This is a genomic window from Bradyrhizobium cytisi, assembly GCF_008123515.1.
Classification (GTDB): Bacteria; Pseudomonadota; Alphaproteobacteria; order Rhizobiales; family Xanthobacteraceae; genus Bradyrhizobium; species Bradyrhizobium cytisi.
Genome location: NZ_VSSR01000051.1, coordinates 1 through 115343, shown reverse-complemented (window position 1 = coordinate 115343; position 115343 = coordinate 1). Strand labels below are relative to the sequence as shown.

The 115343-nt window shown below is 64.2% G+C and carries 97 protein-coding genes, 1 tRNA gene and 1 pseudogene (1 of these 99 running past the window's edge); 43 read left to right on the top strand and 56 right to left on the bottom strand.

Going from position 1 to position 115343, the window contains the following annotated elements:
* A protein-coding gene (gene urtB, locus FXB38_RS29055; protein WP_148754351.1) for an urea ABC transporter permease subunit UrtB crosses the window boundary here: on the bottom strand, positions 1–210 show its beginning. It extends 717 nt beyond the left edge of the window; the window shows 210 of its 927 coding nt (coding positions 1–210); it begins with the start codon at positions 208–210; its stop codon lies beyond the left edge, outside the window.
* A 131-nt stretch (positions 211–341) separates the two neighbouring features.
* On the bottom strand, positions 342–1601 hold the full coding sequence (urtA, locus tag FXB38_RS29050; protein ID WP_148754350.1) for an urea ABC transporter substrate-binding protein: 1260 nt from the start codon (positions 1599–1601) through the stop codon (positions 342–344).
* 177 nt (positions 1602–1778) lie between these two features.
* On the opposite strand from urtA, the gene FXB38_RS29045 reads away from it, so the two are divergent.
* Together FXB38_RS29045 and FXB38_RS29040 are read left to right on the top strand one after the other, a co-directional pair.
* Complete coding sequence (locus tag FXB38_RS29045; protein WP_148754349.1) at positions 1779–5150, top strand: hybrid sensor histidine kinase/response regulator; 3372 nt, start codon at positions 1779–1781, stop codon at positions 5148–5150.
* Positions 5134–6060: a response regulator gene (locus tag FXB38_RS29040; protein ID WP_246230224.1), complete on the top strand. Its 927-nt coding sequence runs from the start codon at positions 5134–5136 to the stop codon at positions 6058–6060. The genes FXB38_RS29045 and FXB38_RS29040 overlap by 17 nt, the downstream gene beginning before the upstream one ends.
* Before the next feature lie 248 nt (positions 6061–6308).
* Here FXB38_RS29040 and FXB38_RS29035 read toward each other — a convergent pair whose 3' ends face one another.
* Together FXB38_RS29035 and FXB38_RS29030 are read right to left on the bottom strand one after the other, a co-directional pair.
* Positions 6309–7811 (bottom strand): flavin-containing monooxygenase, encoded by a 1503-nt coding sequence (locus tag FXB38_RS29035; RefSeq protein WP_148754348.1) that lies wholly within the window; start codon positions 7809–7811, stop codon positions 6309–6311.
* A gap of 122 nt (positions 7812–7933) precedes the next feature.
* On the bottom strand, positions 7934–8686 hold the full coding sequence (locus FXB38_RS29030; protein WP_187435213.1) for a S1 family peptidase: 753 nt from the start codon (positions 8684–8686) through the stop codon (positions 7934–7936).
* 110 nt (positions 8687–8796) lie between these two features.
* Here FXB38_RS29030 and FXB38_RS29025 point away from each other — a divergent pair, with 110 nt between their 5' ends.
* Positions 8797–9432 (top strand): HAD-IA family hydrolase, encoded by a 636-nt coding sequence (locus tag FXB38_RS29025; protein ID WP_187435212.1) that lies wholly within the window; start codon positions 8797–8799, stop codon positions 9430–9432.
* Positions 9433–9553: 121 nt separating this feature from the next.
* Here FXB38_RS29025 and mtnA read toward each other — a convergent pair whose 3' ends face one another.
* From mtnA to FXB38_RS29010, 3 genes are all read right to left on the bottom strand, one after another.
* Positions 9554–10660, bottom strand: coding sequence for an S-methyl-5-thioribose-1-phosphate isomerase (gene mtnA / locus FXB38_RS29020; RefSeq protein WP_148754346.1), 1107 nt, complete (start codon positions 10658–10660; stop codon positions 9554–9556).
* Positions 10661–10678: 18 nt separating this feature from the next.
* Positions 10679–11554, bottom strand: coding sequence for an S-methyl-5'-thioadenosine phosphorylase (locus FXB38_RS29015; RefSeq protein ID WP_148754345.1), 876 nt, complete (start codon positions 11552–11554; stop codon positions 10679–10681).
* Between the two features lie 111 nt (positions 11555–11665).
* Positions 11666–11938, bottom strand: coding sequence for a phosphopantetheine-binding protein (locus tag FXB38_RS29010; protein WP_148754344.1), 273 nt, complete (start codon positions 11936–11938; stop codon positions 11666–11668).
* A gap of 356 nt (positions 11939–12294) precedes the next feature.
* Here FXB38_RS29010 and FXB38_RS29005 point away from each other — a divergent pair, with 356 nt between their 5' ends.
* From FXB38_RS29005 to FXB38_RS28990, 4 genes are all read left to right on the top strand, one after another.
* Positions 12295–13509: an acyl-CoA dehydrogenase family protein gene (locus tag FXB38_RS29005; RefSeq protein ID WP_148754343.1), complete on the top strand. Its 1215-nt coding sequence runs from the start codon at positions 12295–12297 to the stop codon at positions 13507–13509.
* A gap of 78 nt (positions 13510–13587) precedes the next feature.
* On the top strand, positions 13588–14568 hold the full coding sequence (locus tag FXB38_RS29000) for an amino acid--[acyl-carrier-protein] ligase (RefSeq protein ID WP_148754342.1): 981 nt from the start codon (positions 13588–13590) through the stop codon (positions 14566–14568).
* Positions 14569–14604: 36 nt separating this feature from the next.
* The gene (locus FXB38_RS28995; RefSeq protein WP_148754341.1) at positions 14605–15480 is read left to right on the top strand and encodes an acyl-CoA acyltransferase; all 876 of its coding nucleotides are present in this window, start codon (positions 14605–14607) and stop codon (positions 15478–15480) included.
* Positions 15481–15681: 201 nt separating this feature from the next.
* Complete coding sequence (locus tag FXB38_RS28990; protein WP_148754340.1) at positions 15682–18549, top strand: PAS-domain containing protein; 2868 nt, start codon at positions 15682–15684, stop codon at positions 18547–18549.
* Positions 18550–18666: 117 nt separating this feature from the next.
* Here FXB38_RS28990 and FXB38_RS28985 read toward each other — a convergent pair whose 3' ends face one another.
* Complete coding sequence (locus FXB38_RS28985) at positions 18667–20361, bottom strand: GGDEF domain-containing phosphodiesterase (RefSeq protein WP_187435211.1); 1695 nt, start codon at positions 20359–20361, stop codon at positions 18667–18669.
* Between the two features lie 218 nt (positions 20362–20579).
* Between FXB38_RS28985 and FXB38_RS28980 the strand changes: the two genes are divergently transcribed.
* On the top strand, positions 20580–20840 hold the full coding sequence (locus FXB38_RS28980) for a hypothetical protein (protein ID WP_148754338.1): 261 nt from the start codon (positions 20580–20582) through the stop codon (positions 20838–20840).
* A gap of 205 nt (positions 20841–21045) precedes the next feature.
* Here the strand turns inward: FXB38_RS28980 and FXB38_RS28975 are convergent, their stop codons facing one another.
* From FXB38_RS28975 to mtgA, 3 genes are all read right to left on the bottom strand, one after another.
* Positions 21046–21675: a hypothetical protein gene (locus FXB38_RS28975; RefSeq protein ID WP_187435210.1), complete on the bottom strand. Its 630-nt coding sequence runs from the start codon at positions 21673–21675 to the stop codon at positions 21046–21048.
* A 153-nt stretch (positions 21676–21828) separates the two neighbouring features.
* Complete coding sequence (rpmF, locus tag FXB38_RS28970; RefSeq protein WP_007598106.1) at positions 21829–22011, bottom strand: 50S ribosomal protein L32; 183 nt, start codon at positions 22009–22011, stop codon at positions 21829–21831.
* Positions 22012–22177: 166 nt separating this feature from the next.
* The gene (mtgA, locus tag FXB38_RS28965) at positions 22178–22852 is read right to left on the bottom strand and encodes a monofunctional biosynthetic peptidoglycan transglycosylase (RefSeq protein ID WP_148754336.1); all 675 of its coding nucleotides are present in this window, start codon (positions 22850–22852) and stop codon (positions 22178–22180) included.
* Between the two features lie 161 nt (positions 22853–23013).
* On the opposite strand from mtgA, the gene FXB38_RS28960 reads away from it, so the two are divergent.
* Complete coding sequence (locus FXB38_RS28960) at positions 23014–23937, top strand: polyprenyl synthetase family protein (protein ID WP_148754335.1); 924 nt, start codon at positions 23014–23016, stop codon at positions 23935–23937.
* Positions 23938–23946: 9 nt separating this feature from the next.
* A complete protein-coding gene (locus FXB38_RS28955) occupies positions 23947–24633 on the top strand; it encodes a DUF1345 domain-containing protein (protein ID WP_148754334.1) in 687 nt (228 codons plus the stop codon).
* Between the two features lie 263 nt (positions 24634–24896).
* Here the strand turns inward: FXB38_RS28955 and FXB38_RS28950 are convergent, their stop codons facing one another.
* Together FXB38_RS28950 and FXB38_RS28945 are read right to left on the bottom strand one after the other, a co-directional pair.
* Positions 24897–26711 carry a caspase family protein gene (locus FXB38_RS28950; protein ID WP_148754333.1) on the bottom strand — a complete coding sequence of 605 codons (1815 nt, stop codon included), beginning with the start codon at positions 26709–26711 and terminating at the stop codon, positions 24897–24899.
* A 176-nt stretch (positions 26712–26887) separates the two neighbouring features.
* Positions 26888–27322: a GFA family protein gene (locus FXB38_RS28945; protein ID WP_187435209.1), complete on the bottom strand. Its 435-nt coding sequence runs from the start codon at positions 27320–27322 to the stop codon at positions 26888–26890.
* A gap of 94 nt (positions 27323–27416) precedes the next feature.
* On the opposite strand from FXB38_RS28945, the gene FXB38_RS28940 reads away from it, so the two are divergent.
* The 3 genes from FXB38_RS28940 to FXB38_RS28930 all read left to right on the top strand — a co-directional run bounded on the left by FXB38_RS28940 (position 27417) and on the right by FXB38_RS28930 (position 30487).
* On the top strand, positions 27417–27791 hold the full coding sequence (locus tag FXB38_RS28940) for a nuclear transport factor 2 family protein (protein ID WP_148754332.1): 375 nt from the start codon (positions 27417–27419) through the stop codon (positions 27789–27791).
* 181 nt (positions 27792–27972) lie between these two features.
* Entirely contained in the window at positions 27973–28830 is an 858-nt protein-coding gene (bla, locus tag FXB38_RS28935; protein WP_148754331.1) for a class A beta-lactamase, read from the top strand.
* 46 nt (positions 28831–28876) lie between these two features.
* Complete coding sequence (locus tag FXB38_RS28930; RefSeq protein ID WP_148754330.1) at positions 28877–30487, top strand: Na+/H+ antiporter; 1611 nt, start codon at positions 28877–28879, stop codon at positions 30485–30487.
* Positions 30488–30582: 95 nt separating this feature from the next.
* On the opposite strand, the gene FXB38_RS28925 is transcribed toward FXB38_RS28930, so the two are convergent.
* From FXB38_RS28925 to FXB38_RS28905, 5 genes are all read right to left on the bottom strand, one after another.
* Entirely contained in the window at positions 30583–31338 is a 756-nt protein-coding gene (locus tag FXB38_RS28925) for an N-acetylmuramoyl-L-alanine amidase family protein (RefSeq protein ID WP_430640194.1), read from the bottom strand.
* 53 nt (positions 31339–31391) lie between these two features.
* Positions 31392–32288 carry a TauD/TfdA dioxygenase family protein gene (locus tag FXB38_RS28920; RefSeq protein WP_148754328.1) on the bottom strand — a complete coding sequence of 299 codons (897 nt, stop codon included), beginning with the start codon at positions 32286–32288 and terminating at the stop codon, positions 31392–31394.
* Between the two features lie 149 nt (positions 32289–32437).
* The gene (gene ispG / locus FXB38_RS28915) at positions 32438–33721 is read right to left on the bottom strand and encodes a flavodoxin-dependent (E)-4-hydroxy-3-methylbut-2-enyl-diphosphate synthase (protein WP_148754327.1); all 1284 of its coding nucleotides are present in this window, start codon (positions 33719–33721) and stop codon (positions 32438–32440) included.
* A gap of 12 nt (positions 33722–33733) precedes the next feature.
* Positions 33734–34687, bottom strand: a complete 954-nt coding sequence (locus tag FXB38_RS28910; RefSeq protein WP_148754326.1) for a DMT family transporter — start codon at positions 34685–34687, stop codon at positions 33734–33736.
* A 35-nt stretch (positions 34688–34722) separates the two neighbouring features.
* Positions 34723–35217 carry a Fur family transcriptional regulator gene (locus FXB38_RS28905; RefSeq protein WP_148754325.1) on the bottom strand — a complete coding sequence of 165 codons (495 nt, stop codon included), beginning with the start codon at positions 35215–35217 and terminating at the stop codon, positions 34723–34725.
* A gap of 156 nt (positions 35218–35373) precedes the next feature.
* Here FXB38_RS28905 and FXB38_RS28900 point away from each other — a divergent pair, with 156 nt between their 5' ends.
* Genes FXB38_RS28900 through FXB38_RS28890 form a run of 3 tightly spaced genes read left to right on the top strand, consistent with a single transcriptional unit; the run spans position 35374 to position 38579 of the window.
* Entirely contained in the window at positions 35374–35856 is a 483-nt protein-coding gene (locus tag FXB38_RS28900) for a MarR family winged helix-turn-helix transcriptional regulator (RefSeq protein WP_148754324.1), read from the top strand.
* Entirely contained in the window at positions 35849–37018 is a 1170-nt protein-coding gene (locus tag FXB38_RS28895) for an HlyD family secretion protein (protein WP_148754323.1), read from the top strand. The genes FXB38_RS28900 and FXB38_RS28895 overlap by 8 nt, the downstream gene beginning before the upstream one ends.
* Before the next feature lie 4 nt (positions 37019–37022).
* Entirely contained in the window at positions 37023–38579 is a 1557-nt protein-coding gene (locus FXB38_RS28890; protein WP_148754322.1) for an MDR family MFS transporter, read from the top strand.
* A gap of 132 nt (positions 38580–38711) precedes the next feature.
* On the opposite strand, the gene FXB38_RS28880 is transcribed toward FXB38_RS28890, so the two are convergent.
* The 5 genes from FXB38_RS28880 to pcaF all read right to left on the bottom strand — a co-directional run bounded on the left by FXB38_RS28880 (position 38712) and on the right by pcaF (position 43512).
* Positions 38712–39773, bottom strand: coding sequence for a phosphotransferase (locus FXB38_RS28880; RefSeq protein ID WP_187435208.1), 1062 nt, complete (start codon positions 39771–39773; stop codon positions 38712–38714).
* An 87-nt stretch (positions 39774–39860) separates the two neighbouring features.
* Positions 39861–40463 (bottom strand): protocatechuate 3,4-dioxygenase subunit alpha, encoded by a 603-nt coding sequence (gene pcaG / locus FXB38_RS28875; RefSeq protein WP_148754319.1) that lies wholly within the window; start codon positions 40461–40463, stop codon positions 39861–39863.
* 1 nt (position 40464) lies between these two features.
* The gene (gene pcaH / locus FXB38_RS28870; RefSeq protein ID WP_148754318.1) at positions 40465–41166 is read right to left on the bottom strand and encodes a protocatechuate 3,4-dioxygenase subunit beta; all 702 of its coding nucleotides are present in this window, start codon (positions 41164–41166) and stop codon (positions 40465–40467) included.
* Positions 41167–41274: 108 nt separating this feature from the next.
* On the bottom strand, positions 41275–42168 hold the full coding sequence (locus FXB38_RS28865) for a dioxygenase family protein (protein WP_148754317.1): 894 nt from the start codon (positions 42166–42168) through the stop codon (positions 41275–41277).
* A gap of 135 nt (positions 42169–42303) precedes the next feature.
* Positions 42304–43512, bottom strand: coding sequence for a 3-oxoadipyl-CoA thiolase (gene pcaF, locus FXB38_RS28860; RefSeq protein WP_148754316.1), 1209 nt, complete (start codon positions 43510–43512; stop codon positions 42304–42306).
* 216 nt (positions 43513–43728) lie between these two features.
* Between pcaF and mutS the strand changes: the two genes are divergently transcribed.
* The gene (mutS, locus tag FXB38_RS28855) at positions 43729–46467 is read left to right on the top strand and encodes a DNA mismatch repair protein MutS (RefSeq protein ID WP_148754315.1); all 2739 of its coding nucleotides are present in this window, start codon (positions 43729–43731) and stop codon (positions 46465–46467) included.
* A gap of 104 nt (positions 46468–46571) precedes the next feature.
* Here the strand turns inward: mutS and FXB38_RS28850 are convergent, their stop codons facing one another.
* The 5 genes from FXB38_RS28850 to FXB38_RS28830 all read right to left on the bottom strand — a co-directional run bounded on the left by FXB38_RS28850 (position 46572) and on the right by FXB38_RS28830 (position 50731).
* Positions 46572–47375 carry a hypothetical protein gene (locus FXB38_RS28850; protein WP_148754314.1) on the bottom strand — a complete coding sequence of 268 codons (804 nt, stop codon included), beginning with the start codon at positions 47373–47375 and terminating at the stop codon, positions 46572–46574.
* A gap of 40 nt (positions 47376–47415) precedes the next feature.
* A complete protein-coding gene (locus FXB38_RS28845) occupies positions 47416–47925 on the bottom strand; it encodes an OsmC family protein (protein WP_148754313.1) in 510 nt (169 codons plus the stop codon).
* 53 nt (positions 47926–47978) lie between these two features.
* Positions 47979–48764, bottom strand: a complete 786-nt coding sequence (locus tag FXB38_RS28840) for an ABC transporter ATP-binding protein (protein ID WP_148754312.1) — start codon at positions 48762–48764, stop codon at positions 47979–47981.
* A 3-nt stretch (positions 48765–48767) separates the two neighbouring features.
* Positions 48768–49613, bottom strand: a complete 846-nt coding sequence (locus FXB38_RS28835) for an ABC transporter permease (RefSeq protein ID WP_148754311.1) — start codon at positions 49611–49613, stop codon at positions 48768–48770.
* 146 nt (positions 49614–49759) lie between these two features.
* A complete protein-coding gene (locus FXB38_RS28830) occupies positions 49760–50731 on the bottom strand; it encodes an aliphatic sulfonate ABC transporter substrate-binding protein (protein WP_148754310.1) in 972 nt (323 codons plus the stop codon).
* Between the two features lie 185 nt (positions 50732–50916).
* Here FXB38_RS28830 and FXB38_RS28825 point away from each other — a divergent pair, with 185 nt between their 5' ends.
* Complete coding sequence (locus tag FXB38_RS28825) at positions 50917–53706, top strand: [protein-PII] uridylyltransferase (protein WP_148754309.1); 2790 nt, start codon at positions 50917–50919, stop codon at positions 53704–53706.
* Between the two features lie 121 nt (positions 53707–53827).
* Here FXB38_RS28825 and FXB38_RS28820 read toward each other — a convergent pair whose 3' ends face one another.
* Positions 53828–54358: a methylated-DNA--[protein]-cysteine S-methyltransferase gene (locus tag FXB38_RS28820; protein WP_148754308.1), complete on the bottom strand. Its 531-nt coding sequence runs from the start codon at positions 54356–54358 to the stop codon at positions 53828–53830.
* A 47-nt stretch (positions 54359–54405) separates the two neighbouring features.
* On the opposite strand from FXB38_RS28820, the gene FXB38_RS28815 reads away from it, so the two are divergent.
* The 3 genes from FXB38_RS28815 to FXB38_RS28805 all read left to right on the top strand — a co-directional run bounded on the left by FXB38_RS28815 (position 54406) and on the right by FXB38_RS28805 (position 57680).
* Positions 54406–54813: a DUF1304 domain-containing protein gene (locus FXB38_RS28815; RefSeq protein ID WP_187435215.1), complete on the top strand. Its 408-nt coding sequence runs from the start codon at positions 54406–54408 to the stop codon at positions 54811–54813.
* Between the two features lie 160 nt (positions 54814–54973).
* Entirely contained in the window at positions 54974–56215 is a 1242-nt protein-coding gene (locus FXB38_RS28810; protein ID WP_148754307.1) for an ABC transporter substrate-binding protein, read from the top strand.
* A gap of 238 nt (positions 56216–56453) precedes the next feature.
* On the top strand, positions 56454–57680 hold the full coding sequence (locus tag FXB38_RS28805; protein ID WP_187435206.1) for an ABC transporter substrate-binding protein: 1227 nt from the start codon (positions 56454–56456) through the stop codon (positions 57678–57680).
* Positions 57681–57799: 119 nt separating this feature from the next.
* Here the strand turns inward: FXB38_RS28805 and FXB38_RS28800 are convergent, their stop codons facing one another.
* Complete coding sequence (locus FXB38_RS28800) at positions 57800–58225, bottom strand: DUF1330 domain-containing protein (RefSeq protein WP_148754305.1); 426 nt, start codon at positions 58223–58225, stop codon at positions 57800–57802.
* A gap of 166 nt (positions 58226–58391) precedes the next feature.
* Here FXB38_RS28800 and FXB38_RS28795 point away from each other — a divergent pair, with 166 nt between their 5' ends.
* Complete coding sequence (locus tag FXB38_RS28795) at positions 58392–60605, top strand: transglycosylase domain-containing protein (protein ID WP_148754360.1); 2214 nt, start codon at positions 58392–58394, stop codon at positions 60603–60605.
* 317 nt (positions 60606–60922) lie between these two features.
* On the opposite strand, the gene FXB38_RS28790 is transcribed toward FXB38_RS28795, so the two are convergent.
* The 4 genes from FXB38_RS28790 to FXB38_RS28775 form a co-directional block, all read right to left on the bottom strand.
* Positions 60923–61762 (bottom strand): M48 family metallopeptidase, encoded by an 840-nt coding sequence (locus FXB38_RS28790; protein WP_148754304.1) that lies wholly within the window; start codon positions 61760–61762, stop codon positions 60923–60925.
* A 217-nt stretch (positions 61763–61979) separates the two neighbouring features.
* On the bottom strand, positions 61980–63308 hold the full coding sequence (locus tag FXB38_RS28785; RefSeq protein ID WP_148754303.1) for a polyhydroxyalkanoate depolymerase: 1329 nt from the start codon (positions 63306–63308) through the stop codon (positions 61980–61982).
* Positions 63309–63428: 120 nt separating this feature from the next.
* Positions 63429–64247, bottom strand: a complete 819-nt coding sequence (locus FXB38_RS28780; protein ID WP_148754302.1) for an ABC transporter permease — start codon at positions 64245–64247, stop codon at positions 63429–63431.
* Entirely contained in the window at positions 64244–65047 is an 804-nt protein-coding gene (locus FXB38_RS28775; protein WP_148754301.1) for an ABC transporter ATP-binding protein, read from the bottom strand. Before FXB38_RS28775 ends, FXB38_RS28780 begins: the two co-directional genes overlap by 4 nt.
* A gap of 144 nt (positions 65048–65191) precedes the next feature.
* Between FXB38_RS28775 and FXB38_RS28770 the strand changes: the two genes are divergently transcribed.
* Together FXB38_RS28770 and FXB38_RS28765 are read left to right on the top strand one after the other, a co-directional pair.
* Positions 65192–66502, top strand: a complete 1311-nt coding sequence (locus tag FXB38_RS28770) for an ActS/PrrB/RegB family redox-sensitive histidine kinase (protein ID WP_148754300.1) — start codon at positions 65192–65194, stop codon at positions 66500–66502.
* 117 nt (positions 66503–66619) lie between these two features.
* On the top strand, positions 66620–67174 hold the full coding sequence (locus FXB38_RS28765) for an ActR/PrrA/RegA family redox response regulator transcription factor (RefSeq protein ID WP_148754299.1): 555 nt from the start codon (positions 66620–66622) through the stop codon (positions 67172–67174).
* A 246-nt stretch (positions 67175–67420) separates the two neighbouring features.
* Here the strand turns inward: FXB38_RS28765 and FXB38_RS28760 are convergent, their stop codons facing one another.
* Positions 67421–67909 (bottom strand): MmcB family DNA repair protein, encoded by a 489-nt coding sequence (locus FXB38_RS28760; RefSeq protein ID WP_148754298.1) that lies wholly within the window; start codon positions 67907–67909, stop codon positions 67421–67423.
* A gap of 149 nt (positions 67910–68058) precedes the next feature.
* Between FXB38_RS28760 and FXB38_RS28755 the strand changes: the two genes are divergently transcribed.
* Positions 68059–69759 (top strand): alpha-amylase family protein, encoded by a 1701-nt coding sequence (locus tag FXB38_RS28755; protein ID WP_148754297.1) that lies wholly within the window; start codon positions 68059–68061, stop codon positions 69757–69759.
* Here FXB38_RS28755 and FXB38_RS28750 read toward each other — a convergent pair.
* Entirely contained in the window at positions 69728–71350 is a 1623-nt protein-coding gene (locus FXB38_RS28750) for an alpha-amylase family glycosyl hydrolase (protein ID WP_148754296.1), read from the bottom strand. The genes FXB38_RS28755 and FXB38_RS28750 overlap by 32 nt on opposite strands.
* A gap of 176 nt (positions 71351–71526) precedes the next feature.
* Between FXB38_RS28750 and FXB38_RS28745 the strand changes: the two genes are divergently transcribed.
* A complete protein-coding gene (locus FXB38_RS28745) occupies positions 71527–72198 on the top strand; it encodes an MBL fold metallo-hydrolase (RefSeq protein WP_148754295.1) in 672 nt (223 codons plus the stop codon).
* A gap of 302 nt (positions 72199–72500) precedes the next feature.
* Here FXB38_RS28745 and FXB38_RS28740 read toward each other — a convergent pair whose 3' ends face one another.
* Entirely contained in the window at positions 72501–73670 is a 1170-nt protein-coding gene (locus FXB38_RS28740; RefSeq protein WP_148754294.1) for an extracellular catalytic domain type 1 short-chain-length polyhydroxyalkanoate depolymerase, read from the bottom strand.
* Between the two features lie 151 nt (positions 73671–73821).
* Positions 73822–75231, bottom strand: coding sequence for an MFS transporter (locus FXB38_RS28735; protein ID WP_148754293.1), 1410 nt, complete (start codon positions 75229–75231; stop codon positions 73822–73824).
* Between the two features lie 229 nt (positions 75232–75460).
* Between FXB38_RS28735 and FXB38_RS28730 the strand changes: the two genes are divergently transcribed.
* Both FXB38_RS28730 and FXB38_RS28725 read left to right on the top strand, forming a co-directional pair.
* Complete coding sequence (locus tag FXB38_RS28730; RefSeq protein ID WP_148754292.1) at positions 75461–76696, top strand: LLM class flavin-dependent oxidoreductase; 1236 nt, start codon at positions 75461–75463, stop codon at positions 76694–76696.
* A gap of 135 nt (positions 76697–76831) precedes the next feature.
* Entirely contained in the window at positions 76832–78208 is a 1377-nt protein-coding gene (locus FXB38_RS28725; RefSeq protein ID WP_148754291.1) for a cytochrome P450, read from the top strand.
* Between the two features lie 237 nt (positions 78209–78445).
* Here the strand turns inward: FXB38_RS28725 and FXB38_RS44670 are convergent.
* A pseudogene (locus tag FXB38_RS44670) lies at positions 78446–78654 on the bottom strand (SDR family NAD(P)-dependent oxidoreductase); the annotation flags it as partial.
* A gap of 194 nt (positions 78655–78848) precedes the next feature.
* Between FXB38_RS44670 and FXB38_RS28715 the strand changes: the two are divergent.
* The 10 genes from FXB38_RS28715 to FXB38_RS28665 all read left to right on the top strand — a co-directional run bounded on the left by FXB38_RS28715 (position 78849) and on the right by FXB38_RS28665 (position 91593).
* The gene (locus FXB38_RS28715) at positions 78849–79814 is read left to right on the top strand and encodes a sensor histidine kinase (protein ID WP_148754290.1); all 966 of its coding nucleotides are present in this window, start codon (positions 78849–78851) and stop codon (positions 79812–79814) included.
* Positions 79815–80077: 263 nt separating this feature from the next.
* Positions 80078–81814: a putative bifunctional diguanylate cyclase/phosphodiesterase gene (locus FXB38_RS28710; RefSeq protein WP_187435205.1), complete on the top strand. Its 1737-nt coding sequence runs from the start codon at positions 80078–80080 to the stop codon at positions 81812–81814.
* Between the two features lie 117 nt (positions 81815–81931).
* Entirely contained in the window at positions 81932–83116 is a 1185-nt protein-coding gene (locus FXB38_RS28705) for a substrate-binding domain-containing protein (RefSeq protein WP_148754288.1), read from the top strand.
* A 178-nt stretch (positions 83117–83294) separates the two neighbouring features.
* Positions 83295–84071: an ABC transporter ATP-binding protein gene (locus FXB38_RS28695; RefSeq protein WP_148754287.1), complete on the top strand. Its 777-nt coding sequence runs from the start codon at positions 83295–83297 to the stop codon at positions 84069–84071.
* Complete coding sequence (locus tag FXB38_RS28690; protein WP_148754286.1) at positions 84068–84790, top strand: ABC transporter ATP-binding protein; 723 nt, start codon at positions 84068–84070, stop codon at positions 84788–84790. Before FXB38_RS28695 ends, FXB38_RS28690 begins: the two co-directional genes overlap by 4 nt.
* Positions 84787–85797 carry a branched-chain amino acid ABC transporter permease gene (locus FXB38_RS28685; protein ID WP_148754285.1) on the top strand — a complete coding sequence of 337 codons (1011 nt, stop codon included), beginning with the start codon at positions 84787–84789 and terminating at the stop codon, positions 85795–85797. The genes FXB38_RS28690 and FXB38_RS28685 overlap by 4 nt, the downstream gene beginning before the upstream one ends.
* Entirely contained in the window at positions 85794–86879 is a 1086-nt protein-coding gene (locus tag FXB38_RS28680; RefSeq protein ID WP_187435204.1) for a branched-chain amino acid ABC transporter permease, read from the top strand. Before FXB38_RS28685 ends, FXB38_RS28680 begins: the two co-directional genes overlap by 4 nt.
* Before the next feature lie 217 nt (positions 86880–87096).
* Positions 87097–90174: a bifunctional diguanylate cyclase/phosphodiesterase gene (locus FXB38_RS28675; RefSeq protein ID WP_430640193.1), complete on the top strand. Its 3078-nt coding sequence runs from the start codon at positions 87097–87099 to the stop codon at positions 90172–90174.
* A 1-nt stretch (position 90175) separates the two neighbouring features.
* Positions 90176–91231, top strand: a complete 1056-nt coding sequence (locus tag FXB38_RS28670) for a sensor domain-containing diguanylate cyclase (RefSeq protein WP_148754282.1) — start codon at positions 90176–90178, stop codon at positions 91229–91231.
* 285 nt (positions 91232–91516) lie between these two features.
* Positions 91517–91593: transfer RNA gene (locus FXB38_RS28665), tRNA-Arg, on the top strand.
* A 57-nt stretch (positions 91594–91650) separates the two neighbouring features.
* Here the strand turns inward: FXB38_RS28665 and FXB38_RS28660 are convergent.
* From FXB38_RS28660 to FXB38_RS28645, 4 genes are all read right to left on the bottom strand, one after another.
* Positions 91651–91971, bottom strand: coding sequence for a hypothetical protein (locus FXB38_RS28660; protein WP_148754281.1), 321 nt, complete (start codon positions 91969–91971; stop codon positions 91651–91653).
* A gap of 107 nt (positions 91972–92078) precedes the next feature.
* Positions 92079–96905, bottom strand: coding sequence for an NAD-glutamate dehydrogenase (locus FXB38_RS28655; RefSeq protein ID WP_148754280.1), 4827 nt, complete (start codon positions 96903–96905; stop codon positions 92079–92081).
* Positions 96906–97203: 298 nt separating this feature from the next.
* Entirely contained in the window at positions 97204–98106 is a 903-nt protein-coding gene (locus FXB38_RS28650; protein WP_148754279.1) for a sterol desaturase family protein, read from the bottom strand.
* Between the two features lie 127 nt (positions 98107–98233).
* Entirely contained in the window at positions 98234–99304 is a 1071-nt protein-coding gene (locus tag FXB38_RS28645; protein ID WP_148754278.1) for an AraC family transcriptional regulator, read from the bottom strand.
* A 271-nt stretch (positions 99305–99575) separates the two neighbouring features.
* On the opposite strand from FXB38_RS28645, the gene FXB38_RS28640 reads away from it, so the two are divergent.
* Positions 99576–100136, top strand: coding sequence for a hypothetical protein (locus FXB38_RS28640; RefSeq protein ID WP_148754359.1), 561 nt, complete (start codon positions 99576–99578; stop codon positions 100134–100136).
* A 106-nt stretch (positions 100137–100242) separates the two neighbouring features.
* Here the strand turns inward: FXB38_RS28640 and FXB38_RS28635 are convergent, their stop codons facing one another.
* Both FXB38_RS28635 and FXB38_RS28630 read right to left on the bottom strand, forming a co-directional pair.
* Positions 100243–100536: a hypothetical protein gene (locus tag FXB38_RS28635; RefSeq protein ID WP_148754277.1), complete on the bottom strand. Its 294-nt coding sequence runs from the start codon at positions 100534–100536 to the stop codon at positions 100243–100245.
* Between the two features lie 212 nt (positions 100537–100748).
* Positions 100749–101438 carry a DNA-3-methyladenine glycosylase I gene (locus tag FXB38_RS28630; RefSeq protein WP_148754276.1) on the bottom strand — a complete coding sequence of 230 codons (690 nt, stop codon included), beginning with the start codon at positions 101436–101438 and terminating at the stop codon, positions 100749–100751.
* A gap of 211 nt (positions 101439–101649) precedes the next feature.
* On the opposite strand from FXB38_RS28630, the gene FXB38_RS28625 reads away from it, so the two are divergent.
* Entirely contained in the window at positions 101650–102477 is an 828-nt protein-coding gene (locus FXB38_RS28625; protein ID WP_148754275.1) for a metallophosphoesterase family protein, read from the top strand.
* Here FXB38_RS28625 and FXB38_RS28620 read toward each other — a convergent pair.
* The 4 genes from FXB38_RS28620 to FXB38_RS28605 all read right to left on the bottom strand — a co-directional run bounded on the left by FXB38_RS28620 (position 102416) and on the right by FXB38_RS28605 (position 104728).
* Complete coding sequence (locus FXB38_RS28620; protein WP_148754274.1) at positions 102416–102901, bottom strand: Crp/Fnr family transcriptional regulator; 486 nt, start codon at positions 102899–102901, stop codon at positions 102416–102418. The two genes, FXB38_RS28625 and FXB38_RS28620, sit on opposite strands and share 62 nt — an antisense overlap.
* A 77-nt stretch (positions 102902–102978) precedes the next feature.
* Positions 102979–103719: a di-trans,poly-cis-decaprenylcistransferase gene (locus FXB38_RS28615; protein ID WP_148754273.1), complete on the bottom strand. Its 741-nt coding sequence runs from the start codon at positions 103717–103719 to the stop codon at positions 102979–102981.
* 30 nt (positions 103720–103749) lie between these two features.
* Positions 103750–104124: a transcriptional regulator gene (locus FXB38_RS28610; protein WP_187435214.1), complete on the bottom strand. Its 375-nt coding sequence runs from the start codon at positions 104122–104124 to the stop codon at positions 103750–103752.
* Positions 104111–104728, bottom strand: a complete 618-nt coding sequence (locus FXB38_RS28605; protein WP_148754271.1) for a hypothetical protein — start codon at positions 104726–104728, stop codon at positions 104111–104113. Before FXB38_RS28605 ends, FXB38_RS28610 begins: the two co-directional genes overlap by 14 nt.
* 199 nt (positions 104729–104927) lie before the next feature.
* Here FXB38_RS28605 and FXB38_RS28600 point away from each other — a divergent pair, with 199 nt between their 5' ends.
* Entirely contained in the window at positions 104928–106184 is a 1257-nt protein-coding gene (locus FXB38_RS28600) for a S1C family serine protease (RefSeq protein ID WP_148754358.1), read from the top strand.
* A 172-nt stretch (positions 106185–106356) separates the two neighbouring features.
* Here FXB38_RS28600 and FXB38_RS28595 read toward each other — a convergent pair whose 3' ends face one another.
* The 4 genes from FXB38_RS28595 to FXB38_RS28580 form a co-directional block, all read right to left on the bottom strand.
* A complete protein-coding gene (locus FXB38_RS28595; RefSeq protein ID WP_148754270.1) occupies positions 106357–107091 on the bottom strand; it encodes a DUF899 domain-containing protein in 735 nt (244 codons plus the stop codon).
* Between the two features lie 16 nt (positions 107092–107107).
* Positions 107108–107452 (bottom strand): SRPBCC family protein, encoded by a 345-nt coding sequence (locus FXB38_RS28590; RefSeq protein ID WP_246230221.1) that lies wholly within the window; start codon positions 107450–107452, stop codon positions 107108–107110.
* Positions 107452–107901 carry an ArsR/SmtB family transcription factor gene (locus tag FXB38_RS28585; RefSeq protein WP_148754268.1) on the bottom strand — a complete coding sequence of 150 codons (450 nt, stop codon included), beginning with the start codon at positions 107899–107901 and terminating at the stop codon, positions 107452–107454. The genes FXB38_RS28590 and FXB38_RS28585 overlap by 1 nt, the downstream gene beginning before the upstream one ends.
* A gap of 103 nt (positions 107902–108004) precedes the next feature.
* Positions 108005–108979 (bottom strand): Bug family tripartite tricarboxylate transporter substrate binding protein, encoded by a 975-nt coding sequence (locus tag FXB38_RS28580; protein WP_148754267.1) that lies wholly within the window; start codon positions 108977–108979, stop codon positions 108005–108007.
* Positions 108980–109087: 108 nt separating this feature from the next.
* On the opposite strand from FXB38_RS28580, the gene FXB38_RS28575 reads away from it, so the two are divergent.
* Positions 109088–109498: a VOC family protein gene (locus FXB38_RS28575; protein ID WP_148754266.1), complete on the top strand. Its 411-nt coding sequence runs from the start codon at positions 109088–109090 to the stop codon at positions 109496–109498.
* A gap of 12 nt (positions 109499–109510) precedes the next feature.
* Here FXB38_RS28575 and FXB38_RS28570 read toward each other — a convergent pair whose 3' ends face one another.
* Positions 109511–110605: an HD-GYP domain-containing protein gene (locus FXB38_RS28570; protein WP_148754265.1), complete on the bottom strand. Its 1095-nt coding sequence runs from the start codon at positions 110603–110605 to the stop codon at positions 109511–109513.
* A 263-nt stretch (positions 110606–110868) separates the two neighbouring features.
* Between FXB38_RS28570 and FXB38_RS28565 the strand changes: the two genes are divergently transcribed.
* Entirely contained in the window at positions 110869–111969 is a 1101-nt protein-coding gene (locus tag FXB38_RS28565; protein ID WP_148754264.1) for a Fic family protein, read from the top strand.
* 174 nt (positions 111970–112143) lie between these two features.
* On the opposite strand, the gene FXB38_RS28560 is transcribed toward FXB38_RS28565, so the two are convergent.
* The gene (locus tag FXB38_RS28560) at positions 112144–114429 is read right to left on the bottom strand and encodes a xanthine dehydrogenase family protein molybdopterin-binding subunit (RefSeq protein ID WP_148754263.1); all 2286 of its coding nucleotides are present in this window, start codon (positions 114427–114429) and stop codon (positions 112144–112146) included.
* Entirely contained in the window at positions 114426–114917 is a 492-nt protein-coding gene (locus FXB38_RS28555) for a (2Fe-2S)-binding protein (protein ID WP_092231998.1), read from the bottom strand. The genes FXB38_RS28560 and FXB38_RS28555 overlap by 4 nt, the downstream gene beginning before the upstream one ends.
* Between the last annotated feature and the right edge of the window lie 426 nt (positions 114918–115343).

Below are 115343 nucleotides of genomic sequence, written 5' to 3'. Positions count from 1 at the left end.
ATATGCCTGGAAGAAATTCGATGTCATCCAGGTGACGTAGGCCCCTAGGATCATGAACTCGCCGTGGGCCATGTTGATGACGCCCATCTGGCCGAAGATGATCGCAAGACCGAGCGCCATCAGCACATAGACAGAGAACAGGATCAGTCCTGCAAAGCCCTGCATGACGAAAATGGAGCCAAGGTCACCAAGCGAGTAGTCGCCGAACATCGATGTCCTCCGTCAGGGATGAGGTCCCGCGTCGCGAGCAGATTCGCGACGCGGGGGTCTTGGGCATAGACTTGCAATCCATGCCAGGGAGCGGCTCGAGCTTGGGGAAACCGCGGCGGTCGCCGCGTCTCTTACTGGTAGCCCTTGGGGAACGGATCCGGCTCGACGAGATCGGCGGTCTCGTAGATCAGCTCGAACTGGCCATCGAGCTTGGCGCGTCCCACCCGGGTCTTCGACCAGAGGTGATGGTTCTCGTGGATGCGCACGTAGCCTTCCGGCGCACCCTTGAACTCGACGCCGGGCGAAGCCGCCGCGATCTTGTCGACGTCGAAGGAGCCGGCCTTCTCGACCGTCAACTTCCACAGCCACGGGCCGAGATAGGCAGCCTGGGTGACGTCTCCGATCACGGTCTTCTCGCCCCACATCTTCTTGAACGCGGGCACGAAGGCCTTGTTGTTCGGATTGTCGAGCGACTGGAAGTACTTCATGCAGGCATAGGCGCCCGCGATGTTCTCGCCGCCGATGCCGTCGATTTCGTCCTCGGTCACCGAGATCGTCAGCAGCGCCTGCTTGGAGAGGTCGATGCCGGCGGCCTTGAGCTGCTTGTAGAAGGCGACGTTGGAGCCGCCGACCACGTCGGTGAAGATCACGTCGGGCTTGGTCAGCTTGATCTTGTTGATGACCGAGTTGAACTGGGTGTTGCCGAGCGGATAGTACTCCTCGCCGACAACCTTGCCCTTCAGCACGTTCTCGACGTGCTTGCGCGCGATCTTGTTCGAGGTGCGCGGCCAGATGTAGTCGGAGCCGACGAAGAAGAACGACTTCGCGCCCTTCTCCTTGGCGATCCAGTTCAGGCCGGCGAGAATCTGCTGGGTCGCTTCCTGGCCGGTATAGATCACGTTCTTGGACTGCTCGAGGCCTTCGTAGAAGGTCGGGTAGTAGAGCATGCCGTTATACTGCTCGACGACCGGCAGCACAGCCTTGCGCGAGGCCGAGGTCCAGCAGCCCATGATCGCCGCGACCTTGTCGTTGACGAGCAGCTTCTTGGCCTTTTCCGCGAAGGTCGGCCAGTCGCTGGCGCCGTCTTCCTGGATGAACTTGATCTTGCGGCCGAGCACGCCGCCGGCGGCGTTGATCTGCTCGATGGCGAGCTTTTCGGCTTCGATCGAGCCGGTTTCGGAGATGGCCATGGTGCCGGTAGCGGAGTGTAGGATGCCGACCGTCACCTCGGTATCGGTCACCGCGAGGCCGGTGGTGTTGATCGCCGAGGTCGCCGGGGTCTGCGCAAAGGACGCCCGCGGCAGCATCGTGATGGCCGGGACGGCAGCGATTCCCATCAATAGTTTGCGCCGGAGCGGCGATAAAAGGCCCTTGGTTTCTTCGTCTGACATGAGCACCCCACTGTTTGTTCGAGGACACGCGATTGGTGCCGTGAGGATGGCTCGAATTTGTGCACTGCAAGCATACGCAAGATCGCGTATACTGCACCGCAAAATAGCGACGTAGGCTTTTGGTACGGGATTTGCGAGTTCACGAGAGGTTCGGACGAGTTCGGGAGTGGGGTGTAAGTGGCAGGGCGGCAGCGAATAGACCGCGTCAGGCGCCAGTACAATCAGTGGGTCGCCAACCAGACGCTGGAAGACTACGCGCTGCGCTTCACCGCCAAAAGCGCGCGACGCTGGTCCGCTGCTCGCGTCGCCAACACCGCGATTGGTGCGATCTCCTTCCTGGTGCTGGAGGCAATCGGCGGCACCATCACCCTCAACTACGGCGTTACCAACGCCGCAGCCGCAATCCTCGTCGTCTCCACCATCATCTTCTTCTGCGGCGTGCCGATTGCCTATTATGCAGCCAAGTGCGGCATCGACATTGACCTGCTCACGCGCGGCGCCGGCTTTGGCTACATCGGCTCGACAATCACCTCGCTGATCTACGCCTCCTTCACCTTCATCTTCTTCGCGATCGAGGCGGTGATCCTGGCAACCGCGCTGGAGATGTGCTTAGGCATCCCCCGCCCGATCGGCTACCTCATCAGCGCCGTCGCGATCATTCCGCTCGTGACCTACGGCATCACGCTGATCAGCCGCTTCCAGCTCTGGACGCAGCCGCTCTGGGTCGTCCTGCACATCCTGCCTTTCGCCGCGATTGCATGGGCCAGCCCGCACTCCTTCACGGAATGGCACAAATTCGCCGGCGAGCACGGCGACCTCGGCGGCCATTTCGATCTGTTGCTGTTCGGCGTCGCATCCTCCGTGGTGTTCTCGCTGGTGGCGCAGATCGGCGAGCAGGTCGACTTCCTGCGATTTCTGCCGCGCGACCGCCGCACCTCCAGGGCCTCATGGTGGATCGCGCTGATGAGCGCGGGGCCGGGCTGGATCGTGCTCGGCGCGCTGAAGCTTCTGGCCGGCTCGTTCCTCGCCTTCTTCGCGCTAAGCCACGGCGTGCCGCCCGAAGAGGCGGCCGAGCCCGCACATATGTATGTCGTGGCCTTTCGCTACGTGCTGTCGGACCCGGATCTCGCGCTGGCACTGACCGGCTTCTTCGTGGTGCTGTCGCAGATCAAGATCAACGTCACCAACGCCTATGCCGGCTCGATCGCCTGGTCGAATTTCTTCTCCCGCCTGACGCACAGCCATCCCGGACGCGTGGTCTGGCTGGTGTTCAACGTGATGGTGGCGCTGCTGCTGATGGAGATCGGCGTCTACAAGGCGCTGGAGCAGACGCTCGCGCTCTACTCCAACGTCGCGATTGCCTGGGTCGGCGCGCTGGTGTCGGATCTCGTCATCAACAAGCCGCTCGGCTTGCGTCCGCCGCAGATGGAGTTCAAGCGGGCGCATCTCTACGACATCAATCCGGTCGGCGTCGGCGCGATGACGCTCGCAATCATCGTTTCGATCGCGGCGTTCTACGGCCTGTTCGGGCCGACCATGAAGGCGCTGGCCGCCTTCGTCGCGCTGACGGTGGCCTTCGTCACCGCGCCGATCATCGCCTGGCTGACCGACGGAAAATTCTACATCGCACGCAAGCCGAAGCGGAGCTGGGCCAATATCGAGGCGATCCAGTGCTGTATCTGCGAGCACAGTTTTGAACCGGAGGACATGACGTCCTGCCCTGCTTACGCCGGTCCGATCTGCTCGTTGTGCTGCTCGCTCGATGCACGCTGCCACGACCTCTGCAAACCGCACGCGCGGGCGCAGGTGCAATTTGCGGACGCGCTCAGCAAGATCCTGCCGCAGCCGATCTATGCGCGCATCAACTCCCAGTTCGGCCACTATATCGGCGTCTTCGTGGTCTCGGCCGGCCTGGTCGCATTGGTGCTCGGGCTGATCTATCTGCAGACCTCGGCGAGCGTGCATGGCGAGAACGCGCTTGTCTCCAACGTGCTGTGGAAGGTGTTCTTCTCGCTCAGCATTATCATCGGCGTCGTAGCCTGGCTGTTCGTGCTGGCGCAGCAGAGCCGCCGCGCCGCGGAGGCCGAGACACGGCGGCAAACGACGCTGCTGATCCAGGAGATCGACGCGCACAAGCGCACCGATGCCGAGCTCCAGCGCGCCAAGGAGGTTGCCGAATCCGCCAATCTCGCCAAGAGCCGCTATGTGGTGGGGCTGAGCCATGAGCTGCGCTCGCCACTGAATGCGATCAGCGGCTATGCCCAGCTGCTGGAGCAGGATTCAACGCTCAACACCAAGCCGCGCGACCAGGTCCGCGTCGTCCGCCGCAGCGCCGATCACCTCTCCGGCCTGATCGACGGCATCCTGGATATCTCCAAGATCGAGGCGGGACGGCTTTATCTGTCCCGCGACGAGGTGCGGCTCAGCGAGTTCCTCGATCAGCTCGTCGGCATGTTCCGGCTTCAAGCCGGCGCCAAAGGCATCGACTTCGTGTTCAGGCGTCCGGCGACATTGCCGACGGTGGTCTATGCCGACGAGAAGCGGCTGCGTCAGGTGTTGATCAACCTTCTCTCCAACGCCATCAAATTCACCCAGATCGGCAGCGTGCAGTTTATCGTGCACTACCGCAGTCCTGTTGCCGAATTCGAGGTGACCGATACCGGCCCCGGTATCCAGGGCGACGATCTCGAACGCATTTTTGCGCCGTTCGAGCGCGGCGCGCTTGGAGTCTCGCAACCGCAGACGGGCACAGGACTGGGGCTCACCATCAGCCGGTTGCTCGCCGGCGTGATGGGCGGCGACATCAAGGTTGCGAGCACGGTCGGCCGCGGCAGCACCTTCAAGGTGAAGATGCTGCTGTCGGAGGTGACCAACCCCAGGCGCATCGCGCCGGTGGAGGCCCCGGTCTCCGGCTATCACGGCCAGCGCAAGACCATCCTCATCACCGACGACGACCCCGTGCATCGCGACCTCCTGCGCGAAGTGCTGACGCCGCTCGGCTTCATCCTGCTCAGCGCCGCCGACGGACCGGGCTGCCTTGCGCTGGCGCAGCATTGCCGGCCCGATCTGTTCCTGCTCGACATCTCGATGCCGGGCATGGATGGCTGGACCGTTGCGGAGCAACTGCGCGCAAACGGACATCATCAGGCGCGGATCCTGATGGTGTCGGCGAGCGCGCTGGAGGCGCATGGCGCACCGCTCGCACAGCCCTTCCACGACGGCTATCTGATGAAGCCGATCGACATCCCGCGGCTGCTGGAAACTATCCGCCAACTCCTCAAGATCGAATGGCAATATGGCTCCGACGAGATCGTCGTGCCGTTGTGGCACCCCGAAAGCGGCTCACGGCCACCGGTCAGGCACATCGAAGCGCTGATCGGGCTCGGCCAGATCGGCTACGTCAAGGGTATCCAGCTGAAGCTCGACGAGATCGGCAGCGAGCATCCGGAACATGCCGACTTCGTCGCCCAGATGCGATCGTTGGTCGATCGCTTCGATCTCGACCAGTACATGACAACATTGAAAACACTGCATGCTTATGAGCATTGAGACGAAAAAGCGCGATATTGCGCTCGTTGTCGACGACTCTCCCGAAACGCTGCGGCTGCTCACCGATGCGCTCGACGGCGCCGGGATGACGGTGATGGTCGCGCTCGACGGCGCAAGCGCGATGCGCATCGTCGATCAGATCACGCCCGACATCGTGCTGCTCGACGCCGTGATGCCCGGCCTGGATGGCTTCGAAACCTGCCGGCGGCTCAAGCGCGACGCGGGCCTTGCCAATGTCCCCGTGATCTTCATGACGGGCCTCGCCGAGACCGAGCATATCGTGCGCGGGCTGGACGCCGGCGGCGTCGACTACGTGACCAAGCCGATCGTGATCGAGGAGATGCTGGCCCGCATCCGCGTCCATCTCGGCAATGCGCGGCTGACCCAGAGCGCGCGCACTGCACTCGACGTCTCCGGCCGTTTCCTGTTCGCGGCCAACCGCCTGGGCCACATCCTGTGGGCGACGCCGCAAGCGCAAAAGCTGCTGGCCGATCATCACGGCGCGCAGGCCGACGACTTCGTCCTGCCGGCGTCAATGCTGCAATGGCTGGAGCAGGCGAAAGGCAAGGGCAGCGCGAAGTCGCAGGCCGCTTCCCTGCCCGACAATCCGCAACTCCGGTTCTATTACATGGGCGAGACCGCGCCGAACGAGTTCCTGCTGCGGCTGTCGAAGGAGTCCGGCACCGCGCTGCCGCCGGAGTTCACCAGCGAGCTCGGCCTCACCACCCGTGAGGGTGAGGTGCTGGTCTGGCTCAGCAAAGGCAAGACCAATCGCGACATCGCGCAGATCTTGGGCCTCAGCCCGCGCACCGTCGACAAGCATCTCGAGCAGATCTACGCCAAGCTGGGCGTAGAGAACCGGACCGCGGCGGCGGCGATCGCGACGAATGCGACAAGGAGGAATTCGTAGTTTCGCTAGGACGAGTTGGGGTGCTACCGCCCACAAATGCTGTCGTCCCGGACAAGCGCAGCGAAGCGGAGCATCGATCCGGGACCCATAGCCACGGGGAGATGTTTGGCGAAGGTTTGTAGTTGCGGGACGGTCACCACCCGCAACCGATAGATTCCGCGGTATGGGTCCCGGATCTGCGCTTACGCTTGTCCGGGACGACAGCGGTGTGTGTGGCAACCGCTACCGCCCCCCAACGAACAACAACCTCACCCATAAACAAACGCCCCGTCATCCAGATCCGTCTTCGGGATCTCGTCCTTCTCGGTCCAGTAGTCCTGGCTGTGCTGCCATTCCGGCTTGTCGCCGCGCTTCGGCAACAGCTTCATGTCGCGCATGATATAGCCGGGGTTGAAGTTTTCCGGATCGATCCACGGCAGTATCGGCATGTTGTGGTCTTCGGCGCGCAAGCTCACCTCGACCTTCTTGCTGCCCTTCGCCTTCATGTGGCCGAGCAGCCGGCAGACGAAGTCCGCAACGAGATCCACACGCAGCGTCCAGCTCGCGCGGAAATAGCCGAACACCCAGACCATATTCGGCACGCCTGTGAACATCATGCCGCGATAGGTCACGGTGTCGCCGAAGGCGAGCGGCTTGCCGTCGATCTCGAAGGCGATGTCGCCGAGTGCCGAGAGGTTGAAGCCGGTCGCGGTGACGATGACGTCGGCCTCCAGCAGCTTGCCGGATTTGAGCTGGATGCCGTTCTCGACGAAGCATTCGATCTCGTCGGTGACGACCGAGGCCTTGCCGCCGGCAATGCCCTTGAACAGATCGGCATCGGGAACGAAGGCGATGCGCTGCCGCCACGGGCGATAGCTCGGCGTGAAATGCGTCTCGACGTCGTAGTCCGGGCCGAGGACTGCGCTGATCTGGCCGATCAGCTCCTTCTTCACCTGCTCCGGCTTGGACAAGCAGAGCTTTGTGAACGCGTCCTGCTCGAACAGAATCTTGCGGCGGACGATCTCGTGAATCCAGGCTTCGTCGACCTGGAGCCGCCGCAATTCCTCCGCGATCTCGATGGCGTTGCGGCCCAGGCGGAAATAGGTCGGCGAGCGCTGCAGCATGGTGACATGCGCGCATGTATCTGCGATGTTCGGCACCAGCGTCGCAGCGGTCGCGCCCGAGCCGATCACGACGACCTTCTTGGCCTTGAGATCGATATCATCCGGCCAGGTCTGCGGATGGACAATGCGCCCCTTGAAGCGGTCCACGCCCTTCCATTCCGGCGTGTAACCTTCGGAATGGCGATAATAGCCCTGACACATCCAGAGGAAATTGGCGGTGAAGGTCTTTGTTTCGCCGGTGTCGGTCGTCACCGCCTCGATGGTCCAGAGGTTCTGCTCGCTCGACCAGCTCGCCGAGTTGATCTTGTGCTTGTAGCGGATGTGGCGGGCGATATCGTTGTCGTCGATCACCTCGTTCATATAAGCGAGGATCTCCTCGGCGGTTGCAATCGGCGGCCCGACCCAGGGCTTGAAGCTGTAGCCGAAAGTATGGAGATCACTATCCGAGCGAATGCCGGGATAGCGATGCGTGCTCCAGGTCCCGCCGAACGTCGCCTGCGTCTCGAGGATGACGTAGCTCGTGCCGGGAAGCTGCTTCGTGACGTGATAGGCGCTCCCGATGCCGGAGATGCCGGCACCGACGATCAGCACGTCGAAATGTTCTGAAGCCTGTTTGGCCGTGGCGTGACTGCGAACAGCGACATTCATTGTTGCTTCTATGCCTTGTCTTTTTCAGGTCGCCCTTGATGGGCTACGCGTTTCCTCCGCGACGGGCATGGTTGCCAACCGCGCTTCCTCCGCAAAATGGCATAGATCAAGTCGCGATCAAACTACAACGCCGCGCCCCAGCTCCGCGCGGTCTGCAAGATCCAGTCGCGGTAGAGCGTCAGCGGCGTGACCCCGGTCAATCCGCCGCAGCCGGCGGCACCATTCGGTCCCGTCGACCAGCTGATGACACCGACCAGCACGGCACCGTTCGGCTTGTCCTCGAACACGGGGCCACCGGAATCGCCGGTGCAGGCGCCGATTCCGTCGCGAACACCGTTGGTTACGGGATCGACCAGGCGGATCTGGAGCGTGCCGGGCTGGCCCGTGGCAATGAGCGCAGCAACCCGCGTCGTGCCGCCGCTCTTGCTATCGCCGCGCACGGTGACGCCGATACCGGCGATGGTGAAGCGGCTGCCAACCGGGATTGGAATATTCGGCATACCGACCGGCACCGTCGATTTTCCCTTGAGTGGAATTTCCAGTTGCAGCAATGCAACGTCTGCGGTGGCGCGATGCGCCTGCATCGCCTGCATGTTGAAGCTGGGATGGATCGCGACAGTTCGCACATTCAGCAGCTGTGGCGCGCCATCGGGGCCAACGATCTTGTAGTCGGCGCCGGGCTGCACGCAATGCGCGACGGTGAGCACCAGTTTCGGCGCAATCAGACTGCCGGTGCAGAAATTGCCGCGCGAGCCCACGATGGTAACGACTGCGCGCGCGACGCCGTCGGCTTGCGGCGTGCCGCCACCGACGATGGCATGAGCGGGCGTCGCGAGCGTCAGCGCGGCTACGGTGAGAATGACAAGCTTCTTCATGGGAACACGCCTTGGCGTCAGCATGGGTGCAGGCGCGGGATTGCTTCGGACTGGCCCTTGCCGATAGCGCATGCTAGCCCTCTTGGAAAGGAACTGACGAGGGCAGGATAGTGGCGATCGAGGCTGTGATCTTCGATTTTGGCGGCGTGTTGACGAGCTCGCCGTTCGAGGCGTTCGCGCGATACGAGACCGAGCGCGGCCTGTCCCTCGACATCATCCGGCGCACCAATGCCGCCAATCATCTGGAGAACGCCTGGGCCAAGTTCGAGCGCGCCGAAGTCGATATCGATACCTTCGACAAGCTGTTTGCCACGGAGTCGCGTGCACTCGGCGCCGAAGTGCGCGGGCGCGACGTGCTGCCGCTGCTCCAGGGCGATCTGCGTCCAGAAATGGTCGAGGCGCTGAAGCGCATCAAGGCACAGTTCAAGACCGGCTGCATCACCAACAATCTGCCGGCAAACGCTATCGGCAGCATGACCGGGCGTTCACTCTACGTCGCTGAGGTCATGGTGCTGTTCGACCACGTCATCGAATCCGCCAAGATCGGCCTGCGCAAGCCCGACCCGCGCATTTATCAGCTGATGGTCGAGACGCTGAAGGTCGATCCGGAGAAATGCGTTTATCTGGACGACCTCGGCGTCAATTTGAAGCCCGCGCGCGAGATGGGCATGACCACAATCAAGGTCGCGAGCGGCGCGCAGGCGATCGCGGAGCTCGAGGCGGCGACGGGATTGAAGCTGACCTAACGCATCATTCTCCGTCATTGCGAGCGTAGCGAAGCAATCCAGGCTGCCTCCGCGGAAAGACTCTGGATTGCTTCGCTGCGCTCGCAATGACGAGATTGGGGCGAAGTCCTTCGGAAAACGCCTACTTCGCAGCAGCGATCCGCTCGGGAAATGCAGCCGCGAGCGCAGCACGATCCGGCTTCAGCACACCGCGCTCGGTGATGAGGCCGGTGACGAGACGCGCCGGGGTCACGTCGAAGGCGTAGTTCGCGACGGGCGAGCCCTCCGGCACGATGCGCACTGTCTCCAGCCGGCCATCGGCCGTGCGGCCGGTCATGTCGGTGACCTCAGCGCCGCTGCGCTGCTCGATCGGAATGTCGCGAATGCCGTCATTGACGGTGAAGTCGATCGTCGGCGACGGCAGCGCGACATAGAACGGCACGTTGTTGTCATGCGCGGCGAGCGCCTTCAGATAGGTGCCGATCTTGTTGCAGACGTCGCCATTGGCGGCGACGCGGTCGGTGCCGACGATGGCGAGATCGACCATGCCGTGCTGCATCAGATGTCCGCCTGTATTGTCAGGGATCACCGTGTGCGGCACGCCATGATGGCCGAGCTCCCAGGCGGTGAGCGAGGCGCCCTGATTGCGCGGCCGGGTCTCGTCGACCCAGACATGGATATTGATGCCGCGCTCATGTGCGAGATAGATCGGCGCGGTCGCGGTGCCCCAGTCGACGGTAGCGAGCCAGCCGGCATTGCAATGGGTCAGCACGTTCACCACTTCGCCCGGCTTCTTCTTCGCGACGATCGCCTCGATCAATGCAAAACCGTTGGCGGCAATGCCGAGGTTGATCTCGACATCCTGCTCGACGATCTCGTCGGCGCGGGCGTAGGCTGCTTCCGCACGTTCCACCGGGTCGATCGGCGCGAGGGTCGCGCGCATCTCGTCCAGCGCCCATTTCAGATTGATCGCGGTCGGCCGCGCCACGACCAGCGTCTCGTAAGCGCGCGCCAGGCCGGCGTCGGAGGCGTCTTCGCGCATCGCAAGCGCCATGCCGTAAGCCGCCGTCGCGCCGATCAGCGGCGCACCACGCACCAGCATATCGCGAATCGCAACTGCCGCGTCTTCGCATGAGGTCAGCTTCGCAACGACAAACTCGTGCGGCAGCCTGCGCTGGTCGATCGCGCCGACCGACCAGCCGTCGCACTCGCGCCAGATGCTGCGGAAATGCTTGCCGTCGACCTTCATGGCATTTTGCCTTTCGTCTCAACCGCGCAGGATGCGCCCCGCCACCGCATCGAGCTTCTTCAGAATCTCGGGATCGCGCGCCTCGGGCGCGGTGATCAGCGCGGTGTCGAGCGCACGGTCCGAACCGATCGGGCATGGCTCGTGCTCGCGCGGAAAATCCTTGGCGAGGCGGGCCACCAGCGCCTTGGCCTTATCGGCGTTGGAGGTCAGCACGCGGATGATGTCCTGCACGGTGACGGCGTCGTGATCGGGATGCCAGCAATCGAAATCCGTCACCATCGCGACGGTCGCGTAGCAAATCTCGGCCTCGCGGGCGAGTTTCGCCTCGGGCATGTTGGTCATTCCGATCACCGAATAGCCCAGCGTCTTGTAGGTCATGCTTTCCGCATAGGTGGAGAATTGCGGCCCTTCCATGCAGACATAGGTGCCGCTGCGCGCGATCGCGATGCTCTCGGCCTCGGCCGCCGCGGCAAGGTGAATCCGCAGCCGCGGCGAGACCGGATGCGCCATCGAGACATGCGCGACGCAACCCTTGCCGAAGAACGAGCTCTCGCGCTTGTGGGTGCGATCGACGAACTGGTCGACGAGAACGAAGGTGCCGGGCGGCATCTCCTCCTTGAAGGAGCCGCAGGCCGACAGTGAGATCAGGTCGGTGACGCCGGCGCGCTTCAGCACGTCGATATTGGCGCGGTAGTTGATGTCGGAGGGCGACAGGCGGTGGCCCTTGTCATGACGCGGCAGGAACACGATCGGCAGGCCTGCGATGGTACCGCGCCGCACGGGCGCCGACGGCTCGCCCCAGGGGCTCTTGATCACCTCTTCGTGCGCGCCCTCGAGTCCCGGCAAATCGTAGATTCCGGAGCCGCCGATGATGCCCAATACCGCCTGCGTCATGCCTGCTCCACCCCGTTCGCGATCCGCGACATGGTTAAGCTATGCCAGTTTTGCGGCAGTTTTGGAACGGGTGCTGTGGTCTTGCCGGGTTGAAAGAAGCCTGCGCCGAACTTAGGCCGCCGTCGCCGGCTGCAGCTGGGTGGCGACCATGCGTTCCAGCGTCTCGACGGACTGGAAATTCTCCGGCGTAATCTCGGTTTGCGGAATCGTGAAGTCGAACTCGGCTTCGACGCCGAGCATCAGATTGACCATGTCCATCGAGGTCAGGCCGGCATCGACGAGTTTCGTCGACGGCGTGACATTGGCGGTGAGCGCGTTCTGCGCGAGGATGCCCTTCACCAGCTTGGTGATGCGATTGCGCAAATCGGTATCGAAGGCCTGCATCGGCAAATTCCCATCTGTCTATAAAAGGTCGGACCGGTTGCCGGGTACGATGGGCACGACGGGCCGGCCCCGCAATGGGCGTCACCATTACTTCGCGTTTCTTAGTAAACGATGAGTCAGATTGTCCGAAATTCCGGCTCCTTCCAAAACCCTAACACGACACCCGGACTTTCGGCGATGCAAACAACCGGGCCTTAACTGTTCGTTCGGAATTGCAGTTCGTTTACCTTCTATTTCATCGACGAATTTGAATTAAATCCGTAGCCTCCAATCACAAGCAAAGATGGTCGGATGATTGCGAACGGCATCGCAAATGATGCCTGCGGTCTCGAACGACGAAACGGAGGCGGACGAGCATGAACGTGCGTGAAGCAGTCCTGACTGTCGACGAGACCCAAGCGAGCCTTCTCGAAGGCCCCTCCTTGATCGAGCGTGCGGCTCGCACCGCCACCGTGGCAGCGGCCGACGCCGACGGCGTCGATCGCGACGCCCGCTTCCCCCACAAGGCTTTCGATATCGCCCGCGAGCAGAAGTTGCTGGGCGTTATGATCCCGGTCGAATTCGGTGGCTTCGGCGCCTCGATCTACGACGTCACCGACATCTGCTACACGCTCGGACGCGCGTGCGCTTCGACAGCGATGATCTACGCGATGCATACGACCAAGGTCGCCTGCGTGATCCGCCACGGTCACGGCATTCCCTGGATGGAAACCATGATGCGCCGGGTCGCCCGAGACCAGTGGCTGCTGGCCTCCTCCACCACCGAAGGCCAGAATGGCGGCAACATCCGCGCCAGCGCGGCCGCGGTCGACCACGCCGGCGACACCGTCTCGCTGGTGCGCGACGCCACCGTGATCTCGTACGGCGCCCAGGCCGACGGCCTCGTCACCATCGCCCGCCGCGCCACCGAGGCCGCTGCTTCCGACCAGGTGCTGCTGGCGCTCGCCAAGGACGACTATTCGCTGAAGCAGACGCAGGGCTGGGAAACGCTCGGCATGCGCGGCACCTGCTCGACCGGCTTCGAGCTGAAGGTCGACTGCTCCGCCGACCGCGTATTCCCGGAAGCCTATGACAAGATCCATGCCCAGACCATGACGCCGTTCGCGCATCTGTGCTGGTCGTCGGCCTGGGCCGGCATTGCCGCTGCTTCGGTCACGCGTGCGCAGGCTTTCGTTCGCAAGGCGGCCCGCGGCTCCAGCGGTCAGATGCCGCCAGCGGCCACGCACTTCACCGCCGCAAAAATGTCGCTGGCCAAACTGCGCGCATTGATATCGGCCAATCTCGACGCCTTCGCCCGCGCCGAGCATGACGAGCGCGCGCTGGGCTCGCTCGATTTCCAGTCCTCGATCACGCTGTTGAAGGTGCAGGCCTCAGAGCTCGCGGTCGAAACCGTGATGCATGCGATGCGCACCGCGGGCCTGTCCGGCTACCGTAACGACGGCGAGTTCACCATGGGCCGCCACCTGCGCGACGTGCTGTCGTCGCCGATCATGATCAACAACGACCGCATTCTCGCCAATGCCGCCACCTCGACGTTGATGAGCGGCATTCCGACAAGCCTTCGAGACTGACAAGCCTTCTGACAAGTCTTCGCGACTGACGTGCTTTCGAGACCAACAAGAATAATTGCCGATAACAGGAAGTCGAACATGAACATTGCTGTTCTCCCCAACTCGCCCGAAACTGCACCGCAGATCGTCGATCCGCTCGATCATCTCGCCGAAAAGCTGTTCCATCGCATGGGCTCGGACGGCGTCTACGCCCGTACCGCGCTCTATGAGGGTATCGTCGAGAGGCTCGCCGCGCTGATCACCAGCAATCGCGAAGCCGGCACCGAGGTGATGCGCTTCCCGCCGGTGATGAGCCGCGCCCAGCTGGAGAAATCCGGCTACCTCAAGAGCTTTCCGAACCTGCTCGGCTGCGTCTGCGGCCTGCATGGCACCGAACGCGAGATCAACGCCGCGGTGAGCCGCTTCGATGCCGGTGGTGACTGGACTTCGTCGCTCTCGCCGGCCGACCTCGTGCTGTCGCCCGCGGCCTGCTATCCCGTGTATCCGATCGCAGCAAGCCGCGGCCAGCTGCCGAAGGGCGGCCTGCGCTTCGACGTCGCGGCCGACTGCTTCCGCCGCGAACCGTCAAAGCATCTCGACCGGCTGCAATCGTTCCGGATGCGCGAATATGTCTGCATCGGCACCCCCGATGACGTCGCCGATTTCCGCGAGCGCTGGATGGTGCGCGCGCAGGCAATCGCGACCGATCTCGGCCTGACCTTCCGCGTCGACTATGCCAGCGACCCCTTCTTCGGCCGCGTCGGCCAGATGAAGGCGGTGAGCCAGAAACAGCAGCAACTCAAGTTCGAGCTGCTCATCCCGCTGCGCTCCGAAGAGCAACCAACCGCCTGCATGAGCTTCAACTATCACCGCGAACATTTCGGCACGACCTGGGACATCCAGGACACCAATGGCGAGCCCGCGCACACCGGTTGCGTCGCCTTCGGCATGGACCGGCTCGCGGTCGCGATGTTCCACACCCACGGCACCGATCTCTCCGCGTGGCCCGCCAAGGTGCGGGACATTCTGGGCATGCAGTCGCGGGTCGCGGCGGATGCCCACGGCGAAGGCTGGCGCTAAGGCAAGAGGCCGATCATTTCCACGGGTAAGACGAGCGTGATCCACACCAAGGTCCGATGTCGCGAGATCACCGAAGCCGACGTCGATGCGGTCGCGGACCTGTTGACGCGTGGCTTCGTCGGCCGCTCGCGCAATTACTGGATCCAGGGACTGCGCCGGCAGGCCTTCCGGCCGGTGCCGGACGGCTATCCGCGCTTCGGCTACATGCTCGACAATGACGGCACGCCGGTCGGCGTGCTGCTGCTGATATACACGACGCGGAAGGATGGCGAGGAGACCGCCATCCACTGCAATCTATCGAGCTGGTATGTCGAGCCGGCCTACCGCAATTACGCGCCGCTGCTGACCAAGATCGCGCAGCGGCACAAGCACGTGACCTATCTCAACATCAGCCCGGCCGTCTGGACCTGGCCGATCATCGAGACGCAGGGCTTTCGCGCCTATTGCCGCGGCCTGTTCTTCTCGGTGCCGGCGTTGTCGCGCGCGCCGCGCTGGAGCAAGATCGAGGTCATCTCGCAGCACACCAAGCAGATCGAAGGGCTCTCCGACGAAGAGACCGAGCTGCTGACCCGGCACGCGCGCTACAATTGCCTCAGCCTGGTCTGCCGCACGCCGAAAGGAGTCTTCCCCTTCATCCTGCAACCGGTGCGCATCCGCCGCGGTTTCATCGCACCGCCGGCGATGCAGCTGATCTACTGCCGCAGTGCCGCCGAATATGCCGCCTGCGCTGGCCGCATTGGCCGGCTGCTGCTGCGGCTTGGCAAGATCTCGGTGATCGTCGATTCGAACGAGCCCATCCCCGGCCTTGTCGGTGTTTATACCGAGCGCCGTGGCCGCAAATATTTCAGGGGTCCGCACCGCCCGCGGCTGGCCGACCTCACGGATACGGAACTCGTGCTGTACGGGCCGTAGAAGCAGCGTCTGTTGCGCAGCCATCGCCAACTCAGGCTTGCAAGCACCTCAGCATCTCTCGCGCCCGAGGTCTGCACTCTCTCCATCACCGGTCACCCTCCGTAAACTACGGCGCTTAAGGGAATTTTCCCGCCTCTTCGCTACGCTCGGTGGCTGAATTACGTTGCGCTAAGTCTATTGCCACCGAGATCCACTGGTCCCATGACGTCGACCCGCGACAACGAGCTCGGTGCGCGCCGCGAGCAAGGCCAGCAGGCCCTGCTCTCGCTGAGCCAGCTTGCGCTCGACGGCATGGAACAAGGCGTCTGCGTTTACGATGCCGACAACCGGATCGTGCTGGTCAACCGCCGGTATATCGAGCTGTTCGGCATGTCGGCCGACATTGTCCGGCTCGGAACGCGCTACCGCGACGTGCTCGCCCACAGCGTGGCGCTCGGCAATATCCGGGCAAGTGACCTTGACGCGCTCTACGCTGCGCGGATCGCATTGATCGCGGCCGGCAAGCCGTTCCATACGCGGCAGACACTCGCCAGCGGCCTGGTCATCACGCTCGAGCTGAAGCCGCTTCCCGACGGCGGCTGGATGACGATCTGTGACGATGTCAGCCGCCTCGCCCGGCTCGAGGTCGAGCTGCAACTTCAGACCGAGCGCAGCCAGCACGCGCTCGCCAACATGTCGCACGGCCTCATCATGTATGACGCCGACAGCCGCGTCGTCGTCTGCAACGAACGCTTCCTGCAATTCTACAACCTAGACCCTGAGGTCCTGAAGTCTGGCATCTCGCATAGCACGGTCATCGAGCACTGGCTGTCGCGCGGCAACACGGCGGATATGTCCGCAGACGAGTTCCGCGAGACCCGGATCAACGACGTCCGGACCAGGAGCCCGAAAACCGTTCTCGTGACGCGCTATGACGGCCGCAGGGTACAGGCCGTGTCCAGATTCATGCCAGACGGCGGCTGGGTCACCGTGCATGAGGACGTCACCGAGCGGCTGCAGCACGAAGAGACGCTGAAGCAGCAAAATCTCATGCTGGATGCGGCGCTCGAAAACATGGCGCATGGCCTCGCGTTCTACGACAGCGACATGCGCCTGCGCATCTGCAACTCCACCTACCAGCAGATCTATCGGCTGTTGCCGGAGGAGAGCAAGCCCGGCACGCATCTCGCCGAGCTGATCGAGCGCTCGATGACGAACGGCGCCTTCGCTTCCGAATACAGCCCGCAACAGCTCGTTGAAGCCGCCAGCGCGCGCATCGCGAACCGCGATTCCTCTCCGATGCGGAGGAGCATGTCGAACGGCACCGTGATCTCGGTTCGCTATTGCGCGCTGCCCGAGGGCGGCTTCGTCGCCACCTACGAGGACATCACCGAGCGCGAACGCGCGGTCGAGGAGCTGAGTGAGCAGTATCGCCGCTTCGACGCGGCGCTGAACAACATGAGCCAGGGCCTGTGCATGCTCGATGCGAGCCTCCACGTCATCGTCTGCAACCGCCGCTACATCGAGATGTACGGCCTGTCGCCCGACATTGTGAAGCCCGGCGTCTCGATGCGCGAGATCATGGAGCACAGCTGCGATCTCGGCATCCATCCGAACACCACCGCCGCCAAGATCTATGCCGACTATGTCGAGCGGCTGCGCGAGGGCGAGCACACGCTGCACCGCCATTTGAGCGACGGCCGCATCATCAAGCTCAACCACAAGCGGATGGAGCATGGCGGCTGGGTCGTCACCTATGAGGACGTCACCGAGCGTCATAAGGCCCAGGCCCGGGTCGCGCACATGGCGCAGCACGACTCCCTGACTGACTTGCCCAACCGCACGCTGTTCCGCGAGAAGATGGGCGAGGGGCTGAACCAGGTCGCGATCGCCGGCGGCGCCATGGCCGTGCTGTGCTTCGACCTCGACAATTTCAAGACCGTCAACGACCGGCTCGGCCACGCCGCCGGCGACCGGTTGCTGCGCTGGGTCGCGGCGCGGCTGAGGGAGAATGCCGGCGAGCACGACACCGTCGCCCGTCTCGGCGGCGACGAGTTCGCCGTGCTCCAGCGCGGACCGCAACCGCAATCGGCGGAGCGGCTGGCACGCCGCCTGGTCGAGATCATCGGTCATCCGCCGCCGCTGGAGAGCCAGTCGATCCATGTCGGCGTCTCCGTCGGCATCGCGATCGCGCCCGACCACGGCCTCGACGCGGACGAGCTGATGAAATGCGCCGATCTCGCGCTGTACCAGGCCAAGGCCAAGGGACGCGGCGCCTATCAGCTGTTCGAGCCCGAAATGGAAGAAGAGGCGCGCAGCCGGCACGCACTGGAGTACGATCTGCGCGGCGCGCTGGAAGCCAACCAGTTCCATCTGGTGTTCCAGCCGCAGGTGCGGCTCGACACCACCGAGCTGACCGGCTTCGAGGCGCTGCTGCGCTGGAAGCATCCCTCGCGCGGCTTCGTCTCGCCGGCCGAGTTCATTCCGATCGCCGAAGAGAACGGGCTGATCGTTCCGATCGGCGAATGGGTGCTGCGTACCGCTTGCGCCACTGCGGCCTCATGGCCGGATGTCACAGTCGCAGTCAATCTGTCGCCGGTGCAGTTCCGCTCGCGCGGACTGGTGACGATGGTGACGAGCGCGCTTGCAGAAGCCGGCCTGCCGCCGCGGCGGCTCGAGCTCGAGGTCACTGAGACGGCGCTGCTCGATGACAGCGAAGCGACGATCGGGATCCTGCACCAGCTCCGCACCCTCGGCGTGCGCGTCAGCCTCGACGATTTCGGCGTCGGCTATTCGTCGCTGAGTTACTTGCGCAAATTTCCGTTCGACCGCATCAAGATCGACCGCTCCTTCGTCGGCACGCTCGGCGAGAGCCCGGAAAGCGCCGCGATCGTCCGCACTATCGCGAGCCTCGGCGCCGTGCTCCGCGTCGAGACGACGGCGGAAGGGGTCGAGACGATCGAGCAGCTCGACTTCGTCCGCGAATGCGGCTGCACGGCGGTGCAGGGCTATTATTTCGGCAAGCCCTGCCCGGCGGCTGAGGTGGGGCTTACCATCGAGACGCTGAACGCAGTCCGCCGCGTGGCGTGAGCCTGCCTATTCCCCTCGCGAACATCGCGAAAACAACCCCATGCAAAGTAGAACGGCATTGATTTCAAAGGGGAAATCATGGCGTTCGCGACGCTACCCCGATCCGCCCACGATATCTCACCCCGCCGCCGGCAGCGCGCTGTCCGGCGGCGCACCCCACGGGCGGTCAGCGGAGGCCAGCCCGATCAGGCGGCCCTGGATGTAGTCGCAGCCCCAGTCGCGCAGCATGTTGGCGGCCTCCTCGTCCTGCACCCATTCGGCGACGGTCTTGATGTCGAGGCGGCGGGCGAGGTCGATCAAGGTCTGCACGAAGGCGCGGTCGTCGGCGGAATGCGTGATGTTCTGGACGAAGGCGCCGTCGATCTTGACGATGTCGACGCCGAGCTTGCGCAGATTGCGGAACGAGGTGTAGCCGGCGCCGAAATCGTCGATGGCGATGCGGCTGCCGAAATTCTTCAGCCGCGTGACGAAGCCGCGGACGTCGTCGATGTCCTGGATCGCCACCGTCTCGGTGATCTCGACGATCAGCCGCTCGGCGACGCCGGGATGGGCGTGCATCAGCGATTCGATTCCCGCCCACCAATCGGGGTCCATCGTGGTATCCGGCGAAATGTTGAGGCTGAGGCGGATGTCGGGCGCGGCCGCGAGCTCGGCGACCACGAGCTCGAGCACGCGGTGATCGACCAGGCGAATAAGGCCGAGCCGCTCGGCGACCGGAACGATGTCGGGCGCGAGCAGCACCTGGCCGCCGCCCTGATCCATCCGCACCAGGCATTCGTGGAACGCGCCTTCGCGCGTCGCAGCCGACACCACCGGCTCGTACGCGAGCTTGATGCGGCGCTCGTTGAGCGCGGTGACGATCTCGTCGGTGACGCGAATGTTGACGCGGCGCTGCGCGTCGCGCTCGGCATTCGGACGCCAGGCGGCGAACGAGCCGACGCGGCGGCGCTTGGCGGCATCCAGCGTCTCGTGGGCGCGGTTGATGGCCTCGTCGGTATTGCGGGCATAGCGCGGCAGGCTGACCGCGCCGATCGAGACGGTGACCGAGACCGGGCCGGACTTGGTCGGCACCACCTCATCACGGACGCCGGCGAGGAAGCGCTCCGCGGCAACGTTCATGTCGTCGACGGTGCAGTTCTTCAGGATCAGGCCGAACTTGTTGCCGGAGAAGCGGCCGAGCACGTCACCACCGCGCAAGCGCGTGCGAATGCGCTTGGCGACGTCGAGGATCACGGCATCGGCAACGTCGAAGCCGAAGGCGTCGTTGACGCGGGCAAGATGATCGATGCCGACCAGCATGAAGGCTGCGGTCGAGCGGAAGCGGCTCGTCTCCTCGATCGCCTCGGCCAGCGCCGCGATCAGGTGAGAGCGGTTGAGCTCGCCGGTCAGGGGATCAAGCCGGGCAAGCTTGGTCAGCTCCTCGTCACGGGCGTGCTGCTCATTGTTGATGCGGACAGAGCCGATCGCGCGCATCGGGCGGCCGTCGGCACCGGCGAACCAGCGGCCGGTCTCCTCGATCCAGACCACGGGATCGGAGGCGCTCAGGCGCACGCCATATTCGACCCGGTAGGGCGTGCCGTCGGTGCCGTGCACGGCGGAAGTCTGCGCCAGCGCCGCGCTCCGCAGCGTCTGCGCAGGCTCGATCAGCTTGGCGAACTCGGCGCCGGTCGCGAGCCGCTCGGGGGGAATGCCGGGGAAGATGGCGTCGGCCTGCTCGCCCCAGACGATGGCGTCGCTCGCGATATCCCAGACGAACACGGCCTGACCGAGAGCGGCCAGGATTTCAGAGGCTTGCGGCAATGCTGGAGTCAAAAGCGCCTCGTTTCGGGACAGCGGGGAGTCCTGAGCCGGCACAGAATACGGCCAGATTCGTCTCCGACCCTAGGCAAAGTTGATAAACAATTTGGAAACCACGTTCTGCGGGCCCCCGGAACCATATAGGCTCGACCGGCATAGGCCTTGCGAGACCATCACAGGCACAGCGCGCTTCGTCCCGAAACGCGACAATTGACCGGCCTGACGGTGTTACGATGGTGACGACTGATAGATCGGACGAAGCGGAGCGGACGGTGGGCACCGCAGTGGTGCCGCTGACCCCGACGCTGGAATGGGTCCACAAAGTCATCCCGCTGACGCGCCCCGATCCGAGCTTCGTCACCCAGCTGATCGCCAATGCCGAGCACCTGCCCCAGGCAAGCCGGCTGCGCCGCGGCTCCTCCGAGGACGCCCGCATGGCCTATGGCAAACGCCCGCTTCCCAGCGTCACCTCACGCACGCGTCAGGTGGCTTGAGATCGATTTGAAGTGAGACGGCCCTTCTTACCTCTCCCCGCTTGCGGGGAGAGGTCGGATCGCTCTTGCGATCCGGGTGAGGGGGTACAGGTCTCACGGCGATCTCATGCGTGGAGAGAGGCCCCTCACCCCAACCCTCTCCCCGTAAGAACGGGGCGAGGGAGCACACTGCCGCCGCAGTGAGATGCGGGCGAATCCAGAGAAATCAGCGCGGCTCTTCGGGTGAGGGCGGCGTACCGTTGCCCGGCTGCAAATGCGGCGAGGGAATTTCCGGCGACGATACGATGCCCGGCTTCGGCGCGGGGTGATCCATCAAGACGGATTCGGCGACCGATTGCGCCGAGGGCGCGGGCGGCGGTTCAGGCACGGGATCGAGCTTCGGCTCGAACACCGTCGCCGGCGGCGGCGCCTCGGCCTGGCGTTTGGCCTTGCGCGGCACCGCTACCGCCTCGGCGGCAACATAGGTGATGCGACGGCGCGCGCGTTGGGCGATGCCGCCGAGGAAATCGGCCATCGCAAGCAGCACCAGCAGGAAGTAAGTGGAATTGCCGAATTTGGGCCACATCACGAATTCGGCCGCCGCCGCGCCGAACAGGATCAGCGACAGCAGATGATCCATCAGGAATTTCGCGCCGGGCCGAGCGCCCTTGACCACTTCGAGCAGCAGCAGCAACACGCCAAGCGCCAGCAGCAGATCGGCAAGCGTGACCGACCAGGTCTCGCCGGTGATCATCGGCACCTTGAACAGCACGTCCGAAAAGGACACGCTGGGCATCAGGAAGGCGATGATGTTGTAGACCGCGAGCGGAATCAGAAGCAGCGGGAAACCGACCATCGGCAAAGCGCCTTCTCGATCAAGATGTCCGGGCAAGACAACGCGACGGCGCAGCATACGCTCCGCCGCCGACACCGTCATATCTCATGGATTGGCCGAAATCAGGCAGGTCACGTCATCCTGATCGAGGATAACCCTGCCCGAGAAGAGTCTTTAGGACTCTTTCTTCTTCAGGACCTGACGGCCCTTGTACATTCCGGTCTTGAGGTCGAGATGATGCGGACGACGGAGCTCACCGGAGTCCTTGTCTTCCACATAGGTCGGCTTCTTGATGGCGTCTGCCGAGCGGCGCATGCCACGGCGCGACGGCGAAGTTTTTCGTCTCGGAACGGCCATTTCAATATCCTCTAGGGATTGGTGTCATCAGGGCATCGTCCGCTGGGGGACGGCTCAGCATCCAAACGGGGCGAGCGAAATGCCGATCAAGGCCGGGCTTATAGAGGAAGGCTGGCCGTAAAGCTAGGGTTCTGGGACGGAAAATACGCCCGAAAAGGGCCCGAAATCAGCGATTTTCCCGCCAGCAGGTCAAAAGCGAGGAGGCCTGTCCCCTTGCCACGTAGGTCCCGGCCAGCCGCCGGACGCCCGGTCCCGGGGTCCTGGCGCTGCGTTTGACCGGATTCGGCAGGATCGAGGCCAAAAGGGCCGCTTCCCGGGGGGAGAGATTGCCGGCCGATTTGCCGAAAGCATAGGCGCTGCCCGTCTCGACCCCAAACTGGCCCTGCGGGCCGAACTCGGCGATGTTGAGGTAAATTTCCAGGATCCGGTGCTTGGGCAGGACGAAATCGATCCAGAGCGCCAGCGGGAATTCCAGCGCCTTGCGGACGAAATCCCGCCCCTGCCAAAGGAACAGGTTTTTCGCGACCTGCTGGGTGATGGTGGAGGCGCCGCGGAACGGCGTACCGTCCTCCTTGGCGTCGTCGATGGCCTCGCGCAGCGCGCCCCAGTCGATGCCGTGGTGCTTGCAGAAATGGGCGTCCTCGGCCGCCACCACCGCGCGCGGCAAATACGGCGACATCGCCGCCAGATCGATCCATTCCCGATGCATCGGCGCGCCCGTCAGGGAGCGCCAGGCCATCAGCGTCGAGACCGGATGGCCGCTGCGGTAGAACGGCGCGACCACATAGGGCGCGAAAGCCACGACCGCGAGCGCCAGCAGCAGGATTTTGACGATGCGCAAATCGACCTTTCCGGCGCAAAATGAAACGCGGCTCGCGGCCTCGGCATTAAGTCTGTGATAATTCGGGCGTTTTCCAGCACTTTTTAGGCCTTCCAAACGATTGACTGGGGCCGGCTCATAAAGGATTGTCCCGCCGAATTTTGGTTCTGGAGCCTTTCTTGATGACCGGCACGTCCCCGTCCGATTTCGCCAAACGTCTGGACAAGACCGCTGATGACACCGAAGCCCTGCTCGGGCGCCTGCTGTCGGACGACATCCTGCACGATGAGATCGCCCGTCCCAAGCGACTGATGGACGCAATGCGCTATTCGAGCCTGAATGGCGGCAAGCGCCTGCGGCCGTTCCTGGTGGTCGAGAGCGCGGCCGTGTTCGGCGTTCCCCGCGAAGCGGCGCTGCTCGTGGGCGCCGCGCTCGAATGCATCCACTGCTATTCGCTGATCCATGACGATCTGCCGGCGATGGACAATTCGGACCTGCGCCGTGGCCGCCCCACCCTGCACAAGCAGACCGATGATGCCACCGCGATCCTCGCCGGCGACGGCCTTCTGACCATCGCCTTCGACATCGTCACCCGCGACGAGATCCATCGCGATGCCAATGTGCGGCTGCTGCTGACGCGGGCGCTGGCACGCTGCGCCGGCATCGGCGGCATGGTCGGCGGCCAGATCCTCGATCTCGCCGGTGAAGGCCGCTTTGGCGATCGTGAACCGGTCGATGTCGCGCGCATCCAGCAGATGAAGACCGGCGCGCTGCTGCGCTACGGCTGCATCGCCGGCGCGATTCTCGGTCAGGCCTCGAAGGCGGAATATCAGGCGCTCGACGATTACGGCCGCGCGCTCGGGGAAGCGTTCCAGATCGCCGACGATCTGCTCGACGTCGAGGGCGATGCGGCAGCGCTCGGCAAGCCCTCGGGCCAGGACGCAGCGCTCGGCAAGACCACTTTCGTCACCCAGCTCGGCATTGAAGGCGCCAAGCAGCGTGTGCGCGACCTGCTCGCGCGCGCCGACAGCGCCGTGTCGATCTTCGGCGATCGCGCCGCCGTGCTGCAAGCCGCCGCCCGCTTCGTCGCCGAACGCAAGAGCTGACGCGCATCGATGGCGGCCGAGGGCAAAGAAGATCCCGTCCTCGTCCGCTTCCGCCAGATGTCGCGGCCGATGCGGCTCATCTACGCCCGGCCGCGGACGTTTATCTCGCTTGGTATCGGCATCCTCGTCTGCCTGCTGTTGCCGGGCTCGCTCCGGCTGACGACGCGGCTTGTGCTCGGCTGGGATGCGCTGATCGCGGTGTATCTCGTGCTGGTCTACAGCATGATGCTGTGCAACGACCACCAGCACATCCGCCGTAGCGCCGCGATGCAGGACGACGGCCGCTTCGTGATCCTGCTGGTGACGGCGATTGGCGCGTTTGCCAGTATCGCGGCGATCGTCGCGGAGCTCGGCGCCCACCGCGGCGCTGCGGAGCTGACCATCGCCATCAGCACCATCGCGCTATCCTGGGCCGCCGTGCACACGACCTTCGCGCTGCATTATGCCCACGACTATTACCGCCATCCGCCGGGCGGCTTGCAGTTCCCGAGCGGCGACAAGGAAGACCACGCCGACTATTGGGACTTCGTCTATTTCTCGTTCGTGATCGGCATGACCGCGCAGGTCTCCGACGTCGGCATCACCGACAAGACCATCCGCCGCACCGCGACGGCGCACGGCATCGTGTCCTTTGTCTACAACACGGCCCTGCTGGCGCTGACGGTGAACATCGCAGCGAGCGCGATCGCGACTTGATCCCCGCGACAGGGTCCCGGCTTCACCGCAGGGCTATCGCATATGGGAGCGATTTCTCTGTGGCCATCCTTCGAGACGCCCGCCGTTGGCGGGCCCTCAGGATGAGGACCGAGCGTGCGGCCGTAGTTTTGACGAGCACCGATGCCGCTTAGCCTCATCCTGAGGAGACCGCGAAGCGGTCGTCTCGAAGGACGAGGCGCGCACTCAGCTCGTGCAAAATGCCATATGCGATTGCCGGAACAATGTCGCGGGAAGCAGCCTCCTCAATTGCAGACCTCGGCATTGGCATCAACGTGAGGGCCGCCGCCGCCGCGATAGACGAGGTGGCAGCCGGGCCTGACAGGACGGCAGAGGAGATCGTTGCAGAAAATCTGGCCGCTGCCACCTGAGGCGCGACCGGCGCCGGCCGCCGCGATGCCGCCCGCCGCTCCAGCGGCCGCGCCGCCGGACTGGCGACGCTGCCGTGCCGGACGATCATCGCCGTCGTCGCGCTTGGCGGTTGCAGGCTTGGCCGGCTTGCCGGCACGCTGCTTCTCGCACTCATTGTCGTCGTTCAGCGCATAACCGTCGCCGCAGACGATCCTGGTGCACTTGTCGCCGTCGGCCTTGAAGCCGTGATCGCAGAGCAGCGGGCAAACGCGCGACTGCTTGGACTTGACCGTGTCGAGCGCATCGGTGCTCGCCACCTTCACGTCGAGCTTGGTGCCGGCATAGCGGTTGAACTGCGACAGCGACCGCTGCGAGGACGGGCTCCAGTTGCCGTCAGCCTGACCGGAGAAACAGCCGACGCGGCCAAGCTCGGTCTGGACCGAGCGGCTGAGATCGGCCGGCGCGGTCGCCGGTGTCAGCGAAGCGACATTGGTGCCGGCGGGGCTCGCCGCGCTGGCGGGCGCGGCGCCCGGCGCGGAAGAAGCGAGATTGACGCGCTGCTGCTCGGCAGCCGCAGCCTGCTGCTGCGCCTGCTCCTTGGCCTTCTGGGCGGCAAGCTGGGCCTGCTCGGCTGCTTTCGCGTCGGCCGCAGCCTTGGTCTGGGCGTCCTTCTGGGCGCCGAGCGCGGCGAGACGGTCGCGTTCGGCATCGGCCTGCTTCGTCTTCTCGATCGCCGCCGCATGAACCTGCTCGGCCTGGATCTTATCGAGCTGGAGCTTGGCAAGGTTCGCATAGAAGCCGTCCGGATGCTGGGCCAGGAAGGCCTCCCATGCCGGCTTGTTGCCGACCTGGAGCGCCAGCTCGTAGTCGCGGCGCATATCGGCCTGCGGATTCACCACGGGCGCGGGCGCCGTCGCAGTCACGAGCGTGGCCTTGACCGGCACCAGCGGCACGTCTTCGCCGCCGAGCGAACCGTAGACGAACGGCTCCTGCTTGTTTCCGGTCGACTTGAGCACGTCGTCGCGCACGAAGCCGAAGGCGCGGCGAACATCGAGGCCCGGCGTCGTCAGATGCTTCGACAGCGCGATGGTGAACGGGCTGTTGGCGCCATCGCCGTCCTGCGCCGTGAAGCCGGCCTTGGCCGAATAGGCGATCAGCGTGTTGGAGCTGGTCGGCTCGACCTGGGCCAGACCACGACCGATGCCGCGCGAGGCGAGCGTGCGCTTCATGGTCCTGCCGAACGGATTGTCGCGGCAGGCATCGAGGATCACCAGGCGAAGCTGCTTCGCCGGCTCGACGGCGACCAGAACGCGATCGAGCGAGAGCGCCTCGTCATAGACGTCGGTGTCGCGCTCGAGCCTGGCATCGACCGGGATCAGATAATTGGAGCCTTCGACCTCGATGCCATGGCCGGCATAGTAGACGACGGCGATGTCGGCATCGCGGGTTGAATCAGCGAATTCGCGCAGCACACGCCGCGTGTCGAGCGCGGTCAGATCGTGGCGGGAATCGACGACATCGAAGCCGGCATCCTTCAGCGTCTTGGCCATCACCGCACCGTCATTGACGGGGTTCGTGAGCGGGGGCGCGTGCTGATAGGCCGAGTTGGCGAGCACCAGCGCGACGCGCTTTCCGGCGAAGGCGGGCCCGGCGCCGAACATCAGCGCGACGGCGAGGAGAAGCGGGCAAAGTCTGGACAAATTGCGCATGACACCACTTCCAAAAATTCGGGGCAGCTCACACCCTCAAGAATAGCCTTAGCAAGCTCCGCCACGCGCGCTTGTGATGGAGGTCACGAAGGCAGCGGCGGCGACAGGCCGAGCCCTCCCTTTTGTTAGTCGCGCCAGTGCGTTGGCGGTTCGCCGCCAAATCCGTGCGAGCCGGGTTACCCCTGGGCATCCCCGACATGCCGCCGGTACTGCGGCAGATCGTCCGTGATCTCGTGCCACGGAGCCTTGGAGTCGACGAAAATATGGGCGGTCGGGCGGATCGAGGGGGCATCGACCAGGGTTCCCATGGCCACATGGACCCATTTGCCTTCGCGGACCCGGGAATAAAGCAGGGAGCCGCAGCGGGCGCAGTGCGCGTCATGGGTGGTGTCGTCCCCGTAGATCATCCGCTGGTCCTCGCCCCCGACGAGGCGGAGCCGGCTATACTCGATGCCCGCGAACGGCTTGAAGGCGGAACCGGTGGTCCGGCGGCAGTTCGAGCAGTGGCAGTTCAGCGCATAGGAGAACGCATCCGCGACCTCGTAGCGGACGGCGCGGCAATAGCATTCGCCGGCAAGGATGCGAGCGTTCGGTTTTTCTGATCCGGTCATGACGATGCCCTCGCTCAAATAGCGCAGACACCCATAGCGCAATTCGATGCGTACCACTAAGTTCGCGGCGCGCCATCATTCAGAGGGATGACCCATGAGCCCAAATCATTCGAGCGTCGAAGCCGTCGTGCAATCCTATTTCGACGGGCTTTACGAGGGCGACGCCGAAAAGCTCGGCGACGCCTTCCATCCATCTGCCGATCTGCGCTGGGTGGAAAAGGGCGAGTTGAAGATCCTGACCGTGCCGGACTGGCTCGCATGGGTACGCAAGCGCCCCTCTGCCAAGGCGGAAGGCAAGCCGCGCGAGGATTTCATCGTCACCATCGACCGCTCGGACGACAAGACCGCCTTCATCAAGGTCAAATGCCAGTTGCCGCCGCGCTTCTTCACGGATTACCTGGTGGCGATGAAGCTCGCCGACGGCTGGCAGATCGTGTCGAAATCCTATCGGTATGATCTGAAGGAGTGAAGCTTTCACTGCCTGAAATCAGGCACAATCGTCTCGCATTTCTCCGTCATTGCGAGCGCAGCGAAGCAATCCAGAATCCCGCCGCGGTGACAGACTGGATTGCTTCGCTGCGCTCGCAATGACGGGCGCGGGTAGCGCGTACGTCGCATCCTTCCCACCTCTCCCCGCTCGAAAGTCCCGCATGCTGCTCGACCGCCGTTCCCTGCTCGCCTCGCTCTGCTGGATGGCCGCTGCTCCGGCTCTCGCCGCGGACGCACCGCCTGAGCTCGAATCCTATGAGCGCGAGAGCGGCGGACGGATCGGGGTCTATGCGGAGAACCTCGCCACTGGCGCAAAGCTCACCTGGCGGGCCGACGAGCGCTTCGTGATGTGCTCGACGTTCAAGGCTTCGCTCGCGGCTTGCGTGCTGGCGCGGGTCGATCGCGGCGAGGAACAGCTCGCCGCGATGATCCCTTATGGCAAGACCGACCTGCTGGAGTACGCGCCGGTCGCAAAGCAAAACCTCCCGGCCGGCGCGATGTCGGCCGCGGACATGTGCAAGGCGATCGTCGAGCTCAGCGACAACACCTGCGCCAATCTGCTGCTCGCGCGGATCGGCGGCCCCGCCGCACTCACGGCATTTTGGCGATCGATCGGCGACACCATTTCGCGGCTCGACCACAACGAGCCCGAGCTGAACCGCTCGCCGCCCGGCGATCCCCATGACACCACGACGCCGGCGGCGATGGCCGGCAATCTCAAGCGCCTGGTGACGGGCGAAGCGCTGTCGCCGGCGTCACGGGCCCAGCTCACCGACTGGATGGTGGGCTGCAAGACCGGCGCGAACCGGCTGCGCGGCGGCTTGCCGGCAGCCTGGAAGATCGGCGACAAGACCGGCAACAACGGCAAGGATGCGTCGGGCGATATCGCGGTCGCCTGGCCCAAACCGGATACGCCGATCCTGATCGCGGCCTACACCCAGGGCGGCACGCCGAACGTGGCGCAGATCGAGGCGGTGTTCGCCCGCATCGGGCGCATGGTGACTGAGCGATTGGCGTAAGCCGCCTCGCATTGACCTCTTGGCCGCTTCCGGGCCAAGACAGGGCATGATTGCAGCGCAATTCCAGACCTTCCTGATCCTGCTCGCCGTGCTGGCGGGCACGGCGCTGGTCGCCCGCCGTTTCAACATGGCGCCTGCCATTTTGCTGATGCTCTCCGGCGTCGGCCTCGCTTTCGTGCCGGGCATGCCGCCGGTGGAGCTGCCGCCGGAACTGGTCCTGCTGATGGTGCTGCCGCCGCTGATCTACTCGGCGAGCGTTGCGATGAGCTGGCGCGAGTTCAGGAACAATTTGCGTCCGATCGTGCTGCTCGCGGTCGGCGCCGTGATCTTCACCGCGGCGATGGTCGCGGCGGCCACTCATTACGTGATCGGCCTGCCCTGGAGCATCGGCTTCCTCCTGGGCGCCATCGTCGCGCCGCCCGACGTGGTGGCGCCGCTCGCGATCGCGCGACGGCTGAACATGCCGCGCCGGCTGATGGTCATCCTCGAGGGCGAAGGCCTCGCCAACGACGCAACCGCGCTGATCCTCTACCGCTTCGCGCTCGCTGCGATCGTGGTCGGGCATTTCTCGCTGCCGCTGGCGGCCGGCGAATTTGCCCTTATCGTCGCCGGCGAGATCGCCTTCGGCATCGGCGTCGGCTGGCTCTCCCTCCGCTTCCGCAAATGGTCCTGCGATCCGCAGGTCGAGCTGACGCTGTCGCTGATCACGCCCTACGTGTCCTACTGGCTGCCCGAGCATGTCGGCGGCTCCGGCGTGATCGCCACCGTCGCCTGCGGCCTCTATGTGAGCTGGAACGGGCCGCTGCTGATTTCGGCGTCGACGCGCCTGCAAGGCATCTTCTTCTGGGACCTCATCATCTATCTGATCGAGGGCTTGCTGTTCCTGCTCACCGGCTTCCAGATGCGCGCGCTCTACGAGAAATCGAAAGCGTTCCCGCTCGACGACATCATGATCGCGACCGCCGTGGTCATGGTCATCATCGTTCTGGCGCGTTTCGCCTGGCTCTACCCCGCGACCTATCTGCCGCGGATGTTCAGCAAATCGCTGCGCGCACGCGACCCGTCGCCGCCCTGGCAATGGCCGTTCGCGCTCGCGTTCACCGGCGTGCGCGGTGCGGTGTCGCTGGCCGCCGCGCTGGCGCTGCCGTTCACGCTGCCCGACGGCGCTGCCTTCCCGTATCGCGACCTGATCCTGTTCGTGGCCTTCGGCGTCATCTTCATCACCCTGATCGGCGTCGGCCTGACGCTGCCGCCGGTGGTTCGCTGGCTCGGCATCGCGGAAGCCGGCCGCAACGAGCATGTCGCCGCGCACGAGGCCGAGATCGCGGCACGGCGCCAGGCGCTCGACGCCGCGCTGAAATCGCTGGATGCGTTGAGCGAAGGGAAGGAGGTCTCGGACGAGGTGATGCGGCTACTGCGCGCGCGCCACGACATCCGCGTCAACCAGCTGCCTGATTCACTCGATCCCACCCGCCACGACGTCTCCGCCGCCGGCACCGCACTGACCCGCGAGCTGATCGTCGCAGAGCGCAAATTCATCCACGACCTCTTGCGCGACGGGCAGATCACCGACGAGACGCGACGGAGGATCGAGCGCGACCTGGACCTGGAAGAGGCGAGCCTGGCGAACCGGGAGTATCAGGGGGCGCCGCTGTAGCTTCTCGTCATTGCGAGCGTAGCGAAGCAATCCAGACTGCCGCCGCGGAAAGATTCTGGATTGCTTCGCTACGCTCGCAATGACGGCGGAGCAAGCTACCGTTTCTCGCAATACGCCCGCATCGCGGTCACCACGGCCGTCGCAATCAGCTCCTGCCGCTCGGGCGAATTCATCGCCATCTCCTCGTCGCGGTTGATGATGGAGCCTGCTTCCAGCAGCACCGCGGCGCTTCGGGTCTGCGAGAGCACGACGAGGGCGTCATAGCGGTAGACGCCGACATCCTTGTCCAGCAATGGATGCCGGTAACGCCCCATCAGCGGCAGGCTGTATTGCGTCGCGTATTGCAGGCCCTTCTCCTTCAGCTCCCGGCCCAGCAACCGGGCGAAGGCGAGGCTCGCGCCAAAGCGCGGATTGCGCTCGGACACGAACAGTGAATGACCGCTGAAGCGGTCGCTGAAATGGCTGCTGGCGCCCTCGAATTCCCATTCCTCGAGCATCTTGTCCGGCACGGAATCATGGTGGATCGACAGGAATAAATCGGCATGCGCGGCGTTGGCGGTGCCGACACGCTTGAGCAGGCTCGCCCGCGCCTTGCCTTCGGTCACCAGCACGCGGGTCGCGGCAAAGCCTGCCGACGTCAAGCGCTCTCCGATCAGCCGCGCCAGATGCAGGTTGAAGCCGAATTCCACATCGTTGCGCGCGCTGGTCGCGCCCTGCGATTCCGAGGTGTGCCCGACATCGAGGATGATCTTGAATTTACGCGGCTCGCAGGTCTCCGGAGCAGGCGGCTTGAGCTTGGCCCTTGCGGACCTTCGCGCTCCGGCTGCGTCGCCATGATCAGCCGAAGACACCAGAAGCGGGATCAACGCAACAGCGATAGCGGCGGTGATGCGCCACGATATGCTCACACCGGCCGTTCCCCCTTCACCGTCACGCGTGTCCCTGAGCGCGTATGCGGCCAGTAGTCCCACATGGCGCGGTGCTGGGTGCAGCGGTTGTCCCAGAACGCGATGGCGTTCTCGGTCCAGCGGAAGCGGCACTGGAACAGCGGGTTTTCGGCGTGCTGGTAGAGATAGGCGAGCATCGCGTCGCTCTCGTCGCGCGGGACGCCGTTGATGTGGCGGGTGAAGCCGCGGTTGACATAGAGCGCCTTCTTGCCCGTGACCGGATGCGTGCGCACCACCGGGTGCTCGGCGTTCGGATAGGACGGGCGATCGGCGACGCCGTAATTGGCATAGAGCCCGCGATAGATCGGCTCGCCGTCATGCAGCGCGGTCAGGCCGTCGAGATAGGCCTTCATGCGATCCGACAGCGCCTCATAGGCCGCGTACATGCTGGCGAACAGCGTGTCGCCGCCGCGCGGCGGACACTGCTTGATGTAAAGGATCGAGCCCATCGGCGGCTCGAGATCGCAGGACACATCGGAGTGCCAGCCCTCGCCGTTGGCGCGCGGCGAGTTCGCATCCGCATAGATCTTCATCAGCGCCGGGTCTTCGTCCTCATGCGGCGCGGCCGGGTGAAAATGTAGCTCGCCGAACTTGCGGCCGAAGGCGAGATGCTGCTGCGGCGTGATGTGCTGGTCGCGGAAGAAGATGACCAGGTTTTCGGCGAGCGCGCGGTGGATCTCGTCGATCTGCCGGTTGGAACGAGCATCGTCGGAGACGAGCTTGCCGATATCGACGCCGGAGATCTCCGCGCCGATGATGGGGGTGAGCTTTTCGACCGCGATGGTCTCGTAAGGTGCGCCGTCATCAGCCGTGTGGCGGTAGCGCGGGCCCTGCTTGCCGGCGAGTGAGCTCATGGCGTTGTCTCCCGATCGTCTTGATTGGGAGCATGGTAGCTCTTGGCGACAGAAGCGCAATCTGCGCCACAGATTCAACTCGTCGTCCCGGACAAGCGTAAGCGCAGATCCGGGACGACGGCGGAGTGTGGAGCGCTAGCGGAGCTGAATCACTCCGCCGCGGTCACCGGGGCCTTGGCGCCATGGCCGTAACGCTGGTCGATGTAGTCGATCACCAGCGCCTTGAAGTCGGCGGAGATCGTGGGCCCGCGCAGCGTGCGGAACTTCTTGCCGTCGACGAAGACCGGCGCGGCCGGCGCTTCGCCGGTGCCCGGCAGGGAGATACCGATATTGGCGTGCTTGGACTCGCCGGGGCCGTTGACGATGCAGCCCATCACCGCGACGTTGAGCTCCTCGACGCCGGGATATTTCGTCTTCCAGCCCGGCATCTCATCGCGGATGAAATCCTGGATCGAGCGCGCCAGCTCCTGGAACGTGGTCGAGGTGGTGCGGCCGCAGCCGGGGCAGGCCGCAACCAGCGGCACGAAGGTGCGGAAGCCCATGGTCTGCAGGAGCTCCTGGCCGACCTGCACCTCGCGGGTGCGGTCGCCGCCGGGCTCCGGCGTCAGCGAGATGCGGATGGTATCGCCGATGCCCTGCTGCAGCAGGATGCCGAGCGCGGCCGAGGACGCCACGATGCCCTTGGTGCCCATGCCGGCCTCGGTCAGGCCGAGATGGATGGCGTAGTCGGAACGGCTGGCGAGATCCTGATAGACCGCGATGAGATCCTGCACCGCCGAGACCTTTGCGGAGAGGATGATGCGATCCTTGGGCATGCCGAGCTCTTCGGCGCGCGCGGCCGAGAGCAGCGCCGACTGCACCATCGCCTCGCGCGTCACCGCGCGCACGTCGCGCGGATTGGCGGACGCGGCGTTCTCGTCCATCAGCTTGGTCAGCAGCTCCTGGTCGAGCGAGCCCCAATTGGCGCCGATGCGCACCGGCTTGCTGTTCTTGTTCGCGATCTCGATGATATCGGCGAACTGGGTGTCGCGCTTGTCCTTGAAGCCGACATTGCCGGGATTGATGCGGTACTTGGCGAGCGCCTCGGCGCAGGCCGGATAGGCCGCGAGCAGCTTGTGGCCGATATAGTGGAAGTCGCCGATCAAGGGCGTGGTGATGCCGCGCTTGAGAAGGCCGTCGCGGATATGCGGAACGGCTGCGGCAGCCTCCTCGCGGTCCACGGTGATGCGGACCATTTCGGAGCCGGCGCGCGCGAGCGCAGCGACCTGGGCAATGGTGCCGTCGATGTCGGCGGTGTCGGTGTTGGTCATCGACTGCACGACGATCGGCGCACCGCCGCCGACGGCGACATCGCCGACCTTGACCTGGGTGGTGCGATGGCGCGACGCAGGGCCCGCGACGTCGGAATCGATGGTGTTTTCGAGCTTGTTCATGAGGTCCAAATATCAGGTTTTGGTGACGTTCAGCAATGCATCACGCGGCGCCACAGCCTCTCGGCTCGGACGGTTAACCAGAAAAAGCCCAGCAATTACAAGGAGGGCAGCAGCCCCGAAAGCCAGACTCAGGTGATCGTGCATGATGAAATAGCTACCCGCCACGCCAAACAAAGGGGTGATGAACGTAAAGGCCGACAATTTGCTGGCCGAATAGGCCTTCACCAGCGCGAACCAAAGCGTGAACGTGGTTCCCACCACCCAGATCGCCTGGAAAGCCATCAAGGCGAACGACAGCGGCGACGGGGTGTGGGTGATGGACTCGCCGGACAGCAAGGCAGCCGCGCCCAGGATCGGGATCGAGGTCGCGACCTGATAGCCGAGCGCCTTCTCCGGCGCGGCGAAGCGCAGCCGGGTGCCCTTGGCGACCAGCGTGGTCGCGGCCCAGAGCGAGGCACCGGCGACAATCATGAGGTCCCCGAGCAGAATGTGTGAATCGACATTGGCCTGCGGCACGCCGATCGCGAGCGCCACCCCAGCAAAGCTGATCGCCAACCCCAGCCATTGCGTGCTGCCGAGACGCTCGCCGAGCACCTGGTAGGAGCCGAGCGCAACAAAGAACGGTGCGGTGTAGAGGAACACGACCGCGCGGGAGGCCGAGGTCAAGCGCAGGCCCTGGAAGATCAGCACGAACTCGATGCCGAACATCAGCCCGGCGATCAGGCCAGGCTTCCACGTGCCGTCACGCTCGAAGAATTTGACGCCGCGCAGGCTGCCGATGATGAACAGCACCGGCAGCGCACCGATCGAGCGGATCATCGCCTGCAGCATCGGCGGAATGTCCGGCAGCACCAGCTTCACCGCGATCTGGTTGAAGGCCCAGGTCAGACACAGCATGAGCATGAGGGCGATGGCGCCGGCACTGAGGGGGCGCGCGGCGGACGGGTTGGATTGAGGTGAGGACATGTCTTCCTGGAATCCGGCTTTGCGCCGTTGTTGCTTCAAGACGTTTTCTGACAATGGGTGCAGACGCCCGTGATCTCGACCACGGACAGCTTGGGCGCGAAGCCTGACGCGCGCGCCGCGGCGTTGAGCTCCCTGGCAAATGACCCTGACGGGATCTCGCCGACGAGACCGCAGCGCTCGCAGATCAGGAACGCGACCGCCGAGGTCGCGTCATGGTCGTGGGCGGCGCAGGCGAGATAGGCGTTGCGGCTCTCGATCCGGTGCACGAGGCCGTTCGCCATCAAAAATTCGAGAGCACGGTAGACCGTGATCGGCGCCGGTCGTGCCATCGATTTGGCGAGCTCGTCGATCACCTCATAGGCCCCGAGCGGGCGATGGCTGGAAAGCAGCGCGCCCAGCACCTGACGGCGTATCGGCGTGAATTTCTGCGCCCGCTGCTCGCAAACGGCTTCCGCATGCGCCAGCGCGTCCGCGGTGCAGCGGCCGTGATCGTGGTCGGGCGTCGGAAAGGCCGGTTTTGCGAGGGTCATTCGGCCCGCCTTCTAGCATTTCGGCCGCGGAACCCAAAGCACGACCGACGCCGCGGCGGCCAGCCATGCTTTTATTGCGGGACAGCATCGCTTTCCTCCGCCATGAAATAATCATAAGCTTGCTTATTATATTCAAGCTTATTGGAGACCAAGCTCATGACCCGCGGGTCTGTCGACCAGAACTTCCTGTTCACGCTCGGCGAGCTCTACCGCCTCTTGCGCGTCTATGCCGACAAGGAGGCCTCGCGCTTCGGCATCACCCGCGCGCAATGGGCCGTGCTGGCCAAGGTCGAGCGCAGCGAGGGCATGAAGCAGTCGGAACTCGCCGAACTCCTGGAGATGCAGCCGATCACGCTGACGCGGCTGATCGACAAGCTCTGCGACAGCGACTGGATCGAGCGCCGCAACGACGCCTCGGACCGCCGCGTCAAGCGCCTCTATCTGAAGAAGGCCGGCCGCACCCTGCTCGGCAAGATGAGCGGCCTGAAATCGGAACTCACGGCGAACGCGCTCGACGGCATCAGCCCCGCGGACGCTCACCGTCTCCTCACCCAACTCGAAACCATCAAGGAAAACGTGCGTACCGCGATCCAGACGTCCGGAGCGGAACAAGCGCGTAAGGAGCAGCGCTATGGCTGATCAGGTTCTCAAATTCCAGCCCGAGCAGAAGATCGACAGCGGTAAGCCGACCAAGAAGGCCGGCACCAACCCGCGCCGTCGCCTGGTCGCAGGCCTCCGCCACTATCGCCGCTTCCTGCTGATGGTGGTGCTGCCGATCGTGGCTGTTATCGCCGGCCTGACCTTCTATCTCAATGGCGGCCGCTATGTCGGCACCGATGATGCCTATGTCGGCGCGCAGAAGGTGCTGGTGACGCCCGACATTTCCGGCAAGATCGAGAAGGTCGTCGTGAAAGAGGGCCAACTCGTCAAGCAGGGTGACGAGCTATTCGAGATCGATCCGGTGCCGTTCCGCCTCGCGGTGGACGAGGCCAGGGCGCAGGTCATGCAGGCGCAGTCGACCTATGACAACCTCCGCGCCAACATCAAGATCTACGGCGATATGCTCAACCTCGCGCAGCAGGGCGTCGACCTGAAGCAGCGCGACGTCGAGCGCAAGCAGGCGCTGGTCAAGAACAGCTTTGGCTCGCAGCTCGACCTCGACAACGCCTCGAACGCGCTGGTCACGTCGGGCTCGATCGCGCAATACGTCAAGCAGCAGATATCGACCGCCAAGACCCAACTGCTCGGCGACGCCGATTTGCCGCTGGAGAAATTCCCGCCTTACGCGCAGGCCAAATCCAAGCTCGACAATGCCGAGCGCAATCTCGACCACGCCGTGGTGCGGGCGCCGATGGGCGGCGTGGCGACGCAGGTCGAGCAGATCCAGCTCGGCCGTTACGTCTCCGCCGGCATGGCGGTGTTCTCCATCATCGACGTCGCCCATCCCTGGGTCGACGCCAATCCGAAGGAGAGCGACCTCACCCACGTCACCGAAGGCCAGCCGGTCACCCTCGAGGTCGACGCGTTCCCGAACCACGTCTTCAAGGGCAAGATCGGCTCGCTCTCGCCCGGCACCGGCGCGCAATTCGCGATCCTGCCGCCGCAGAACGCCACCGGCAACTTCGTCAAGGTGGTGCAGCGCGTGCCGGTCCGGATCTATTTCGACGAGAGCGACAACTACGTGAAGAAGCTGAAGGCCGGCATGAGCGTCTATGCCACCATCGACACCGGCCACCAGCGCTCGCTCGCCGGCCTGCTCGGCCTGTCGGCGACCGCGAGCCAAGATAAAGACAAGGATTGACCCTATGGCGGAGTCCAATCCCGCCCTGATGGTCCCCGGCCTGCGCCGGAACATGGTGACGATCTGCGCCATGACCGCGACCATCATGCAGGCGCTGGACACCACGATCGCCAACGTCGCCCTGCCCTACATGCAGGGCACGCTGTCGGCGTCCCAGGACCAAATCAACTGGGTGCTGACCTCCTACATCGTCGCCGCCGCGATCATGACGGCGCCGGTCGGCTGGATCTCCAACCGCTTCGGCCGCAAGCGCATCTTCATCATCTGCGCCGCCGGCTTCACCTTCGCCTCCGTGCTGTGCGGCCTCGCGCAGGACATCAACCAGATGGTGCTGTTCCGCCTGCTGCAAGGCGTGTTCGGCGCAGCCCTGGTGCCGCTGTCGCAGTCGGTGATGCTCGACTATTACACGCTCCAGGAACGCGCCAAGGCGATGTCGATCTGGGGCATGGGCGTGATGATGGGGCCGATCATGGGCCCCTCGCTCGGCGCCTGGCTGACCGAGACCTATTCCTGGCACTGGGTGTTCTTCGTCAACCTGCCGTTCGGCGCGATCACCGTGCTCGGGCTCGCCGTTTTCATGGACGAGACCGAGAAGAACCTCAGCCTCAAATTCGACTGGTTCGGCTTCGGCGCGCTGGCGATCGGGATCGGCGCACTCCAGCTCGCGCTCGATCGCGGCGAGCAGCTCGACTGGTTCGAATCGGTCGAGATCGTGGCCGAATTCGTGATCTCAGGGATCGCCTTCTACTACTTCTTCGCCCACTCGTTCACGACCTCGCGGCCGTTCATCCAGTTCGCACTGTTTCGGGATCGCAACTTCCTCACCGGATGCATCTTCATGACGGTGATGGGGCTCGTGCTTTACTCGACCATGGCGCTGGCCTCGCCCTACCTGCAAAACGTCATCGGCTATCCCATCATCACCGCCGGCGGACTCCTCGCGAGCCGCGGCTTCGGCACCTTCTTCGCGATGATGATGGTCGGCCGCATCATGCGCTACATCGAGGCGCGCACGCTGATTATCTCCGGCCTGACGCTGACCGCGGCCTCGCTGTTCCAGATGACCGGCTGGACCGACCAGACCCAGGTGCCGGAGATCGTCATCGTCAGCGTGATCCAGGGTTTTGGCTTTGGCCTCGTCTTCGTGCCGCTTTCGACGGTCGCGTTCCTGACACTGCCAAACAGCTTGCGCACCGACGGCACCTCGATGCTGACCCTCTTGCGCAACGTCGCAAGCTCGGTCGGCATCTCCATCGTGATCGCCCAGCTGACCCAGGGCACGCGCAAGACCTATGCGATCCTGTCCGAGCACATCAACCCGTTCAACCACGCGCTCCAGATGCCCGACGTGAGCGGCATGATCAATCTCTCCACCGACTCCGGCCGCGCCATGGCCGACCGGATCGTCGGCCTCCAGGCGCAGATCATCGCCTTTGCGCGCGACTATCAGCTCGTGATGTTCTTCATCCTCTGCACCATCCCGCTCGCATTCATGATCGGCTCGAGCAAGGCCGCGCTGCGCAAGCAGACGTCGGGACCGGAACATGCGGTGATGGAGTAGCAACAGGTGTCATGCCCCGGCTTGACCGGGGCATCCAGTACGCCGCGGCTTCTCCGTATCCCACCAACGTCTCTGGAATACTGGGTCGCCCGGTCAAGCCGGGCGACGACAGCGAATCAGTAGCGCGAGCCTCTACAACAACTCCTCGCACCCCAGATCCTCGACCGCCATCATCACCCGCTCCAGATTGTTCCACCAGATCACCGGCGGGATGTTGATGGCCCATTGCCAGACCGGCTTGGTGATGTGCCAGAGCACCGACAGGCGGTAGTCACGATCGAGCGCGCCGCGCGTGTATCCCGTGATGCCGCTTGTGAGCAACGTCTCATGATACAGATTGAGCAGTGAGCGTTCGAGCCCCTGCCGGCGTTCCGGATACCAATGAACCGCCATCATGTAAGCGAGGTCGTTGGTCGGTACGTTGATCCCCCACAGGTCGAAATCGAAGATGCGCACGGTATCGGCAACGCCAGTGCGCGGCAGGAAAAAATTCCAGGTGTGGGCATCGCCATGGGTGATGCTGAGATGACGGCGTGAATGGTAGCGCTCGGATAGCCGGGCCGACTGGTCGATCAGGCGGCGATAGAGAATACGCCGTTCTTCACTAAGGCGATCGCCAAGCAGATCGGCGAAACGGTCGTAATGGCCGGCAAAAGTCTCGATGTGGTGTGCGCTGTCTTCAGTGCTCGCCCAGCTGCCGACGGTGTCACCAAGGCTCGGATGGTCCCACCAGGCCGCATGCCAACGCGCGAGCGTGGAAACGATCGCGAATGTTTGCTCACGCGACGGCGGCAACGGCCATTGGGTTGCGATCTCATGGCTATCGGCGAGATCTTCGAGCAGGAGATGCCAGGTCTGGCCCTCCTCGTCGAAACGTCTGTCGAAACAGCGCGGCACCAACCCCGGCGGCGTGTTCGGTGCCAGCATCGTATAGAAGGCCACCTCGTGCCGACCGCCATCGGCGAGCGTCTTGGCAAAATCGGCATGCGACGTCTTGAGGATCAGTGATTGCGGTGCACCGGCTGATTCGCCGACATAGCGCAGGCCGAGCCGGGCGATGTGCGACACGACGGTGTCGCGCTCATGCAGCACCTTCACCTCGCGCACGGCGCCGGCGTCCAGCGCGCCGGCCTTGCGCAGTGCAGCCGTCAGGTAGCTGGGCTCAGCGACCGCCGGCAGTTGCGTGGATGTCATGAAGCGCCCCCCGGTGCATGCAGCCATACTGCATGATCACTCGGGGAAGCGCCAGCCGCATCGGCCGCCTGACGCGGCGGCCCGGCCTCAGACGTCGAAGAACACCGTCTCGTTGTCGCCCTGCAGGCGCAGGTCGAGGCGATAGACCGGCTTGCCGGCCTCACGCACCGCGATCAGCGTGGCGCGGCGGTCGGCCGGTACCAATCCCAGCACGGGATCGGCGGCGTTGCCTGCCTCGTCGCTGAAATAGATGCGGGTATAGAGATGCCGCAGCATGCCGCGCGCGAACACCGCCAGAACGATGTGCGGCGCCTGCGGCTTGCCGTCGGGATCGGGCACGACGCCCGGCTTGATGGTGTCGAAGGAGTAATTGCCGTCCTTGTCAGTACCGCAGCGGGCGAAGCCGCGGAAGCTGGCGTTCGGCAATGCGCGCTTGTCCTGCGGATCGGCAAAGCGGCCCTGTGCATCGGCCTGCCAGATCTCCAGCATGGCGTCCGGCACGACGACGCCGTCGCCGTCAAACACCCGGCCCTCGATGCGGACACGGTCACCGGTGACATCGGGCGTCAGCGTCGAATTGGTGAACGCGTCGTTCCAGGCGTAGTCGCCGGTCGGCGTCAGGCCGTATTTGAAGAACGGGCCGACCGTTTGCGATGGCGTGATCCCATTGGGCTTCGCAGAATCCTGCACTTTAGTGGTTCTCCATGGGGGTGGCATCGTTGCCGCGCAGCACGATGTCGAAGCGATAGCACAGCGCCCATTCCGGCTTGGTATTCTCCAGGTCGAACGAGGAGACCATGCGCATCCGCGCCTTCTCGTCCGGCACCGAGTTGAAGATCGGATCGAACGGGAACAGCGGGTCACCCGGGAAATACATCTGCGTCACCAGGCGGGTGACGAAGGAATGGCCGAACACCGACAGATGGATATGGGCGGGACGCCAGGCGTTGTGGTGATTGCCCCAGGGATAGGCGCCCGGCTTGATGCTCACGAAGCGGTAATAGCCGGCGGCATCGCTCACGGTGCGGCCCGCGCCGGTGAAGTTGGGATCGAGCGGCGCCGGATGCTGATCGCGGACATGGACGTAGCGGCCGCAGGCATTGGCCTGCCAGATCTCAACCAGCGAGTTCGGGACGCCGCGACCGTCCTCGTCGCGGACATGGCCGTGCACGATGATGCGCTCGCCGAGCGGCTCGCCCTTGTGCTGGGTGGTGAGGTCGTTGTCGCCGTCGCGCACGGTTTCGTGGCCGTAGACCGGACCTGTCAGTTCCGACAGCGTGTGGCGCATCGGGATCAAGGGCTTGCTCGGCGCGCGCTTGATCGAGCTCTTGTATTCGGGCGACAGCGGCAGCGGATGCGCCTTGTTGCTGTCGACGGGATAGATGAATGTCATGGGCGAACTCCTCCCCGGCCATTTTAGTTCAGCCGGTCAACGCTTATGCCAATCATTATAGAATATAACTAATCTAGGGAAGCGGGTTTAGCGGCCTTCCTTGCCCGCTTATTTGATCGGCGGCCGCGGCAGCACGGCCTCTCCGACCTCCAGCCGGTAAGTGTGGTCGAGCGAATACCAGGGCATCGCGACATTGCTTGCGGCCGGATGCAGCGTCTCGTGGCGCACGAACTTGCCGATCAGTGCTTGTGTCACGCCGAACTGCACGTCGCTGTCGATATGGGGGTCGTTGGGATCGTAGACCTGCGAGATCAGCACCTTGAATCCCGGCTTGAAGATCAGCGCGTGCAGATGCGCGGGGCGATAGGGGTGGCGGCTTTGCGCCTTCAGCAGGCGGCCGACGACACCGTCGGTCGGGATGGGATAGCCGACCATCATCACCGAGCGAAAGGCAAAGCGCCCGTCGACATCGGTCGTGAACTTGCCGCGCAGATTCATGTCGGCCTGCTCGGGATCCTGGTTCTCATAGAGCCCGACCGGCGAGGCGTGCCAGACATCGACCTCGGCGCCGGCGACGGGGCGGCCCTCCTTGTCGACGACACGGCTGTTGACGAACAACGGCGCACCAGGCGTTTCGGAGCGGACGATCGATCCGCCATTCTCCACCCGCGGCGAGTTCAGCCGCCAGAAAGGTCCGAGCAGCGACTGGTCAGTTTCGGTGTTGCCCTGATCGCCGTTGTTGAGCAGGCAGACCAGCGGCGAGACGCCGAGCGAGCCAGCCATCAGCACGACTTCGTTATGCGTGTCGGTGGTCAGCTTGCCGAGTTCGGCGATCACAGCGGTGGCGTCGCGGAATTCCTTCTCGGTCAGGCGAACGTCACGGACGAAGCCGTGCAGGTGCTTGACCAGCGAGACCATGATCTGCCGCATCCGCGGATCGGAGGTCCGTTCCATCACCGCCAGTGCGGCGGCCGTGACGTCCTGCTCGCGCTCGATGATCATGGCATGATCCTTTCACCTTGCGTCATGGCCGGGCTTGTCCCGGCCATCCACGACCTTCTTCCCGCGCACCAAGAACGTGGATGCCCGGGACAAGCCCGGGCATGACGAGTCTGTGGCCCCGGCCCCGGGATGACGTCAGTTCAGCTTCTCGATCGCAACGGCAACACCCTGGCCGACGCCGACGCACATGGTGGCCAGCGCAAGCTTGCCGCCGCGCTTCTCCATGCCGTGGACGGCGGTGAGCGCGAGGCGAGCGCCGCTCATGCCCAGCGGATGGCCGAGCGCGATGGCGCCGCCATGCGGATTGACGAAATCGGCATCGTCGGCGACGCCGAGCTGGCGCATGCAGGCGATGCCCTGCGAGGCGAAAGCTTCGTTGAGCTCGATCAGGTCGAAGTCGGTGATCTTCTTGCCCAGACGCTCCATCAGCTTGCGGGTCGCGGGCACGGGGCCGATGCCCATGATGCGCGGCGGCACGCCGGCCGAGGCGAGGCCGAGAATGCGGGCGCGCGGCGTGAGGCCATGCTTCTTCACGGCAGCTTCCGAGGCCAGGATCAGTGCGGCCGCGCCGTCGTTGACGCCCGACGCATTGCCGGCCGTCACCGTGCCGGGATTGCGCACGATCGGCTTCAGCTTGGCGAGACCTTCCAGCGTGGTCTCGGGACGCGGATGCTCGTCCTTGTCGACGGTAACAGGCCCGGCCTTGCCGCCGGGAATGGTGATCGGGATGATCTCTTCGGCGAAATAGCCGGCTGCGATCGCCTGACCGGCGCGCTGCTGCGAGCGGATGGCGAAGGCATCCTGGTCGGCGCGCGAGACCTGGAATTCCTCGGCGACGTTCTCGCCGGTCTCCGGCATCGCATCGACGCCATACTGCGCCTTGAGCAGCGGATTGATGAAGCGCCAGCCGATCGTGGTGTCGAATATCTCGGCGGAGCGCGAGAAGGCTTCCTGCGCCTTGCCCATCACGAACGGCGCGCGGGTCATGGATTCCACGCCGCCGGCGATCGCAAGCTCGATCTCGCCGGAGCGGATGGCGCGGCCCGCCGCACCGACAGCATCGAGGCCGGAGGCGCAAAGCCGGTTCAGGGTCTGGCCGGGAACCGAGTCCGGGAGTCCCGCGAGCAGCAGCGCCATGCGCGCGACGTTGCGGTTGTCCTCGCCGGCCTGGTTGGCGCAGCCGAAGAAGACTTCGTCGACCTGCGCCCAATCGAGATTGGGGTGCTTGGCCATCAGCGCCTTGATCGGGGCCGCCGCGAGGTCGTCGGCGCGCACCTTGGCAAGCGCGCCGCCGAAACGGCCGATCGGGGTCCGCACGGCATCGCAGATAAAGACGTCACGCATCGTTGTTCTCCCTGAATGCCGCGGTTCGGCCAGAATTCTTCAATGACGGCGGAGTTTTAGGAGGGCGCCCGCGGCAGGTCAATTGACGGTTTCGCGTGCGATTTGCAGGGGCCTGCCACCCGCCACGCATGCCGCAGTGCGGACAACGTGGAAAACCTCACCTGTCCGGCCAAACCGGTAGGATGCTCGGGTGAAATTTTGTAGGTTGCACCGCTCATGACGATGCAACAGCCCATCCCCGCGCCAGAACCTGAATTCACGCCCGCGCCGCAGGCGGACGCCGCCGCGCGCGTCACGCCGATGATGGAACAGTACCTGGAGATCAAGGCGGCGCATCAGGGCCTGCTGCTGTTCTACCGGATGGGCGATTTCTACGAGCTGTTCTTCGAGGACGCCGAGATCGCCTCGAAGACGCTCGGCATCGTGCTGACCAAGCGTGGCAAGCATCAGGGCAACGACATCCCGATGTGCGGCGTGCCAGTCGAGCGCTCCGAGGATTATCTGCATCGCCTGATCAACGCCGGCCACCGGGTTGCCGTGTGCGAGCAGACCGAGGATCCCGCCGCTGCGAAAGCGCGCGGCAACAAGAGCGTCGTGCGCCGCGGCGTTGTCCGGCTGGTCACGCCGGGCACGCTGACCGAGGACACGCTGCTCGATGCGCGCGCCAACAGCTATCTGCTCGCGATAGCGCGAGCACGCTCGTCGGCCGGCGGCGACCGCTTTGGCCTCGCCTGGATCGATATCTCGACCGCCGAATTCACTGTCACGGAATGCTCCAGCGGGGAGCTCGCCGCGACGCTGGCGCGCATCAACCCGAACGAGGCCATCGTCACCGACGCGCTCTATAGCGACAACGAGCTCGGACAAACCTTGCGCGAGCTGCCGGCGCTAACGCCGGTGACCCGCGACGTCTTCGATGGCGCCACCGCCGAAAAGCGCCTCTGCGACTACTTTGCCGTCGCGACCATGGACGGGCTGGCGCAACTGACGCGGCTGGAGGCCACGGCTGCTGCCGCCGCCGTCACCTATGTCGATCGCACCCAGGTCGGCAAGCACCCGCCGCTGTCGCCGCCCGCACGCGAAGCCTCGGGCGCGACCATGGCGATCGATCCGGCGACGCGCGCCAATCTCGAACTGACGCGGACGCTCGCGGGCGAACGCCGCGGCTCGCTGCTCGATGCGATCGACTGCACGGTGACCTCGGCCGGCTCGCGCCTGCTGGCGCAGCGGCTCGCAGCACCCTTGACCGATGCGCCGGCGATCGCGCGGCGGCTCGATGCTGTCAGCGCCTTCGTCGCGGATTCGGCCACGCGCGAGGACATCCGCAGCATCTTGCGCGGCGCGCCCGACATGTCGCGCGCGCTCGCCCGTCTCTCGGTCGGCCGCGGCGGGCCGCGCGATCTCGCAGGTCTGCGCGACGGAATCATCGCCGCCGACCAGGTTCTGGCGCGGCTTTCCGAGCTCGACCAGCCGCCGCAGGAGATCGCCGCCGTGATGGCGGCGCTGAGGCGTCCCTCGCGCGAGCTCGCGGCCGAATTTGCCCGTGCGCTCGACGAGCAGCTGCCGCTGATCAAGCGCGATGGCGGCTTCGTTCGTGCCGGTTACGAGCCGGCCCTTGATGAAGCGAGAAACCTGCGCGACGCCTCCCGCCTCGTGGTCGCCGCGATGCAGGCCCGCTACGCCGACAACACTGGCGTCAAGGGCCTCAAGATCCGCCACAACAACGTGCTCGGCTATTTCGTCGAGGTCACCGCGCAGCACGGCGACAAGCTGATGTCGGCGCCGCTGAACGCGACCTTCATCCATCGCCAGACGCTGGCGGGCCAGGTGCGCTTCACGACGTCCGAGCTTGGCGAGATCGAAGCCAAGATCGCCAATGCCGGTGACCGCGCGCTCGGGCTCGAGCTCGAAATCTTCGAGCGGCTCTGCGCGAGGGCGATCGAGATCAGCGACGATCTGCGCGCTGCGGCGCAAGGCTTTGCGCTGCTCGACGTTGCGACGTCGCTCGCCAAGCTCGCGGTCGATGAAAACTATGTGCGGCCCGAGGTCGATGGCTCGCTCGGCTTCGCGATCGAGGCCGGCCGCCATCCCGTGGTCGAGCAGGCCTTGAAGCGCAATGGCGAGCCGTTCATCGCCAATGCCTGCGACCTCTCGCCTGGCCCAGCGCAAAAATCCGGCCAGCTCTGGTTGCTCACCGGTCCGAACATGGCGGGTAAATCGACCTTCCTGCGCCAGAACGCATTGATTGCGCTGCTGGCGCAGATCGGCAGCTTCGTGCCGGCCGCACGCGCGCGGATCGGCATCATCGACCGGCTGTTCTCGCGCGTCGGCGCCGCCGACGATCTCGCGCGGGGCCGCTCCACCTTCATGGTGGAGATGGTCGAGACGGCTGCGATCCTCAACCAGGCCGGCGAGCGCGCTCTGGTGATCCTCGACGAGATCGGCCGCGGCACCGCCACCTTCGACGGCCTCTCCATTGCCTGGGCCGCGATCGAGCATCTGCACGAAAGCAACCGCTGCCGCACGCTGTTCGCGACGCACTATCACGAGCTGACCGCACTCTCGGCCAAGCTGCCGCGCATGTTCAACGCGACGGTGCGGGTGAAGGAGTGGCAGGGCAACGTCGTGTTCCTGCATGAGGTGCTGCCGGGCTCGGCCGATCGCTCCTACGGCATCCAGGTGGCAAAGCTCGCAGGCCTGCCGCCGGCCGTGATCACGCGCGCGAAATCGGTGCTGGCGAAGTTAGAGGCGCAAGACCGCGGCCAAACGGCTCGCGCCCTCGCCGACGATCTGCCGCTGTTCGCGGTTCCCTCACGCGCTGCCGCGGAAGCCGCGCCGCCGACCGAGGCCGAGCTATTGATGGACGCGGTCAAGGCGCTGCACCCCGACGAGATGTCCCCGCGCGAGGCGCTGGACGCGCTGTATGCGCTGAAGGCCAAGCTGCCGAAGCAATGAAAGGTCTCGTAGGGTGGGCAAAGCGCAGCGTGCCCACCATGCAGCGACGAATTCGTGGAGGGATGGTGGGCACGGCGCGCAAAAAAAGCGCGCCTTTGCCCACCCTACGAAACCACCGCCAGCGGCTTCCGTCGCCCGTTCCACCACAATGTTAAATTCCACACGATGCAGGTGGCGAGCCCCAAGCTGAGGCCCATCGCCGAGCCGAAATTGGCGGCACCGACATGCAGCACCGCAATCGCCATGCCGAACCCGAGCAGACCCCAGGCGGAGTTGGCGAGCACGGCGGCGGTCGGCGGACCGCCAATGCGCGGATGCAGGATCACCATCATGCTGGTGAAGACGATCGGATAGAGCGCGATGACGCCGGAGACGCGCGGGCCGACCCAGCCCGAGGTCGAGACCACGATCGCGACCAGCGTCGCCACCAACAAGGCGCGGAACGGAATGTCGTACCAGCGGCGCGTCACCAGCGGCATCTTCACGTGGCGGTACCGTGCAAGCAGCGGAATGCAGATGCCGAAGGCCACCAGGTTGACGGCGAGCCCGGCCGCGAGCGTCCAGTAGAACAGGCGAATGATCGAGGCGAGACCGATCCACACTGCGACCGCACACCCGACACTCACGGCAAAGCTGTGCCGTTGGGCCAGCACGACATAGGTCAACCCCAGGAAGATCGTCGCGGCGTTGACGGGAAGGCTCGACAACGCGCCCTGCGCGATGAAGGCGGCGTCGTGGTCGATCGCGAGGAAGACGTAGGACGGGCCCGCCGAGATCGGCAGCGTCGCCACCAGCGCACCAATCACCGGGCCGGAGCGCTCGGTGATGATCGATGCCGACACCACAAAGGCGGCCGCGACCGCCATGCGCAGGAGAAGAAAGAGGATGTAAGACAGTTCGCCAGGCATTTTTTTCTTCTTGCCCTCCCCGCAATAGGGAAGGTGGCAGCTATATCCGCTGCATCGACACCGAAACCTTCGGGCCGTTCTTGATGGTCTGATAGACCACGCAATAGCGCTCGGTGAGCTTGAGCAGGAGATCGAGCTTGTCCTGCGGCGCATCGGTATCGACCTCGAACCGCAGACGGATCTCGGCGAAGCCGACCGGGGCCTCCTTGTCGACGCCGAGCGTGCCGCGAAAATCGAGATCGCCCTCCGAGTAGACGTGACCGGTCTTGAGCGGCACCTCGATCGCGGTTGCGACCGATTTCAGCGTGACGCCGGCGCAGGCCACAAGCGCTTCCAGCAGCATGTCGCCGGAGCAGAGCTCGAGGCCGGAGCCGCCGGTTGCCGGATGCAGGCCTGCCATCGCGATGGCGCGGCCGGTTTCGACCTTGCAGGCGATGCCTTCGCTGTCGATCGAGCCCTTGGCCTTCAGCGTGATCATCGCAGTCTTGGGATCGGTCTTGTAGCGTTCCTTGATCGGGGCCTGCATCTGGCGCAGTTCTGCGGCGTCCATCTTGTTCTCTCCCGGAAAATTACCTCTCGATGTACCGGCTCAGAGAGAAAATGTCACCACCACATAGCCTGACCGGGACCCTGGGTTGCGTCACGGTCGGGCACGTTGCGGTCGAGCGAACGGTCGAGTGACGTCAGCACACTCCGCTTGAAATTCTCGAACAGCGGCGCATTGCGGTCGCGCGGCCGGGTCAGATTGATCTCGATCTGGTCGAACAGCCGGCCCGGCCGCGGTCGCATCACCAGGACGCGGTCGGCCAGCGCCACGGCCTCGTCGACGTCATGTGTGACGAGGATCAAGGTCGGGCGCGTGTCGGCCCAGAGGTCGAGCAGATGATCCTGCAGGTCGCGGCGGGTGAAGGCGTCGAGCGCGGAGAACGGCTCGTCGAGCAGGAGCACCTCGGGCTGCGGCACCAGCGCCCGCGCAATCGCGACGCGCTGCGCCTGCCCGCCGGAGAGCTCGCGCGGCCAGGCCTGCGCCTTGTCGGCGAGGCCGACGCGGGCGAGCGCGCGCGCCACCTTCTCGCGCCGCTCAGCGGCAGACAGATCAGCGAGCCCAAAGCCGATATTGTCGGCGACGCTGAGCCAGGGCAGCAGCCGCGGCTCCTGGAAGATGATGCCGATCTTGGCGTGTGGCGCGGCGATCGCTTCGCTGTCGAGCGTCACCCTGCCGGAGCTGGCGCGGTCGAGGCCGGCGACGGCGCGGAGCAATGTTGATTTGCCGCAGCCGGAGCCGCCGATGATGGCGACGATCTCGCCCTGGCTGACCTCGGCCGAGAAACGCGCCAGCGCCTGCACGCCGTTGGGATAGGTCTTGCTGACCCGGTCGAGCACCAGCATCGCTTAAGTTCCCTTGGTACGCCCGAAGGCGTCCTGCCAGCGCAGGAAGGGGGCGGCCGCAACCTCGATCAACCAGTCGGTGAGCTTGCCGAGGATGGCGAAGATCACGATCGCGGCGAGGATCTGCGCGGGCTTACCGAGCTGCTGGCCGTCGAGCAGGAGGTAGCCGAGGCCTTCGGACGCGCCGATCAACTCGGCCGCCACCACGAACATCCAGCCCAGACCAAGGCCAACACGCAAAGACACCACGTAGGCCGGCAGCACCGCCGGCAGCAGGATGCGGCGGATCATGGCAAACCCGGAGAGGCGGAAGGTGCGACCGACCTCGACGATCTTGCGATCGACGATGAGGATCGCGCCCATCACGCCGAGATAGACCGGGAAGAACACGCCGACCGCGATCAGCACGATCTTGGACGTCTCGAAAATGCCGAGCCAGAGGATGAACAACGGCACCCAGGCCAGCGAGGGAATTGCGCGTAGCGCCTGCACGGTCGGATCGAGCAGCCGCCGCGCCAGCGACCAATAGCCGGAGACGGCGCCGAGCAGCGTGCCGGCGATGACGCCGAAGGCGAAGCCGAGGCCGACACGCCACAGCGTCGCGGCGATGTGGCGGATCAGCTCGCCGGAGCGGGCGAGTTCGGCGATGGTGGCGAAGACGCGCGAGGGCGGCGGCACCAGCCGGCCGTTGGACCAGCCGAGCCAGACCACGAGCTCCCAGCCGAGCGCGAGGATCAACGGCAGCAGCAGCCCCAGCATCGGCCGCGCGTAGCGCGACAGCCGCGAGGGCGCCGCGGCGCTCTCGGCCGGTTCCGAGGATTGCTGCAAAACTGGCGCGTCGGAGATCATGGCCGGTAGGAAGCGCGTCTTCTGTGAGATTGCAACACTACTCTTGCCACGCCCTCAGCCCATCGTCCCGGACAAGCGAGCGGAGCGAGCGCAGATCCGGGACGACGGCGGAGTTTGGTACGCCGCGCACCCTCTTCCGCGAAAAACTAATTCGTCGGCAGCGGGACCTGGTCGTCGATCAGGGCATCCAACGTCGCCTTCACATCGACCTTGGCGTCGACGACGCCGGCCTGTTGCAGGGCAAGGCCTGCGGCAAGGATCGACTCGCGCTGGGCTGCGCCGATGCGGCTGTGGGTGAGTTCGGTGCGCTCCTTGAGCTGCTTGTCAACGACGGCGTCGGGAAGCTTTGTGACGGCGATGAACGTCTTCTTCAGCTCGTCGTAATTCGCCAGCGAATACTTCCGCGCCTCCTCGTAGACCGCGAGCACGCGGCGGGCAGCATCCGGATAGTCCTTCAAGAACTGCTCGCGCACATTGAGGATGCCCCAGGTGTTGGCGTCCGCCTTGCGATAGAACAGCTTTGCGCCCTCCTCGACCTCGGCCTGCGCCATCATCGGATCGAGACCGGCCCAGGCATCGACGTCGCCGCGGATCAGCGCGGTCTTGCCGTCGGCGTGCTGCAGCAGCACCGGGGTGATGTCCTTTTCGGTGAGACCCGCGCCGAGCAGCGCGCGCACCAGGAAGATGTGCGGATCGGTGCCGCGCGTCACCGCGACGCGCTTGCCCTTGAGGTCAGCCACGTTAGTGATCTTGGAATCCTTGCCCGTGACCAGCGCGGTCCACTCGGGGCGCGAATAGACATAGATCGATTTGATCGGGTTGCCGTTGATGCGCGCGACCAGAGCTGCCGAACCCGCGGTCGAGCCGAAATCGATCGAGCCGGCATTAAGGAATTCGAGCGCCTTGTTGGAGCCGGCCGACTGCACCCAGGTGATGGTGATGCCGTCCTTGGCGAATTCCTTCTCCAGCAGTCCCTTCTGCTTCAGGACCATCGACACCGGATTGTAGGTCGCCCAGTCGATGCGGATTTCCTTGAGCGGATCCGCCGCCTTTGCCGCGGGGGTCACAGCGAGTGCCACGGCTCCCGCCAACAGAATGCGTCGTGAAATCCGGATCATGCCCAGCTCCTTGAAATTTCATTGTTTTTCAATGAGTTATATCTAGAGGTCAACCAGAAAATCCCACCTTGAAAGCGCAACGGCCGAGAACAGCTTTGCCCAAAGCGGCCGTTTTCCAGCATGGAACGACTATTGCCAGAGAATGGCGGGTGACAGCGCCTGTCACCTCTTATATCCGGTGAGACATGGACAGCGTTGCGACCGAGCACAGGCCACAGGTGGATGATCGCTTCGACACCGCGCGGATCACCGCCGCGGTCGATGCGCTTGCCGAAAAGCATCGAGGCCGTGAGGACACGTTCCGCACCGCGACCGCGCAACTGCTCAAGGCCGAGCTGCTCGCCGCGCGCGCCGCTGCGCAGGCAATCCTGCTGAAGGACCGCCACGGGCGCCGCTGCGCCGAGCGGCTGTGCCACGTGCAGGACGAGATCATCCGCATCCTCTATTCAGCCGCGACCCGTCATCTCTATCGCTCGCCGATCCCGAGCGGCGCGGAGCGCATGGCGGTGGTCGCGACCGGCGGCTACGGCCGCGGCCTGATGGCCCCCGAATCCGACATCGATCTCCTGTTTATCCTGCCCTACAAGCAGACGGCCTGGGGCGAGCAGGTCGCCGAAGCCATTCTTTATTGCCTCTGGGACATGGGGTTGAAGGTCGGCCACGCCACGCGCTCGGTCGATGAATCGATCCGGCAGGCGCGCGGCGACATGACCATCCGCACCGCGATCCTGGAGACGCGCTTCCTCACCGGCGACCAGCCGCTCTATGACGAGCTCGTCGCACGCTTCGACAAGGAGGTGGTGCAGGGCACCGCGTCCGAATTCGTCACCGCGAAGCTCGCCGAGCGCGAGGAGCGGCATCGCCGCGGCGGCCAGTCGCGCTATCTGGTCGAGCCCAACGTCAAGGACGGCAAGGGCGCGCTTCGCGACCTGCACACGCTGTTCTGGATCGCCAAATACGTCTATCGCGTCCGCGACACCGATGAGCTCGCCGAGCGCGGCGTGTTCGATGCGCAGGAATACCGCACCTTCCGGCGCTGCGCCGACTTCCTCTGGTCGGTGCGCTGCAATTTGCATTTCTACTCCGGCCGCGCCGAAGAGCGCCTCTCCTTCGATCTCCAGCGCGAGATCGCGGTCCGGCTCGGCTACACCTCGCATCCCGGCATGCAGGACGTCGAGCGCTTCATGAAGCACTACTTCCTGGTCGCCAAGGAAGTCGGCAACCTCACCGCCATCCTCTGTGCCAAGCTCGAGGACCAGCAGGCCAAGCCCGCACCGGTGCTGAGCCGGATGATGGCGCGTCTGCGCCCCACGCCTGTGAAGCGGCGTGTGCCTGACAGCGATGACTTCATCGTCGACAACAACCGCATCAACGTCGCCGCGCCCGACGTCTTCAAGCACGATCCGGTCAATCTGATCCGCATCTTCCGCCTGGCGCAGAAGAACAACCTCGCCTTCCACCCGGACGCGATGCGCGACGTGACGCGCTCGCTCGGCCTGATCAACGCGCAGATGCGCGAGAACCCCGAGGCCAACCGGCTGTTCATGGAGATCCTGACCTCCGACAACGCCGAGATCGTGCTGCGGCGGATGAACGAGACCGGCGTGCTCGGCCACTTCATCCGCGCCTTTGGCAAGATCGTCTCGATGATGCAGTTCAACATGTACCATCACTACACCGTCGACGAGCATCTGATCCGCTGCGTCGGATTCCTCCAGGACATCGAGCGCGGCGGCGCCGAGGAATTTACGCTCGCCAGCGACCTGATGCGCAAAATTCGCCCCGAGCACCGTTCGGTGATCTACATCACGACGCTGCTGCACGACATCGCCAAAGGACGGCCCGAGGATCATTCGATCGCCGGCGCCAAGGTCGCGCGCCGGCTCTGCCCGCGGCTCGGCTTCAGCGCGGCCGACACCGAGCTCGTGGCCTGGCTGATCGAGGAGCATCTCACGATGTCCACGGTCGCGCAGTCGCGCGATCTTTCCGACCGCAAGACCATCGAGAATTTCGCCGCCGTGGTGCAGTCGGTCGAGCAGATGAAGCTGCTCACGATCCTGACCACCGCCGACATCCGCGGCGTCGGTCCGGGCGTGTGGAACGGTTGGAAGGCGCAGCTGCTGCGCTCGCTTTATTACGAGACCGAACCGGTGCTGACCGGCGGCTTCTCGGAGGTCGACCGCGGCAAGCGCCTCACGGCCGCCTACGCCGAATTCCGGCACGCCTTCGCCGAATGGCCGGCCGACGAGCTCGATGCCTATGTCGGCCGGCACTATCCGGCCTATTGGCTCAAGGTCGAGCTGCCGCGCAAGATTCGTCACGCCCGCTTTGTGCGGTCGAGCGAACAGGCCGGCCACAAGCTCGCGATCAATGTCGGCTTCGACGAGGTGCGCGGCGTCACCGAGCTCACCATCTTCGCCGCCGACCATCCCTGGCTGCTGTCGATCATTGCCGGCGCCTGCGCTTCGGCCGGTGCCAACATCGTCGACGCCCAGATCTACACCACGACCGACGGCCGCGCGCTGGATACGATCTCGATCTCCCGGGAATACGACCGTGACGAGGACGAGGGCCGGCGCGCCACGCGCATTGGCGAGATGATCGAGGACGTGCTGGAAGGCAAGCTGCGCCTGCCCGAAGTCGTGGCGCGGCGCACCGTGCGCAGCAAGGCGCGGCCTTTCGTGATCGAGCCGGAAGTGACGATCAACAACCAGTGGTCCGACCGCTACACCGTGATCGAGGTGTCCGGCCTCGACCGCCCCGGCCTGCTCTACGAGCTGACCACCGCGATCTCGAAGCTCAACCTCAACATCGCCTCGGCGCATGTCGCGACCTTCGGCGAGCGCGCCCGCGACGTGTTCTACGTCACCGACCTGCTCGGCGCGCAGATCAACGCTCCGACCCGCCAGGCCGCGATCAAGAGCGCGCTGACCCACGTGATGGCCGGCGACAAGGCAGTTCTGCCGGCGGCATAATTCGTCATTCCGCGGCGCCGCGCAGCGGCGAGCCCGGAATCCATTCGTCGACACCGTCGGTGCGGCCCGATGGATTCCGGGTTCACGCTTCGCGCGCCCCGGAATGACGGTGGGGAGAGACCTAAACTTCCACGCCCTCATGCCTGAGCAGCCAGCGCTTGCGCTCGAGGCCGCCGCCGTATTTCACCAGCGAACCATCGGCGCCGATCAGGCGGTGGCAGGGCAGCACCACGCTGATCGGGTTGGAGCCGTTGGCATGGCCAACGGCGCGAATGGCTTTGGGCTTGTCGATCTTTGCGGCGAGCGCGCCATAGCTCATCGTGGTGCCGACCGGGATTTTGGCGAGTGCGGTCCAGACCTCTTGCTGAAACGGTGTGCCTGCGATGCGCCATGCGATCGACGACAGCTGCGCAAGATTACCCGCAAAGTAATCCGACAGCGCGGCCTTCATCGCCACCGGCGCGGAACGCTCGCGCAGATCTACCGCGCCGTAATGCAGCCGCAGCAGCTCGCGCATGCGGTGCCCGTAGTCGTCCCAGTCGAGCGCGCGCAACGCGCCGTCGGCATCGGTGACGAGCAACGCGATCCCGATCGGCGTCGCCAGCCGATCGAGGCCGAAGCGTTCAGGAGTCCTGGTTGATCGAGCGACCATTGCGACACCGTTGCATCGAAACACACTTCGGACTTGCCATGCCGGCCATGCTAACGTCCACCCGAAAGCTGACGCTTTTGGGGGAGCTCAACTTGATCTGGATCGCCAATATCCTGGTGGCGCTGGTCGCCGCGCTGCACGCCTACTTCCTGATCCTGGAGATGTTCCTGTGGGACAAGCCGCTTGGCTTGAAGACGTTTCGCAATACGCCTGAGAAGGCCGAGATCACGAAAGTGCTGGCCGCCAATCAGGGCCTCTATAACGGCTTCCTCACCGCCGGCCTGATCTGGGGTCTCGCCCACGGTAACCCGGCCTTCGCGTTCCAGATCAAGGTGTTCTTTCTGCTCTGCGTGATCGTGGCGGGCACCTATGGTGCGGCGACCGTCAGCACGCGCATCCTTATCGTGCAGGCGCTACCGGCGGCGATCGCACTGGCTGTATTGTTCCTAGCCTGAATTCCTGGCCTAGATCTTAGCCCGAGGCGCTACGGCGCAGCGCCGCGATCCTTGCGCGGCGCCTGCCCTTCCTCCACACTCTCCGGCAGCGATGGCGACCGTTGCAATCAACGGGAAAAGACTGTCGGCCGGAAAATTCCGTCAGGAGGAACAACCCAAAATGAGCAATCGCAGAGCCTTTATAGCTGCCACGGCGGCGCTCGCCTTCGCGTTCTCCGCCAGCCAAGCCTTCGTGAGCCAAGCCCTCGCCCAGAAGAAATACGACACCGGCGCGAGCGACACCGAGATCAAGATCGGCCAGACCGTGCCGTTCTCCGGCGCCTATTCCGTCTACGCCAATATCGGCAAGACGCAGGCCGCCTACTTCAAGATGATCAACGATCAGGGCGGCATCAACGGCCGCAAGATCAATCTGATCCAGTATGACGACGCCTATTCGCCGCCGAAGACGGTCGAGCAGGTGCGCAAGCTCGTCGAAGGAGACGAGGTGCTGTTCACCTTCCAGATTATCGGTACGGCCGCCAACGCCGCCGTGCAGAAGTATCTCAACGGCAAGAAGATCCCGCAGCTCCTCGCCTCGACTGGCGCAGCGCGGTTCAACGATCCGCAGAACTATCCCTGGACCATCGCCTACAATCCCAACTATCTGTCCGAGGGACGCATCTACGCAAAATACATTCTCAAGGAGCATCCGAACGCCAAGATCGGCGTGCTCTACCAGAACGACGATATGGGCCGCGACTATCTCGCCGGCCTGAAGAGCGGCCTCGGCGACAAGGCCGCCAGCATGATCGTCGGCGAGGTCTCCTACGAGGTCACCGATCCGACAGTGGACTCGCAGGTGGTGAAGCTGAAGTCGATGGGCGTCGACCTGTTCTACGATGCCTCGACGCCGAAATTCGCCGCACAGGCAATCAAGAAGCTGGCCGACCTCGGCTGGACGCCGGTGCATATCCTCGACATCAATGCCAGCCCGATTTCGGCGACGCTGAAGCCGGCCGGCCTCGACATCTCCAAGGGCATCATCTCGACCCAATACGGCAAGGAGCCGGGCGATCCGCAGTGGAAGGACGATCCGGGCGTGAAGGCCTTCTTCGCCTTCATGGATAAATATTTCCCCGAAGGCGACAAGCTCAACACCGTCAACACCTACGCCTATTCGGTGGCCGAGCTGCTGGTCCAGGTGCTGAAGCAATGCGGCGATGACCTGACGCGCGAGAACGTCATGAAGCAGGTCGCCAACGTCAAGGACTTCACCCCGAGCTTCGCGCTGCCCGGCATCAAGATCAACACCGGGCCGAATGATTATCGCGTCAACAAGCAGATGCAGATGATGAAGTTCAACGGCGAGCGCTGGGAGCTGTTCGGCCCGATCATCGAGGACTCGGGCCCGGCGGGTTAGTTCGGGTCGTAGGTGGGTTAGCCGCAGCGGCTGCGCGAAGCGCGATCCGCTGGGCGTAACCCACCTCGTCTCTTTCCCACGTGTCGGCGGAAGTGGTGGGTTACGCTTCGCTAACTTACCCTACGAACGCCCACCTTGCGCGGCAACAGCGGCTCCTCCACACTCCCGCGCAGCGATGGCGCCGGACGCGCAGTGCGTCCGGCAGACCATCTGCAATAACAGACTGAGGAAATTGCGAATGAGGGATGGAATTTTGCATCTGGTTACGGCAACGGCCCTGACCATGGCGCTGTCGGTCTCTGCGGCCAATGCCCAGAAGAAATATGATCCGGGCGCCAGCGACACCGAAATCAAGGTCGGACAGACCATGCCGTTTTCGGGACCGGCGTCGGCCTATTCGTCGATCGGCAAGACCCAGGCCGCCTACTTCAAGATGATCAACGATCAGGGCGGCATCAACGGCCGCAAGATCAATTTGATCCAGTATGACGACGCCTATTCGCCACCGAAAGCTGTGGAGCAGATCCGCAAGCTGGTCGAGAGCGACGAGGTGCTGCTGACCTTCCAGATCATCGGCACGCCCGTGAACGCGGCCGTCCAGAAATATCTCAATTCGAAGAAAGTGCCGCAGCTGTTCGCGGCCACCGGCGCCTCGCGGTTCACCGACCCGAAGAACTTCCCGTGGACCATGGGATACAATCCAAACTACTTCGTCGAGGGCCGCATCTACGGCCAGTACATTTTGAAAGAGCATCCGAACGCGAAGATCGGCGTGCTCTATCAGAACGATGACCTCGGCAAGGACTATCTGAACGGCATCAAGGCCGGCCTCGGCGACAAGGCCGCCAAGATGATCGTGACGGAAGCGTCCTACGAGGTATCCGATCCCACGGTCGATTCGCAGATCCTCAAGATCAAGGATGCCGGCGCAGACCTGTTCTTCAGCGCCACCACGCCGAAGCAGGCCGCGCAGGCGATCAAGAAAATCGCCGAAATGGGCTGGCATCCGGTCCAGATCGTCGACATCAACGCCACCTCGGTCGGGGCGGTGCTGAAGCCCGCAGGCCTCGATGCCGCCAAGGGCCTGATCAGCGTCAACTACGGCAAGGAGCCGCTGGATCCGACCTGGAAGGACGACGCCGGTCTGAAGAAGTATTTCGACTTCATGGCCAAGTACTATCCGGATGGCGACAAGGATTCGAACTTCAACACCTATGGTTACGGCACCGCGCAGCTGCTGGTCCATGTCCTGAAGCAGTGCGGCGACGACCTGACGCGCGAGAACGTCATGAAGCAGGCGGCTTCTTTGAAGGACGTCACCAGCGACGTCGCGCTGCCCGGCATCAAGGCCAACACCTCGCCAACCGACTACCGCGTCAACAAGCAGCTTCAGATGATGAAGTTCAACGGCGAACGCTGGGAGCTGTTCGGCCCGATCCTGGAGGATGCGGGCGCAGCGGGTTAGGCGTTTCCGCTCGTCATTCCGGGATGGCGCGCGAGCGCCAGACCCGGAATCTCGAGATTCTCCGGTGCGGGAGCCCGCACCATAGTTCGATGCTTCGCATCGCCCCGGAATGGCAGTAGCTATTTCGGTATCTCGCCAAAGTTCTTCCCCACCGGCAGCACCGCGTGCCGGATCAGGCGCGAATCTTCCACCGCCGCCTGGCGGTGCTTGACCGCCTCGCGATAGACGGGGTCGCGGATCATCTCGACGAAGGCGGCGACGCTGGGGTATTCGGCAATGAAGCAGTGATCCCAGCGCTCGTCCTGCGGACCGATCAGCATCAGCTCGAACCTGCCCTGCCAGACGATGCGGCCGCCGAGGCGTTCGAACACCGGGCCACTTTCGCGACCATAGGCCGCATAGGCTTCCGCGCCGCTGGCCTTGCGGCCATCGGGATACGCCGCCTCTCTGCGCAGGCGCACGAGGTTGAGCATGTGAATGGGGCCGGGGCGGTCGTTGTCCCGGAATTGCGCAAAGACGTCCTTGGTCGGATCGATGTGGCCCATGCGAGTTCCCTCTTCGTTATGGCCGCGATCCTAGCTCTGCCGTGGGATGAGCGGAACTGCGGCTTGGGAATGCCGCAGCTCCTAATCAGGCGTTAAGGCCGGGGTAACGGGGCCTTAAACCCCGACCGCTAGCGTGCGGCGGGGCGGGATGACCGGGCGTTTGCGTATGGGGTCGGGAAAGAAAAAGGGTGGGCGGAAGGAGCCGTTGTTCGGCTTGCCCGCGGCGCTCGCCGATCTGCGCCTGACGGCGGCCGATCGCATTCCCAGCGGCGACGACAAGCCGAAAAAGTCCTCCAGCAAGCGCAAGAGCGACAAGTCCGACGACGAGCCGCCGCGCGAGCAGAAGTCGCAACCGAGCCGCAGCGGCGCCAGGCGCCGGCCGAAATCATCGATCAGCGCGGGCCTCGGCCGCCTCGTCTATTGGGGCGCGGTGCTGAGCCTGTGGGGCGTGATCGCCGTGATCGGCGTTGTGATCTGGGTCGGCGCCCACCTGCCGCCGATCCAATCGCTGGAGATTCCCAAACGTCCGCCGACGATCCAGATCGTCGGCATGGACGGCAGCCTGCTGGCGCAGCGCGGCGAGATGGCCGGCGCCAATGTGTCGCTGAAGGACCTGCCGCCCTATTTGCCCAAGGCCTTCATCGCCATCGAGGACCGCCGCTTCTATTCGCATTTCGGCATCGATCCGATCGGCATCCTGCGCGCGCTCGTCACCAACGTGCTCCATCGCGGCGTGTCGCAGGGCGGCTCGACGCTGACGCAGCAGCTCGCCAAGAACCTGTTCCTGACCCAGGAACGCACCATGGCGCGCAAGCTGCAGGAGGCGGAGCTCGCGATCTGGCTGGAGCGCAAGCATTCCAAGAACGAGATCCTGGAGCTCTATCTCAACCGCGTCTATTTCGGCTCCGGCGCCTATGGCGTCGAAGCCGCCGCGCAAAAGTATTTCGGCAAGCCGGCCCGGAGCGTGACGATCGCGGAGGCCGCGATGCTGGCCGGCCTGGTCAAATCGCCCTCGCGCCTCGCGCCGAACCGCAACCCCGAGGGGGCCGAGCAGCGCGCGCAGATCGTGCTGGCGGCGATGGCGGATGCCAAGTTCATCACCGAAGCGCAGGCCCAGGCTTCGATCGGCCACCCCTCCTACAATGTGAAGCCGGTCGGCGCCGGCACCGTGAACTACGTCGCCGATTGGATCGGCGAGGTGCTGGACGACCTCGTCGGCCAGATCGACGACAGCATCAAGGTCGAGACCACGATTGACCCGAAGCTCCAGGCCGTGGCGGAAGCCGCTGTGATCGACGAGCTCGCGGCCAAGAGTGTGAAGTTCAATGTCAGCCAGGGCGCGCTGGTGGCGATGACGCCCGACGGCGCGGTCCGCGCCATGGTCGGCGGCCGGAACTATTCCGACAGCCAGTACAACCGCGCAGTCACCGCCAAACGCCAGCCGGGCTCCTCGTTCAAGCCGTTCGTCTATCTGACCGCGATGGAGCAGGGCCTGACGCCAGATACGGTCCGCCAGGACGCGCCGATCGAGGTCAAGGGCTGGAAGCCCGAGAACTACACCCATGAATATTTCGGTGCGGTGACGCTGACGCAGGCGCTGGCGATGTCGCTCAATACGGTCGCCATCCGCCTCGGCCTCGAGGTCGGGCCGAAGAACGTGGTGCGCACAGCGCACCGGCTCGGCATCTCCTCGAAGCTCGAGCCGAACGCCTCGATCGCGCTCGGCACCTCGGAAGTCTCTGTCGTCGAGCTGGTCGGTGCCTATGCGGCGTTCGCCAATGGCGGCTTCGCAGCCGCGCCGCATGTGGTGACGCGGATCAGGACGCTGGACGGCAAGCTGCTCTACATGCGGCAGCCCGACGAGCACAACCAGGTGATCGAGCCGCGCTATGTCGGCATGATGAACACGATGATGCGGGAGACGCTGATCTCCGGCACGGCCAAGAAGGCCGAGATCCCTGGCTGGCAGGCGGCCGGCAAGACCGGCACCAGCCAGGATTACCGCGACGCCTGGTTCATCGGCTACACGTCGAACCTCGTCACCGGCGTCTGGCTCGGCAATGACGACAACTCGCCGACCAGGAAGGCGACCGGCGGCGGCCTGCCGGTAGAAGTCTGGACCCGCTTCATGCGCACCGCGCACGAGGGCGTGCAGGTGGCGGCCCTGCCGAACCTGCAAAACAATTGGGGGCCGGCGAACCTCGTGCAGATCTCATCGCAGGTGTCGCCGCCGACGCAAGCAGTGACCGGCCCCGCATCGGCGCCAGTCAACAATGGCGGTTATCGCTCACCACCGCCGGCGCGCGCCAACGCGCGACCGGAGGCAGCGGCCGGGCTCGATGGCTGGCTGATGGACCGGCTGTTCGGCGGCAACAGATAGAGGTCCTTGTTACCTCAAAACAAAAATCGCGAAAACAACCCCATGCACAGTAGGCGGCGCATTCCGGCGTGACGCGCGGTGGATTGGTTGAAGGCGTTGATGTGGTGGGGTGAATCGAGCGTGCCGCGCAATCGTCGCAGCGAGTGGGATCAGTCGAGCGGAACGTGCAGAATGCCGCCTCATTTTCAGCTGTCATTCCCCGCGAAGGCGGGGAATCCAGTACGCCGCGGCCTCTCGGTTTAGCAACAACGGCCTCGGATTACTGGATCGCCCGCCATCGCGGGCGATGACAGCGGTTGCTGGGCTACCAGCCCGCTCTAATCCTCGACCCCATATCGGTGCAGATCGTTGCCGTACGTATCGAGCCACTTCTTGGCGCGCTCCATCGACGGGCAGATCTTGCCGCAGACGCGCCAGAAGCGGGCGGAGTGGTTCATCTCGACGAGATGGGCCACTTCATGCGCGGCGAGGTAGTCGAGCACGTAGGGCGGCGCGAGGATCAGGCGCCAGGAGAACGACAGCGAGCCGGCCGAGGTACAGGAGCCCCATCGGCTGGACTGATCGCGGATCGAGAGCCGCTTCACCTTGACGCCGAGCCCGGCGGCATGGGTCTGCGACGAACGCTGCAGATCGCGGCGCGCCTCGCGCTTGAGGAAGTCATGGACGCGACGGTCGGCATGCTCGACGCCGCCGGCGACGCAGACAATGCGTTCACCGCTGTCACGAATTTCGGTCCACACCGTCCCACGCGCGCCGGCGCGATGCACGATGCGATGGGGAACGCCGCGAAGCGGTATCACTGTGCCAGGCTGGAACGGTGCAGCTTTCGGCAAACGACCGAGACGCGCTGCGATCCACGCACCGTGACGCTGCGCAAAGTCCTTGGCTTCGGCGAGCGTGCCGCGCGGCGGGATCGTGAGGATCGCTTCGCGGTCACTGGGATGAATTCTCAGCGTGTAACGGCGCGCTCGGCGGTGCCTGCGGAGCCGAATCGCAAAGAATTGCGATCCATGAGTGATGACGAGGGTCTTCGGTTCGTGGGGCCGCCGATAAAGGAGCGCGCGAGTGGCCATGTCTGTCAGTCCAGGGAGCAAGAGTTCGCCCGGATTCTGCCATAACCGCCGCCACGGAAAGCGCTCGGCGCAAAAACAAATCATTTGCCCAATATACAGGGGTCTGGCGTCCAGGAGACCCTACAGACTGGGGTTGGAACCCCAATTTTTCGCCCCCGCCGGACGCATGTGGCTCCCCCAAGGGATGAGGGAGGACTCACTCCTATGAAACTACCTAAATACCTCGAATCTGGCAGGAACCAGGCCCTGCCGGCGCCCCCGGCAAGCCCTCAATTTTCGGCGGGAAAGCCGAAATGCGCGCTTATTCGGCTGCAAGCGCCCGCAACGAGCTCGGATTCGCAGCCGAGACCATGAAATCATGAATGCGCGGCACGATTTCCGCCTTGAAGCGCGAGCCGTTGAACACGCCGTAATGTCCGACGCCCTTCTGAACGTAATGAACGCGGCGATGATCCGGAATCGAGCTGCACAAGCCGTGCGTCGCTTCGGTCTGACCGAGACCCGAGATGTCGTCGTTCTCGCCTTCGACCGTCATCAACGCAACGCGCGTCACCTTGGAAGGATCGACGCGAGTTCCACGATGCATCATCTCGCCCTTCGGCAGCGAATGCTTCACGAACACGGTATCGACGGTCTGCAGATAATACTCGGCCGACAGGTCCATGACCGCGAGATATTCATCGTAGAAGTCGCGATGCTTGTCGACGAGGTCGCCGTCGCCCTTCACCAGGTTGGCGAACAGACGCTTGTGAGCGTCCATGTGGCGGTCGAGGTTCATGCTGATGAACCCGTTCAGCTGCAGGAAACCCGGATAGACGTCGCGCATCATGCCCGGATGCGGGAACGGCACCTTCGTGATCACGTGGTTGCGGAACCAGTCGATGCCGCGCTCCTGCGCGAGATCGTTCACCCCGGTCGGGTTGCGGCGAGTGTCGATCGGGCCGCCCATCAGCGTCATCGAGGTCGGCACGAAAGGATCGCGACGCGCTTCCATGATCGAGACGGCAGCGACGACGGGCACGGAGGGCTGGCACACCGCCAGCACATGGGTGTTGCCGCCCAGGACGTGCAGCATCTCGACGACGTAATCGATGTAATCGTCGAGATCGAAGCGGCCGTCGCTCAAGGGCACCATGCGGGCGTCGGCCCAGTCGGTGATGTAGACCTCATGCGCCGGCAGAAAGGCCTCGACCGTGCCACGGAGCAGCGTCGCGTAATGGCCGGACATCGGCGCCACGATCAGCACGCGCGGCTGCGGGCTGCGCAGCGGGCGAGCGAACTTGCGATCGAAGTAGAGCAGCTTGCAGAACGGCTTTTCCCAGACCGATCGGACTTCGACGGGGACGCGGATGCCGTTGACCTCGGTGTCGTCGAGGCCCCATTCCGGCTTGCCGTAGCGGCGCGTGGTGCGCTCGAACAATTCGCAGGCCGCAGCCACCGACTTGCCGACCTCGGTGCGCGCCCAGGGATTCAGCGGATTCTGAAACAGCAGCCTGGTCGCGTCGGTGACGGCGCGTGCCGGATTGAGAGAGGCCTGCGCCATCTCGTACATCCAGTACATCGGCGTCGTCAGGACCGGACTGCCTTCGCTCGCCAGAGGCGGTGCGCCGCCAAACTCACCAATAGGCATGGTCAAATCCTTCTTCGCATCGCAACATACTGCCGAATGCGTAATATTGCGTCAATGCATGGTTCCGTACATCTACGTGGCGCAGACGATTAATTCAGCCTGAATCCACGGGAAAGTGAGTTATTCGCCGCCCGCGAGCAGCGAGCCGTGCTTCCTGGCGCTGCGCAAAAGGGCAAGGAATGCCCCAAAAGAAGCCATCAGAAGCGCAGCATTGATGGCTAACGCATCCAGCATCAAATCGGCCCGGAACGTTTGCTCGATCAGCAACGCGCGCATCCCCTCGAACACGTAGGTCGGCGGCAGCGACCAGGCGATGGTTTGCAGCCAGGCGGGCAGCACGCTGACCGGATAATAGATGCAGGCGAGCGGCATGATCGCGAACATCAAGGTCCAGACGATGCTCTCGGCGCCAAGGCCGTTCCGCAGCACCAGACCCGAGACAAAGATGCCGACCGACCAGCTGGTGAAGATCAGATTGCAGAAGAAGGCGATCAGCGGCAGGCCGAGGCTGTAGACATTGAAGTGAAAGAACGCAATCGCGAGCAGCGTCATCGGGATGACGCCGATCGCCAGCCGGATCAGGCTCATCACCATCAGCGAGAGCAGAAACTCGATCGGCTTCAGCGGGCTCATCATGAGGTTGCCGAGGTTGCGCGCCCACATTTCCTCCAGGAAGGAGATGGAGAAGCCGAGCTGGCCGCGGAACAGGATGTCCCAGAGGATGACGGCGCCGATCAGCGTGCCGCCGGCGCGCGCGAAGAAATTGGCGTTCTGCGCGATATAGAGCTGAAGAAAGCCCCAGGTGATGATCTGCAGCGCCGGCCAGTACAGCAGCTCGAGCAACCGCGGCCAGGACGACATCAACAGATACCAGTAGCGCAGGATCATCGCGCCGATGCGCTGGACGGAAATGCCGCGGTGCAGGGAAAGCTCGCTCATCTTGCCTCCTCCTTCGCCCCATTGGTCCGCCCGCGCGCGACATCCAGGAACACCTCCTCCAGCGTGGTGCGATTGTAGCGGGCCATGATGGCGTCGGGCGTGTCGTCGTCCTCGACGCGGCCACGCTTCATGATGATGACGCGGTCGCAAAGCCGCTCGACCTCGAGCATGTTGTGTGACGCCAGCAGGATGGTGGCGTTGTTTTCGTTGCGATAGCGCTCCAGATGCGCCCGCACCCAGTCGGCCGTGTCAGGGTCGAGCGAGGCGGTCGGCTCGTCCAGCAGCAACAGCTCGGGCTGGTTGATCAGCGCCTTCGCCAGCGCGACGCGGGTCTTCTGCCCGGCCGAGAGCTTGCCGTTGGCGCGGTCGATGAAGTCGTTGAGATCGAGCTCGTCGGCCAGCCTCGCGATTCGGTCGGCGAGGTTTTCGACCGCATAGAGCTTGCCGAAAATAGTGAGGTTCTGCCGCACCGTGAGCCGCATCGGCATGTCGACATAGGGGCTTTCGAAGTTCATCCGCCCAAGCACCTCGGCGCTTTGCTCCGGCATCCGGTGCCCGAGCACGCGGACACGGCCGGAGGTCGGCAGCACCAGCCCCATGATCATCGCGATGGTGGTGGTCTTGCCGGCGCCGTTGCCGCCCAGAAGCCCGGTGATGCTGCCGCGGGGAAGTGTAAAGGAGATGCCGTCCACCGCGCAGGTCTGCTTGTAGAGCTTGACGAGGCGATCGACCTCGATGGCCGCGGACAAAGTGCCATCCGCGACAGTCGGCCGACTTGAAGCCTTCGAGTTCTCAGTCATGCTAAAGGCGTTCTTCCGCCATTGCGCGGTGGAGTGCAAGGCCTGTAACTCCGAAGGCTTGTAGCTCCGAAGGCTTGTAACTCGTTGGAATCAGTGGGCCAGCGTGTTTGTGATCGGACACGCGCACCGCTAGATTGGCCTGTCATGACCGAGACCGCCGCTTCCGACTTCCGCCCTTCGCAACGACACATCCGCCTGGACACCATCCTGCGGCTGCGCTGGCTCGCCGTGCTGGGCCAGCTCGCTGCAATCTTCGTCGTGGCGCAGGGGCTGGAGTTCGATGTCGCCATTGTGCCCTGCGTCAGCATCATCGCCCTGTCGGCTGCGCTCAATCTGGCTCTGCAAACCGTGGCCAACCCGATGCAGCGGCTGAAGCCGCTTCACGCGGCCGGGCTATTGGCATTGAACATCGTGGAACTGGCAGGATTGCTGTTCTTCACCGGCGGATTGCAGAACCCGTTCTCGTTCCTGTTTCTCGCACCGGTCCTGATTTCTGCCACAGCGCTGCCAGCACGGCTCACTTTCGCTCTCGGCCTGCTGGCCGTGGCGTGTGCCTCGATCCTGTTCTTCTTTCATTTCCCGCTGCCATGGGACTCCGAGGATCCCGTGGTGCTGCCGCCGATCTATCTGTTCGGCGTCTGGCTTTCGATCGTGCTCGCGATCGGCGTCACCAGCCTCTACTCGTTTCAGGTCACCGAGGAGGCGCGCAAGCTCGCCGACGCCCTCGCCGCGACCGAGCTGGTGCTGACGCACGAGCAGCATCTGACCCAGCTCGACGGATTGGCCGCGGCCGCCGCGCACGAGCTCGGCACGCCGCTTGCGACCATCTTCCTGATCTCGCGCGAACTGGAAAAGACCGTGACGGACCCGGTCTTTGCCGCCGATCTGAAAACACTGCGCGAGCAGACGCAACGCTGCCGCGACATTCTGAGCAAAATCACCCAGCTCTCCTCCACCGGCGCACCGTTCGACCGCATGAAGCTGTCGGAACTGATCGAAGAGGTGGTGGCACCGCACCGCGATTTCGGCATCGACATCAAGGTGCGGATCGCAGTGGCGGCTGCAGCCGAGCCGGTCGGATCGCGCAATCCGGCGGTGCTCTATGGCGTCGGCAACATCATCGAGAACGCGGTCGATTTCGCCAACTCCACCGTGGAGGTGAACGCGTGGTGGAACAATGAGACCATCGAGATCGTGATCTCCGACGACGGCCCCGGCATTCCGCCCGATCTCATGAACCGGATCGGCGAGCCTTATTTGTCGCGGCGGCGCACCCAGGATGCCGGCGGCGGGCTGGGGCTCGGCGTGTTCATCGCCCGCACGCTGCTTGAGCGCACCGGTGCCAAGGTCTCGTTTACCAATCGGATCTTCCCGGACCACGGTGCAGTGGTGCAGATCGCGTGGCCGCGGGAACGTTTTGAGACTATCGAGAGCTTCGAGGAAACAATAGGATAGGGCGCGACCTTGCGTCGCACGTAAGGGCCGATCGACTATTGGCGGCCTCGTATTGTGGGCCTTGGCACCGCCCGATTGCGAGGCCATATGTAGGTGCGCAGGAGAGAGGACATAACCTTGAACGCCATCGCCGAACTGAACGAACAGGCCGACCGCTCGCTTCTCATCGTGGAGGACGACAAGCCGTTCCTGGAGCGCCTGTCGCGCGCCATGGAGACACGCGGCTTTGCGGTGACGTCATGCGACACGGTCTCCGATGGTCTCGCGCAGATCGGCAAGTCCGCACCGGCCTTCGCCGTCGTCGATCTTCGCCTCGGTGACGGCAACGGTCTCGACGTTGTCTCCGCGCTGAAGAAGAAGCGCCCCGAAGCCCGCGCCATCGTGCTGACCGGCTATGGCAACATCGCCACCGCCGTCACCGCGGTGAAGATGGGCGCGATCGATTATCTCTCGAAGCCCGCGGATGCCGACGACGTCGCCGCTGCATTGCTCTCGACCAGCGCGGACAAATCCGAGTTGCCGGCGAACCCGATGTCGGCCGACCGCGTGCGCTGGGAGCACATCCAGCGCATCTACGAAATGTGCAACCGCAACGTCTCGGAGACGGCGCGGAGGCTCAACATGCACCGGCGGACGCTGCAGCGGATTCTGGCCAAGCGCGCCCCGCGCTGACGTCTCGTAGGGTGGGCAAAGGCGCAAAGCGCCGTGCCCACCATCTCTACTTCAATCTTGATTGGCTTGAATGGTGGGCACGCTTCGCTTTGCCCACCCTACGGCAGTCGTGCCCCGGACGCTGCGCAGCACGAAGTGGTGCGCTGCAGAGCCGGGGCCCATACCTCAGCTTGAACCACATATGGGTCCCGGATCTGCGCCGCAACGCCAAGCGGCGTTGCAGCTTGTCCGGGACACGAGACCATTCTACTCCCAGAAATCCGCATGCCCCTGCGGATCGACCAGGCGGTTGATCCGCAAGCCGGCCGCCATGCCAAACCGCACCGTCATCTGCTTGCGCGTGGCGGCTGCGATCTTGTGCTCGGGCGCTTCGCAATGCATGTGCGCGCCATAGGCGTCGGCGATGATCAGGCCGGTGCCTTCGGGGAAAATCTCGCACGGCAGGTCCTGCGTGAAGGCGAAGAACAGCCGGTCGCAATGGGCGCGGTATTCGTGCCATTTCTGATCGGCACGCAGATCTTCCACCGACGATTTGATCTCGACGATCCAGATCTCGCCGCGCTCGTTCAGCGCCACGAGATCAGCGCGCCGGCCCGACGGCAGCGGTAACTCGCTGATGCAAGTGAACCCAAGCGAGCGTAACAGCCGCGCCGTGCCGCGCGCGATCGCGAGCGCCGTCTCGGATTGACGGCGGTCCGGCGGCGGCACGAGGGCGATGTTGCGGGCGTTGTCCATGGGGGAGTGTAGCCGATTCCATTCTCGGTGTCGTCCCGGCGAAGGCCGGCCTTCGCCGGCACGACACCGAGGCGCGGAACCTCCCCTCCCCCTCGCACTTATCACGCAGCCGCCGACGGTCGCGGGCGGACCGAAGAGGCTGGCCCGATATGATCGACGATCTCTGGTACAAGAACGCCATCATCTATTGCCTGTCCGTCGGCACCTATATGGATGCCGACGGCGACGGCGTCGGCGATTTCAAGGGGCTGTTACGGCGGCTCGATTATCTGCACGGGCTCGGCATCACCACGATCTGGCTGATGCCGTTCCAGACTTCGCCGGGCCGCGATGACGGTTACGACATCGCCGACTATTACAGCGTCGATTCCCGCTACGGCACGCTCGGCGATTTCGTCGAGTTTGCCCATGGCTGCAAGCAGCGCGGCATCCGAATCATCATCGATCTCGTCGTCAACCACACCTCCGACCAGCATCACTGGTTCAAGGAGGCGCGGCGCGACAAGAGTTCGCCCTATCGCGACTGGTATGTCTGGTCCGACAAGAGGCCGGCCAATGCCAACAAGGGCATGGTGTTTCCCGGCGTTCAGAAATCGACCTGGACGCGCGACAAGGACGCCGGCGCCTGGTTCTTCCACCGCTTCTACGATTTCCAGCCCGATCTCAACACCTCGAACCCGCACGTGCAGGCGGAGATCCTGAAGATCATGGGCTTCTGGATCCAGCTCGGCGTCTCCGGCTTTCGCATGGACGCCGTGCCTTTCGTGATCGCCACCAAGGGCGCGAAGGTGACCAAGCCGGTCGAGCAATACGACATGCTGCGCGCTTACCGCGAATTCCTGCAATGGCGGGAAGGCGACGCCATCATCCTGGCCGAAGCCAATGTGCTGCCGGAAACGGACATGGAGTATTTCGGCAAGGATGCCGACCGCATGCACATGATGTTCAATTTTCACGTCAACCAGCATCTGTTCTATGCGCTAGCTTCCGGCGACTCGCGACCGCTGGCCGAGGCGCTGAAAGCGACGAAGTCGCGGCCGGCTTCGGCGCAATGGGGCCTGTTCCTGCGCAATCACGACGAGCTGGACCTGGGACGGCTGACCAAGGCGCAGCGCGACACCGTGTTCAAATCGTTCGGCCCCGACAAGGACATGCAGCTTTACGATCGCGGCATTCGGCGACGGCTTGCGCCGATGCTGGGCGGCGACCGCAGGCGGCTGGAGCTTGCCTACAGCCTGATGTGTACGCTGCCGGGAACTCCCGTGATCCGCTATGGCGACGAGATCGCGATGGGCGACAATCTGGCGCTGCCCGAGCGCAAATGCGCGCGGACGCCGATGCAATGGTCGACCGAGCCGCAGGGCGGCTTCACCAAGAGCGACAAGCCGGCGAATCCCGTCATCGACAAGGGTCCTTACGGCTACGAGCACGTCAACGTCGCCAAACAGCGGCGCGATCCGAATTCGATGCTGAACTGGACCGAGCGCATCGTCCGCATGCGCAAGGAGGTGCCGGAGATCGGTTGGGGCGACTTTGCGATCATCGCGACGCGCGATCCCGCCGTCTTCATCATGCGCTATGACTGGCGCAACAATTCGGTGCTGTTCGTGCATAACCTCGACGAGAAGCCGCGTGAGACGGCGTTTTCGGCAGGGCTGCCTGATGATGCCGGCGAGCACCTGATCAATCTGCTCGCGGAGGACCACAGCCACGCCGACAAGCGCGGCCAGCATCGCGTCGTGCTCGAGCCCTATGGCTATCGCTGGTACCGGGTCGGCGGGCTGGATTATCTGCTGAAGCGGAGTGATATCGACGGGACTACGACACGGGGGAAGAAGCGTGGACGTTAGCCGCCACCACCACGCCCTCATTCCCTCGCAGATCCAGCACGCCTTCCAGCTGCTCCCCCTCGCGATCCAGAAATGTCGAGAGCAATATCTCGCTGCCGAATCGGATCGCGCTGGTGGTGACCGCGATCGGTTCAGGCCCGAGATTCAGCACGACGATGACCGCCCTGCCCTCGGCCCCACGGCGATAGATCAGGAGATCGCCTTGCGCGGCGATCGGATGATAATCGCCTGACACCAGCGGCGGACATGCCTTCCGCAACGCGATCAGGCGCTTGTACAGGCTGAGGATCGAGCGCGTGTCGGCGTCGAGATTGACGGCGTTCTCGCGGATATGATCCTCCGGCAGCGGCAGCCACGGCTTGACGTCCGAGAAGCCCCCGAAGCCTGAAGAGTCCCACTGCATCGGCGTGCGGCAGCCGTCGCGGCCCACCCCGATGCCGGGGACGTTCTTCTCGAAGGGATCGCGGACATCCGCAGGCGCGATCGCGAGCTGATGCATGCCGATCTCGTCACCGTAATAGAGCGTCGGCGTGCCGCGCAAGGTCAGGAGCAGCATGGCCGCGACGCGGGCCTGCTCCGGCCCGACCCGGCTGGCGACGCGCGGGCGATCGTGATTGCCGAGCACCCAGTTCGGCCACGCGCCTGTCGGCAGCGCCTTCTCGTAGTCGTCGATGATCTTCTCGATCGAGCGCGCGCTCCAGAAGGTCGAGAGCAGCGCGAAATTGAACGGCATCTGCGCGCCGGTGAGGTCGTTGCCGTAATAGGCCATGAGGCGATGCAGCGGCAGATAGACCTCGCCGATCAGCACGCGGGCCGGATAGGCATCGATGACGCGCCGCATCTCGGCGATGACGTCGAACACCTCCGGCTGGTCGGTGGAATATTGGGTGAGGATACTCTCGTTCGGCGGCCGGCCCTCGACATAATGCGGGTTCGGCGGATTGTCGCGAAACTCGGAATCCTTGATCAGGTGCCAGATCACGTCGACGCGAAAGCCGTCGACGCCCTTCTCCAGCCAGAACCGCATCACGTCGTAGATCGCGGCGCGGACCTCCGGGTTGCGCCAGTTCAGGTCCGGCTGCTGGGCGAGGAAGGCGTGGTAGTAATATTGACCGGTCGCGGCATCGATTTGCCATGCGCTGCCGCCGAACTCGGACAGCCAGTTGTTCGGCACGCTGCCATCGGGGGCCGGATCACGCCAGATGTACCAGTCTCGCTTCGGGTTGTCGCGCGAGGAGCGGCTTTCCATGAACCAGGGATGCTGGTCGGAGGTGTGGTTCGGCACGAGATCGAGGATCAGCTTCAGGCCATTGTCATGCGCGGCCGCGAGCAGCGCATCGAAATCCGCCATCGTGCCGAACAGCGGATCGATGCCGGTATAGTCGGAGATGTCATAGCCGAAATCGGCCATTGGCGAGGGGAAGATTGGCGACAGCCAGATCGCGTCGACGCCGAGCGATTTCACATAAGGCAGCCGCCGCAAAATGCCGGCGAGATCCCCGACGCCGTCGCCGTCACCGTCCTGAAACGAGCGCGGATAGATCTGATAGAAGATGCCGTCGCGCCACCAGTTCTCGCCGCCCTGCGCCATGTCGGAAAACCCACCCGGAAATCTGTGCCTCGCGCGAGAGAACGCGGAAGCAACGCCCCGGTTCAAACAGCCACGCAAATTAGGACGGCCGTGTGACGGCGGGCGTACCTGTTCCCCGGCGCCGCTCGCGACTATTTTTGCTTGGCGGCGCAGCAAAAATCGGCATTGTGAGCCCCATGACCGAGCAAAATGACACCCAACAATCCAAGGCCGGCGCGATCATCGTCCCGGTGACACTGTTCGAGCAGAACTGCACCATCATCTGGGACGAGCCCGGCAAGAAGGCCGTGGTGATCGACCCCGGCGGCGACGTGCCGAAGATCCTTGAGGCGATCAAGCAGATCGGCGTCACCGTCGAGAAAATCTGGCTGACCCATGGCCATATCGACCATGTCGGCGGCGCGGCCGAGCTGCGCGATGCGCTGAGGGTGCCGATCGAGGGCCCGCATGCCGCGGACAAATTTCTGCTCGACAACGTGGTCGAGAGCGGAGCGCGCTTCGGCATGACGGGGGTGCGCAATTTCGAGCCGGACCGCTGGCTCGACGAGGGCGACAACGTATCGATCGGCGGATTGACGTTCGACATTTTGCATTGCCCGGGCCATTCACCCGGCAGCGTGGTGTTCTTCAACGGGAATCTGCGCTTTGCCCATGTCGGCGACGTCCTGTTCGCCGGCTCGGTCGGGCGCACCGACCTGCCCGGCGGCAGTCACGCCACGCTGATCAACTCGATCATGACAAAACTGCTGCCGCTCGGCGACGACGTCGGCTTCATCTGCGGTCACGGCGCCGGCTCGAGCATCGGCCAGGAGCGAATGACCAATCCGTTCATCACCGGCGAGATGTAGGTTTTATTGCTTGCGCATGATCTGATCGGAAAACCGCTTCACACCTGACGTGACGGCAACGCCGATCGAGATGATCGATCACACGGGGTAGATTTGGTCGAGATCGACGCGAGAGCGTCGCCACAAACCCAGCTGTCGTCCCGGACAAGCGTAAGCGCAGATCCGGGACCCATAACCACAGGAAGCCGTGGTTACGGGGACTCGGAGTTGCCACTTCGCGCCCAACTTTGTCCTGTGGTTATGGGTCCCGGATCGGCGCGCGCTTCAGGCGCGCTTGTCCGGGACGACAGTTGGGGTCGGGACTACTTCATCAGGCCGGCAGCGGTCAGCGCGCGCGTGATGATCTGGCCGAGATCGAAGCCGCGGGATTCCTCGCGCTTCGGCTCGGCCTGTTCGTCGGCGACCGCGGCGCGGATCGAGCGGGCGAGATGCGGGGCGGGCGAGCGCGCGGGCGCTGGCTTTGCCTCCGCCGTCTTCCTGGCCGCATCCGGAATCCATCCGGTCAGACCAAAGAACTTCGCGATGTGATAGGACGATGAAATGCCGGCCTCGATCAGGAACGCGCCTTCGACGCCGTAGCGCTGGTCGTTATCGGCGAGCCCCAGCGGGGTGCCGTGGGCCATGCCGGTGATGGCATAGGATTCGACCAGCGTCTCGCCGTCCTTATTCCACCAGGCCTGGCGCGGGTAGCCGTCGACATTGGTCTCGGCCATCGGCGTCATCGGCAGATCGTGCAAATCGAGCCACTGCTTGACGATCTCGTTGGCATTGCCGGGATTGACGGTGCGGTCGGCGCTGCCGTGCCACACCGAAATCTTCGGCCAGGGCCCGCGATGATTGGAAGCCCGCCGCACGAAATCGCCGAGCTCACGCTCGGGCCGCGCCGGGGAATGAAACATGCCGTCCAGCGCCTCGCGCAGATTCGACGCGATGCCGTAGGGAAGGCCTGCGATGATCGCGCCGGCAGAGAACACCTCCGGATAAGTCGCGAGCATCACCGAGGCCATGCCGCCGCCGGCGGACAGGCCGGTGATGAAGACGCGCCTGGGATCGATGCGGTGGGCCTGAACCATATGCGCGATCATCTCGCGGATCGATCGCGCCTCGCCGCTGTCCCGCGCGGTATCTTCGGGATTGAACCAGTTGAAGCAGGTGTTGCCGTTGTTGCTGCGCTGTTGCTCGGGCATCATCAGCGCAAAGCCATAGTGACGTGCGAGCGTCGACCAGCCGGCGCCGAGGTCGTAGCTCGCTGCCGTCTGGCCGCAGCCGTGCAGGACGACGACGAGCGCGCGCGGCTTCTGCAATTGCGCCGGCACGAACGCGAACATGCGAAGACTGCCGGGATTGTCGCCGAAGCCGGTGACTTCCTCCAACGGACTGGAGGCATCGGCGCTCGCGCCAAAGTCGGGCAAGCGCAGACCATCCATCCTTGGCAGATGTCTCAAGAGGTCGACATTACGGGCTAACGACACGGCAAATTCCTGGTGGGCGTCTTTCAACGTTTACCCAGACCAGATAGTTGCTGCAGTGCAAAATGAAAAGACCGTGTGCTGTCGACATCAGGGAAACCACGCGGAATCCCGCAAAAATCCGCAGGAATCCGCACGTATTAACCGCAGTGCCTCAACTTCGTGCAGATGCGCGGCGCATCCACGTCAGGAATGCGGCGCAGATCATGATTAACGCCGCGAACAGCGCGAGTGAGGCGAGAAAACCTGCGCGCGGTGATTGCAACGCCTCGACCGCGAAGAACACTGCGCCGATTGCGGCCACTCCGGCCGCATTTCCGATCTGCGCAATGGTGCCGTACATGCCCGACGCCGCGCCGGCCGCGACGGGTTTGACTGTCGAGAGCACCGCGCCCGAGAGCGGCGCCATCACCAGCCCCTGGCCGTAGCCGAAGACGATCATGATGAGCGCGAGCGCGATCGGTGCCGGCGCGTCGATCAAGCCAGCGAGAGCCGCGAGCGCGGCGAGACCCGCGATCTGCAGTGCGCAGCCTTCGATCAGCACTTTGGTGCCGCGATGCCTTGCGCGCGCGCCGCTGTGGCGCGAGGCCACCACGAAAGCGAGCGCGAGCGGAACGAAGGCAAGGCCGGCGGCGAGCGGCGGAATCTTCAGGCCGCGCTGCATGAACAGCGTCATCACCAGATAGAACGAGAGATTGGCGACGAAGAAAAAGAGGGCCGCACCGAGCCCGCGCAGGAAAGCGGCGTCCGCCAGCAGCGTCAGATCAATCAGCGGCATGCCCGCGCGCGCAACAACGTGCTCGAGCTTGAGGAATCCTGCGAGGATCGCACCGCCGCCCAGCATCACCGCCCACAGCCACGGCGCCCAGCCGACATCGTGACCAAACAGCAGCGGGCCGATCAGGCACAGCAGCCCTGCAAACAGCACCACGCTGCCCTTGATGTCGAGGCTGGTGCCGGCCCGACGCGGCGCCGACGGCATGATGCGCCATGCGGCCGCGGCGATGACGAGGCCGCAGGGCACGTTGACGAAGAACACCGAGCGCCAGCCGGTATGCGCAGGATCGATCGTCACCAGCAGGCCACCGAGCAAAAAGCCCGCGGCGCCGGCAAGCCCGAGCACGATGCCGTAGATGCCGAAGGCGCGGCTGCGTGACTCGTCCGTGAACAGCAGATGCAGCGTCGCCAACACCTGCGGCACCATCAGCGCGGCGGTCGCGCCCTGCGCCAGCCGGGCGACGATCAGTTCCGTGCCGGAAAGCGCCAGCCCGCACCACAGCGAGGTCACGGTGAATCCGAGCACGCCGGCCAGGAAGACGTTCTTCGTGCCATGGATGTCGCCGAGGCGGCCGCCGGTGACGACCAGGGTGGCATAGGCGATCAGATAGATCGCGATGACGGATTCGATCTGTGCCGGCGTCGCATGCAGGTCGACCGCAATGGTGGGAATCGCGACGTTCACGATGAAGGCGTCGACGCCGAACATGAACTGCGCGGCGACGACGATCGCCAGCACCCACCAGCGGCGGGTCGAATCGACAGGCTTCGTGACGGCTTGATGCATTTTCGCGCGAGCTTTCGGGGATTTATCTGCGCCCGATGCTCGCAGATCGGCATCATCCCCGCGATTACCTCAGAGGTAGGACTTCGAGGTGCTCGAACACAGCCGCGGTAGCGACTCAACGCATGCCTGCATTCCGCTGCACGGGACATGGCGCGATTGCGTTCGCGGCATCGCCCACGTAGCCTCACGCCTACCTAACAAACAGAAAATGACAGCCGGAGAGAACGCCATGGCGCGCCTGAAATTCGGAGCCTTTCTTGCCCCGCATCACCCGATCGGCGAGCATCCGATGCTTCAGTTCCGGCGCGATCTCGACCTGGTCGAGCAGCTCGACGCGCTCGGCTATGACGAGTTCTGGTGCGGCGAGCATCACTCCTCCGGCTGGGAGATGATCGCCTCGCCCGAGATGTTTCTGGCCGCGGCCGGCGAACGCACCAAGCGGATCAAGCTCGGCACCGGCGTGGTGTCGCTGCCCTATCACCATCCCTTCAACGTGGCCCAGCGCATGGTGCAGCTCGACCACATGACCGGCGGCCGCGCCATCTTCGGCTCCGGCCCCGGCGCGCTGGCGTCGGACGCGCACACGCTCGGCATCGACCCGATGACGCAGCGCGACCGCCAGGACGAGGCGATCGCCGTGATCCGCCGGCTGTTCAACGGCGAGCGCGTCACCGCGAAGAGCGACTGGTTCACCATGAACGACGCCGCGCTGCAGATCCTGCCGCTGCAGGAGGAGATGCCGTTCGTGGTGGCCTCTCAGATCTCGCCGTCGGGCATGACGCTCGCCGGCAAATACGGCATCGGCATCATCTCGCTGGGCTCGATGACGACGCAGGGCCTGATGTCGCTGCAGCAGCAGTGGCAGTTCGCCGAGGACGCCGCCAGGAAGCACGGCACCACGGTCAACCGCGCCGACTGGCGCGTGCTCCTCACCTTCCACATCGCCGAAACCCGTGAGCAGGCGCGCAAGGAAGCGGGAGCCGGCCTGATGCGCTGGCACAACGAGTACAATGTCGGCACGCTGCAGCGGCCGGGCCTCACCGCGTTCGCCTCGCCCGACGAGGCCGTGGACAAGACCGCCTTCGTCGAAGGCGCGGCGTCCACCATCGGCACCCCCGACGATCTCGTCAAAACCATCAAGAACGTGATGGAAGTGTCCGGCGGCGTCGGCGCCATCATCGGCTTCGTGCACGACTGGGCCAATCCGGACGCCACGCGCCGGAGCTGGGATATGGTGGCGCGCTATGTCGTGCCGGAGATCAACGGCTACATCGACGGCCTGCGCAGGTCGCAAAAATTCGTGATCGAGAACCGCGCGATCTTCGAGCGCGCCGGTCAGGCCGTGATGGCCAAGATCATGCAGAACGAGAAAGCCGCCGAGGCGCTGAAGGTGACCGGTCCCGGTCGCGTTGCCATTCCCGCCGTCAACGCGCCGGATCTGCAGAAGGAAGCGGCCAAGCGGTAGCTTTCGGCGTTACGCGCGCAACGACGTTCACAAGCAGGACATCCCGGCCTGTGCTATGCTGACCTGGTCAGCTCGGCGCGGGCCGTATGATTGCCGCGGTCGCGCGATTCCTGTCGGTCAACCGGAGCATTCGTCATGTCGATGCAGAATGTGGCCTCGCCTGCACTTGGGTACACCGCACCCAGGCGCAACGAGCTGACGCATATCCCCGGCGACGAAGGCTGGCCGATCGTCGGCATGACCTTCAAGGTGCTCGCCGACCCCAAGGGACATATCGAGCGGAACGGCGCCAAATACGGGCTCGTCTATCGCACCCACATTTTCGGCGAAACCAACATCGTGCTGCTCGGCCCGGAAGCGAACGAGCTGGTGCTGTTCGACCAGCAAAAGCTGTTTTCGTCGACCCATGGCTGGAGCAAGGTGCTCGGCCTGTTGTTTCCGCGCGGATTGATGCTGCTGGATTTCGACGAGCACCGGCTGCATCGCAAAGCGCTCTCGGTCGCCTTCAAGTCCGGGCCGATGAAGTCCTATCTCAGCGATCTCGACCGCGGCATTTCGGCACGGGTGGCGCAGTGGAAGGCAAATCCGGGCGAGATCCAGCTTTATCCGGCGATGAAGCAGCTCACGCTGGATCTGGCCGCGACGTCCTTTCTCGGCGCCGGCATCGGGCCCGAGGTCGACGAGATCAACCGCGCCTTCGTCGATATGGTCGCCGCTGCGGTCGCCCCGATCCGCCGTCCCCTGCCCGGCACGCAGATGGCGGCCGGCGTGAGGGGGCGCAAACGTATCATCGCCTATTTCCGCGAGCAGATCCCGCTGCGCCGCGGCAATCACGGCGGCGACGATCTGTTCTCGCAGCTCTGCCGCGCCACCCATGAGGACGGCGCGCTCTTGTCCGACCAGGACGTCATCGACCACATGAGCTTCCTGATGATGGCGGCGCACGACACGCTGACATCCTCGCTGACGTCCTTTATCGGCGAGCTCGCTGCCAATCCGGACTGGCAGAGCAGGCTGCGCGCGGAAGTTCTCGCGCTCGGGCTCTCTCCGGGGGCGCCGAGCAGCTTCGATGATCTCGAAAAGATGCCGTTGACGGAGATGGCCTTCAAGGAAGCGCTGCGGATCAAGCCGCCGGTGCCCTCGATGCCGCGCCGCGCGATGCGCGATTTCACCTTCAAGGGCTACACCATCCCCGCCGGCACCGCGGTCGGCGTCAATCCGCTCTTTACGCACCATATGAAGGACATCTGGCCGGAGCCGGATCGGTTCGATCCCCTCCGCTTCACCGAGGAAGCCCAGCGCAACCGTCACCGCTTCGCCTGGGTGCCGTTCGGCGGCGGCGCACATATGTGCCTGGGCCTGCACTTCGCCTACATGCAGGCGAAATGCTTTGCCCGGCACTTCCTGCAGAACATCGAGGTGTCGCTGGAGCCCGGCTACAAGCCGGACTGGCAGATGTGGCCGATCCCGAAGCCAAAGGATGGGTTAAGGGTACGGGTGAAGGCGGTTTAGCCACGGCCGTCGTTGCGAGCGAAGCGAAGCGATCCAGAATCTTTCCGCAAAGGGATTCTGGATTGCTTCGTCGCATCAGCGCAAAATTGCTACGCAATTTTGTCGCGAGCTCCTCGCAATGACGGAAACCCGGCCTCGTAGGGTGGGCAAAGCGTAAGCGTGCCCGCCATACCTCCCCACATTTGAACATCGATGGTGGGCACGGCGCGCGAAGAGAGCGCCTTTGCCCACCCTGCGAAGCGCCTGCATCTGCACTTCGACGGTCACATCCGTCTGGCACAAACGCAGGAAGCGCCGAGCTGCTTCGCCAGCGCCTCGCCTTCCGGTATACGGCGGCCCGCGATCACAATTTTGGCACCTTCGGCAACGAAGACTTCCGCGGTACGCAATCCGATCCCGCTCGTCGCACCCGTGATCACCGCAACCTTGCCGTCGAGCCTGCCCATGGAATGTCCCTGTTTTCGAATGATTTGAAGCCAAATGGCGGACACCGATCGATGACGTCACGACGACAATCGGCGCCGCAACAATCACTATTCCTGCCGGCTCCCGACAAGCCAAGCTTTGCTTGCGCATGCGAGATGCGTAACATCATGCCCCGTCTCTCGATTTTCGGACTTCTATCGCAACCGGGCTGCGCATGGGGAAGCTGATCGCCGAATTCCGCAAGGGCTGGCAAGGCGTGGCACCGCCGTCGCTCGGCCTGAGCATTGCGTTCGCGGTGGCCTGCCTGCTGGTTGCGACCTTGGCACGCTGGGGCCTCGCGCATGTCCGACCCGACGTCTACTTCACCCCGTACTTTCCGGCCGTGTTCTTTGCCGCCGCCTTCGGAGGCATTCGGATCGGCGTGGTGACGGCGCTGGTCGGCGGCGTGCTCGGCGTCGTCGTGAATTTCGGCGATGCGTTTGCCGATCGCGCGCGGTTCGCCCTGCTGACACTCTATTGGGGCGTCTCCGCGCTGACCATCTGGGGCGTCGAGCACTATCGCACGATGCTGGCGGAGCAGCGCCGGATCTCCAGGCGCCTGATCGAGGAGGAGGACTATCGCAAGATCCTGGTCGACGAGCTCCAGCACCGGCTGAAGAACAAGCTGTCGACGGTGCACGCCGTGCTGCACCAGGTGCTGCACGACCAGCCGCAGGTCTGGGCCCGGATCGACCCGCGGCTGCGGTCGCTAGCCGCGACCGACGACCTGATCTCGCGGATCGACAAGGCCGGCTGCGACATCCGCGACCTCCTGATTTCCGAGCTCGGCCCTTACGGCCACGTCCGCTTCACGCTCAACGGCGACCGGCTGTTCCTGGCGCCGAAGCTTGCGGTGACGCTGTCACTGATGTTTCACGAACTCGCCACCAACGCCGGAAAATACGGCGCGTTCTCCTCACCACGCGGATTGCTGCAGGTGTCATGGACCGTCAGTGACGATCGCCTGACCGTCACGTGGGACGAAACCGGGGGTCCAAGCATCGACAAAATCTCGGAGCCCGGCTTCGGCACCAACCTCTTGAAGTCAGCGCTCTCCGCCTTCGACGGCAAGACCGAGGTCTCGTACTTGAAGACCGGGCTGCATTGCATCATGCAATGTCGCATTCCCAAGAACGAGTGATGAGGATCACCTCTCCCTACGGCAGAGGTGTCGACGACGGCTTGCATCTGTCCAAACGAAAGAGAACAGCGCGAGACCCTCGCGCTTTCGCAAGCGCCATTGACCTTCTGTTAATGACGATCGGCGGCGCACCTCGCAACGCCACAGGTTTCTCCCAAAACACCCCAGTATTTCTGCGGACCCCTTAACCAAACCTAAGAGGGAACTGCGCATGATCGCGTCCATTGCAAACGCGCGCTGAAACAACAAGATTCATGACTTCTATGAACGACAATGCATATAACGGCGCGAGTGAAGCCGAACTCGGATTTCTCAAGGAAATCGTTAGAATGCTGCCTGCCGGCCTGACCGTGCAGGACGCGCAAGGCAAGCTTCTCCTGGTTAACGATGTCGCGGCCGCCCAGCTCGGCATGGACGGCAGTCGTCCGTCGCCTGATCTCGCACAGCGCCGCGCGGCCTGCGAGCGCGCACTGAGGGCCGGGCAGCCGGTCACCTCCGAAGAAGCGCTCCAGGACGGCGCCGCGCGCCAGGTGCTGCTGACCACCCATCGGCCGGTCCAGCTCGCCGGCCGCGAGCTCTTGATCTCGTCCTCCGCCGACATCACCGAGCAGAAGAATTTCGAGGACCAGCTGTTTCGCTCGGCCTATTTCGACGAGCTGACCGGCCTGCCCTCGCGCCGCGTGATCGAGCATCGTGCCAACAGCCTGCTCGCGCAGGATCGCGCCGGTGAGCGCTTCGCCCTGGCCTTCCTCGACGTCGACAATTTCAAGCACATCAACGACTATTACGGTCACGCCGTTGGCGACGCGCTGCTGGTCGAGCTGTCGAAGCGGCTCGGCCGCGACTTGCGCGAATCCGACGTGCTGTCGCGCATCTCGGGCGACGAATTCCTGCTGCTGCTCTCGCCGATCCAGAGCCAGGACGAAGTCGCCGAATTCCTGAACGCGACATTGGAGCGCCTGACCGCGCCGTTCTTTATCGACAATTCGGAAGTGTTCGTCTCCACCTCCGTCGGCGTCAGCCTCCATCCCGATCATGGCCGCAGCTTCGAAACCCTGCGCCAGAACGCGGACATCGCGATGTACCGCATCAAGAACAACGGCAAGGGATCCGCCGCCTTCTTCGATGCCGGCATGGAGCGCGAGGCCCTGGCGCGGATGAAGATCGAGCAGTCGCTGCGGCTCGCCATTCTCGAAAAGCGCTTCTGCTGCGCGTTCCAGTCCAAGGTCGACATCCGCACGCAAGCGGTGATGGGTATCGAGGCCCTGGTGCGCCTGCGCGACGACGAGGGCGTGATCCAGGCGCCGGGCTCATTCATTAATCTGGCGACCGAGCTCGGGCTGATCGACGAGCTGACTCATCTCGTGCTGGCCGAGATCGTCAAGTCGATCGACCTGATCAACGACATGTTTGGCGCGGAAGCGACCATCAGCATCAACGTCGCCGCCAAGCAGGCCGGTAATCCCGAGTTCATGCGCACCTTCGCGCAGGCGCTGGACGACACCGGTTTTCCCCAACGCTTCATGATCGAGGTGACCGAAGACGCCTTCGTCGCCAAGAGTCATTTCCAGTCCGAAATCCTGCCGATGTTCCGCAAGCTTGGGGTCGGCATCTCCATCGACGATTTCGGCACCGGCTATTCATCGCTGTCGGCGCTGGCCGACATCACCGCCGACGAGATCAAGATCGACCGCTCCTTCATCACCGACATCCATAAGCGCCCGCGCAGCCAGGGCATTCTGCGCGCGATCGAGTCCTTAAGCGAAGCGCTCGGCATGACGGTGATCGCCGAAGGCCTCGAATCCTACGAGGAGCTCGCCTATCTCCAGGCCGCGACCAAGATCCGCTATGCGCAGGGCTATTATTTCGCCCGCCCGATCTTCCTGGAGGAGCTGAAGCTCGCCACGCCCGCCTCGAGCGAGTCCCGCGCCAGCGTCTCCGCCCGCCCGATGCAGCAGAACCGCCAGGGCTATTCGCGGGCGGGCGGGTACCGGCGGTAAGCCTCGCGCCTTGTGCCGCACAAGCCCATCGCAGGCTCCGCCGGAAGGTGGAATTGCAATGTTTGCACATGTGTGCAAATCGCTGTGATCAAGGAAGTTCATTCAGGGAGGACCACCGTGCGTCGATCGCTCATTCTTACAGCAGCCATCATGGGCTTGGCCGTGGCCACCTCCGCACGCGCGGACGACCTCAAGGTCGCGCTGATCTACGGCAAGACCGGCCCACTGGAAGCCTATGCCAAGCAGACCGAGACCGGCCTGCAAATGGGCTTCGAATACGCCACCAAGGGCACCATGATGATCGACGGCCGCAAGATCGTCATCATCACCAAGGATGACCAGGGCAAGCCCGACCTTTCCAAGGCCGCGCTCGCGGAAGCGTACCAGGACGACAAGGCAGACATCGCGATCGGCACGACCTCGTCGGCGGCCGCGCTCGCCATTCTCCCCGTCGCCGAAGAGAACAAGAAGATTTTGATCGTCGAGCCGGCGGTCGCGGACCAGATTACCGGCGAGAAGTGGAATCGCTATATCTTCCGCACGGGGCGCAATTCGTCGCAGGACGCGATCTCGAACGCGGTCGCGATCGGCAAGCAGGGCGTCACCGTTGCCACGCTGGCGCAGGACAACGCCTTCGGCCGCGACGGCGTCGCCGCCTTCAGGGCAGCGCTGGCCAAGACCGGCGCGACACTCGCGACCGAGGAATATGCACCGGCCAACACGACCGACTTCACCGCCATCGCGCAGCGTCTGTTCGACGCGCTGAAGGACAAGCCGGGCCGCAAGATCATCTGGATCATCTGGGCAGGCGCCGGCAATCCGCCCTCCAAACTCCAGGACATGGATCCGAAGCGTTACGGCATCGAGCTCTCGACCGGTGGCAACATCCTGCCGGCGCTTGCGGCCTACAAGGGCATGCCGGGCATGGAAGGCGCGACCTATTACTACTACGACATCCCGAAGAACCCGGTAAACGACTGGCTCGTCGCCGAGCACCAGAAGCGCTTCAACGCGCCGCCGGACTTCTTCACCGCGGGCGGCTTTGCCGCCGCGATGTCCGTCGTCGCAGCCGTCACCAGGGCGAAGTCGACCGACACCGAGAAGCTGATCACCGCGATGGAAGGCCTGGAGTTCGACACGCCGAAAGGCAAGATGGTGTTCCGCAAGGAAGACCATCAGGCGCTACAGAGCATGTATCACTTCAAGGTCAAGGTCGATCCGAACGTCGCCTGGGCCGTGCTCGAGCCGGTGCGCGAGCTGAAGATCGAGGACATGGACGTTCCCGTTAAGAACAAGCGGTAGGTGCTTCTTCACCTCTCCCGCTTGCGGGAGAGGCCGCGAGAGGGCTCTCTCCTCTTGGGGGTTCTCTTGGGGGTTCTCGTCTGCGGTGACACCCTCTCCCCAACCCTCCCCCGCAAGCGGGGGAGGGGGCGCAGCGTGATCGCGGATATATTTTCATTTCATCATTCGCCGGGCTCCCATGACGCTCACCCTCGAGACCCGCGACCTCACCATCCGCTTCGGCGGCCATGTCGCAGTCAACGACGTCACCTGCACGTTCCGCCCGGGCGAGCTCACCGCCATCGTGGGGCCGAACGGCGCCGGCAAGACCACTTATTTCAACCTGATCTCGGGCCAGCTGCGTGCGTCCAGCGGCAGCATCCTGTTCGACGGCTTCGACATCACAGAGCATTCCGCGCCGCTGCGGACCCGTGCGGGTCTCGGACGCGCATTCCAGCTCACCAATCTATTCCCGAACTTGTCAGTGGAAGAGAACGTCCGCCTCGCGGTGCAGGCGGCCAGCGGCACCCATTACGACATGCTGCGGCCCTGGATGGTCCGCCGCGATTTGATCGCGCGCGCCGATGCCATCCTCGACCAGGTCGCGCTCGGCAATCGCCGCGGCGTCACCGCAACCGCGCTGTCGCATGGCGACCAGCGCAAGCTCGAGGTCGCGCTGATGATTGCGCTGGAGCCGAAGGTGTTCATGTTCGACGAGCCGACGGCCGGCATGAGCATCGACGAGGTCCCGGTCGTGCTGAACCTCATTGCACACCTCAAGCAGGACAAGAGCAAGATCATCCTGCTGGTCGAGCACAAGATGGACGTGGTGCGCTCGCTCGCCGACCGCATCATCGTGCTGCATAACGGCCAGCTCGTCGCCGACGGCCCGCCAGCCGAGGTGATCGCCTCGCCGATCGTGCAGGAGGCCTATCTCGGCGTCGCCCCCGGGAAAGCTACCGAGGGTGCGGCATGACCGATCTCTTGAAGCTCTCCGGCGTTCACACCCATATCGGCCGCTATCACATTCTCCAGGGCATCGACCTCGCCGTGCCGCAGGGAGAGGTCACGATGCTGCTCGGCCGCAACGGCGCCGGCAAGACCACCACGCTGCGCACCATCATGGGTCTGTGGCAGGCCTCCAGCGGCGAGATCAGCCTCGCCGGCGAGCGTATCGAAAGCCGCGCCACGCCTGACATCGCCCGGCTCGGCGTCGGCTATGTGCCCGAGAGCATGGCGGTGTTCTCCGACCTCACCGTGAAAGAAAATCTCGTCCTCGCCGCCCGCGACGGGCCGATGGACGACACCCAGCTCGAGTGGATCTTTGGCTTCTTCCCGGCGCTGCGAAGGTTCTGGTTGTCGCGCGCCGGCAGCCTCTCGGGCGGGCAGAAGCAGATGCTGTCGATCGCACGTGCGATCGTCGAGCCGCGCAAGCTCCTGCTGATCGATGAGCCGACCAAGGGGCTGGCGCCCGCCATCGTCATGGCGCTGATCGAGTGCCTGAAGGAGATCAAGCGCCAGGGCGCGACCATTCTCCTCGTCGAGCAGAACTTCTTTGCCGCCCGCGAGCTCGGCGACAACGTGCTGGTGATGGACAACGGCACCATCGTCCACCGCGGCGAGATGGCTGCGTTGGCCTCTGACGTGCCGCTGCAGGAGCGGCTGCTCGGCCTGAGCCTGGAGGCGCATCAGTGACTGAACTCGCTGTAACCGATCCGCTGCCCAAGCCGAAGCGCGATATCGCGCCGATCCTGCTGCCCGTCGCGCTCGCGCTGGTCACGATCCCCCTGATCGGCTCGCCCTCAACCTGGCTGACGCTGACCGCGGCGAGCCTTGCCATGGGCATGATGATCTTCATCATGGCCTCGGGGTTGACGCTGGTGTTCGGCCTGATGGACGTGCTGAATTTCGGCCACGGCGCCTTCATCGCTGTCGGCGCCTACATTGCAACGTTGGTGTTCGCGCCGTTCGCAGCCTCCGTGCAGGCGGACTCGCTCTGGGTCAACCTTGCAGTGCTGGCGCCGGCAGCGCTGCTGTCGATGGCGGTATCAGGCGCGCTCGGCCTGGTCGTCGAGCGCGTGCTGATTCTTCCAGTGTACGGCCAGCATCTGAAGCAGATCCTGATGACGACGGGCGGTCTCATTGTTGCAGAACAGACGCTCTATGCGCTGTGGGGTCCGCAGATCATCCCGATGCCGCTGCCGGCCTCGCTGCGCGGCTCCTTCATCCTCGGTGACGTCGCGATTGCCAAATACCGCGTGCTGGCGACGCTGATCGGGCTTGCCGTCTTCGTCGCGATCCAGCTCGTGCTCAATCGTACCAAGCTTGGCCTGCTGATCCGCGCCGGCGTCGAGAACCGCGAGATGGTCGAGGCGCTCGGTTACCGCATCCGCCGGCTATTCCTCGGCGTGTTCATGACGGGCTCGGCGCTGGCCGGCCTCGGCGGCGTGATGTGGGCGCTCTATCGCGAGCAGGTCCACGCCTCCATGAGCGATGAGCTCACCGTCCTGATTTTCGTCGTCGTCATCATCGGCGGACTCGGCTCGATCGGCGGCTGCTTCATCGGCGCGATCCTGGTGGCGATGGTCGCCAATTACGGCGGCTTCCTGGTGCCAAAACTTGCCCTCGTCTCCAACATCCTGCTGATGGTTGCCATTCTGATGTGGCGGCCGCGCGGCCTCTATGCGGTGACCAGCCGATGATGATCCTGTCGGGCGATCCGCCGCGGAGCCGCGCGCTCACGCTTGTTCTCGTCGTCATCATCCTGGCGCTGGCGGCAACGCCGTTCCTGTTCCCCGGTGCGAAAGCGCTGAACGTCGCAGCCAAGATCTGCGTGTTCGCCGCGCTGGTGGCGTCCTACGACCTCCTGCTCGGCTATACCGGCTCGGTGTCGTTCGCCCACACGATGTTCTATGGCATCGGCAGCTACGCGATCGCCATCGCGCTATATGGCATGGGTCCGAACTGGGCCGCCGTCGCCACCGGTATCGTTGTCGGCCTGCCGCTGGCCGCGCTGCTCGCCCTCGCCATCGGGCTGTTCTCGCTGCGGGTCGCCGCGATCTTCTTTGCCATGATCACGCTCGCCGTCGCCTCCGCCTTCCAGGTGCTGGCCTCGCAGCTGTCCTGGCTCACCGGCGGCGAGGACGGACGCAGCTTCCAGCTGCCGGAGCTGCTCCGCCCCGGCACGGTGCTGGTCTCCAAAAGCCTGTTCGGCTTCGAGATCAACGGCCGCATCCTGACCTTCTACCTGGTGTTCGCAGTCTCGGCCCTGATGATCCTCGCGCTGCTGCGCGTGGTGAACTCGCCGTTCGGGCGCGTGCTCCAGGCGATCCGCGAGAACCGTTTTCGCGCCGAGGCGCTCGGCTTCCGCACCGTGTTCCATCTCACTTATGCCAACTGCCTTGCGGCCCTGGTCGCCGCCGGCGCCGGCGTCCTGAACGCGCTGTGGCTGCGCTATGCGGGGCCGGACACCTCGCTGAGCTTCTCCATTATGCTCGACATTCTCTTGATGGTGGTGATCGGCGGCATGGGCACGATCTACGGCGCGATCATCGGTGCCACCATCTTCATCCTCGCGCAGAACTATCTGCAATCGCTGATGGGTGTCGCCTCCAAGGCGGCGTCTGAGGCCGGTCTGCCGTTGCTGCCGGGCCTGCTGCATCCGGATCGCTGGCTGCTCTGGCTCGGTCTGCTGTTCATTGCCAGCGTCTATTTCTTCCCGACCGGCGTGGTCGGGCGACTGCGCAATGGCGGCGGCGACAAGAGCGCGGACGCCTCGCATTAAGCTTCGATTAACGATACAGCGCAGCGCGCCGTGGGGGCCACCTACAACCGTGGCGCGACGTCACGCGATTCCCGTGTCGGTGGATATCCGTATTAATCCGCAACCGGTTTAAGCCATGGGTAACCGGCTTTCCTAAGCATTGCGCCATCTGTCCGTAGTATTTCTCTTCCCCCAGGGGAGTGGGATGCGCCGGGTTTTTCGACAGATGGCAGCTGCGATGTTTCTGGCCGCGAAGAGCGGCTGGGACGCTGCCATGCGGCGCGGACCCGTGCTGTGGCTGACTCTCTCGGGCGCGTTGTTGGTCGCCGGCATCTTCGCGGTGACCGCGATGGCCGTCGGCGAGTTTCGGGAGAAGACGCTTACCAACCGCGAGCGCGAGCTGGAAAACACCGTGCAGCTGATCGCACGGCATTTCGACCAGCAGTTTGAAGATTCCGACGTCGTCGCGGCCGACGTGATCGGGCAAATGCGCCTGCCGGAGATCACATCGCCGCAAATGTTCCGCGAGCGCATGTCGGGGCCTGAGGCCCACCGGATGCTCAGGGGCAAGATCGGCGCGGTCTCCTATCTCGGCGACATCGCGATCTATGATGCCGACGGCGAGCTGATCAGCTGGTCGCGAGCCCAGCCGCTCCCCAAGATCAACGTGTCTTCGCGCGCCTACTTCCAGACCTTCAAATCGAATCCGATGTCGGAGCCGGTGCTGCTGGAATCGGTGCGCAGCTTCCTGATCGGCAAATGGACCACGATCGTGGCGCGCCGGCTCGCTCTGCCGGACGGCACTTTCGTCGGCGCGCTGGTCCGGCGGATCGATCCCGACAGCTATCAACGTTATTTCGCCTCGGTCGCGCTCGCCGACGGCGCCGCCATCGCGCTGTTCGACCGCGAAGGCGTGATGCTGGCGCGCTACCCGCATGTCGAATCGATGATCGGGACCAGCTACAAGAGCGCGCCGCTGATGCAGAAGGTGCTGACCCGCAGCGGTCAGCACACGCTTCGCGTCAAGAGCCCGGTCGACGGCGAGGAGAAGCTCGGTTCGGCTGCGTCGCTGACGCATTTCCCGCTGGTCATCGTGGCCACCAATACCATGTCGTCCGCGCTGGCCGACTGGCGGCAGCAGACCGGCTTCATGGTCACCACCGCGACGCTTTCGGCGGCCGTGATCGCGCTGATCCTCTTCATGATCGTCCGCCAGATCAACCGGCAGAACCGTGAGGCCCAGCAGCGGCTGGAGGCGGAGCGACTGCGGCTCGACACCGCCCTCAACAATATGTCCCAAGGGCTGATCCTCTACGACGCCGCCGGATACATCGTCACCTGCAATCGCCGCTATGCCGACATGTTCGGCCTTTCCCACGAGATCATCAAGCCGGGCTGTCACATCACCGAAGCGATGTCCCATCGCAAGGAGCGCAACGCGTTCAGCGGCGACGTCGATGCGTTTTGCGCCGAGGTCATCAGGGACGTCGCCGAAGGCAAGGTCGCCACGAAAACGCATCAATTGCCCAACGGCCGCGCCTTCCAGGTCATCAATACACCGCTGGCGCAGGGCGGATGGGTCGCCACGATCGAGGAGATCACCGAGCGGCTCAACCTGGAGCAGGAGCGCGACCGCAACTACACGTTCCTCCGCGAGATTATCGATCACATCCCGTCGCAGATCACGGTGAAGGACGCGCGGACACGGCAATATCTGCTGATCAACCGCACCGCCGCAGAGCAATTCGGCCAGTCGCGCGAAGCCATCGTCGGCAAGACCCCCTTCGACATCTACCCGGATGAGACCGCCAGGGTCGTCACCGAGTACGACAGCAAGGCGCTGCAGACGACCGAGGGATTGTCCAAGGACGAACATGCCTGGACAAGCCAGACCATGGGTCTGCGCTACATCACCTCGACCCGGATCGGCATCCGCGACTCCTCCGGCGAGCCGCGCTACCTCATCAACGTCGTCGAGGATGTCACCGAGCGGCGGCGCGCCCATGACAAGATCGCGCATATGGCGCATTACGACGCGCTGACCGACCTGCCGAACCGCACGCTATTCCGCGAGCAGATCGAGCGCGAGCTGGAGAAGGCCGCCGGCGGCGAACAGTTCGCGCTGCTCTATATCGACGTCGACGAGTTCAAAGGCATCAACGATTCACTCGGCCATCATGTCGGCGACGAGCTGTTGAAGGCGATCGCCGGGCGCATCCGCGCCTGCCTCAAGCCGGGCGATCTGATCGCGCGGCTCGGCGGCGACGAGTTTGCCGTGATCCAGACCGGGATCGAATCGTCCGCCGACGTGCTGTCGTTCGTGACGCGGATCCATGAAGCAATCCGCCGCCCCTATCACTGCTTCGGCCACCAGCTCTCCACCGACGCCAGCATCGGCATCGCGCTGGCGCCGCAGGACGGCGCCGATCTCGACCAGCTCATCAAGAACGCCGACCTCGCAATGTACGGCGCCAAGGCGGAAGGGCGGCGCACCTACCGCTTCTTCGTGCCGGAGATGGATGCGAGCGCCAAGGCCCGCCTTACCCTGGAGCAGGATCTGCGCCAGGCGTTGATCGACGGCGGCTTCGAGATCCATTACCAGCCGCTGGTCAATCTGGACTCGGGCGAGGTTTCCGGCTGCGAGGCGCTGCTGCGCTGGCGCCATCCCGAGCGCGGCATGGTCTCGCCGGCAGAATTCATTCCGATCGCCGAGGATACCGGCCTGATCAACGAGATCGGCGACTGGGTGCTGCGCACGGCCTGCAACGAGGCCGCGACCTGGCCCGCCCATGTGCGCGTCGCGGTCAACGTCTCGCCGGTGCAGCTCAAATGCGACACGCTGGCGCTGCGGATCGCGGGGGCGCTCGCCGCCTCCGGGCTCGAGCCGCGGCGGCTCGAGCTCGAGATCACCGAGGCCGTGCTGATCCGCGACGACGAGGCAGCGCTCTCGATCCTGCACCAGCTTCGCTCGATCGGCGTGCGCATCGCGCTCGACGATTTCGATACCGGCTATTCCTCGCTGAGCTATCTGAAGCGCTTCCCGTTCGACAAGATCAAGATCGACCGCTGCTTCGTGGCCGACATCGCCGACGCCGTCGGGTCACCCGTGATCGTGCAGGCAGTGGTGAACATCGCCTCCGCCAGCAACATGACCACGGTCGCCGAAGGCGTCGAGACCGAGGCCCAGCGCGAGATGCTGCGCGCGCTCGGCTGCACGGAGATGCAGGGCTATCTGTTCAGCAGGCCGAAGCCGGCGGCCGAAGTGCGCGAACTGTTCGGCCCGGGCGACGCCATGCCCGTGGCGGCGGCGGCCTGAGATGGCGAAGTCACCCAAGACCGTCGACGTGGCGGATTCCTACGCGGTCCGGCTGATGCAGCACCTGGTGGTGCCGACCTTCGTGATCGATCCGAAGCGCCGTGTCGTGATCTGGAACAGGGCGTGCGAGCGGCTGACCGGCGTTGCCGCCTCCGAGGTGATCGGCACCACGAAGCACTGGCAGGCCTTCTACGAGACCAAGCGCCCCTGCCTCGCCGATCTGGTCGCGCTCGACCGGCCCGAACAGCTGCCGGAGTTCTACTCGGAATATGCCGCGCGCGGCCACAACGGACTCGGCTTCAGCGCCGAGAACTGGTGCGTGATGCCGAAGCTCGGCAGCCAGCTCTACCTCGCAATCGACGCCGGCCCCATCCATGACGAGGCCGGCAACCTGATTGCCGTGGTGGAGACGCTGCGCGACCTCACCGACCAGAAGCGCGCGGAGATGGCGCTAAAGGAGCTCGCCACCAAGGATGGCCTGACCGGGCTGTCGAACCGCCGCTCGTTCGATCAGGTGCTGATGACCGAATGGGAACGCGCGCAGCGGACGCAGAAGCCGTTGGCGCTGCTGTTCGTCGACGTCGATCATTTCAAGCTGTTCAACGACGAGCACGGCCACCAGTCCGGCGACGAATGCCTGCGCGAAGTCGCGCGCGTCGTCAGCCGCCACGCGGTGCGCCCGCTCGACCTCGCCAGCCGCTATGGCGGCGAGGAATTCGCATTGATCCTGCCCGACATGAGTAGCGACGATGCCTGCGCCATCGCCGAGGAGATCCGCGGTGCCGTCATGGCGTTGCGGATCGCCCATGGCGCCGATGGGGCCGGCAACCACGTCACCCTCAGTGTCGGCGTCGCCAGTCACATCCCCGGCGAGGCCGACGGCGCCCCCGACCGGCTGCTGGGGGCGGCCGACCAGGCGCTCTATGCCGCCAAGCGGCTCGGCCGCAACCGTGTCGTCTGCTCCGAGCGGATCCTGGCCGAATTCGCAGGCCTCGGCCGGGACAATGTGCCGGTCAGCGGTCCGGTTCCTGGCCTCGCCCCGCGCAAATCGGCCTGAAGCGCGGCGATTGCGAAAACAACCCCATGCACAGTAGACGGCCGCTGTTAAATCAATGGCTTATCATGAGCGAGAAGCCATCCGACGGTAGCCCGGCTGGAACGCAGCGAAATCGGGGATTTCCCCCCGCGCCGATAGACTACCTGGAATACGCGTCGCTCGATCCGGGCCCCGAACTTCGGAAAATCCGTTGACGCGTCGGGCAAAACACCGGCATGATGGCATCATCGCGATCCAAGGGACCGGTTGCCCACCCCTCGCCAATCGGCTACATGAGGCCTCGCTGCACCCGTAGCTCAGCTGGATAGAGCGTTGCCCTCCGAAGGCAAAGGTCACACGTTCGAATCGTGTCGGGTGCGCCATTTCCGCACCATTGCGATGCCGCCAATCATCGGCGCGATTGCTGCGCGTCCTGTGGCTTACGGAATCCTTGCCACAACGTCAGGCCGGTTTTGCTCGAGCCAAGCCACGGCGTCGGGTCCATCGACGACGCACTCGAAGGTTTCCCAGGTTGGATCCTCCAGGGATTCCGGCTGCAGTCGCTTCGCCGCATACTCAACGAGGTCGTGCAAGCGTTCATATCCTCGTCGGCGCTCGAGGGAATCCGCAATCGCTGTGCTGACCCATCCTCGTTGGGCCAAATCGATAATGCTCGGAGCGTCAGCCTCGCTGAACCAGGGTGTGGCATCGAACTCGATGCAGCGGACATTATCGGCGGTATGGCAAGTAGCATGGATCATTGGATTCCTCCGTTCGCCGGCTGACAATTGGGCATGATCTTTCCGGAAAACCGCTGCGCACTTTTCCGGATCATGCTCGATGTTTCACATCGCTGCCTCGCATGCCCTCAGGCTTTGACCAAATCCCCGAGCAAGTTCGCCGCCACCGTCAGCTTGGCGAGCGTCAGGCCGCTGGCAGCAATCTCCTCGACCGAGCGGCGGATGCGCGTCGCTCCGGGGTGAGCCGCGAGCCAGATCTCGACAGCCTGCTGGCCGGACTGGCCGGTTGCCAGCATGTCCGCGGCCAGTCTTCTTTCGGCGCTGGCGATCTGCTCAACGGCGCGATCGATGGCGATACGTTCGAAATAATCGTTGGCAGGCACGTTGCGCGCGGCCGCGATGATGCGGTCGAGACGGAAATCGGCTTCCGCAGCGTAAAAGGTCGCGGCGGCATCGCCGATCGGGCGGCTGGTGCGCTCAGCAACCGTCACGATATCGGGTGCCGAGACCAGCGCGTCGAGATCGGCGAGCTCGCCGGCAAGGCCGGACGGAACACCGGCGTCCGTCAGCTCCTGCCGCCGCTTGGTGCGCACGGCCTGCAAGTCCGGCGGCAGGGTGGTGTCGAGTGAGGCGGAGATCTCGCGGAGGGCAGGGGCGAACCGGGCAATCATCGCGTTCAGGCCATCCTTGAAATCGCCGTTGCGCACGTACCAGACCATGCGGGAGAGCAGGAGCTCCTGGATCGCCGCGTAGAGGCTGAGCTGCAGCTGCCCGTCGATACGTGTGTCAAGCGCGTCGATCGCGTCATTGAGCCGCCTGAGCTCGTAGATCGCGTCCACCGCGACCTGCGCCATGACGATGGTCGAGATATCGGCGTCGGTCTCGTCGGTCAGGCGCACGATGCAGGCCGGGCCCCCGCGGTTGATCACGGCATTGACGAGACTGGTTGCGATGATCTCGCGTCGGAGGCGATGGAGCTCGACCGCGGTCGGGAACTTGTCGGGAAGCTCGCGCGGAAAGTAAAGGGACAGTCTGCGGGCGAGATAAGGATCGTCCGGCACGCTGGTGAGAAGCAGGTCGTCGTAGAGCGTCAGCTTGGCGTAGGCGAGCAATACGGCGAGCTCTGGCCTTGTCAGGGCTTGGCCGCGCCGTGCTCGCTCGGCGAGCGCTGCGTCATCAGGAAGGAACTCCACCGTGCGACTGAGCAGGCCGCGCTGCTCGAGCGACTGCATCAGGCGGGCGAGGAAGCCCGTCTCGGCGACGCCCTTGCGCTCGGCGAGCGAGAGCGCCAGCGTCTGCAGATAGTTGTTGCGCAGCACCAGCGCGCCGACCTCGTCGGTCATCGCAGCAAGCAGGCTGTTGCGGTCAGCGGGGCCGAGGCGTCCCTCGCGCTCGAGGCGCGCGAGCGCGATCTTGATATTGACCTCGACGTCGGACGTGTTCACGCCGGCCGAATTGTCGATGGCGTCGGTGTTGAGCTTGACGCCTTTTTGCGCCGCTTCGATGCGGCCGCGCTGGGTGACGCCGAGATTGGCGCCTTCGCCGATCACCCGGGCACGCACGTCGCCGCCAGTGATGCGGATCGGATCGTTGGCGCGGTCGCCGGCCTGATCGTCGCTTTCCGCCGCCGCGCGGATATAGGTGCCGATGCCGCCAAACCACAAGAGGTCCACGCGCGCCTTCAGGATCGCCGTCATCACCTCGAAAGGCGTGGCTTGCGGCTTGTCGAGATCGAGCAGGGTGCGCACTTCCGGCGCGAGCGGGATCGCCTTGAGCTGGCGCGAGAACACGCCGCCGCCTTGCGAGATCAGCGACTTGTCGTAGTCCTGCCAGCTCGACCGTGGCAGGTCGAACAGGCGCTTCCGCTCGGCGAGGCTGATCGTGGGATCCGGCGAGGGATCGATGAAGATGTCGCGGTGATCGAAGGCGGCCACAAGCTTTGTCGCCGGCGAGAGCAGCATGCCGTTGCCGAACACGTCGCCGGACATGTCGCCGACGCCGACCACGGTGAACGGCATGGTCTGGATGTCGGTGCCGAGCTCGCGGAAGTGGCGCTTGACCGCCTCCCAGGCGCCGCGCGCCGTGATCCCCATCTTCTTGTGGTCGTAGCCCTGGCTGCCGCCGGAGGCGAAGGCGTCGCCGAGCCAATGGTGCTTCTCGGCGGAGATCGTGTTGGCGATGTCGGAGAAAGTGGCGGTGCCCTTGTCGGCGGCGACGACGAGATAGGGGTCGTCGCCGTCATGCCGCACGGTCGAATCGGGTGGCACGACGATGTCGCCGTCGAGATTGTCGGTGAGTTCGAGCAGCGAGCGAACAAAGATGCGATAGGCTTCGGTGCCTTCCGCCATAAAGTGGTCGCGATTGGACGGCGACGGTAGGCGCTTGGGCACGAAGCCGCCTTTGGCGCCGACTGGTACGATCACGGCATTCTTGACCTGCTGCGCCTTCACGAGGCCCAGGATCTCGGTACGGAAATCCTGCGGCCGATCGGACCAGCGCAGGCCACCGCGCGCAACCTTGCCGAAGCGCAGGTGAATGCCTTCGAGACGAGGTGAATAGACGAAGATCTCGTAGAGAGGTCGTGGAGTTGGCAGGTCGTCGATTCGGCGCGCATCGAACTTGAAGGAGATCACCGGACGCGGATGTCCATCCTCGCCGATCTGCCACAGATTGGTGCGGATGGTCGCCTGCACCAGATTGGTGAAACGGCGCAGGATGCGGTCTTCGTCGAGCGAGGCAACGGATTTAAGCTGCTCCTCGATCTCGGCAAGCAGGGCCGTCTCGCCTGCCGAGCGCTCGGAATCAGTAACGGCGAGACGCGGATCGAGGCGGGTCTGGAACAGCGCGACGAGGCTGGCCGTGATCGCGGCGTTCTTGCGCAAGGTCTCCCACATATAATCCTGGGTGAAGGGAGCGCGGATCTGGTGCAAGTAGCGCGACAGCGCCCGGATGGTCGAGACTTCCCGCCAGCCCAGGGCCGTGCGCAGGATCAAGGCATTATACCCGTCGGATTCGGCGCGATCCGTGACCACCGCCATGATCGAGGCTTCCAGACGATGGCTGAATTCCGGACTGGTGTCGATCGGCCGGCCGTCGCTGGTCTCGATCGTCATATCGTGCAGCCAGACCGGCTCGGGTCTGTTACCGGGCACGATCTGATAAGTGCGTTCGTTGACCACGCGCAGGCCATGATTTTCGATCACCGGCACGCGATAGGACAGCGATAGCGGTGCGGCGTCGGAGAACACCTTCAGGGCAAAGCGCCTGGGATCGTCCTCGCCCTTGTCGCGGTGAACCGAAATCGTCACCGGGCGGGCCGGGGTCAGCCTTTCGATGGTCGCGATATCGGCGATCGCCTGCTCCGCAGTGAAAGCCTCGGTATAGCCGCCGCTAAAGGACTTGGCATAGCGGTTGGCGAGCATGCGCGCCCGCATGCCGTCGGTCGACGCGGCGAGCGCGGCCTTCAGCTTGTCGGCCCAGGTCGCGGCAATAGCGCTGATCCCGGCTTCGAGCGTGGCGCGCTCGACGACTGGCGTTTTGCCTTCATAGCGCCCGATGATGAAGTGGACGCGCGCAAGCGCGCCTTCAGGGAATGATACGTAGGAAGCTGACAGGGTCCCCTTGTAGACCTGCGACAGGAAGGTTCCGACGCGCGTGCGGACGTCGCTATCGTATTTGTCGCGCGGAATGAAGGTGAGGATGGATACGAAGCGATCGAACTTGTCTACCCGCGCCAGCGCCCGGACGCGCGGGCGCTCGTAGAGGAGCAGGACCTCGATGACGAAATTGTAGAGCGTGTCGACGTCGATCTGGAATAGCTCGTCACGCGGATAATCTTCGAGGATATGCATGAGCGCCTTGCCCGAATGGCCGTTCGGGTCGAAGCCGGCGCGCTGCAGCACCCGCGAAACCTTGTGGCGCACATAAGGGATCTGCCGCACCGAGCGGGTATAGGCGCCTGAGGTAAACAGGCCGACGACGCGCAATTCGCCCTCGAGCCGGCCGTCGGGCGCATAGAGCTTGATGCCCACATAATCCATCCGGATGCGGCGATGGACGCGGCTAGAGACATTGGCCTTGAAGACGGTCAGCAGGGTCGGTTCGCGCATGAACTGGCGAATTTCCGATGTCATCACCACCATTTCGTTGCCGCGGCGCAGGACCTTCACGTCCGGATCGCGCAAGATGCCGAGGCCTTCGCCGGTCGTAATGTCGTCCGACCCATCGCTGTCCGGCGAGAAGCGATATTCGCGCACGCCGAGGAAGGTGAAATTGTCCGCGCAGAGCCATTGCAGGAACTGGTTGGCTTCGGCGACCTCGTCGATCGGCAGCGGCGGAGGATTGGAAGAGAAAGTCTTGATCGCTTCCTCGACGCGGTCACGCATGACCCGCCAGTCGGCGACGCAGGCGCGGACGTCGTTCAACGTTCTGGTGAGGCCATCGACCAGCTTCTGGCGATCGGCATCCGCGTCCAGGCGGGTGATGTGGAGGTGAATCAGGCTTTCGCGCGCGCCCTTTACTCCCTCGGGCAGTGCTTCGCCGTAGAAGCGGAGCAGCTTGCCCTCGTCATCGCGCTCCACGGCGATGATCGGGTGAGCGACGAGGGTGACTTCGATGCCCTGCTCGGCGAGCTCCGCCATCGTGGAATCGAACAGGAAGGGCATGTTGTCGTTGAGAATCTCCAGCACGGAAATCTCGCGCCCATTCGGCAACGTCGGATTGGCAACGCGGATATCGGCGCTGCCGGCCGTGCGTCGCTGCACGTGCTCCCAGGCGTGCTCCGCCAGAAGGGCAAGCGAGGCGGCATCGTAATGGGCGAGATCCTCGATATTGCTGTAGCCGAACAAGGGCTCGGCAAAGGCCCGGGGGCTCTTGCCCGGCGGCACGCTGCCCGCTGCATCGCGGATCAGGGTTGCCCGGGCCCTGTCGTCACGCCACGCCATCATGTCCTCCATTTGCCGCGCCGTCCGACCGCAGTCGCGGTCATCAGCCTGATTCTGGAGTGCACTCTTCGAGCGCCGCGATCGAGTGCGTACGTGAAATCTTCGGTCTCGAAGCTTCAACAGTTCGACGACAATACTACGATCCCGGAGCGAAAGGCGCACGCTGTCGTGAGGCGTGCTGAAAATTCCCTACCGCAGCGCGTGAGGCCGACGTCGGCGCCGATGGCCGCCGCATCCCCGGGCGTGAAAAAATCACAAGCAATTTCAACTGTATATGGGTTCGCGGTTTTGTTCTGAATGGTGCGCCACTTCATCCCACCGCAACGTCGACGTTCTGACCGGCATCGCGCGCCGTCGGCGTCGTGACCACCGACATCGCCGGCCCATCGCCCGGCGGGCCGATCAGGCAGGCGAACCGGCCCCGCCAGGTCGGCGATCGCCAGAGATCGCGCCCGAGCGCCGCCCATTCGTGAAACGCGATGACGACCGGATTGTTGGAGCGCAGCGGCTTCACCAGGCCGTAATTGCACGGCAGGTCGTCGCGTTCGGCGACGAAGGTGCCGAACATCCGGTCGAACACGATGAAGATGCCGCCGTAGTTGCGATCGAGATACTCCGCGTTGCAGGCATGGTGCACGCGATGATGCGAGGGCGTGTTGAGCACATATTCCAGCCAGCCGAGTTTCGGGATCCACTCCGCGTGCAGCCAGAACTGGTAGAGCAGATTGACGCCGGCTGCGATGAACACCGGTCCCTGTGCGAAGCCGAGCCAGATCATCGGCACGTAGAAGATTGCGGCACCGGTCAGCCTCCCGGTCCAGCCGAAGCGGTAGGACGCCGCGAGATTGAACTCGTTCGAGGAATGGTGGATCGCATGCGTCGCCCAGAACCAGCGAACCCGGTGGCTGGCGCGATGGAACCAGTAGTAGCTGAAATCCTGGGCGATCACGAGCACGACCACCGACAGCACGCTGTTGAGCGGGATGGTGAACAGCCGGTGGCTCCAGGCCAGATCGACCAGCGGCTGCGCGATGCTGAGCGGCAGCAGCGTGTAGACGAGATATTGCCGGCCGAGCGCATCGACCAGCGAGGCCAGATAGGCGCGCCAATTGTAGTCACGGCGCATCACCAGGGCCAGGACGAGACCCTCCAGCGTCGCGATCACGATCACGGCGGGAAGGGAAAATTGCAGAACGGAAATCAATGGCTTCATGGCAACCTCGCATCCGCAGGCGTCTCGCCTGCAGGGCATGAGTTGCACGGGGGAAGCGCCGCGGCGCGCCGATTCCTGAACGAAGACTGGCCGATTCCTGCAAAGGGCCCGTCAAATCAGGAAACGGCTAGATTTCGGCCCCTGCCACACCGCCGGCACGAGCTCGCCGATATTCGGACGGCGTCAGGCCGGTATGCGCCTTGAAGGCGCGATTGAAGGGCCCGATCGAGCCGAAGCCGGCGTCGAGCGCAATGGTCAGGATAGGCACTGCGGCTTGCGTGGGATCGCTCAGCGCGGCCTCGACCTCAGCCAGACGATAGCCGCTGACGAAGGCGCTGAAATTGCGATGGCCGAGCTGCCGGTTGATCAGATGGCGCAGCCGGTATTCCGGAATCTCGAGCTTCCGTGACAATGTTGCGATGCTCAGGTCCGGCTCGCGAAAGACCTTGTCGTGGTCGAGCAGGCGGCGCAGCGCCGCGAGTTCGGCTGCATCGGGTTCGGTTGCCGGCACTGCTGCCGGTGGATCATGCGAAATCACGGTCGGCTGGCTCGCCAGCGCAGGCGCGGGCACCAGCGGTGGTTCAGTCGAGGCCAGCGTGCCCAGCACGGCGAACAGGAATATCACCGCCGTCAAGCCGGCCGCGTTGGCGAGACTGAGCGATGACACGGACAGGCCGCCGGGCCAGAGCCAGTCCGATGCAATAATGAACAGGGCATAGAGCACGGTGACGACGGCATACCAGACGCGCAGCCGTCGCCGCTTCTCCACCAGATCGGCCGCGCGCCCAGACAGCACATGCCAGATGCCCAGCAGCAGAAGCGACACGGACAGAGCGGTGCGCGCTACATCGACGGACATCGGATGCCTGGACATGTCGATCCACGCGAGGCCCATCAATGCGAGCGCGCCGAGCGAATGGTACCAGCGCAGGCGAAATTCATCGACGAAGATGGCGCTCACTGCAATCCAGAATGCGGCCGGCATGCCGCCGCTGACGAGATGCACCGGAATGCGCAGAAGCAGAGGCAGCGCACCGAAGCCGGATGCCGATTCGACGACATAGGCCGCGATGCTCAAATTCAGCAGTGCGGAATAGCGGCTGACGGGATTGCGCGGTGCATCGCGCGCGGCAATCGCCACGCGAAAAAGAAGAATGACGACCGCTCCTCCTCGCAATGCGGCTTCCAGGGTCGACATGCGATTCAGCGGTCCGAATGAGAGCGTCTTTGGGAAAAGGACAGGAAGAGTATCGTATCAAACTCATCTATCTTGTTTCCAAATATTTCCAATCGTTCAACGGAAACATTGAGCAACCGGCGGATCGCGGCTCCAACGGCTCCGCGCCAGCTCCCGTGTCTACCACCGCCCGACCGGGCAAATCCAACCGCCAAGGTGAACCTGCGAACCCAGGACTGGATGCGACTTGGGCAATATCGACCCGAGTCCACCAAAAGCACGGATAGCAACCATGACCTCGATTTCGGCGCTCTCCACACATCACCACCAACACACATCGCCCCTGCAGCGACTGCAAGACGAGCTGCAATCGGAAGTCAGTTCCGGCACGATCAGTGCATCCGATCAGTCGGCGCTGTCCTCCGCGCTCGACGATATTGACTCTTCGCTGCAATCAGACGGGACAAGCAATCAATCCAGCGGCAGCGGACCTGACGGCATCAAGTCGAAGATCGATGATCTGATCCGGCAGGAGGTGTCGTCCGGCAAGCTCACCGACCAGCAGGCCACCGAGCTGCAAGGTATCTTCAAGTCTGCGTTCGCGCACGGACCAGGTGGAGCGGGCGGACCGCCGCCGTTCAACGCGCCGCCTCCTGTCAGCGGCACCGACAGCTCGTCCAGCGGCACGAACAGTTCGTCGAGTGGCAATTCGACGGCGGATCTGCTCGAGAAATTCCTGGATTCGCTGAAAGCCTCGCTCGCGGATTCGACCTACAGCGGGACGGGATCGAACGGCACGTCCAATCCCTCCGACCCCTCGCTGTCCAATGTCCTTCTCAACGACCGGATCTGATATCGGCGACGCACCACGCGTCTGATCCGGCCATCCTTCAGCATCCCAAAGGGTGGCTCAGCTGCGATCCGGACGGGGGCCATACGCGGCCCTCGTCCTCGCGGTCTCAGTGCCTGACATGCTCGAACACCACGATCACGCCGGTCGGCTCGGGCTCGTGCGCCATCAGGCGCGTCAAGTCCGCATCGCTCCAGTCGGCGAGGCTGACGACTTCACCGGTTTCGCGCTCCGCGCCGAGCGATGGCGTCGGCTCGAGGACTTTCAATCCCATCTCGTCGACGAAGAAGGTATGTTCCCCGAACATGCTGTTCAGCTGGGGCATGGCGGGATGCTCGTCGGGCAGCACCTGGGCGCCGAGCTGGTTGACGGTCTGCTTCACCTGGTCGGATGTGAGCTTCATGAGCTGCTCCGTTTCTGTCATGTCGGGTTTCATGGCTTGAACCAAGGTTTGGCCGGAGCGCGTGTTCCCTGCGCCTGTGTCGCCTGGCTCAAACTCCGAACGGGTGCTGCTCACAAATGTTCCAGCGAAATGAATTTCGTGATCGCATGTTGCATCTGCCGCGCCGACGGCGCGAGATCGCCACACGATGTCCACGATCTGATCGATGAGCGCTAGTGCTCGCTCCGGTTTTCGCCGACCGAGAGCGCGCAGATGCGTGACAGATGTATGTAGGGCAGCCCCGTCTCCTCCGCCCAGGCGTTGAACTGCGCCTGCACCTTGGCGAGATCGCCCTTCGACTTGACCTCTTCGGCGATGTCGAGGCCGGCATCGCGCAGGCAGGCGACGACATCCTTCGAGGTGACGAATCCGTCCCAGCCGACGAAGCGCAGCAGCATCTGGCCGGTGTTGCCGCCGAGCCTCGAGCCGCGCTTGGTCAGGAGATCGAGCAGGCCGATCTCGTTGGACGGCGGCCATTTCGCCAGAAACTTGCCGAAGCTGCCATGCTCCTTCGCGATCTCCTGCACGAAGGCGGCGTTGTCGCGCACCGACATGATCTTGGCGCCATTGCGCACGATCCGCGCATCGCGCAGCAGCGCTTCCCAGTAATCTTCGGGCTGGAAGCTGAGCTTGGCCGGCTGGAAGCGCAGGAAGGCATCTTCAAAGCCGCCCCACTTCGCGTCGATCACGCTCCAGGCGAAGCCCGCGCAAAACACCCGCCTGGTCATCTCCGCGAGGATGCGATCGTCGCCAAGTTTTGCGAGCCCCTTCAGGTCGGGCTTGTCAGGCATCAGACTGTCGAGCGCCTTGGGCCCGCCTTTGCGCTTCTCGGCACGGGCACGAATGGTCTTGAAGGAGGTCATGCGATCACTCGCGTTGAAGGCGCGCCACGACACCAGAATTCGACGATCCGGTCCAGTCCTGCGACGCACCGGCACTTGCGCGCTCCCGCGCGTCACAGCATGCTTCCTTCCTGCCAGATTGGCAGAACCAGGCGGCCGTGCTGGTCCGCTTCTTGCTTTATAACAGTTTGGAATTCGCAGACATTTTCACACTCTCTCCGACGGATTCTCAATGCGCTGCCTGGTCGTGGCCGACCTGCACTACTCGTTGCCGCAGCTCGATTGGCTCGTCAGCGCGGCGCCGCAATTCGACCTTGTGATCTTCGCTGGCGACGCGCTGGACATCGGATCGACGGTGGATTTCCGCGCCCAGATCGTGGTGGTGAAGAAGTACCTTGCGCTGATCGCGGCGCAGACCAGGGTGATTCTCTGCTCCGGCAATCACGACCTCGACGAACGCAACGCCGAGGGCGAGAAGATCTCGCGCTGGATCTCGGAGGTGCGCGAGCTGGGTATCGCTTGCGACGGCGACAATCTCGCCATCGGCGACACGCTGTTCACAGTGTGCCCGTGGTGGGACGGACCGCTGGTCAAGCAGCGCATCGTCGACCAGCTGCGCGCCGCCTCGCTCAACCGTCCGCGGCGGTGGATCTGGGCGCATCACGCGCCGCCGGCCAATTCGCCGACCAGTTGGGGCGGCAAGCGGTTCTTCGGCGACGTCGAGCTGGTGCAGTGGGCCATGCAGTATCAGCCGTCGATGGTGATCTCGGGCCATGTGCATCAATCCCCCTTCATCACGGACGGCTCGTGGTTCGACCGGCTGGGCCAGACGTGGGTGTTCAATGCCGGCCTGCAACCGGGGCGACCGCCGACGCATATCGTGCTGAACCTGGATGAGAACAAGGCGTTCTGGCTGGCGGCGGGCGAGGCGCAGTGGATTGATCTCAGCGCGCCGTTAAAGCGACCGGCCGCCACGATCGAGAATCCACCTGACTGGCTTACATCCTTGGGTCGGATTGCCGATCCGAGCCTGGCGAGACCTCGAGCGGCGGCAGGTTGATCATGCTCTGCAGCACCTCGCCGACCATGGCGAGATGCGTTCCGTGACCGGCATATTGCCGCTTGAGATCGGCGAGATAGGTGTTGGCGGCATTGAGCCGCTGCGCCAGCATGCGCGCGATCAACAGCGTGACCTCCGGCTCCCGCTTGAGGAGCGAGGCAGCGTCCTCGAACTCGTAGACGACGGTGTCGGCGCAAGCCCGCACAGTCGCCGTGTGCGGCAGCCCCAGCAACACGGACATCTCGCCCAGCACCGCACCGGGCTCGGCAATGGTGGCGACCACCATCTCGCCCTTGAGCACCTCGAGCTTGCCGCTCATCAGCACATAGAGATGGCCGGAGGCGCCGCCTTCGGTCACCAGATGCGTGCCGGCCGCAATCTGCCGCTCAGTTCCCCCGGTGCAATAATCCAGAACCGCGCGCATCGCCGCAAACTCCCGTCCTCAGAGACAGTAGAGCACGATCCGCGGGGAGATGCAGCGGTTTTTGAGCGTGCCGCGCGTCACGCCCGCGAGAGTGAAGGCACCTCCTCCGGCATAATGGCCTGGAGGCCGCCGAAGCGACGCTCGCGGCCATGGAAGGAGGCGAGCGCCGCGGCAAGATCGCCTGCATCGAATTCCGGCCACATCCGCTCGGTGAAATGCAGCTCCGCATAGGCGCCTTCCCAGAGCAGGAAGTCCGACAGGCGCTTTTCACCCGACGTGCGGATGATGAGATCGACGTCGCGCAAGCCGGCCTCGCCGGTCACTAGTTGCGAGAAGGCTTCGCGGGTGAGGCTGGTCAGCGCGGCCGCCTTCGCCGCAGCGTTCAGGATGGCGTCGCGCGCGGAATAGTCGACGGCGATGCGCAGATGCAGCGTGGTGCCATGGGCAGTGGCGGCCTCCGCGCGCGCGATGGCGGTGGCGATGCCGTCCGGCAATCGGTCGCGACGGCCGATCACGTTGAGCCGCACGCCGTTCTTCACCAGGCTCTGCACCTCATTGGCGAGATAGAAGCGCAGCAGCGTCATCAGCGCGGCGACCTCGGCCTTCGGCCGGCGCCAATTGTCGGTCGAGAACGCATACAGCGTCAGCGTGCCGATGCCCTGCTTCGGCGCGGCCTCGACGATGCGGCGGATCGTCTCGACGCCGGCCTCGTGACCGCGCATGCGCGACAGGCCGCGCCGCGTCGCCCATCGTCCGTTGCCATCCATGATGATGCCGACATGAAGCTTCTCGTTAGGGGGCGTGACGTCACTTTGCATCGCAAAGCCTCCAGTCAAAAAAGGGGGCGATCAGGTCGGAAGAATGCCGAGGCGGCCAAGCGGCGGTGCCTCGCGGCCGGCGGCCCTGGCGGCATCGCGCACCAGCCGCTCGAGCACGGCGAGATAGTCGAGGAAGCGGCGGCGGCCGGTCCTGGTCAGACGGCAGGTGGTGTGCGGGCGATTGCCCTCATAGCCCTTGGTCACCTCGACCAGACCGGCCTCCTGGAGCACGGCGAGGTGCCGGCTGAGATTGCCGTCGGTGAGGCCGCAGAGCTGCTTGAGATCGGCGAAGGCAAGCCCCTTCGGGTACGCCATCAGCGAGGTCAGAAGCCCGAGCCTCGCCTTCTCGTGGATCACACGGTCGAGCCCTTCATAGGAGAACGGCGCGCTGTCAGTCTTCGACATCATTCTCTCCGGACGCGACATACAGAATGGCCGCCATCACCGACTGGCCGATCACGAAAGGCAGTCCCATGGTCCATGGCGACAGCATGTGGGTCCGGCTCGCCAGCACCACCACCGCAAAGCCCGAGATGAAGTACCAGGCCCCGGCGAACGCCACGCTGCGCGGCAGCGAGCGGATGGAGGCGAAAATGCCGAGCGAGACCAGGATCTGCCACAGTCCCGGCAGGAGCCACAGCGTCTCGGCTGCGAACTTCCACATCACCACCGCGAGCAGGACGCCGGCGACGGCCGCGGGCAAGAACTGCTCGACCGCCTGGTGGATCATGGCGTCGGCAAGGCCCGAATGATGACGCTGCGAGCGCGCGCGCATCTCGATCCAGATCATCGCCCCCGACAGCATAGCCGCAACAAACCAGCCGAGAAAGAAGCCGAGCGGCTCGCCGGTGGGATCGCCGAGCAGCCAGAATTGCAGGATCGCGGTGACAAGCGCGATCGCGCCGGTCGCAGCCATCGTCGCCGGACCATAACCGCGGAACGCCGTCCCAGCCGCAATTTGGCTGCGGATCGCCACGATGTCCGCCAGCGCCTTGTCGAGATCGCGCATCGGCAACGCCAAAACTCCGCTCCACCCCTTGCGGCCGGAATCGCCCCGGTCACTTTGTATTGCAAAGTATACCGCGCTACAAAGCAAAGGCAAGCCGGAATGTCGCAAACAGGAGGCATGGACCGGCCGGACAACTGCCGGTTGCGCAACGCCTGCCCGCGCGGATAAGATGGACCCAAATGCCGTCCCGGGGGAAGTTATGTTGCTTAGGTCGTTTGTCGTTACCTTTCTTTTGCAGCTGAGCCTTGCCGGAGCAGCAAATGCGGCCGGACCGTTCGGCTCGGTCAATGTCGGCAACTGGATCGGCGGTGCCTTCAGCAACGATCAAACGGGCGCCTTCTCCCATTGTGCGGCGACAACGCCTTATGCGAGCGGCGTCATCCTCGTCGTGAGCCAAAATGCCGCCGGCACATGGTCGCTCGCCTTTGCGAGTCCCGGCTACCGCTTCAACAAAGGGGAGAACGCCGCGATCGACGTGACATTTGATGGGCAGGAGCAAGCCAGGCTGTTCGCCACGGCGTATCAGCCCAACATGCTCACGGCCATCATGCCGCTCAATGTTGTGCGTACGTTTCAGAAGGCGAGCCTGATGGTGGCGACAGCCGGCCGCGCCGTTCTGAATTTCGATCTGACCTCGACCGGACCGGTGATCGCCGCATTGGCTAATTGCGTGACCAAGGTGAAAGCCGACGGGCTCGACAAGGCCGGCGATTTCACCAAGGGTGCCGCGAAGCCGGCAGCCGCGGCGGACAAGCAGGGCGCACCGCCTGCCGGCAAGCCCGGCAAAGCAGCCAAGAGTAGCTCCGGCTTTGGCACCGGCTTCGTGGTCAGCGCCAGCGGGCATATCGTCACCAACAACCACGTGATCGACGGTTGCAGCGAACTCAAGGGGAATCTCACTGGCGAACCCGCGATGGTGTTGCGAGTCGTGTCGAGCGATGCGAACAACGATCTGGCTTTGTTGCAGCCGTCATCGGCCGTGGCATTCAAGGACTTCGCCCGGATCCGCGATCGCTCGTTCCACTCCGGCGATTCCGTCGTCGCGATCGGCTTTCCCTATCATGGCTTGCTCACGTCGGACTTCACCGTGACGACCGGGATCGTGAGCTCGCTCAGCGGCATGCTCAACGACACGCGCTTCCTGCAAATCAGCGCACCGGTGCAGCCGGGCAATAGCGGCGGCCCGCTGTTCGACAATAGCGGTCAGATCGTGGGCGTGGTCACGGGAAAGCTCCCCGGCTTGCGCATAGCCGCGGCCACCGGCAACATTCCCGAGAACATCAACTTCGCCATCAAGACCGGCGCGTTGCGCGACTTCCTCGACAATTCGGTTGTACCGTACCAGACGGCCGAGCCGAAGGGCGAGCTCAAGACCACCGACATCGCCGGCAACGCCCGCGCCTACACGATGCTGATCTCGTGTAAAGGGACCGAGCAGGCCGACGCGAAGAAGTAAGAAGCGGATCAAAGGCAAGTTGCCACCTTACCCACCGCTGTCGTTCCCCGCGAAGGCGGGGAATCCAGTACGCCGCGACCTACCGATTCAAGCACTCCCGTTTCGGACTCCTGGATCGCCCGGTCAAGCCGGGCGATGGCGCCGTTGATGCGGGCACAACGTGCCCATCAAATCACCCGTGGCAGCACGCGCCCTTCGCCTGCGGCTCGTACTGGTCGTGCAGGCGGACCCAGTCCATCGGATAGGGCAGACCCTCCTCGTGACGGCCGAGCGGGGTCAGATCGAGATATTGACAGGCCGCGTTCATCATGTCGAGGCCGCGGGCGAAACAGGAATAGGTGTGAAAGATCGAGCCGGCCTCGTTGCGATAGAACACGCTGATGCCGGGCAGCTCGGGCCCATAGAACGGCGTGGTGCCAAAATTGTATTTCGGGGCGCCCTGGTCGATCTGCTCGCGCGTGAACGAGACCTCGTAATCATAGTTAAAGTCGTTGTGGCCTGAGGACACCCACTCAAAGCTCCAGCCCATGCGCTTCTTGAACGCCTCGAGCTTTTCGACTGACGCCAGCGAGATCGCGACCATGGTGGTGTCGCGCGCCACCAGATGCGGCACCATGCGCTCGAAACCATCGGCCCAGAAAGAGCAGCTCTTGCAGGCGGCGTCCCAGTCGGGCGCGAACATCACGTGTTGCACCACGAGCTGCGGACGACCCTTGAAGAGATCGCCGAGCGTGACCTTGCCGTTCGGTCCATCGAACACATAGCTCTTGTCGACCTTTACCCAGGGCAATGCGCGGCGCTCCTCGGCAAGGCGTTCGCGGGCCCGGCTCAACTCCTTCTCATGGGCCAGATGGGCTTTGCGGGCGGCGACCCATTGCTCGCGCGAGACGATCTGATGTTCCTGCATGATGTCCTCCTTGCGGTCAGGCGACGAAGGTATCGAGCTTGTCGAAGAACGAGCTCCAGCCACGCTGGTGATTGTCGCGCGCAGTTTCGTCGAAGAACTGGGCGTGATGAAAAATCATCAGCGTCCCGGCACTGTCCGGCTTCAGCGTGATCGTCACCAGCGATTCGCGTTCCGGCGTCGAATGCCAGGCCCAGGTGAAGACCAGGCGCTCGTTCGGCACGACCTCGCGATAGAGGCCACCCGCCTCGAAATATTCGCCGTCCTCGCGGGTAAAGGAGATGCGGTAGCGGCCACCGGAGCGGACATCGAGCTCGGCATTCAGCGTCGCCGGCTTCATGTTCGGCGGCCCAAACCATTGCACTAGCTGCTCGGCTTGCGTCCAGGCGGCGAAGACCTTTTCCGGCCGCGCGCGGAGCCGGCGCGTGAGCGTGAGGCTTGGACCTTCGGTTGCGCGTTCGGCGGCGTTGGCGGCTGCACTGACCATGGTTTGTCCTCCACAAATGCGGCAAGGCGGTCGAAGCTCTCGGACCAGAATTGCGCGTAGCGATTGAGCCAGTTCATCGCCTGCTCCATCGGCTGCGCGGTAAGCCGGCAGGAGACCGTGCGTCCGGCCTTCTCGCGTACAATCAGGCCCGCATCCGTAAGCACGTCGAGATGCTTCATGATCGCCGGGAGCGAGATCGAGAACGGCGCCGCCAGCTCGCTCACCGAGCTGTCCTTTTCGCCGAGACGCGCGAGCAGCGCGCGCCGTGTCGGATCGGACAGCGCCGCAAAGGTACGATCGAGCCTCTCGTCTTTATACTTAACCATAAGGTTTAGTATAGACGCAACAGCCACCCCGTCAAGCGGGAACCACGCAGGAAAAAAGCCCCGCCTTGCGGCGGGGCTTCATGTCCGGTCATTCACGCGATTGCTACTCGACCTTGAGGCCGGCGAACTCGACGACCTTCTTCCACTTCGCGGTCTCGGCCTCGATCTCCTGGCCGAACGCCTCCGGCGTCAGCACCAGCGGATCGCCGCCGAGCTCGACCAGCCGCTTGGTCATGTCGGGCTCCTTCATGAGCGTGTTGATCTCGTTGTTGAGCTTGGCGATCATGTCCTTCGGCATGTTCTTCGGCGCACCCATGCCGAACAACGCGCTCGCCTCGTAGTCCTTCACGGTCTCGCCGATCGCGGGCACGTCCGGCAACTGCGGCGAGCGCTGCGCCGTGGTGACGCCGAGCGCGCGAAGCGAGCCGGAGCGGATGTGCTGGATGATCGAGGGCATGTTGTCGAAGATCACCTGCACCTGGCCGCCGAGCATGTCGGTGATCGCGGGCGCAGCGCCGCGATAGGGCACGTGCTGCATCTTGCAGCCGGTCATCGCCATGAACATTTCGCCGGACAGATGCACCGAGGTGCCGTTGCCGGAGGAGGCCATGTTCACCTTGCCGGGGTTGGCCTTCACATACTCGATGAACTCGGCGACGGTCTTGGCCGGCACGTCGTTGTTGACGGTCATCACGTTCGGCACGCGCTGGAACGCGGTGATCGGCGCGATGTCGCGGACGAAGTTGAATTTGAGATTGGCATAGAGCGTCGCGTTGATGTAGTTCGCCGGATTGATCAGCAAGACGGTGTAGCCGTCGGGCTCGGCGTTCACGACCGATTCGGTGCCGATATTGTTGCCGGCGCCCGGCTTGTTCTCGATCACGAATTGCTGGCCGAGCCGCTCCGAGAGCCGCTGGCCGATCAAGCGCGCCAGGATGTCGGTGGCGCCGCCCGGCGGATAGCCGACCACGAACTTCACCGGCCGGGACGGATAATCCGCGGCGAAGGCCTTCGATAGCGGGCTGGCTGCAAGCGGGGTGGCGGCGAGCAGGCCGAGCGCGGAACGGCGAGTGATCATCTCAAGGGTTCTCCCAGTGTTGTTCTTGATCGCGGCGTCAGCGGCGTTGTAACAAAGCCCGCCACGCGCGGAAAGTGCGCAACGTTCATGGCGACGAAAGGATAAGGCATGCCGATCAAGGTCGAAGCCCTCGATCATCTCGTGATCAACGTCGCCGACGTCGCAATTACCACCGAGTGGTATCGCAAGATTCTCGGCATGGAAGTCAAGGTGTTCGACCCCGGCGGCGGCAAAGCGCCGCGGACCTCGCTTCAATTTGGTCAACAGAAGATCAACGTCCGGCCGCGCGACGCCGACAAGGTGGAGTGGTTCACCGCCAACCACCAGACCGCCGGCAGCGAGGATCTGTGCTTCCTCACCTCGGCGACGCCCGACGAGGTGGTAGCGCATTTGCAGGCGCATGGCGTCGCGATCGAGCAAGGCCCGGGCCCGAGGCAAGGCGCCCGCGGCACGCTGCGCTCGGTCTATTGCCGGGATCCGGATGGCAGCCTGATCGAGATTTCATCTTACGAGGACTAGCACGGTGCCGGCTCAGAACGACCCCAGCGCCACGGGGCGGAACGCCTGCAGCAGCTGCTGGTCCAGCTTGCCGCCCATGCCTTCCATCATCGTGAAGGCACGCGAGTGCGTGAAGGGCATGCGGTAGGCCCGCTTCTCCACCAGGGCTGCGTAGATGTCGACGATCGTCGTCAGCCGCACGATGTCGCTGATCTGGTTCGACGACAGAGCGTTTGGATAGCCGCTGCCATCGAGGAATTCGTGGTGATGCAGCACGACATCCAGCATCTCCGGCGGGAAGCCGCCCTGGGCTGCGAGCGCGTCATAGCCGCGGCGCGGATGCTGGCGGACCTCGGCCATCTCCTCGTCGGTGAGCTTGCCGGGCTTGTCGAGCAGATTGGAGGCAACGAAGGCCTTGCCGACATCGTGCAGCAGGGCGGCACGGGTCAGCCGGCGCTGGTCGTCCTCGCGCATGCCGAGATGCTGCGCGAAGGAAACCGCAAAGCCGGTGACGAACAGGCAGTGGCGATAGCTGCCGACATGATGGCAGCCGACGGTGGTGAGCCATTCGCGCAGCGAGGAATGTTTGATCGCCTTCAGGATCTTGCTCTCGGCCGCGATGATGTCGTCGAACGTCAGGGGAATCCCGAGCGGCAGCTTCTCGAACATCTTCTTCAGCACCGCATGCGCCGCCTCGACGCCGCGGTTGAGCGTCTTGCCGCGATCGGTCGCGTCATAGGTCGCGGTGTCGGGAAACGCGGCGCGGATGCGCTGCAAAATGTCCTCGGGCTGAAGCGGACGCGAGATGGTGTCGGTGGCGCCCAGCGCCCAGGCCTGCATGGTGCCGTGATGAAGCGCGTCAGCCAGCACGAACAGCCGCGGCATCGCGCGATAGGCATCGCCGCGCAGCTTGTTGCGCACCCGCTGCACGCTCTCGGGCGCGCGCAGGTTGATATCGACCACGAGGCCGGAGAGATCGCGCGACGGCTGTTCAGGGATGTCCTGCGTCGTCACCGTCGAGACATCGCCGACCGCCTTCAGGATGCTGGCGAGCTCGGTGCTCGCATCGCTCCGGTCGGAGGCGAGCAGAAGCCGGCGTTTGGCGGCGGATTTGGCTGGCGCGTTCATGGCTTCCCCAAAGGCACGGGAGTGTATTTGGCGTCAGCCTAGGCCGGATCAGGTTCTCCGGCCCTTAAGAGGTGTGCTCAACGGAACCTGCAGGAATTGCGCGCAATTTTACGGGTTTCGGGTTCCGCGGCGGCCCAACAAAAAACCGCGAAAAACAACCCCATGCACAGTAGACACTCGACGCCATTCTCATCGAAAAATGACGAGAATAGCTGGACTATGACGAGAAAGACCCTATATTCTCATCATTGGGTGCTGAGAATATGGTCTATATCCACGACAGAGCCGACTGGCCGGCGTTTCAGTGGAGCGCAGACCGGCTGGCGGCGCGGCTGGCCCAGGTACGTCACAAGCAGGGCCGCCTGCTTGGCCGGATGGACAGTCTCGGCTTCGCCTTGAAGGCAGAAGCCTCGCTCCAGACACTCACTGAAGATGTCGTCAAATCAAGCGAGATCGAAGGTGAGATTCTCGATCGCAATCAGGTCCAGTCGTCGATCGCCCGCCGGCTCGGCATCGATATTGGCGCGCTCACGCCTGTCGAGCGAAACGTCGAGGGCGTCGTCGATATGACGCTCGACGCCACCCAGAAATTCGATCAGCCCATCACCGCCGAACGGTTATTCGGCTGGCACGCCGCCCTGTTCCCGACGGGTCGAAGCGGGATGTTGAAAATTGTCGTTGGCGGGTGGCGCACCGAACAATCGGGCGCCATGCAGGTCGTCTCCGGGCCAGTCGGCCACGAGCACGTTCATTTCGAAGCACCCGCTGCCAACCGGCTCAAGAATGAAATGAGCGCATTCCTCGATTGGTTCAACGCCGACCGGGACTCAGATCCAGTCATCAAGGCCGCGGCTGCGCATCTCTGGTTTGTGACCGTTCACCCGTTCGAGGACTGCAACGGCCGCATTGCGCGCGTGATAACCGATCTCGTCCTCGCGCGTTCGGAACAGAGTACGCAGCGCTTCTACAGCATGTCGTCTCAAATCCGCAAAGAGCGCAACGCCTACTACGACATCCTCGAAAGAACCCAGCGAGGAACGCTCGACATCACCAATTGGCTACAATGGTTCCTCGACTGTCTCGATCGCGCTTTCGACGGCGCCGAGACCATCATCGGAAACGTGCTGCACAAGGCAAGATTCTGGGAGCGCCATCGCGCGCGTTGCCTCAATGATCGCCAGCGGCTGATGTTGAACCGCCTGCTCGATGGGTTTGAGGGCAAGCTCACCTCTTCGAAATGGGCTCGAATCGTCAAAGTCTCGCAAGCGACCGCTGCCCGCGACATCGAAGACCTGATCGAGAAGGGCATCCTTCAGAAGGACGCCGCCGGTGGCCGCAGCACGAGCTATTCGCTGGTGCCGTAGAGTGCAGTGCTTCCACATTGTCATGGCCGGGCTTGTCCCGGCCATCCACGCCCTGCCTGCCGCGCCAAGAACGTGGATGCCCGGGACAAGCCCGGGCATGACGACCTCCAGGAACGAAAATCCGCCGGAGGCTTCCCCCCGGCGGATCATCAGACGTCACGATCAAGCGCAGCCTTACGCCTTCATCGCTCCCTTCACGGCCTCGGCCGTGATCGGCAGCGCTCGGACACGGGCGCCGGAGGCGTTGAAGATGGCGTTGCCGATGGCAGGCGCCACCACAGTCACCGCGGGCTCGCCGACGCCGGTGGCCTTCTCGCCATTGGCGATAACGGCGACCGCGACCTCCGGCACCTGGCTCATGCGCAAGGGCGTGTAGCCATCGAAGTTGGTCTGCTCGATGCCACCGTCCTTCAGCGTCGCCTTCTCGTACAGCGCCAGCGACAGGCCCCACAACGCCGCGCCCTCGACCTGGGCACGGATGTTGTCGGGATGCACCTGCGTGCCGACATCGGTCGCGACCGTGAGCTTCTTCACGGTCACGTCGCCCGACGGCGCCACTGCGACATGCGCGACGCAAGCGGTCCAGCTTGCTGTCGCACGTTCCTGCGACGACACGCAGGCGACGCCCATGCCTTCTCCCTTGGGGAGTTTCTTGGTGCCGTAGCCGGCAAGGCCCATCGCGGCCAGCAGCGTGTTGCGCAGCCGCTGCGCGCCGCCGTCGTTGTTGCCGGCACCGTCGAGCAGCGAGATGCGGTATTGCGCCGGATCCTTGCCGGCCGCGGCCGCGATCTCGTCGATCATGCTTTCGACCGCCCAGAAGGTCCAGCCCGGCGCCACCGAACGGAGCTGACCCGACGGAGTGGCGCTGTGCGCCATCTCGTTCTTGATCGCCCGCACGTGATGGTTGGGCACCGTGTAGAAGAAGTCCGACCCGTTCACCGTGAACGCATCGAGCGGGCCCTTCTTGTCGACCGAGGGCGACAGGAAGTCGGGGATACCCCAGCGCTGCGTCGGCCAGGCCGAGACCACGTCGTGGCTGAGTGCGACGAGCTTGCCGTCGCTGTCCACGCCGGCCTTCACTTTCTGGTAGGTGAGCGGACGCGAGAAATCCATCGTCATGTCGTTCTCGCGCGTGTAGATCACCTTCACCGGCTTGCCCACGGCCTTCGTCGCCTGCACTGCCGGCACCATCATGTCGGCGTCGAGCCTGCGGCCGAAACCGCCGCCGAGCCACATCTGGTGCATCACCACAAACTTCGGATCGATCCCGGCAGCACCGGCCGCAATCGCGCCGGAGCGCGTCGCGAACTGGTTGCCGGAATAGATGTGCAGGATGTCGCCCTTGAACTCCGCGGTGGCGTTCATTGGCTCCATCGGCGCGTGGATGTTGATGCTGGTGGTGTATTCCGCCTCCAGCACCTTGGCCGCCGTGGCGAGGGCAGCCGCGGGATCGCCGTCCTTGACGAAGAACTGGCCGGAATCATCGAGCTTCTGAAGCCGCTTGGCTTCATCGAGCAGCGACTCACTCGATACCTTTGCATTCGGGCCGCCGTCATAGCTGACCTTCAGCGCCGCCGCCGCCTTCTTGGCGTTGGCATAGGTGTTGGCGACCGCAACCACCCAGCCGGTCGTGGTCTGGGTCTTGTCGTCGAGGGTGACGGCCTTGATGAAGCCTGGCACCTTCTTCGCATCGGAGTCGTCGACCGATTTCACCGTGGCGCCGTAGCGCACCGGCGGCGTCACCACTGCGCCATAGACCATGCCCGGAATCATCACGTCGATGCCGTACTTCGCCGTGCCGTTGGTCTTGGAGGGAATGTCGATCTGCGGCACCGACACGCCGATCATGGTGTACTGTTCCGGCGCCTTCAGCTTGATCGCCTTCAGCTCGTCGGGCGTGAAGGTCTTGGTCGCCTTGCCGCTCTTCACGACATCGGCGAACGACATCTGCTTCTTCGACTTCGCATGCACGATCATGGAGTCGCGCACTGCGAGCTCGCCTGCCGGTACGCCCATCGCGGCGGCCGCACCTTCGGTCAACGCCATGCGTCCGGCAGCACCCGCCCGGCTCATCGCGTCGAAATTCATCATGGTCGACCAGCTGCCGCCGGTGATCTGTGCACCGAGGACCGGGTCGTTGAATTTTGGATCGTTGGAGGCGAGGTTGACCCGCATGTCGCTCCACTTGGCACCCAGCTCCTCGCAGACGATCTGCGCCATGGTGGAGGCGATGTGCTGGCCCATGTCTGCCTTGCCGCAGGTTACGGTGACCAGGCCATCGGGCGAGATCGCGTACCAGACGCTCGGCTCGAAATTGGCGGGAGCCGCAGCGAGTGCTTCGCCGACACCGGGCACGCCGGCATAGCCGAGCACGAGGCCGGTGGCGGCGGTGCCGACCAGGAAGGTGCGACGGCTGAGATCTGATGTCTCGGGGGTGACGTTCTTCACGTGATGGTTCATGTGGGCCTCCGCTCGTTGCCGGCGGCGGATGCAGTGCGCATCTCGGTGGCGGCGCGCATGATTGCTTTCTGAATCCGCGAATAGGTCATGCAACGGCAGAGGTTGCCGTCCATATGGGCCACGACCTCTTCCTTGGTCGGATTGGCATTCTTCGCCAGCAGCGAGGCTGCCTGCATGATCTGCCCGGACTGGCAGTAGCCGCATTGCGGCACCTGCTCGGCAATCCACGCCTTCTGCAGGGGATGATCGCCCTTGGCGGAAAGACCTTCGATGGTGGTGATCTTCTTGCCGGCGACGTCGCCGACCATGGTCTGGCACGAGCGTACGGCTTCGCCGTTGACATGCACGGTGCAGGCACCGCACAGGCCGGCACCGCAGCCGAATTTCGTTCCGGTCATCTGCAATTGTTCGCGGATGGCCCAAAGGAGCGGCGTGTCGTTTGCCGCATCCACGGACATGCTCCGCCCGTTGATGGTGAGCGTTGGCATAGGCGTCTTCCCCTGCCGGTGCAATGAAGCCGCTTACGGCGGCAACTTGTGTAGCGGACACCCACCGGGTCGGCGGCCGCCTTGCCCGCAAGAATGATCGCGTTCTCGCGCGGAGGCAAATGCAATTTGGAATCAGTCGAAACTATCGCGGCGTCCGCTTGTTGTGCGATGCGACAACAGCGCTGACGCTAGCGACTGGACACAATTGAAGTGCGCCAAGCGTGGATGCCGTCGCGACGAGGCAGTTTCCTCCGAGTAACCTCGCGGGCTAGAGTATGAAGTATGATGAAGTGAGATCGCCGATGCGGACATTCCTTCTCCCCTTGTGGGAGAAGGTGGCGCGCAGCGCCGGATGAGGGGTATCTATCCGCGAACTCACTGCGAGCTTCACTCGCGGAGAGATACCCCCTCACCCGTCTCGCCGCT

What these genes read in the sequence shown, in the direction of transcription:
- urtA (WP_148754350.1), bottom strand. Translation starts at nt 1,601, where the DNA reads ATGTCAGACGAAGAAACCAAGGGCCTTTTATCGCCGCTCCGGCGCAAA.
- FXB38_RS29040 (WP_246230224.1), top strand. Translation starts at nt 5,134, where the DNA reads ATGCTTATGAGCATTGAGACGAAAAAGCGCGATATTGCGCTCGTTGTC.
- FXB38_RS29035 (WP_148754348.1), bottom strand. Translation starts at nt 7,811, where the DNA reads ATGAATGTCGCTGTTCGCAGTCACGCCACGGCCAAACAGGCTTCAGAA.
- FXB38_RS29030 (WP_187435213.1), bottom strand. Translation starts at nt 8,686, where the DNA reads ATGAAGAAGCTTGTCATTCTCACCGTAGCCGCGCTGACGCTCGCGACG.
- mtnA (WP_148754346.1), bottom strand. Translation starts at nt 10,660, where the DNA reads ATGAAGGTCGACGGCAAGCATTTCCGCAGCATCTGGCGCGAGTGCGAC.
- FXB38_RS29015 (WP_148754345.1), bottom strand. Translation starts at nt 11,554, where the DNA reads ATGACGCAGGCGGTATTGGGCATCATCGGCGGCTCCGGAATCTACGAT.
- FXB38_RS29010 (WP_148754344.1), bottom strand. Translation starts at nt 11,938, where the DNA reads ATGCAGGCCTTCGATACCGATTTGCGCAATCGCATCACCAAGCTGGTG.
- FXB38_RS29005 (WP_148754343.1), top strand. Translation starts at nt 12,295, where the DNA reads ATGAACGTGCGTGAAGCAGTCCTGACTGTCGACGAGACCCAAGCGAGC.
- FXB38_RS29000 (WP_148754342.1), top strand. Translation starts at nt 13,588, where the DNA reads ATGAACATTGCTGTTCTCCCCAACTCGCCCGAAACTGCACCGCAGATC.
- FXB38_RS28990 (WP_148754340.1), top strand. Translation starts at nt 15,682, where the DNA reads ATGACGTCGACCCGCGACAACGAGCTCGGTGCGCGCCGCGAGCAAGGC.
- FXB38_RS28980 (WP_148754338.1), top strand. Translation starts at nt 20,580, where the DNA reads ATGGTGACGACTGATAGATCGGACGAAGCGGAGCGGACGGTGGGCACC.
- FXB38_RS28975 (WP_187435210.1), bottom strand. Translation starts at nt 21,675, where the DNA reads ATGGTCGGTTTCCCGCTGCTTCTGATTCCGCTCGCGGTCTACAACATC.
- rpmF (WP_007598106.1), bottom strand. Translation starts at nt 22,011, where the DNA reads ATGGCCGTTCCGAGACGAAAAACTTCGCCGTCGCGCCGTGGCATGCGC.
- FXB38_RS28960 (WP_148754335.1), top strand. Translation starts at nt 23,014, where the DNA reads ATGACCGGCACGTCCCCGTCCGATTTCGCCAAACGTCTGGACAAGACC.
- FXB38_RS28955 (WP_148754334.1), top strand. Translation starts at nt 23,947, where the DNA reads ATGGCGGCCGAGGGCAAAGAAGATCCCGTCCTCGTCCGCTTCCGCCAG.
- FXB38_RS28950 (WP_148754333.1), bottom strand. Translation starts at nt 26,711, where the DNA reads ATGCGCAATTTGTCCAGACTTTGCCCGCTTCTCCTCGCCGTCGCGCTG.
- FXB38_RS28945 (WP_187435209.1), bottom strand. Translation starts at nt 27,322, where the DNA reads ATGACCGGATCAGAAAAACCGAACGCTCGCATCCTTGCCGGCGAATGC.
- FXB38_RS28940 (WP_148754332.1), top strand. Translation starts at nt 27,417, where the DNA reads ATGAGCCCAAATCATTCGAGCGTCGAAGCCGTCGTGCAATCCTATTTC.
- bla (WP_148754331.1), top strand. Translation starts at nt 27,973, where the DNA reads ATGCTGCTCGACCGCCGTTCCCTGCTCGCCTCGCTCTGCTGGATGGCC.
- FXB38_RS28930 (WP_148754330.1), top strand. Translation starts at nt 28,877, where the DNA reads ATGATTGCAGCGCAATTCCAGACCTTCCTGATCCTGCTCGCCGTGCTG.
- FXB38_RS28920 (WP_148754328.1), bottom strand. Translation starts at nt 32,288, where the DNA reads ATGAGCTCACTCGCCGGCAAGCAGGGCCCGCGCTACCGCCACACGGCT.
- ispG (WP_148754327.1), bottom strand. Translation starts at nt 33,721, where the DNA reads ATGAACAAGCTCGAAAACACCATCGATTCCGACGTCGCGGGCCCTGCG.
- FXB38_RS28910 (WP_148754326.1), bottom strand. Translation starts at nt 34,687, where the DNA reads ATGTCCTCACCTCAATCCAACCCGTCCGCCGCGCGCCCCCTCAGTGCC.
- FXB38_RS28905 (WP_148754325.1), bottom strand. Translation starts at nt 35,217, where the DNA reads ATGACCCTCGCAAAACCGGCCTTTCCGACGCCCGACCACGATCACGGC.
- FXB38_RS28900 (WP_148754324.1), top strand. Translation starts at nt 35,374, where the DNA reads ATGACCCGCGGGTCTGTCGACCAGAACTTCCTGTTCACGCTCGGCGAG.
- FXB38_RS28895 (WP_148754323.1), top strand. Translation starts at nt 35,849, where the DNA reads ATGGCTGATCAGGTTCTCAAATTCCAGCCCGAGCAGAAGATCGACAGC.
- FXB38_RS28890 (WP_148754322.1), top strand. Translation starts at nt 37,023, where the DNA reads ATGGCGGAGTCCAATCCCGCCCTGATGGTCCCCGGCCTGCGCCGGAAC.
- FXB38_RS28880 (WP_187435208.1), bottom strand. Translation starts at nt 39,773, where the DNA reads ATGACATCCACGCAACTGCCGGCGGTCGCTGAGCCCAGCTACCTGACG.
- pcaH (WP_148754318.1), bottom strand. Translation starts at nt 41,166, where the DNA reads ATGACATTCATCTATCCCGTCGACAGCAACAAGGCGCATCCGCTGCCG.
- FXB38_RS28865 (WP_148754317.1), bottom strand. Translation starts at nt 42,168, where the DNA reads ATGATCATCGAGCGCGAGCAGGACGTCACGGCCGCCGCACTGGCGGTG.
- pcaF (WP_148754316.1), bottom strand. Translation starts at nt 43,512, where the DNA reads ATGCGTGACGTCTTTATCTGCGATGCCGTGCGGACCCCGATCGGCCGT.
- mutS (WP_148754315.1), top strand. Translation starts at nt 43,729, where the DNA reads ATGACGATGCAACAGCCCATCCCCGCGCCAGAACCTGAATTCACGCCC.
- FXB38_RS28850 (WP_148754314.1), bottom strand. Translation starts at nt 47,375, where the DNA reads ATGCCTGGCGAACTGTCTTACATCCTCTTTCTTCTCCTGCGCATGGCG.
- FXB38_RS28845 (WP_148754313.1), bottom strand. Translation starts at nt 47,925, where the DNA reads ATGGACGCCGCAGAACTGCGCCAGATGCAGGCCCCGATCAAGGAACGC.
- FXB38_RS28840 (WP_148754312.1), bottom strand. Translation starts at nt 48,764, where the DNA reads ATGCTGGTGCTCGACCGGGTCAGCAAGACCTATCCCAACGGCGTGCAG.
- FXB38_RS28835 (WP_148754311.1), bottom strand. Translation starts at nt 49,613, where the DNA reads ATGATCTCCGACGCGCCAGTTTTGCAGCAATCCTCGGAACCGGCCGAG.
- FXB38_RS28830 (WP_148754310.1), bottom strand. Translation starts at nt 50,731, where the DNA reads ATGATCCGGATTTCACGACGCATTCTGTTGGCGGGAGCCGTGGCACTC.
- FXB38_RS28825 (WP_148754309.1), top strand. Translation starts at nt 50,917, where the DNA reads ATGGACAGCGTTGCGACCGAGCACAGGCCACAGGTGGATGATCGCTTC.
- FXB38_RS28820 (WP_148754308.1), bottom strand. Translation starts at nt 54,358, where the DNA reads ATGGTCGCTCGATCAACCAGGACTCCTGAACGCTTCGGCCTCGATCGG.
- FXB38_RS28815 (WP_187435215.1), top strand. Translation starts at nt 54,406, where the DNA reads ATGCTAACGTCCACCCGAAAGCTGACGCTTTTGGGGGAGCTCAACTTG.
- FXB38_RS28810 (WP_148754307.1), top strand. Translation starts at nt 54,974, where the DNA reads ATGAGCAATCGCAGAGCCTTTATAGCTGCCACGGCGGCGCTCGCCTTC.
- FXB38_RS28805 (WP_187435206.1), top strand. Translation starts at nt 56,454, where the DNA reads ATGAGGGATGGAATTTTGCATCTGGTTACGGCAACGGCCCTGACCATG.
- FXB38_RS28800 (WP_148754305.1), bottom strand. Translation starts at nt 58,225, where the DNA reads ATGGGCCACATCGATCCGACCAAGGACGTCTTTGCGCAATTCCGGGAC.
- FXB38_RS28795 (WP_148754360.1), top strand. Translation starts at nt 58,392, where the DNA reads ATGGGGTCGGGAAAGAAAAAGGGTGGGCGGAAGGAGCCGTTGTTCGGC.
- FXB38_RS28790 (WP_148754304.1), bottom strand. Translation starts at nt 61,762, where the DNA reads ATGATTTGTTTTTGCGCCGAGCGCTTTCCGTGGCGGCGGTTATGGCAG.
- FXB38_RS28785 (WP_148754303.1), bottom strand. Translation starts at nt 63,308, where the DNA reads ATGCCTATTGGTGAGTTTGGCGGCGCACCGCCTCTGGCGAGCGAAGGC.
- FXB38_RS28780 (WP_148754302.1), bottom strand. Translation starts at nt 64,247, where the DNA reads ATGAGCGAGCTTTCCCTGCACCGCGGCATTTCCGTCCAGCGCATCGGC.
- FXB38_RS28775 (WP_148754301.1), bottom strand. Translation starts at nt 65,047, where the DNA reads ATGACTGAGAACTCGAAGGCTTCAAGTCGGCCGACTGTCGCGGATGGC.
- FXB38_RS28770 (WP_148754300.1), top strand. Translation starts at nt 65,192, where the DNA reads ATGACCGAGACCGCCGCTTCCGACTTCCGCCCTTCGCAACGACACATC.
- FXB38_RS28760 (WP_148754298.1), bottom strand. Translation starts at nt 67,909, where the DNA reads ATGGACAACGCCCGCAACATCGCCCTCGTGCCGCCGCCGGACCGCCGT.
- FXB38_RS28755 (WP_148754297.1), top strand. Translation starts at nt 68,059, where the DNA reads ATGATCGACGATCTCTGGTACAAGAACGCCATCATCTATTGCCTGTCC.
- FXB38_RS28750 (WP_148754296.1), bottom strand. Translation starts at nt 71,350, where the DNA reads ATGGCGCAGGGCGGCGAGAACTGGTGGCGCGACGGCATCTTCTATCAG.
- FXB38_RS28745 (WP_148754295.1), top strand. Translation starts at nt 71,527, where the DNA reads ATGACCGAGCAAAATGACACCCAACAATCCAAGGCCGGCGCGATCATC.
- FXB38_RS28735 (WP_148754293.1), bottom strand. Translation starts at nt 75,231, where the DNA reads ATGCATCAAGCCGTCACGAAGCCTGTCGATTCGACCCGCCGCTGGTGG.
- FXB38_RS28730 (WP_148754292.1), top strand. Translation starts at nt 75,461, where the DNA reads ATGGCGCGCCTGAAATTCGGAGCCTTTCTTGCCCCGCATCACCCGATC.
- FXB38_RS28725 (WP_148754291.1), top strand. Translation starts at nt 76,832, where the DNA reads ATGTCGATGCAGAATGTGGCCTCGCCTGCACTTGGGTACACCGCACCC.
- FXB38_RS28715 (WP_148754290.1), top strand. Translation starts at nt 78,849, where the DNA reads ATGGGGAAGCTGATCGCCGAATTCCGCAAGGGCTGGCAAGGCGTGGCA.
- FXB38_RS28710 (WP_187435205.1), top strand. Translation starts at nt 80,078, where the DNA reads ATGAACGACAATGCATATAACGGCGCGAGTGAAGCCGAACTCGGATTT.
- FXB38_RS28695 (WP_148754287.1), top strand. Translation starts at nt 83,295, where the DNA reads ATGACGCTCACCCTCGAGACCCGCGACCTCACCATCCGCTTCGGCGGC.
- FXB38_RS28690 (WP_148754286.1), top strand. Translation starts at nt 84,068, where the DNA reads ATGACCGATCTCTTGAAGCTCTCCGGCGTTCACACCCATATCGGCCGC.
- FXB38_RS28680 (WP_187435204.1), top strand. Translation starts at nt 85,794, where the DNA reads ATGATGATCCTGTCGGGCGATCCGCCGCGGAGCCGCGCGCTCACGCTT.
- FXB38_RS28675 (WP_430640193.1), top strand. Translation starts at nt 87,097, where the DNA reads ATGTTTCTGGCCGCGAAGAGCGGCTGGGACGCTGCCATGCGGCGCGGA.
- FXB38_RS28670 (WP_148754282.1), top strand. Translation starts at nt 90,176, where the DNA reads ATGGCGAAGTCACCCAAGACCGTCGACGTGGCGGATTCCTACGCGGTC.
- FXB38_RS28660 (WP_148754281.1), bottom strand. Translation starts at nt 91,971, where the DNA reads ATGATCCATGCTACTTGCCATACCGCCGATAATGTCCGCTGCATCGAG.
- FXB38_RS28655 (WP_148754280.1), bottom strand. Translation starts at nt 96,905, where the DNA reads ATGGAGGACATGATGGCGTGGCGTGACGACAGGGCCCGGGCAACCCTG.
- FXB38_RS28650 (WP_148754279.1), bottom strand. Translation starts at nt 98,106, where the DNA reads ATGAAGCCATTGATTTCCGTTCTGCAATTTTCCCTTCCCGCCGTGATC.
- FXB38_RS28645 (WP_148754278.1), bottom strand. Translation starts at nt 99,304, where the DNA reads ATGTCGACCCTGGAAGCCGCATTGCGAGGAGGAGCGGTCGTCATTCTT.
- FXB38_RS28640 (WP_148754359.1), top strand. Translation starts at nt 99,576, where the DNA reads ATGACCTCGATTTCGGCGCTCTCCACACATCACCACCAACACACATCG.
- FXB38_RS28635 (WP_148754277.1), bottom strand. Translation starts at nt 100,536, where the DNA reads ATGAAGCTCACATCCGACCAGGTGAAGCAGACCGTCAACCAGCTCGGC.
- FXB38_RS28630 (WP_148754276.1), bottom strand. Translation starts at nt 101,438, where the DNA reads ATGACCTCCTTCAAGACCATTCGTGCCCGTGCCGAGAAGCGCAAAGGC.
- FXB38_RS28625 (WP_148754275.1), top strand. Translation starts at nt 101,650, where the DNA reads ATGCGCTGCCTGGTCGTGGCCGACCTGCACTACTCGTTGCCGCAGCTC.
- FXB38_RS28620 (WP_148754274.1), bottom strand. Translation starts at nt 102,901, where the DNA reads ATGCGCGCGGTTCTGGATTATTGCACCGGGGGAACTGAGCGGCAGATT.
- FXB38_RS28615 (WP_148754273.1), bottom strand. Translation starts at nt 103,719, where the DNA reads ATGCAAAGTGACGTCACGCCCCCTAACGAGAAGCTTCATGTCGGCATC.
- FXB38_RS28610 (WP_187435214.1), bottom strand. Translation starts at nt 104,124, where the DNA reads ATGTCGAAGACTGACAGCGCGCCGTTCTCCTATGAAGGGCTCGACCGT.
- FXB38_RS28605 (WP_148754271.1), bottom strand. Translation starts at nt 104,728, where the DNA reads ATGCGCGATCTCGACAAGGCGCTGGCGGACATCGTGGCGATCCGCAGC.
- FXB38_RS28600 (WP_148754358.1), top strand. Translation starts at nt 104,928, where the DNA reads ATGTTGCTTAGGTCGTTTGTCGTTACCTTTCTTTTGCAGCTGAGCCTT.
- FXB38_RS28595 (WP_148754270.1), bottom strand. Translation starts at nt 107,091, where the DNA reads ATGCAGGAACATCAGATCGTCTCGCGCGAGCAATGGGTCGCCGCCCGC.
- FXB38_RS28585 (WP_148754268.1), bottom strand. Translation starts at nt 107,901, where the DNA reads ATGGTTAAGTATAAAGACGAGAGGCTCGATCGTACCTTTGCGGCGCTG.
- FXB38_RS28580 (WP_148754267.1), bottom strand. Translation starts at nt 108,979, where the DNA reads ATGATCACTCGCCGTTCCGCGCTCGGCCTGCTCGCCGCCACCCCGCTT.
- FXB38_RS28575 (WP_148754266.1), top strand. Translation starts at nt 109,088, where the DNA reads ATGCCGATCAAGGTCGAAGCCCTCGATCATCTCGTGATCAACGTCGCC.
- FXB38_RS28570 (WP_148754265.1), bottom strand. Translation starts at nt 110,605, where the DNA reads ATGAACGCGCCAGCCAAATCCGCCGCCAAACGCCGGCTTCTGCTCGCC.
- FXB38_RS28565 (WP_148754264.1), top strand. Translation starts at nt 110,869, where the DNA reads ATGGTCTATATCCACGACAGAGCCGACTGGCCGGCGTTTCAGTGGAGC.
- FXB38_RS28560 (WP_148754263.1), bottom strand. Translation starts at nt 114,429, where the DNA reads ATGAACCATCACGTGAAGAACGTCACCCCCGAGACATCAGATCTCAGC.
- FXB38_RS28555 (WP_092231998.1), bottom strand. Translation starts at nt 114,917, where the DNA reads ATGCCAACGCTCACCATCAACGGGCGGAGCATGTCCGTGGATGCGGCA.